Source organism: Colwellia sp. BRX9-1, from assembly GCF_014077195.1.
In the GTDB taxonomy this organism is placed as follows: Bacteria; Pseudomonadota; Gammaproteobacteria; order Enterobacterales; family Alteromonadaceae; genus Colwellia_A.
This window is the reverse complement of sequence record NZ_JACGVM010000015.1, coordinates 1-109433: the sequence shown is the minus strand read 5'-3', so window position 1 is coordinate 109433 and position 109433 is coordinate 1. Positions and strand designations below refer to the sequence as shown.

Sequence of the window (109433 nt, the reverse complement as noted above, 5' to 3'; positions counted from 1 at the left end):
ATTGCGCCTATTTCTATTATATAAAAAATTCTTTTATATAAAAAATTCTATTATATAAAAAAAGCCACAATAGTGGCTTTTATAGAATGAAATAACGTCTCTTGATTAGCTAATATTATCAAGTAGTTGCTGAGCATCAAATTGTTGCTGGGCATCGCCCTTTGCTACTACATCTTGTAATATTACTTCGGCGTTTTCGTTATCTCCTATTTCAATATAAACTTTCGCTAAATCTAATTTAGCTGCAATACCGTTATCATCTTCTTCTTCTGCGGCGTTATCACCAGAAAACTCAGGGAACTCATTAAGCCCGACATTAAAGTCAGTTTTATTGTAGGGCTCTTCGTCTTCTGTGTCGCTTAAACTATCTGATAATAAAGAGTCAACAGAGACAAAATCATCTTCATCATCATTGTCAAAATCAACATTTAAATTATTATCACTATCGAGGTCATCACCAATATCTAACACATCATCTAAGTCAACATCGAAATCATCTTCGCTGTCGCCTTCAATGTTAATCTCATCATCGGTATCAGTAGCGTCTAAGTCAATGTCATCAGCATTGAAGTCAGTTGAAAAGTCGAGATCATCTGAAAGTGTTGTCTGATTTTCTTCTGCTATGTTTGCCAACAAGTCATCAAAGTCAACATTATCGAGTGCTTCAATCTCATCAATCTCACTATTGTCATCATCGTCAGAGGTGTTTTCATCGGCTAATAAATCAGCTAATACATCACTATCGGTATAATCAGTTGCTTCTTCTGCCGCTAGTTCATTAACTTGTCCATCAATAAGTATATCGTCACCAATATCTAAATCATCAGCGTTTGAGTTGTCACCCTCAGCCACCTCAGCTAAAAGTGCATCTATGTCTAAATCATCTGACAAGTCATTATTTTTATTGCTATTTTTTTCGTTTATACTTTCGTCATGACTTGCATGAGTATCATCAACTAATTCTTCGGTGTCATCTTTAAGTAGCTCACTAAAATCTACCGATAAAAATGGCGCTACGTATTCATTGGTAAAATTATCGATAAGCGCTTTATTTTCATCTTCTGTAGTCTCAGTGTCATCTGCAGTTTCATCACCCTGAATATCACCTAATAAACTATCAATATCATCAGGGTCAGTTAACGCTATATTTTCATCTAAGTTATCAGCAGCCATTTCATCAAGAGGATCAATGATATCATCGGCAGTGATAGGTTTTGTCATCTGCTCTGGGGCTGACATTGAATCTAGCAAGGCGTCGATGTCATCAGGATCTGATATTTCAAAATTTTCAGCTTGTTCATTTAATTCAGCAACGGCACTTTCTTTAACCATTGAATCCATAAGTGCGTCGATGTCGTCTGGGTCAGTTAACTCTGCAGTGCTATTATCAGTTGCATCCTCTACTGGCTCTGGTTCTAGCTCAGGCTCTGGTTTTGGCGCTGCGGCGGCCATTGAATCCATCAGTGCATCGATATCATCGGGGTCGGTTAGCTCAGCCGAAGCATCTTCTACTGGCTCAGGCTCAGGTTTTGGCGCTGCGGTGGCCATTGAATCCATCAGTGCATCGATATCATCGGGGTCGGTTAACTCAGCCGAAGCATCTTCTACTGGCTCAGGTTCAGATTTTGGCGCTGCGGCGGCCATTGAATCCATCAGTGCATCGATATCATCAGGGTCGGTTAACTCAGCCGAAGCATCTTCTACTGGCTCAGGCTCAGATTTTGGCGCTGCGGCGGCCATTGAATCCATCAGTGCATCGATATCATCGGGGTCGGTTAACTCAGCCGAAGCATCTTCTACTGGCTCAGGCTCAGATTTTGGCGCTGCGGCGGCCATTGAATCCATCAGTGCGTCGATATCATCAGGGTCGGTTAACTCAGCCGAAGCATCTTCTACTGGCTCTAGTTCAGATTTTGGCGCTGCGGCGGCCATTGAATCCATCAGTGCATCGATATCATCAGGGTCGGTTAACTCAGCAGAAGCATCTTCTACTGGTTCTGGCTCAGGTTTTGGCGCTGCGGCGGCCATTGAATCCATCAGTGCATCGATATCATCGGGGTCGGTTAACTCAGCCGAAGCATCTTCTACTGGCTCAGGTTCAGACTCAGGTTTTGGTGCTGCGGCGGCCATTGAATCCATCAGTGCATCGATGTCATCGGGGTCGGTTAGCTCAGCAGTACTATCATCAACTGCATCGTCTACGGGTTCTGGCTCAGGTTTTGGCGCTGCGGTGGCCATTGAATCCATTAGTGCATCGATGTCGTCTGGGTCGGTTAGTTCTGTTGCAGCTTCTTCATGTACAGATTCAATTGCCTCTAAAGCACTATCGTCGTCTTCGTCGCCAATGTCGTTTAATAAGTCATTCAATAAATCTTGATCTAATTCACCACCTTCTAATGCTTCGCCTGGCAGCTCTTCTTTACTTTCATTGTTATTAATTTGGTCTTTATCCGCTGGAACGTCGTCATCATCGTCATCAAGACCTGAAAGTAAGGAATCTAAGTCGCTTTGGTCTAACTCACCACCTTCTAACTCGTCGCTATCAAGTGATATGTCTTCTAAATCATCTAAATCATCGAGTCCGTCCAAGTCATCTAGATCATCATCTAAATGAATAACATCATCGTCATCATCTAATGAACCTAATCCATCATCTGCGTCGTCAGCAAACAATGAATCATCTAAATTAAGTTCATCCTCACCTAGGTCCATTGAAAGTTCATCATCAAGTGATAATTCATCATCAAGCGATAATTCATCATCAAGTGAAAGTTCGTTATCTAAAGCAGCAAGAGGTGCTTCAGCTGTGTCTGCTGGTTTGGCTTTTTCTTGAGCAACAGCTTTTGATTTTTTAGGCTTAGCTACAGCTTCAGTTTCTCCACCTTTTTGACGGCGCAAGAACCAAAATACAAGACTCAAGACAAAAAATGCTGGTAGCGTTGACATTAAGATCTGAAACCAAAGCTGCGAGGTTATGCCTTCATTTTCAAGTTCAGCTTTTTGCTTCTCTAATAATAACGCTTGCTCACTCGCTTCTGCCATTTTCAATAGTTCTTGCTGAAGTGACATGATCAGTGCTAATTGAGCGTTTTGTTTTTCATCTTCTATAGTTGAAGCTTCTTTAAAAACATTCAGCTGCTGATTCACCGTTGATATTTTTTCATCAACAACTGCATTTTCTTTAAGAATAGCCTGCAAGCCATCAATTGAATCTAAAACATCATTTTGGATAGTTTCTAAACGAACGGTTTGCTTAGAGTTTATTTCTTCAAGCTGTGCATTGATTTCTTTTTTAGTCGCGTCTAAATCTTCCTTTTTAATGGCAAGTTCAGCAGGAGGAACAATTTTTTTCTTAACAGTTTTAGCAACTTTCTTTTGCCATGTTTTATCATCAGAGGTTGACTTACTTTTTGCCGCAAGAGGATTTATGGCACGCATCTCACTAACAGACGGCAATTTTAAGTACTGGCCATTGTTAAGATGGTTTAAGTTATTTTCTTTAAATGCTTGCGGATTTTTTTGATATAACGCCTGCATTACTTGATAAACAGACAAAGTAGGGTCTGGACGAACTTTTAAAGCAATGTTCCACAGGGTATCTTTTGAGGTAATAGGCCCGTATTGATCGTACGGAAACATATCCGTCGCCTTGGGGCCCCGAATACGAATACCGCCTTCTTCAAAGGCGAACAAAGAAACACTATACGTGGTAATGCTTATAAATATTACCTGCCACAGGCACAGGCGTAATAATCGATGCATCAAGTTTTCCTAATTATTTTTATTTACTGCCAATTGTTTGGCACTTCAAGCCTAGAGAAAGTAAAGCAAATTTTATTCCAACCCTACACCTGCTGTTTATATCATAGCAAGTTAATACACATTTTTTTAGTAATAATGAAACAAAAAACTCGTCGTTAACTATAACGACGAGTTTTGATTTTTCTTTAATAAATCTTAAGGTTAACTCAACTTTAACGCTAACTCATTTATTAAAGGGATGTTATGAAAGGTAGTCTTTAACCAATAATTCAGCAATTTGTACACTGTTTGTTGCCGCACCTTTACGTACATTGTCAGCAACAACCCACATATTGATCCCACAACTATGACTAATATCTTCACGAATACGACCAACATAAGTGGCATCTTTTCCGCTTGCATCGCCTATCTGTGTTGGAAAGTCTTCGTCATTACGACAAACAACAATACCTTCAGCTTGCTCAAGCAAATCTTTAACTTCTTCTGCTGAAATCGGTGATCCCGTTTCAATATGTAAGGCTTCACCGTGACCAAAGAATACCGGCACACGAACCGCGGTTGGATTAACAAGAACGTTTTCATCGCCTAGAATTTTTTTCGTTTCCCAGACCATTTTCATTTCTTCTTTGGTATAACCATTATCCATAAAGACATCAATTTGCGGGATAACATTAAAAGCGATTTGACGAGGAAAATGTTTAGTCTCAACAGGTTTTCCGCTTAACAAGTCTGCAGTCTGCTTAGCTAATTCGTCCATTGCTGCTTTACCACCACCAGAAACTGATTGATAAGTAGAAACATTAATACGATTAATACCAACAGCATCATAGATAGGTTTTAGCGCGACCATCATTTGAATAGTTGAACAATTAGGGTTAGCAATAATATTACGGTTTCTATAATCAGCTAATGCACTTGGGTTAACTTCAGGAACGATTAGCGGAATATCTGCGTCGTATCTAAACTCAGAAGTATTGTCTATAACAATACACCCTGCTTCACCAGCAATAGGAGCAAACTTAGCTGAAATTGAGCCACCCGCAGAGAAAAAGCCAATTTGCGCTTGACTAAAATCAAAATGGTCAGCATCGAGTACTTCAATACTTTGACCATTAAAGTCAATAAATTCACCTGCTGAACGAGCACTCGCCAACGGGTATAATTTATTGATTGGAAAATCACGTTCTTCTAATATTTCAATGATGGTTTTACCCACCAAACCTGTAGCGCCTAATACGCAGACATCAAATTTCTGTGCCATGTCACTCTCTCTTTGCTTTGAAGATTAGTACTTTATATACGTTAAATAAGTTACTTTTTAAGAAAACCAAGATGATGTGGCACATCACTCTTGGCTTGATTTGTCATGCTTACTTTAACCGCAGAAAACTCCCTGCGAGCCGGATAAGTTTTCCGAATGTGGTCAAAGCCATGACTTAAAATTGTTTCTCTGAAAATTCCATCATCACGACGTACATCGTAAACCATTTTTACGAGCTGGTTTAGTAGTATTTGCTCGAACGGTTGATTAATTTCAACTTCGGTTATTGAGGCGCGTGGTAAAAAATCACTTAGGTGCTTTTCTATCGGTATATTCAGTTGTTGACATAATGCCTGATAGAGCATTTCTGTACCACGTGCTTTTCCTTCTAAGCTATAACCTGCAATGTGCGCAGAAGATATTTCAGTGTAGGCAATAAGTTCATGTAATATATTAGGTTCATTTTCCCAAACATCTAAAACAACTTTCAAACCATGCCCTTGTTTTTTAAGCGCCAGTAACGATTTATTATCGATAACTTCACCGCGACAGGCGTTAATAAGAATTTGCTTTTCGTGCAGTTGCTTTAAACGTTTTTCATTGAGTAAGTGAAAAGTTGGCTGTTCGCCATTTTCAATGATGGGAACATGCAGTGAAATGACATCACAAGCTAAAACATCATCAAGTGATGAGTAATGGCGTTGGTCTTTAGTATTATTTGTCTGTTTTGCGGCGAGTAGTGGATCGCAAATTAAATACTTAATACCCAGTGCCGATAATTTTTCACTTAAACGAGTACCGGTATTACCCCCACCAACAATACCTACGGTTAACGAGAACAAATCAATTAAGTAACGTTCGGCTAAGACAACCAAGGCACTGATCACATATTCTGCAACAGAAATAGCGTTACAGCCTGGCGCTGCGGTAAAAGTAATGCCCCGTTCAGTTAAATAACTCTGATCAATATGGTCAACACCGATTGTTGCCGTACCAACAAACTGACAAGTTGAATTGCTTGCTAATAGCGCTTGGTTAACCTTAGTAATCGAGCGCACTAATAAAACATCCGCACTTTTGACCTGTTGAGCGGTTAACTCACGACCAACAAATGGGTGTAATTCACCTAGGTCGCCAAAGAACTCTTCAGCAAAAGGCATGTTTTCATCGTAAAAAATCTTCATGGTTTATAAACCTAAAGTCATTATTGATCTGATGAGGGTTATTGTATCTTAAATGCAAAAAAGCCACTATAAAGTGGCTTTTTAAATAACAAAATAATACTGAGTCTTTTAGATGTAACCAAACAGAAAAACGCGGTTAATTATATTCAAAGCGTATTTCTGATTTAGTTAAACACTAAATGACAAGGTATCGTTGTTTGTCATTATTTATATTTTTTCATCACTAAAGTAGCGTTAGTGCCACCAAAGCCAAAGCTGTTAGACATAATCAAATTAAGTTCAACATCACGTTTTTCAGTAACAATATCTAGGCCTTGCGCTTTTTCATCTAAGTTATCAACATTGATAGACGGAGCAACAAAACTGTTTTCCATCATCAGTAATGAATAAATAGCTTCATGAACACCCGCCGCGCCGAGTGCATGACCCGTCATTGCTTTGGTTGCACTAATTGCCGGTGAATCTTTACCAAACAATTCTTGAATTGCGCCAAGCTCTTTAACATCACCAACAGGTGTAGAAGTACCGTGAGTATTTAAATAATCAACTTTGCCTTCAACACCTTGCATGGCTTGTTGCATACAACGTACTGCGCCTTCACCACTTGGAGCGACCATATCGTAACCGTCAGAAGTTGCGCCATAGCCAACAATTTCAGCATAGATATGTGCACCACGAGCCAAAGCGTGTTCAAGTTCTTCAACAACAACCATACCGCCGCCGCCTGAAATAACGAAACCGTCACGGTCAGCGTCATAAGTACGTGAAGCAAGTTCTGGCGTATCATTACGACCCGCAGATAAAGCGCCCATACCGTCAAACATCATCGCTAGAGACCAATGAACTTCTTCACCACCGCCAGCAAAAACAATGTCTTGCTTGCCCAGTTGAATAAGTTCCATGGCGTTACCAATACAGTGTGCACTCGTTGCACACGCAGAGCTGATTGAATAGTTAACACCTTTAATTTTAAAAGGTGTTGCTAAACAAGCTGAAACGGTACTGCCCATAGTTTTAGGCACAGCATAAGGGCCAACACGGCGAATACCGCGATTACGGAGTGTATCCGTGGTAATAACAATATTTTCTGAAGACGCGCCGCCTGAGCCAGCAACAATACCGGTACGAACATTTGATACTTGGTCTTCAGTTAGTTTGGCATCATTAATGGCTTGTTCCATAGCGATGTAAGCATAACCTGCTGCATCACCCATAAAACGAAATGCTTTGCGATCAATATGATCTTTAGGCTCAATCGTGGGCTTACCCCAAACATGACTTTTTAAACCAGCTTCTGCAAAGCTTTCAGATTTACTAATACCTGAACGGCCTGCTTTAAGAGATGATAAAACTTCTTCCGCATTGTTACCGATACTCGATACAATGCCTAATCCGGTGATCACTACACGTTTCATTTGAATAACCATTTAAAAATTGAAAAATCAGGCATATCATACAGAAATTTGCCCACAAACTGGTCTGCTCAGTGTACACGTGTACACTGGTTTTTACAATTTTATGACAGACACATTTAATTCACGTTAAAATACTATCTTTAGCGCTTGAAAACCAATGGATTTAATAAATACTTGTGATTAAACAACAAAAAAATTTAAATACGCCGCTTGAAAGAAAAGGCTATCAAATTAGACCCATTATTAAGCAACCCGAAAGTGTTGCCATTATTGGTGGTGGCATTGCTGCTGCCTGTGTTGCTTATGCATTGACTCAAAAAAATATAAAAGTAACACTTTATTGTAAAGATAAAGAAATTGCCCAAGGCGCTTCGAGTAATCATGTCGGTGCGTTATTTCCACTCATTCATCAACAAGTTGATGACATTAGCTTGTTTTACCAACAGGCATTTTGGCATGCACTAAAATGCTATAAAGACTTACACAGCAAAGGGTTTGTTTTTAGTCATGATTGGTGTGGCTTACTTGAAATTTCCTACAAAACAGCTTTAGAAAAAAGACAAAAAATTTTCGAGCAAACCAACCCTTGGTCAAAAGAATTAATTACCAGTATAAATGCAGAGCAAGCATCACTATTAGCCGGTATTACACTTGAACACGGGGGGTTGTTTATGCCCAGCGCTGGCTGGATAGCGCCCGGTGAATTAGTTCAACAGCTATTTAATGCAGCACAGCAAACTCAGCAGTTGTCGATAAAAAATCAAGTAAATATTACCGCACTTAACCAGCAAGACGACAAGAGTTGGCAGCTAACAACAAGCAAAGGCACAATAAATGAAAAAGTTGTTATTTTTTGCGGCGGTGCTGAATCTATTAAACTCAATATTATTGATGAATTACCACTGAGTTCTGTGCGTGGTCAAATAACGAATATGGCAACGAACGAGCAGATCAAAAACTTATCTACCGTTATTTGCCACAAAGGTTATCTAACACCTGCACACCAGCAACAACATTGCATCGGCGCGACATTTGAAAAGGACAGTTTCGATATTGTGGCAACAGATGCTGGCGATCAATATAATTTAACCATGTTAGAAAAGTGCCTGCCTAAATTAGTATCATGGCGCGAACAAGACGTTACCTCGAGTAAAGCTCGTTTACGCTGTATGACACCAGATCACTTACCTGTTGTGGGCGCTATGCCTGATATAGCCCAGCATAAAAGCAACTATGCCCATTTAGCAAAAGATAAAAACTGGCGTTATCAAGAACCTGCACCTGTTATTAAAAATCTATACGTACTTACCGGCTTGGGTGCTAGGGGCTTATGTACAGCGCCGCTATTAGCCGATATTTTGACTGCTGATTTAACGGGTGGCGAATATCCTGTTGGCAGACAAGAACTTTTTAACTTATCACCCAACAGGTTTGTTATTCGCGATATTATTCGTCGTAAATATTTATAGTCTTTAATAAAGGCTGTTATGACTAAACCGATACAAATGATTGTTTAAGGTCTAGCCAATAGTCTTGTACTATTTTTCTATCTTGCGGGCTCAATTCGGTACGGGCTGCTTGCAATTTTTCATCGATACTTAGCGCAAGTTCTTGAGAGAGTGCTTGCGACTCATCACCAAATTCAATAACAGATAAACTGATAAAGCCGCGTAAATAGCTGCTGGCAAATAATTGGTCATCACTGTTATCTTGATCAAATAAATTATCTAAATATAGATAAAGGGCAGCAATATTTTCAAACGATTTTTTTTCTTCAATTGACATAATTCTACTTACTGTTAAGTTTTAAAAAATTTATGATTAGTTGTAAACATAGATTGAAAGCCCATTATTGTGGACTTGCTACCGGGTATAATACTTGATCATTGTATCCTGTTATTACCGGTAAATACCCTGAAAGCTCGATATCTAAATCACTATCACCGGTATCAGCAATTAAGGGTCTTGATGCTAATGCTGTTAATTTCGCTTTTGTCGCTATAATTAAAATATTATCTTTGCCGATGGCGCGGACCACTCGTGGACTGAGCTGTTGATTACCTCGACCAAATATATGACCTTGTCCACCAATTAACGTGATCACCAACTTAATTGTTTTATTATCGGCTTTCGCTAAGGTTATCGCTTGCCATAATTGCGGCTCGGTTACATCACTGGCAATTAAGTGTTGCTGTTCAACCAGATCAACGCCCAGTAAAGTATTATCTAGCGCCAACTCTTCCATTAAAAAAGCGGTGGTTGAGCCTGAGCCAATCACAAAAAGCTCATCATCCATTTCATTAATAACATGAGCAGCAATGTCTTGCAGCACTAGCTCATCAAGTTCTTTGCCACCAGATTTAACCGCTTGAACATAGCGTAACTCAGCCGGAATTTGCATTTCGCCATAGCGTTTTGCTTTAACAATACCTTCTCGAAATAACGATTCGTCGATATCCATAACATCAGCTTCGGTAAGGGTAACTAACTGATTAGTCAGCATCATCTCTACTACCCGCCCCGCAGCTTTTGGCGTAACGGCATAGACACCTGAGTGAATTTTACAGCCCGCAGGAATACCTAGCACAGGAAATTTGTCGCCAACAATTTTACAAACATTGCGGGCAGTGCCATCACCACCAGCAAATAATAATATATCTACGTGCTCTGCTAACAAGGCTTTTACAGTATTTTCAGTGTCTTCTGCCGTGGTATGTTCAGGCTTATCGGTTTGAAAAACAACTTGGGGTTTAAAACCAAGTGCCTGAGCGGCCATCTCTCCCATAAGATCATTAGCACAATAAACGATAATGTCATCTCGATAAGGTAGAAGTATTGACAGTGCTAAGCTTGCTCGCTGATTTGCTTTTGCGGTAGCTCCAAGCGCTAGGGCTTGTTCTGCAATGCCATCTCCATCGCTTCCTTTCAAAGCAACACTGCCGCCAATGCCAGCAATAGGATTGATAATAAAACCAAGTTTAAACATGAGTAACAGTCTCTGAGTGATTAAATGTTGCGTTGGCAGAAAATTGGGTGATATTCAAAGGCAACGATACGTTATAAAAATTAGCCAGTGCGTCAATAAATGCTTGAGCGCGAACAGGAAACCCTTGATGCAAATATTGTTGCACTTGCTGAAAAACATTTTCTTTAAAAGTAATAGTATCGGCAGCCGCACCATTGAGGTTGTCAGCTGAAACATTAAATTTTTTCCCTGCTGCCACACTAAAAGCCCACTCAATTGCTTGTGGTTTAATTTCAACCCGTTCAAATGTTTTCTGTTGCTCCGCATCTCTACCATCAGGCATATACCAATAACCAAAATCTTCTAATAACCGACGTGCTTTTCCAGCCACACACCAATGTGATACTTCATGTAAAGCACTGGCATAAAAACCATGAGCAAAAATAATTTGATGATAGTCACAGGCATTACTTGCCGGACTATACAAAGGTTCGTCGTCGCCTTTGATCAAACGAGTATTGGTGCTGGAACTAAATGTGTCATTAAAGATTTGAATTAAATCTTGGTAGGGTTCTGGCATTTTTATATTCTGGCATATAGGTAAAAAATAGACGAGGTATTCTAACCAAAAGTCATTCGGCTTGCACTGGCTATTTTAGCTAAATAAAGCATTTAGATAATGAAATTAAATGACGGTAATTGGATACTTTTCAAGGGTAATTTTTTAATTATAAATGTTTATTCTTTTATAACGACATTGCGCTTTTTATTTGTTATGTTGATGTAACAAATGCAAAATTATTGTTAAGTAGACACAAGGTATCTGTGTAATTTCTTATCGGTTAAATAAGCATAAAAAGGATTGAATATTACATGGATAGGGAATTAGTTAACTATGGATCCAATAAATGGACTTAAGCTCAAAGCCTTCTTTTTAACAAATAGTGTCGTAAGTAATATTGCAAAAAATGAAGTTCACCACTCTACCCTACAGTTTACCGACCTAGTTAAAACCTGTGGTATTGATATCACGTTAGCAGAAACCTTACCTAATAATGAGCTAATAACAGTTTTTGATTTGATTTTTATTGATTTACAATTCTATATTTTGACAGATAATATTCCAATGGAAATACAGCAACTTACCTCTAGAGTACGGGTTGTTTTTTTTAATGCTACCGATAATTTATGTGATGAAAAGCAACTGTTGATATCGAGCATTGCTGGGATATTTTATCAAGGTGAACGCATTGACATTATTTTGCGTGGTATTACAAGATTACAAAAAAATGAGCGATGGTTTAAACGAAAAACCATGAATAGTGCGCTCAGTGAGTTACTTGTTAAAGTGAGTAAATTAAATCAACTCCCTGCAAATCAACAGCAACAATCAATAAGCTTACCCAGCCTGACACGACGTGAGAATACCATCATTGGTTTAGTTTCTCGTGGTGCAAAAAATCAAGAAATTGCTGATCAGCTTCACATTAGTCCCAATACAGTAAAAACGCATCTTTATAGTATTTTTAGAAAAACCCAATCAAGAAATCGTATTGAACTGATCAGTCGGACACAGGATTATCTCTTTACTGCGAATTAATATCATCAGCCCTAAATATGATACAAACTAAAAGGCCAGTGATTAATCACTGGCCTTTTAGTTGTTGCGAACAACGATTAAACGTCAGCACGCCATACATTTCGTGCGATGCCTTTAATGACTAATTCAGTGATCGCTTTTTCAATCGCTTGTTGCACACAAACATGCATAGGTTCGTTATCACTATAACCGCCTTCCATTTCAGCTAAACGTTTAAAACTGATATAACGGAAAAATCCAGCGCGTACTTCTTGGCTCAGCACTTTTTTACTGGTAGATACCGACACAAGCACTTGCCCAGTGCGCACATCAACCGCACGCATATAAACGGTGATCTGATCTTCACGATATAGCTCTGAAGCACCAATGCCAAAATATTCAGCACCAAAGCCTCCAGTTTTAGTATTGGAGTCATAACTGATAATACCGCCTTCAAGCAGTATTTTAGCGGTGGTCAATGGGGGTAATTCTATATTTTCTGTCGCTTTGTTTGCTTGATTAGCTGCGCGGGTAATTTTTCGTTCAGTTAATACATTTTGTAAACCTTCACGCTCTACCGGTAAAAACCAATCAGAGTCACTTAACGCCTGCATCAAAATAGAGGTAGCGCCTTGAGTTACCGCAGTAGAGAATGAACTGACATTAGCTTGCGGTTTGTATTGTCCTGTTTGGTCTCGATAAGCATACACTGAAACGGCTATTGGTCCTTTAGGTTTAGGTAAAGCCTTTAGTTCTTTAAAACTTTCTAACGGCATCATTTTTGTTGCTAATGACTGCTTAGGAGGAAATAAATTACTCGCTGAATCCAATACACTACAGGCCGATAACAGGCCAACTAGGGTCACGATTATAATTTTTTTCATGGTTTATCCAAACTTCGGTATTTCAATTATAGTTATTTTACCTGTTAATAAATCAGTGATTTCGATAGTAATGCTGTCACTGTTAGCAGATAAAATATCAATTTGATAATCGCCACTAAAAAAAGTGGTATCGCCTTCATTATTAAATACCGCACTTTCACCTAAAACAGTGTCTTTATATTGACTGACAATATCGCTAATTGTTGCCCGTTCAATAGCATCTGATACTTTTTCTTCAAAGCTTTTTTTACTCTGTTCGGCTTTATGTTTATTTTGTGCTTGTGCTTTACTTAACAAAAAGCTGCCGTTTAATGCACTACCACCAAAGCTTGGATTAATGGGTGTATAAACTAATTCTGAGCTCATTGCGTAAGCGCTTAAGCTAAGGTGAATCGCTAAAGCTAATATTAATTTTTTCATCGCTACTTTCCTTATGACTAAAAACCATTCCCAGCCATATCAATATTATTTCGACTATATTGAGGCTGCGACATTGCATCGATTAATATAAATATCGCTTGCTCTACTTTTTCTTTGACCGGTGATTGGCGTCGCCCAAAGTAAGTGACATAAATAATACGACGGTTAAGCACTAAACTAAGCTTAGTGCCTGCTCTGGGTACAATTTGTTCTATTATTTGAACATTTATACCTTGCGTGTTTGGTACGTCATGCCATAACTGACTAAATTTAAAGTAAAAATCATGTCCTAAACGACTCTTGGTATTATCAAGGAGTAACCCCCCTATTTCGACTTCACTAGACGCATGGCTAGAAGGCGAAAATAACGATAAAAGGATGATCAAGATTAAAGATATATATTTAAGCATATTAAGAGACATAAAAAGGGGCCTGTGGCCCCTTATCCAAATTTAGATTAACAAGTCATTACTGCTGTACAATGACCGCAGAATTCCAATCACCCATTTGCGTGATAGAAACTACGCCAGAATCACTAATAAAAGATCCCTCAACAACGTTGCCATTACCCACTTGGCTTATGTTAAATGCAATATTGTCGCCGCCAATAAGCATAGCGCCGCCATCAGTTCCATAGATTAAGTTTTCATCACCTATTTGTTCGATACCAATTTCGTGGTTACTGCCTTCAACTAGAATATCTAATGAGTTTAATTCGCCATTTTGAGCAATATCTATGGTATTCGCATTACTACTAAGAATAGTACTTAACACCACTACCGCGTCATTAGCAAAACCCGTTTGAGCGATTGAAATTTCATTTTCGCTTGTGGTCAAGACATTGTCATCAGCTGAAGCTTCTAAAACAGCAACATTTTCGTCGCCAGATTGCATCACGTCAATGTTATTGTTATTACCATTAAAGTTAACAACGTGGCTTTCATTTAAGTTACCCACTTGAACAGAAGTGTATTCATTATTAGTACCAATAGCGCCAATATAGCTGCTGTTACTATCGCCTACTTGTATATAGTTAAAGTCATTTTCATCACCAATAACATCAAAGCTAGCCGTATTTCCATCACCGTTTTGCATGATGTCAGTGGTGTTAGCATTACCGATATAAAGTCCTGACTCAGCGATATTGTTATCACCTTCTTGATCGATAGCAATTTCGTTTTCATCACCAGCAACTGATGCGATAGTAACCTGATTTCGAGCGCCATCTTGCTCTATTTCAAGTTCGTTTGCATCACCTTCAATCGCTGATACCCTTGTCACATTCCAATAACCATCTTGAGTGCTTTCAACAGTATTGCTGTCACCGGTAATAGTGGTGAGGTAAGTTTCATTCCATTCGCCATCTTGGACAATATCGATAGTGTTATCGGCTCCGGTTAGTTCACTATTGATAGCCCAATGACCGCCGTCACCTTGATCTACAGTGATTTCGTTGCCGTCACCCACAACCTCATTAACAACACGATTACCAATACCCAAATAACCAGCGCCCAGCTGACTTACTTCAACAAGGTTATTATCACCGGTAACGTTATTTTCTGTTTCGTTGATATCACCATCTTGATCAACGTACAGTTCATTATTGTTACCAATAAAGGTACCAACAGCTAAGTTTTCAGCGCCTATTTGCATGATCTCTGCGATATTGCCTTCACCGATCACAGTAAAGTCAGTACCATTGACATCACCCTCTTGAAAAATAGTCGTTTCATTACCTAAATCAGTACCTACCGTAGAGCTTTGTGACAACATAATCACATTCCCTAGAGCATTGACCATCAGATCGGATTGAATAACAACCGTACTTGTAACTTCCTTGGTATCTTCACCGGCAAAAGCCGTTTGATTTAAACCTAGTGCCATAACAATGGCGCAAGTGATTAATGATTTATTAAGTTTCAAAATATATCCCTATTTTTATTTTTTATTTGAGTACACAATTTACTCACAATGTTTTTAATGGATAAGAAGCTTGTTGTCTTACCTGTATTGGCGTTTTGTATTCCCATAACTGTTTAACAATAATAACGAACAGTACCAAAATAATAATTTTAAACTTAATTTCAATAAGTTAGCCATAAAAAAAGTTATATACCTTACAGTATTTAACCAGCCTGGCTTATTGACTTAATCGCTAATTTGATAAATATCACCTTAGCGTTCAAAACGATAAAAAATGGTAAATAAGCACTTTGAATACGTTTCTAATTAAAACCATAAGAAACCCAAACAAAAACTCTATTCGTTTTACTTCGTTGCATTAAAAACTGTACGTTGTTTAGTAACAAATATATATCACCCTATTTTACCATTCCAATAAAAACATTAAAAAACAATAAGATAAACAGCAACCCCAAGTTAAATATACGTTAAAACCATGTTAAAACATAAGTACTAACAAAAAAGGACTAGTTAATAACTTCTCAGATTAAATACAGAAAAAGTAGTAAAAAAGTCGTAAAAAATCTCAAAAAAATCTAGCTAAAGTAATGAAAAAGTCGTGTTTGTTACATTTTAATAGTCACACCTCTATTTTTATGATTAAAGTAATAAGGTTGCGTAAACCCATAGCTAGAAATATTTAGAAAGAAAGGAATTCAGCCTAATAATTATCTGTAGGCTACACATAATTTAATTAACGATTAAAAATAAACATGGAGCAAAACATGAAAGCAAAATTATCAGCTTTAACATTGGCGTTACTGCCTTTGTTCGCTAATGCATCACTAGACCTTAGCTCGAAAGAAGGTCTTACTTATAAATCAGACTCAGTGATTGTTGTCTATAAAGATAGCGCATCTAAATTTGACCGTCGTGCTGCCCGCAGCATAGTGCGAGCTAAAATTTCTGATTTAAACAATGACGAAATTGATGATAAATATCGCAACTTGAAAAAAGGCCGTATCGCGAAATTTACCCTTGATAATATTTCAGTCAAAAGTGCACTTGAAAAACTCCGTAAAAACCCAGCTGTCTTATATGCTGAACCTGATTATATTGTTCATGCAAGCGTAACACCTGACGATAGTAGCTTCGCTGACCTTTGGGGCATGAATAATACCGGTCAAGGTGGTGGTGTTGCCGATGCAGATATCGATGCTCCTGAAGCATGGGATATATCTACGGGTAGTCATGATGTGATCATTGGTGTTATTGATACCGGTGTTGATCATACACACCCTGATTTAATGGCGAATGTCTGGACTAACCCTGCAGAAATATCGGGTGACGGTATTGATAACGATGGCAATGGTTTTATCGATGATATGCATGGTATCAATGCGATTACCGGTGTGGGTGATCCTATGGATGACGCAGGTCATGGTAGTCATGTTTCAGGTACGATTGGAGCAACAGGCAACAATGGGCTAGGTGTAGTTGGTGTTAACCACAATGTATCTATTATAGGTTGCAAATTCCTTAGTGCATCGGGTTCTGGTAGCCTTTCTGACGCATTAACCTGTATTGATTACTTCGTTGATTTAAAAAATAATGGCATAAACGTACGTGCTACTAATAACAGTTGGGGCGGAGGCGGATTTAGCCAAGCACTTTCTGATGCAATTACTTCGTCTGAAGAAGCTAACATCTTGTTTGTTGCCGCCGCAGGTAACGATGCATACGACAACGATGCGCAAAGCAGCTATCCTTCTGGCTACCCGCATGATTCAGTCTTAGCCGTAGCAAGTACAACGCGTACTGATAGTATGTCTAGTTTTTCACAGTGGGGCTTAACCACTGTTGATTTAGGTGCTCCAGGCTCTGATATTTTATCAACAGTACCCGGTGGTGGCTACGCATCATATTCAGGCACTTCGATGGCGACGCCACATGTTACCGGTGCGGCAGCATTAGCCTGGTCAGTAAACCCTGAACTGAGTGCGATTGAAATGAAAGCACTCTTAATGAGCTCTGGTGATGATAACGCTGCACTTGCAGGTAAAACAGTATCAGGAAAACGCTTGAACGTTAATAATGCACTAAACGATGCGGATCCAACACCTGGTTTTACGCTTGCAGCAACACCAGGTTCAAACACTATTGAAGCTGGCGAAACAGCAACTTACAGCTTTAATGTTGGTTCTGTTGCCGATTGGAACGGTGAAGTTAGCTTAACTTTAGATGGCTCACTTGCTGGTGCAACATTATCAACAGATACTGCAACGCCAGGTGCAACATTTGAACTGAGTGTACCAACAACAGCGGAAACACAATGGGGTGAATATACTTTTGTGGTAACGGGAACAAGTGATGATTTAGTTAAAGCATCTACTGTTCGCTTAATGGTTAATCCACAAGGGTTGAACGAGTTTACTTACACGAATGATGAGGTTATTAGTATTCCTGATAACAATTCAGAAGGTATTTCTTCAACCATTAATGTTGCAGATGAACTTACCGTTTTTGCTTCTGATATTTATGTAAATATTACTCATACGTGGATTGGCGACTTAACCGTCATGTTAACATCTCCTTCAGGGACTACGGCACCACTGCACAGTGCATCAGGTGGCGGCGACGATAACATTGATAGTACCTTTAGCTCTTCAGCTTTCAACGGCGAAGTAGCCACGGGTGACTGGATATTAAGTGTTGCTGATAATGCAGCGGCAGATACCGGCACATTAAACAACTGGGCACTGACTATTACTGGTATTGGTGAAACACTTCCTAGCGCACCACAAGCGAGCTTTACTTATCAAGCAGACGGTCTAACCGCTACGTTTACGGATAGCAGTACTGATAGAAATGACGATATGGTTAGCTGGGATTGGAGCTTCGGTGACGGTGCTATATCGAGCGCACAAAACCCTGTACATACTTTCGCTGCAACGGGTAACTATGAAGTTACACTTACCGTTACAGATAGCGAAGGTTTAAACACTACAGAAAATATGCTGGTCACTGTTTCATCAGTAAGTATTGAAGCCGCAGTTAAACGTGCATACAAGTCTCGTTTAGGTCGCTTACGTGTTGATATTACTTGGGAAGGTACTTCAGCAGATAGGGTAGATATTTTCCGTAATGGTGTAAAAATTGATACGGTAGAAAATGCGGGTATTTACCGTGACCGTGAACGTCGCACAACAGGTAGCCAATTCGTGTATCAAATTTGTGACGCGTCAACAGCATGTTCAAATGAAGTAACCGTTAACTTCTAAGCTTAATTTAACAGAAGATGACTAGGCAATAAAACGCCAGATAATAGTTATAACACCGATATATTAAGTAGTAGATACTGATGTTCTAGCTAGCTAAAAATCCCTAACAATTAAAACAGTTAGGGATTTTTTATTTTAATAAGGTGTTGATATTCAGTTAAATAATGTAAAAAAACACTGAGCATCAAGACGGTCAGTGTTTTATATTTAACAGATACTTTATTGAGTTAACGCTAGAAAAGATTAAACATCATCTTCAATGTTATCTATGCCTTTTGTGCGTTCTATACTCTCAAGCTTGTGATGAATCGCCGCTTTAATCATCATATAGGCACTGATGGGTGCAGTAAGTAATAAGAATAGCGAGATCAATATTTCTTTTACGCTAAACCCTGTATGAGTGGTACTAAAAAAGATCATCGCAGCAGTTAGCAAGGATGCCATGCCGAGTGTTGTAGCTTTAGTGGGTCCATGAAGTCGCATAAAAAAATCTGGCATTTTTACTAAGCCAATAGAGCCAACGAGTACAAAAGAGCCGCCAATTAATAATAATATTGAAATAATCCATTCTGCCATAACTTACCCCTTACTCTATAATATCGCCACGCAGCAAATACTTACATACCGCAACAGTACTAACAAATCCTAACATAGCGATTAACAGCGCTGCTTCAAAATATAATGCAGTGCCCATACTCATACCGTATAAAATGATCAATGCGATTGTATTGATATACATCGTATCGAGTGCAAGTATTCTATCGGGTATAGAGGGTCCCATTAATAAGCGCCATACATTTAATAATAACGACAAACCTATCATAGCAAAAACAATTGAAATTACAGTTTCTAACATTGAAACATCTCCTTAAGAGGCGCTTCATAACGTTGTTTAATCATTTTTATTAAGGCCTGTTCATCTTTTAGATCTAAAACGTGTATTAGCAAAAACTGTTGTTCAAGCTTTTCACCTTCACTTAAGCTTTCTCTCCAAGGGTACACTTCCGCACTGACAGTGCCTGGCGTTAATGACACCGTACTTGCCAAAATAGTAATGGGCAAACTGTGTGTTAAGTCTAATGGTACTTTAACAAACCCAGGTGTTAGTTTTTTAGTGGGCCCTAATATTAAAATAGCAACCTGAACATTGGCCGTAATAATGTCATATAAAACCAACGCTAAATGGCGCAACGCTAAACCAGGCTTAATAATGATGGGTTGCTTTGTTCTAAACGGGCTAGTCACCAAAGGAATGACTATCGCTAAAGTAGTGGCTAAGAAAATATGCCCTGCTGACAAGCTGTTATTTAACACCAACCAGACAGTAAACAGTACCAGGCTCATTAAAGGAGCGGGTAGCCATTTAAATCGTGTTTCTAATCGCATTACTGTCCTCCTGAAAGGATAAGTTTAATGTTGTTATTAAAATCATGTAACTGGGTAGCTGCACCAATAGCATACTCACTTAATGGTCCAGCAAAAATAGTCATTAATGGTGCACCAGAGATGAGAATAAGCAAGGCGACTAATTGCGCTGGATGAACACGTTCTTGCTTTGTATCAGTGGTTATTTTAGCATGATGATGCCAAAACAAAGTGCTACCTGCTTTAGACACAGCAAATAATATAGCTAAACTTGCAAAAAGATATATTGGCCAAAACACCAAGGTATATTCAGCATTTAAAGTTGCTTTAAGCAGCCATACTTTTCCAATGAAACCAGACAAAGGTGGCATGCCTATCACCGCAATCGCTGCAATCAAAAAACAAGCGCCAAGCAACTTTGGCTGAGAAACAGCAGAGCCTGCAGAAATACGGTCGGCAACATCACCACGTTGGCGACCAATTAAGTCAGCTAAAATAAAGAGTGCTGCTGTAACCAACGTTGAGTGCACTAAGTAATAGATAGCTGCGGAAGTTGCTTCAATAGTTTGTACCGCAACTAATGCAACCAAGGTACCCACCGACACAATCACCAAATTAGCGATTAACTTTCTTAAATCTTTACTGGCTAAAACACCTACCGCGCCCATAGCAATTGTAGCAAGCCCTAACCACCACAACCAACTTTGCGCCATATGAGTTAATTCACCCGCTTCATCACCAAATATAAGTGTATAAACACGCATCATTGAATAGACACCCACTTTGGTCATAATGGCAAATAATGCCGCGACAACAGGTATTGCTGTTGCATAAGTATTAGGTAACCATAAATGTAGTGGTAGCAAAGCGCCTTTTAAAGCAAATACCACCAATAATAACATCCCACCAATTTTGGCTAAGTAAACATCATCACCTTGTAAAAGTGCTACTTTCTGAGCCATATCAGCCATATTTAGTGTACCTAATACACCATATAAAATCCCTAAAGCAATCAAGAAAATCGCTGAGCCAACTAGATTAAGGATCACGTACTGCAAAGCAACTCGGGTATTTTTTTTATCTCCACCATGCATTAGCAACGAATACGAGGCGATAAGTAATACTTCAAAAAAGACGAATAGATTAAAAGCATCGCCGGTTAAGAATGCGCCGTTGACCCCTAAAATTAAAAAATGTACAAGTGGATGAAAAAAACTCCCTTTATCATCATCTCCTGCACTCGCATATAACACACAGACAACACCGAGCAATGTCGTTAAACACACTAATAATGTCGAGAGGGGATCAGCAACGAGTACAATACCAAAGGGTGCACTCCAATCGCCGATAGCATAAACCTGAGTACCATCAGCTTGGACTTTGAGTAGTAAAGCCAATGAGGCGGCAAATGTAAAAACGCTGAGTACGACAGAAGCCACTCTTCGGGTACTTTTATTGGAGCCAAAAGGAGGCATCAATAAAATAACACCCGCGAGTATCGGCAATAAAATCGGTAAAAAGGTCAAATTCTGGATCATACGTTTACCTTTTTATCTTTTTCTGGCTGGCCATCTACATGGTCACTGCCTAGATCTGCTCGCCCTCTGATAGCTAAAATAACCACAAAGGCAGTCATTGCAAAACCAATAACTATCGCGGTTAACACTAAAGCTTGTGGCAATGGATCCGTATATTCTGAAGAGGTTCCAAGCACCGCAGCATTATTGATGCTAAGCCGCCCAGATGAAAACAGAAATAAATTAACCGCGTAAGAAAACATCGTTAGCCCTAATACGATAGGGAACGTTCTAGAACGTAAGATTAGAAACACGCCACAAGACACTAAAAGCCCAACGCAGGATGCGTAAAGTAATTCCATTAAATTTTCACCTCTTCTTTAGGCCCGCTCGCTAATTGACCAAGACTTGCCAAAATCATTAATGTCGCGCCTACAACTGTAATATAAACACCCAGATCAAAGATCAGTGCACTGGCAAGTTCAATTTTACCAATAATGGGAATATCGAAATAGTCAAACCACGTAGTCATGAACGGCCTACCAAAGAACCAACTACCCACACCAGTAAATGTCGCAATAGCAATTCCTGAGGCAATAATTTTCCGATAATTAATCGTTAAACGAGTAGATATCCAGGCTGAGCCGTGTGCAATATACTGTAAAATAAAGGCAACTGAGGTCACTAAACCTGCAATAAATCCACCACCTGGAAGATTATGACCACGTAAGAAAATATAAAACGAGATCATTAATGCCAAGGGGAGTAATGACTGAGAAATACTGGCTAATAAAATAGGGTAACGCTCTTTCGCCCATAGTCGCCCTTCACTATCCCTAACAGGAAGAAGTAACGGTAGGTTGATTAAAAGCTTATAAATACCCAGCGCAGCAATACCTAATACGCAAATTTCACCTAAGGTGTCAAAGCCGCGAAAATCAACCAAAATAACATTAACAACGTTGGTACCGCCGCCACCTGTTTTAGCATTGGCTAAGAAAAATTCTGATATTGACTCAAGTGGGCGGGTAATTAATGCATAGCAAATACTCGCGACGACAACCCCTAAAGCAGCAGAGATCCCTAAATCGCGTACCACACGTAAAGAGCTAGACTCTTTGGGTGAATGCTGTGGCAAGAAAAACAAGGCCAGCATCAGTAAAACAATAGTGACGACTTCAACCGTTAATTGCGTTAAGGCTAAATCAGGTGCTGAGAAGCGAGTAAACACGACAGACACCATTAAACCAACAACTGATATCATTAATAACGACACCACTCTTGCGCGGTACCAAATCACCGTACTTATTGCGCCAATCATTAATAATGCTGCGCCAATCGCGTTATGAAGATCAATTGGCGTCAATTCTTTTTGCCCGCTTAGTTGGTGCATTTCAAATAATGGCCAACCAGCAAAGATTAAAACAAAAACAAACATTAGCATTAGATAACGTTGTAAAGAACCATTTTCTATGTCGTTTATTTTTCGCTGACTCCACTTTGTGATGAGATATATACTGTCATCAAAAGCCTTCTTGGCGTTCAAGTTAGGCATAGATGCCTGAAATTGAAACAGATAACGTCGCTGGCTATACAGAAATAAACCACCGATTACGGCTATAGCACTCATCAAGAGTGGCAAATTAAAACCGTGCCATAATGCAACTTTAAATTCAGGAACATATCCACCGAGTACGGCAAAAGACGCTGCTTTTAAAATGTCATCAATAATAAAGTTAGGGAATACCCCGACGATTAAACATAAAGCGACCAGTATTTCGATAGGCACTCGCATATAACGCGGTGGCTCACTGGGTTGTTTAGGTAAATCTATAGGGTCACCATTAAAGAAAACATCGTGGATAAAGCGAGCTGAGTAAGCCACAGCTAATGCTCCTGCAACGGTAGCAAGTACAGGTATAAGCCAAGACATAGACCCAAGTAATTGTTGATGCAGTGTTTCAGCAAAAAACATTTCTTTAGACAAGAAACCATTTAACAGCGGTACACCGGCCATCGCGGCCGCAGCAACCATGGCTAACGTCGCGGTATAAGGCATAAATCGCCACATACCGTTGAGTTTCCGCATGTCACGCGTACCCGTTTCATGATCAATAATACCCGTTGCCATAAATAATGAAGCTTTAAATATGGCATGATTGATTATATGAAAAATGGCAGCAACAGCGGCAAGCTTAGTGTCCAAACCAAATAATAAAGTGATTAACCCTAAATGACTGATCGTTGAATAGGCTAACAGCCCTTTTAAATCATGTTTAAATAACGCAATATAAGCGCCGAGTAACATGGTAGTTAATCCGGTTAAACTCACCAGAATAAACCATATATCGGTTCCCGCTAATGCAGGATAAAAACGCGCTAATAAGAAAATCCCAGCCTTTACCATAGTAGCAGAATGTAGATAAGCACTAACCGGCGTTGGCGCAGCCATAGCATGAGGTAGCCAAAAGTGAAAAGGAAACTGTGCCGATTTTGTGAAAGCGCCCAGTAAGACTAAAATTAGAGTGATTTCATACCAAGCATGCGCTTGAATAATTTCTCTGCTCGCTAAGATAGCATCTAAATTGTAACTACCAACGATATTACCCAGTAAAAGCAAACCCGCCAGCAATGCTAAACCACCACCACCGGTTACGATTAAGGCCATGATTGCGCCCTTTCGTGCCTCGGGTTTATGCCACCAATAGCTAATTAACAAAAACGAACTAATACTGGTTAGCTCCCAGAAGAACCAGAGCTGAATGATATTATTCGACATGACAATACCAAGCATCGCTGTCATAAATAACATCAAATAAGCATAAAGCTTGGGCATAGAGTCTTTACTACTGAGGTAATAACGGGCATAAAAGATAACTAATATGCCTATTCCTAAGATCATAAATACAAACAACAGCGCTAAGCCATCTAAACGAAAGGCGATATCTATACCCAGTAAAGGGATCCAAGAGATTGTTTCCCTAATAACCTTGCCAGCAAAAATAGCTGGCGCTAAGCTAATCGTCATCAATAATGCAATGATAGGCATTAACAACGTCAACGCAGTTGATTGATTACGTGTTAATTTTCCCGTTCTTGAGGAAATAATACTGCCGAGTAACGATAGCAAGGGTATCCAAAGCAAAGTCATAGAGTAAGCCTTTTTATTTTTATAATTATAAGTAATGACATCGGAACATAGACATAATATGTCGCTAAACTAAATTTAACAACATTATCTCCTTATAAAAGTGTAATTGAAATTAATTTAAAAGCACTTAAGTATAAACTGAATAAAAGTTAAGCGACGAATATTCGGAAAAGCATTGTTTTTTTTCGACGATTGTTTGATTATCAACCACAGTGCATTGGTTAATAAGAGAATAGTCGGTATAGTGTTAATTTACTATATAAATAGAAGACTTACCATAATGAAAAAATTAGATGATATAGATTTACGCATTTTAACTATTTTATATCGCGATGCTGATATCACTAATAAAGAGTTAGCTTCCCAAATAGGGGTGGCACCTTCTACGTGTTTAGAGCGTGTAAAGCGTATGAAACATAAAAATATAATTACCGGCGCTTGTATCGAGATTGATTTCAAAAGTTTAGGTGGAAATATAGAAGCCATTGCCGCTATTCGCTTGCAGCCCTATTCTGAAGATATTGTTAACAACCTTCGCGACGATTTACTTAAACTTCCTGAAATTGTTAGCTTATATCACATGGGCGGCAGCTATGATTACTTCATTCATATGTCAGTTAAAGACAGTGAACATTTACGACAGTTTGTCTTCAATGCAATTACCTCAAGAGATGAAGTAACCACCGTAGAAACCTCTCTTATTTTTGAACACAGTCGCAGCGGGGTATTGCCCAACTTTGATGATGAGGACTAATCAGTCTGAGTAATTATGAGATAGTACTTTAACGCTAGAAGCCTCGTTTTAAAGAAGGCTTCTATTGATAATAATTATTTTTCAAAGTCTTTGCTTTCAAAATAAAGTGGACTTATTGTGCCGCAATTGAGGAACTTATACAGCAGCTCAGTTTCTTTTGGCACGGCTGCTGAAGTACGAAAACGTGGCAAGCACCCTGCTTCTACGTCAATATTTAGTAAATGTGAAAAGCTAGGTGCTTTTTGAATTTTATGAATATAAATTTTATAATTCTTTTTCAAATCAACAACGTCATACTCTTGCTGATTACTTGAATCCTTTATATCGTCAAGTTCACGAACGTATAATTTTTTAGCAAAGGTTAAGGGTATATTTTCATAAACCAACATTCCCCCTCGAGAAAAATGCCCTGCGTATACATCAGCCATAATGACCATTTCCTCGCCTCGCATCAAACGTTGCAAATTAAAAGGTTTGGCTTTTATCGTCGTTAATTGCCCATCACGTACGGTTTGCAAAAGTGCTAAATCTTTATTCTCAATTTTATATAATAACTGCACATTACTTGGCCTATCATAGGTTGTCATCACCGAAGCATATATAGCAGAGCGCTGAACAAAGAGCACCATATTATGTTCACCCATAAATGAAGGGTCTATTGGTGGTAACTCTTTAACTTCTTCATTAGCAAAGCTGGTTGAATTTAATATAATTAAGAGTAAAACAAGTAAAAGTCTTTTCATTAAAGTTCGCTCGATAAAATGTGTTTGACGTTAGGCCAACACGAGTGATTGGTCTAATTATAAAAGGTGATTATAAACCATCTATAAAAAAAGGCTAAATGAATTAACATTCAACCAATTTGTTATAAAAATACAGCGCTATAAATATAAAGTGACTAATATCGTTACTTGTCAGTCTTTGAACGCTTTGTTTTAACTACCCTATTTCTTTTATCATGCTTTTCGTTTGAACGCTTTGTTTTAACAATCCTACTTTGGTTATCATGCTTTTTGTTTGAACCTTGTCTTTTAGAACTAATTGAAGTATTTGCAGAACGATAAGTCTGCTGCTTGGCACTTTTCTTATCAATTTTAGTGGCAAGCTGTTTGGGCCTTTCTTTATTTACAGTTCGACTCGCTCGGTAAACCTTTTCGGCTTTAGTTTTTTTAGACTGATCATAAGATCTGTGCTGTCTTGTTGTCGGCTTTGATACATGTTTTGCTACAGGTTTTGAAAAAGTATTTGTCGCCTTGTCAGTGATACGGTTTACTCGTCGAGCGCTTTCATTGGGCTTGTGCCTTATGGTAGATAGAGCTCGCTTGGTATTACCTTGTAGCTTATTGTGCACGACAGCATGATTTCTATTGCTAGATTCGCTGCTCCTTACTCGCTTGTCCTTATACTTAACGCGAGTATGCTTGTTTCGATAAGCCACACCTTTACGGTGAACGGGCTGGTGTCTCCAACGTTTAGCATAGCCACCATTAGCAATTAAGTGACGAGGACGCTGTTCATAGTAGCGATATGAAGAACGTCGAGTATTAGCTACAACCACCTGGCGATTATGCCAATGAAAAGCACTAAAAAAATAATCAAACGAAATATGAACGCCAGCATGCCAATAAAAAGGATTGGAGCGACTTACATAAACACTTCGCTGAGGTTGCCAGTAAACAGGAGGATAAGATGACCAATGCCAAGCACCATAAACCATGCGTGTATCATAATACGGCACATAAACAATCTCCTTCTCTCTTGCTTCAATAACAATATTACTGTCTTGATAGCTAACCTCCATATTGTCCATTTCACCCAGGTTTCCGGCAAGTTGAGCTTGCTTTCTTAACCGTTGAATACTTTCTAATAATATCGACTCATCTTGTAAAAAAGCATCACCGAGCTGTTGAGTCCAGGTTAAATCTTCACTCAGTCGGCTAAGAATACGCTCAAAAGGCACTAATGCTTTAACACTGGCATCCCAATTAAAATCTTTTACCGCTTGAGCCACTTGCTCAGTATTTAGTCTTGTGTTTTTCTTTAGCCAGCGATGGGCTTCGATTATTTCAATAGGATAGGTAGCAGCAATTAAAATATGAGTTAATAAGCTGTCGGGATAAAGTGCAATGGGTGCTAGCATTTGTGCTAATTCAGCTTTACTAAATAGCTGCTGCTCTTGTTTCTCTTGTTGCTGAAGCGCTGACTGTGAAGGCTGGTACTCAGCGTACAAGTTAAAGCTAACTAAGGCAGCAAAGCTGAATAAAAACGTGACTTTTTTCATCGTTATAATCCTTATGACTAATTCTAGAACACAAAGATAACAACACTAAACTGAACGTAACCTGAACAGCTTTCTCGGCTATTTGTTAACAAAGCCTACAAGGGTTTAAAAGATAAGTGTAAAAACAGCACCATTAAGTGTTGTTGAGTTACTGATGGTTAATTGGCCTTGATAACTACTGACTAAATCATTAACAATAGCTAAACCAATACCATGACCCGCTTGATAGGTGTCTGCTCTGCCACCACGCGATAAAATAATATCGCGTTGAGACGCTTCAATACCCGCGCCATCATCGGCAATTTCAATCGTTAATATTTTTGCAGAACTAATCACGCTAATGGCAATTTTATGCTTAGCCGCTTTACAGGCGTTATCGAGAAGGTTTCCTAAAATTTCCATTAAATCGGCTTCATCACCCTTAAATATAGCACTTGCATCAACATTGACGGCAAATGATAAATTCTTATCATGATATATTTTCGCTAACGTGCTGATTAGCTTGTCAACAACGGGCTTAATTTTTACACCTAAGTGCCATGAAGACTGCCCGGCACTTTGAGCTCTTTTAAGTTGATGTTCAATAATGTTATTAATTAATGTTAATTGTTCACTGGCGCTTGCTGAAATATTCTGTTGGCTTTGAATAACGGCCAGTGGATTTTTAAGGCTATGCGCTAAATCTGACAAGGCATTACGATAGCGTTTTCGTTGGTTCTCTTCCAGTGCCAATAAGGCGTTTAATTGCTGAGTCACCGGTTGTAATTCAAGAGGATAGTTGGCGTCTAGGGCTTTCTTTTGGCCTTTTTCTATCTGTTCAAGCTCTTGAGATAATACAGTTAATGGTTTCAAGGTCCATAATAACCAGGCAATTTGTACAAAAACAAAGACAACCATTAATGCCAGCAGCCATGCCCATAATGTTTTTTCAAAGTCATTTAGAGCGCTTAATAAGGCTTGTTGGTCTTTTATCAGATGCAGTGTTATTTCAAAGTCTTGGCCGTTATCAGAAAAACTCGCACTAAAGCTATAAAGTAGATGAGGACTGTCCGCTAGGCTTATTTTTGAAATCAGTGTTTGCCCAACATCAGGCGATGGCAATACCGCCGTTAGAGACAAGGTCAGCAGAGATTGTGATTGCCAAAGTATTTTGTTTTTTATCGCGCCTATTTGCGTTTCTTTTGACCGTTTGGTAATTAAGGCATACAAGCCTGATTGGTTAATATTGAATTGGTTTTCTAGCAAGAGCTCCGGCATTAACAAGAGATTATTTTCAACTTCTGCCACAGTAAAAATAGAATAACTATAGGCTTTTAACTCGTTTTTCAACGCTACATTTAATTGCCGTTCAAAGGCATTCGATAAGGTTAAGCCAATAATAGGCAGCATCACTACCGTCATCGCTAACGTACTTAATAATAATCGAACTTTTAAGGCGTTCATTTACTTGGTATATCCACGTGACCTCATTAATCTAACCGCTTTAATTTATAGCCATGGCCGCGCAAGGTTTCGATAAAACCATAGCTATTATCTGGGTCGAGTTTTTTTCTTAAGCGCCTGATAAATACTTCAATAACATTTGAATCGAGATCGAAGTCTTGGTCATAAATATGTTCAGTCAGTGTTGCCTTTGAAGTCACTTCGTCAAGGTGAAGCATCATATACTCAAGCAACTTATATTCTGAACTACTTAACTTTATTGCCTTATTATCAACTTCAACCTGCAAGCTTTTGGTATTAAGACTTAACGGGCCATTCTTTATTAACGGACTTGCTTGCCCTGCAGAACGTCTGATCAATGCATTTAAGCGGGCGAGTAATTCTTCAGCTTGAAAAGGTTTGGTTAAATAATCATCGGCTCCAGCATCTAAGCCAGCCACTTTATCCTGCCAACTATCTCTTGCAGTTAACACCAAAATGGGAAAGTCGATATTTTTTTCACGCAGAGATCTAATCACACTGATACCGTCTATTATAGGTAAACCAACATCTATAATAGCAGCGTCGTATGGATATTCTTGCCCTTGAAATAAGCCTGTTTCGCCATCACTCGCCACATCGACTAGATAATGAGCGGCAGTTAAATGGGCATATAGGTTTTGCTGTAAAGCAATATCGTCTTCAATAAATAACAACCGCATAGTGATCACCCTCCATTAATTTTCCCTGTCTTAGCATCAACATAAATAGAAATGATATGACCATCAGTTTTAATTAATTTTACCCGATAACCCGACTTTTTATTCTCAACTTTTAACACTTTTCCACCAAAACGACTTTTAGCTAATTTTGCGGCATCTTTACTACTTTTCACTTTCAACTGTTGCTGATTATTTTTTTGCATATTACTTGCTGATACACCCGTTCCTTGAGCCATTGCATCAATAGAAAGTGTAGCGATAAAAAGAAAAACTAACGGTAAAGCAAATTTCATGGTTATTCCAAAGACAAAGTTAAAAGTGAGTCTAACTATACATAGCCATAGCTTATTTAAAATTATAAACCTTAGCAACTGAATATCAGCTGAACATTCCTTTAAAGCCGCTATATCGATTTTATAACGAGGGGTAACTAGAGTTCCCACTGATAAATCAACAGATATATCATAGCTTACCAGTGAACTACTCGGCACTAAAGTACCGAGTTTTCTCGACGGTACTGATAAAGTGTTCAGCTTACATTCATCTTTACTGCGCTTTAATAGCACCACTAAACAAAGCAGGTAGGATATATTATGTTAATAAATAATAAAGCAGCGAAGTCAGTTCGTGCGAATTCACTTAAAAAAATAATGTTATTGATAACCTTTAGCATATTACCTTTAACTTATGTCACTGCCAGCGAATTAAAGGTTTTACCCGCTAGTGTTTCTCAAGGAGCACTTAAACACAGTATCACTGAGTCACAGCGAAAAAAAATAATTGCAACGAATAAGCTAGCCGAGCTATCCGATCAAGTCAGCGGCAAAGCGAATACTCACATAAGAGGCTCTACACTTAATAATCAAGCAAAGAGCACTGCACAAGCAAAAAGTGGTGAAGCCACACAAAAAGTGAGTAACCACTATGATCAGAAGTTCACTATTTATAGTGCGGCGAGTTTTCTGCAAGAAGATTATGACAGAGATGGCTATTATCAAACTTTCAGTGTGACTTTTGATGCAGACGTATATAGCTATAGCGAAAATCACCTCGCCGAAGTGTATGCTTTACTCTATCTCAGTAAAAATGGTGGCCCTTGGCAGCACTATTTCACCACAGATAATTTTCTTATAGAAGGTGATACTGATGCCGATGAATACGAAGTAATTTCTACATTTATGTCGGGCTATGAAAGTGATCACTACGATGTGTTAATCGACTTATATCAAGTTGGTTATCAGGGGATCGCTGCGAGTTACAGTGCGGATGACAGTAACGCGTTATACGCACTGCCGTTAGAGAGTGCTGAGTATGACCAGGTTTATACTGAAGTCATAGAAGTAATAGAAGTAATAGAAGTCGTCGAGATCAGACAAACTCATGGCGGCAGTCTGTTTGGCTTATTATTGGTATTACTCAGTGGTCTACTTATGCGAGTAAAGCGCCATTAATCATTAGCCAGAAAAACAAAAAAGCCACAAACAAGTTTGTGGCTTTTTTAATGTCTATATTTCAACAAACTTTTAGCTCATCGAATGGCAGTACTTTAGCTTTTCAGGTCATCAAAAAACTTTTTAACGCCATCAAAGAAACCGGTCTCTTTAGGGCTATGCTTTATGGTGCTTTTACCCATCTTTTCGTCTAACTGACGCAGTAAATCTGCTTGATCGCCAGACAAGTTAACCGGTGTTTCTAGAACAACTTTACACATCAAGTCGCCTATTGAGTGGCTGCGTACTGATTTAACACCTTTACCACGTAAACGGAACATTTTACCCGTTTGCGTTTCTTTAGGTATTTTCAGCTTCACTTTACCTTCAAGTGTTGGTACTTCTATTTCGCCACCCAATGCTGCTGTGGTAAAGCTAATAGGCACTTCACAATAAAGGTTGTTTTCATCACGGACAAATATTTTATGATCACGTACATTTGCTTGTACATATAAATCACCTGCAGGTGCACCATGTTCACCAGCTTCACCTTCGCCTGACAAGCGAATTCTGTCACCTGTATCTACACCTGGCGGTATTTTCACTGAAAGTGTTTTGGTTTTTTCAACTCGGCCTTGACCGCGACATGAGGTACAAGGGCTAGCAATAACTTTACCTTTACCACTACATGTTGGACAAGTCTGTTGAACAGCAAACAAACCTTGACGCATTTGTACCTGGCCATGACCATGACAAGTTGTACAAGATTTTGCACTGGTACCTTTTTTAGCGCCAGAACCATCACAAGGCTCACAACTAACAAAAGTTGGTACTTTAATTTCTAAGGTTTTACCCCGAACAGCATCTTCAAGACTTAACTCTAGGTTGTAGCGAAGATCTGAACCTCGTTGTTGACGTTGCTGACGTCCGCCACCGCGGCCACCACCAAAAATATCACCAAAAATATCACCAAAATCTTGACCGAAGCCTCCGCCACCATGACCACCGCCACCGCCATGACCACCTTGTTCAAATGCAGCATGACCATATTGGTCAAACGCAGCACGCTTTTGGTCGTCATTTAGAATTTCATAAGCTTCTTTAACTTCTTTAAATAGCTCTTCTTTGTCTTTATCACCGGCATTACGGTCAGGATGAAGCTTCATCGCTAAACGTTTGTAGGCTTTTTTGATATCACGCTCAGACGCATCTTTTGATACTTCTAGCACTTCATAATAATCGCGTTTTGACATAGTGACTTCTTTTAACTGGTGTTGAAATTTTAGATATTAATTAAGTAAAATGACATTATAAATAGTTAGCTATTTTCAATGGCATTTTATAACGATTTTTAACGTAAGAAGCGCTGGTGTTTAAACCAGCGCTTATATATTTTCCGTTATTGAAGACTATTTGTCTTCTTTAACTTCTTCAAATTCAGCGTCAACAACATCGTCATCAGCTGGCGCAGCGCCGTCTGATTCAGGAGCGCCTTCTTGAGCACCGGCTTTCGCTTGAGCAATTTCCATTAACTTAGCTGATGCTTCGATAACGGCTTGAGATTTAGCTTCAATCGCTTCTTTATCATCGCCTTTGATCTCAGTTTCAAGTTCAGTTAATGCTGTTTCAATTTTTTCTTTGTCTTCGCTTGGTAAGTCATCGCCCGCTTCTACAATTTGCTTGCGAGTGGTATGAACTAGACCGTCAGCTTGGTTACGTGCTTTAACTAATTCTTCAAACTTAGCATCTTCATCAGCGTTAGCTTCTGCGTCACGTACCATTTGTTCTACTTCTTCATCAGATAAACCAGAAGAAGCTTTAATGGTAATCTTCTGTTCTTTACCTGTGTTCTTATCTTTAGCTGTTACGTGTAAAATACCATCAGCATCAATATCGAAAGTTACTTCAATCTGTGGTGTTCCACGTGGTGCTGCATCGATACCTTCAAGGTTAAATTGACCTAAAGATTTGTTTGCAGACGCTTGCTTACGCTCACCTTGAACAACATGAACCGTTACCGCAGCTTGATTATCGTCAGCTGTAGAAAAGGTTTGTGACTGTTTAGTTGGGATAGTGGTGTTTTTATCGATAACTTTCGTCATCACGCCGCCCATTGTTTCGATACCTAATGATAATGGCGTAACGTCTAATAAAAGTACGTCAGTTACATCACCAGAAAGAACACCTGCTTGTATTGCTGCACCAGCGGCAACGGCTTCATCAGGGTTAACATCTTTACGAGGTTCTTTACCGAAAAATTCTGTTACTGCTTTTTGTACCATTGGCATGCGTGACTGACCACCAACTAAGATAACATCATTGATATCACTTACTGATAAGTCTGCGTCTTTAAGCGCTTGTGCTAATGGTATTAACGTTGCTTTAACCATGTCTTCAACTAAAGACTCTAATTTAGCACGCGTTACTTTAATGTTCATGTGCTTAGGGCCGCTGCCGTCAGCTGTGATGTAAGGTAAGTTAACATCTGTTTGTTGTGCTGAAGAAAGTTCACATTTAGCTTTTTCTGCTGCTTCTTTCAAACGCTGCATTGCAAGAGGATCAGTCGTTAAATCCATACCTTGGTCTTTCTTAAATTCAGCAACAAGATAGTTGATTAAACGGTTATCAAAATCTTCACCACCTAAGTGAGTATCACCGTTAGTCGCTAATACTTCAAACGTGTGCTCGCCTTCAACTTCATCAATTTCAATAATTGAAATATCGAAAGTACCACCACCTAAGTCGTAAACAGCAATAACTTTATCGCCTTCTTGCTTGTCCATGCCGTAAGCAAGAGCAGCAGCAGTTGGCTCATTGATAATACGTTTAACTTCAAGACCAGCAATACGACCCGCATCTTTAGTTGCTTGGCGTTGTGAATCATTGAAGTAAGCAGGAACTGTGATTACTGCTTCTGTTACTGCTTCGCCTAAAAAGTCTTCAGCAGTTTTTTTCATTTTCTTTAAAACTTCAGCTGAAACTTGTGGTGGTGCAACGTTCTTATCACGTGTTGTAACCCAAGCATCGCCGTTGTCAGCTTTAACAATACCAAAAGGCATAATTTTAATATCACGCTGAACTTCTTCGTCTTCAAAGCGACGACCAATTAAACGCTTAATCGCGTATAATGTATTTTTTGGGTTTGTAACAGATTGGCGTTTAGCAGGTTGACCTACTAACGTTTCGCCATCTTCTGTGTATGCAATAATTGAAGGAGTTGTACGATCGCCTTCTGCATTTTCAATTACACGTGCTTTGCCGCCATCTAGTACAGCAACACAAGAGTTTGTTGTCCCTAGGTCAATACCGATTATTTTGCCCATCTTGAGGATCTCCGAATACTAATTAAAATAAAGCTTATTAAAATAAGATTTTTTAATAAACCTGTTGATGAAACAAATAGTGGGGGCAGTAAAATCCTTTTCAACTAATTTCCAAGAAAAAAAGTAAATTTATTTCATTATTTAGCTATTTGTGAAGATTTTTTTGTTGTTTCTCACCGATAGCGATAAAACACCCTAATAAAACTTATTTGCATGCTAAAAACAAAAAAGCGGTAAGAAGTTTTATAGAAACTTCTTACCGCTTTTTTTAATGATATTTTTTATGCTGTGGTATCAACTACCGGAGCAGATTTAGAAACCATTACCATCGCTGGACGAATTAAACGGCCATTGAGTTCATAACCTTTTTGCATCACAGCAATAACGGTATTTGGCGCAACGCCCGGAACTTCTTGCATAGACATCGCTTGATGCAATTCAGGATTAAAAGGTTGGTCTTGTGGATCAACACCTTTAACGCCAAATTTTTCTAACGAAGCAATTAAACCTTGTAGGGTTAATTCAAGACCTTCAATAATGCCGGTATTGTTTTCATCTTCTTTATCTATATTCTGCAAAGCACGTTCTAAATTGTCTACTGACACTAACATTTCAGCAGCAAATTTTTCTAAAGCAAATTTACGTGCTTTATCGACGTCTTGTGCGCTACGGCGGCGAATATTATCAACTTCTGCTTTAGCACGAACCACAGAATCTTTTTGATCTGCAATAGTGGTTTGCGCTGAAGAAAGGCTTAACTCAAGTTCGTTAATCTTTTCTTGCTCGGCACTAATCACTTCATGGGCATGAATATGTTGAACTTCGACTTGCTCTTCAGCTTGGTCGATAATTTCTTGCGCCATAATTTCTTCGGGCGTTAAAGCTTCTGTTGATGCTTCAGCTGTATTTTTGTTTTCTGTTGACTCATTAGTCATGAAAGCTCCAAAATAAACTAATAATATATTTAACAATATAAAGGTTATATAAATCTGATAACGGTAATTATGGGGACTTCTTGCTACGATTCAAGCTTAAATACAATTTAATTAAGTTTGTTGTTACTGAGCGCTTGTCAGCGTTTTGAGAACAAATATCATTTTTTTATATATAGTCATTCTATTTAAAAGCAATTACCTGCAGTTATTCCATCGCTTAAAAACGCTTAAAGTTCTATTTTAAAAGGCTTGCAGCCTACGTTATTAGTTTCGAATGAATAAGCATTCTCTTCAATTAATGCCTTAGCCCTAAATCTTTTAAATCTCGATGAAAGCGAAAAATTTAATCAAAATGGTAGTCAGTAAATGATTTATAAAAAAGTCAACTTTACAAGCCATGAAAATACAGCGAAACTATTATTAATCCTAAGATACAAACAACTTACTGCGTAGACATGAGCAAAATTTATAACACCATAGGTTTAATAGGCAAACCAAATCACGAAGGAGCCGGCGCAACAATAACAGCGCTCTATCAATTTCTTACCGGACAAGGTTATCAGGTATTAATTGAAAGCTCAGTTGCCCCATCAATCGATATCGATAATCTAACGATTAGTACCCTAGTAGAAATTGGTGAACAAGCTGACCTGGCTATAGTCGTGGGCGGTGATGGTTATATGTTAGGCGCCGCGAGGGTTTTATCATGTTTTGATATCGGTGTTATTGGTGTAAACAGAGGGAACTTAGGCTTTCTTACCGATTTATCGCCCGATGAATTAATTGAACCACTTGAGAAAATTTTACGTGGCGAGTCGCGCGCTGAGCAACGTTTTATTATTGAAGCAGAAGTTTATCGCCACGGAAAATTGAAAAGCTCTAACAGTGCGGTCAATGAAGCAGTGCTACACGCAGGAAAAGTAGCCAGCATGATTGAATTTGAAGTTTACATTGATGGTAGCTTTATGTTCAGCCAACGCTCTGATGGCTTAATCGTGTCAACACCTACTGGCTCAACCGCCTATTCAATGTCGGCAGGTGGTCCAATTTTAACACCCAATTTAAATGCCTTATCGTTAGTGCCAATGTTTCCACACACCCTAACCAGTAGACCCATAGTCGTCGACGGCAATAGTGAAATAAAACTATTACTCGCCAATGAGAACTATGAAAGCTTACAAGTAAGTTGTGATGGCCATGTTATTTTAGCGGTATTACCAGGTGATGAAGTTATTATCAGAAAAAGTGAATATACGCTGCGATTAGTTCATCCACTAGACCATGACTACTTTAATGTACTGCGAAGTAAATTAAGTTGGGGCAATAAGCTTTATTAATTTTTAACAAATTCAATCTGTTGAATTTTTATTCGATTAACACTTGCACAAAACCACTTTACTGTATAAATTAACAGTTATACATATTTATACAGTGAATTGGTTTCTCATGCTTTTACATCTTAATATTCAAAACTTCGCCATTGTGCGCACCCTAGATATAGATTGGCGCAAAGGTATGACAACCATCACCGGAGAAACAGGTGCGGGTAAATCGATAGCTATTGATGCCTTAGGTTTATGTTTAGGCGATAGAGCGCTCACTAATGTTGTAAGACCCAATACTAAAAAAGCAGAGTTAGCCGCAACCTTTGATATCAACAAAAACATTTCCGCACAAAAATGGCTTAAAAAAAATGGCCTATCCCTAACAGACGAACACGATGCTGAGTTAGATTGTGAATGTATTTTACGCCGAGTAATATCAGCTGAAGGACGCTCAAAGGCTTACATTAACGGTAGCCAAGTTCCGCTTGCCCAACTTAAAGATATCGCACAATTTTTAATAAGTATTCATGGCCAACACGATCACCAACTCATTGTTAAGCCGGCTCAACAGCGTAAAATACTTGATGAGTATGCCGATCATCAGCACTTATTAGACGACGTTCAATATTACTATCAGCAATGGCGAAATCTCAATACAGAACTAAAACAGTTACAAGAAAGTAAAGAGCAACGCGAAGCAAAACTGCAGTTATTACAATACCAAGTGACCGAGCTAGACGAATTTTCACTACAAACGGGTGAGTTTCAAATTCTAGAAAGTGATTACAAACGTCATAGTAACGGTCAGTCATTATTGACCGGCACTTTGAAAGCATTGCAAACTTTATCTGAAAACGAAAATCACAATATTTCAGACAGCCTAAGAAACAACTGCGAACAGTTGAATGATTTAGTTCATATGGATCCTAAGTTAGCAAATATTGCTAATACCTTGAGCGAAGCACTTATTCTTGTAGAAGATGCTAATGATGAACTAAAGCACTACTACGATAAGCTTGAACTCGATCCAGAAGCTTATCAAATGATTGAAGACCGCTACTCGCTCGCTATTCAACTTGCTAAAAAACATCAAGTAGCACCCGAGCATTTGCCAACGTTACACTTAGAGATAAAACAAGCCTTACATATCATAAATTCAGACGGTTCAAGACTAGATACAGCATACGTAGACATTGAAAAAGCTAAAGTACATTACCTACAATCTGCTCAGGCATTATCAACATCAAGAATAAAGTCGGCAAAAAAACTCAGTAAAAAAATCACGCTGAGCATGAAAGAGCTCAATATGAACAACGGCATATTTGACGTATCTGTACAGCAAGTTAATGTTGAAGCTTTATCGCCGTTTGGCCTTGATGAAATAAACTTTCTTATTAGCCTTAACCCAGGGCAAAAATTAGAAGCGATGAACAAAGTTGCTTCTGGTGGCGAATTATCACGTATTAGTTTAGCCATGCAGGTTATTTTAGCTGACAAGGTGATCACACCGACTTTAATATTTGATGAAGTTGATGTCGGTATTAGTGGCCCAACAGCGGCAATGGTCGGTAGCAAACTACAAGAATTAGCACAAAACACCCAAGTTATCTGTGTAACACATTTACCACAAGTCGCTTGCAAAGGGCATCAACAGTTATTTGTCAGTAAATTAACCGATGGCGAGTTTACAGAAACAAAAGTAACGGAACTAAGTGCTAATGGCAGAGTCCAAGAAATTGCTCGCTTATTAGCGGGAAATAAAATAACAGATAACAGCTTGGCTAATGCTCAAGAGTTACTTGCCGGTTAATAAATTAATTTTAGCGTTAAGTAAATAACCTGAGTTGAGGCACAAAGGTGCAAAATAAATTGAAAATAGTTTTGTATCTCTTCGCGGGCTTAGTTATCATCCCCATTCGAACTTATTAGGATAAATGAAAAAACATGTTATTTCGCATTTTAGCCATTACTATTGCCCTATCTCTTTCTGCCTGCTCAAGCTGGGTCTATCGTTTTGACATTCCTCAGGGAAACTTTTTAGAACAAAAAGATATCGACAAGCTTCAAATTGGCATGACTAAAGAACAAGTAAAATTTGTACTTGGTAGCCCTGTTGTTAACGATGCATTTGGCAATGATACATTGCACTATGTTTACTTATTAAAATCAGGTCGAAGTGAAGAGTTTAACGTTAAGAAGAAATTTATCCTCTATTTTGATAATGAATTATTAGCCAGCGCAGAAGGTGACTTTGTCTTAGGTGACAACTTTTACGTTCCTATGGTTAACTAATAAATATTTTAGTCCCATAAAAAAACGGCCTTAATAGCCGTTTTTTTTACTTTAAATTTTGCGATTTTTTTAGCTTGCTTTATTTCGACGCGGGTCAACACGACCACCGGTAACTTTATCGGCACGCCCTTCATCTTTTGCTTTTTCAGCTCGGCGCTTTCTAACCTCTTTTGGGTCAGCAATTAAAGGTCGATATATTTCAATACGATCTAAATCTCGTAAAGTATCTGTTAACTTAGCGGCTCGATTCCAAATACCAACATTATTTACGGTTAAGTCTATTTCTTCAAAAACAGATAAAATACCTGAAGCGATAATACCTTGCTCTAACAAGGTGCCTTCATCGACTAAAAGCGTTAATAGCTCTTGTCTATCAGGTAGTCCATAAACAACTTCAATTTGTATTTTACGTTGAGCAAGTTCTTGCTCTATCTCTATGCTATCAACCATTAGAATGATAAACCTCTTTAGCTCTTTGTGTAAAAGCTTGTACCATATTATTGGTCAAACTTGTAAAAACACGGCCAAATGCCAAATCGAATACTTTACTCGAAAACTCATACTCTAAATGCAAACTAATCTTACAAGCTTCTTCAGATAATTCAGTCAGTTGCCAGTAACCCGTTAGCTTTTTAAAAGGACCGTCAACTAAATCGAGTTGCACTTTATTATTACCAATCAAGGTATTCTTGGTGGTAAACCATTTTTTTAGAACCCCCTTCGAAACCATCAAAGCAGCTGTAACTTCATTACCTTGCTGAGAAATTATCTTACTGTCACCACAATTGGGAATAAATTGAGGATAAGCAACAATATCATTAATTAATTGATACATTTGGTCAACGCTATACATCACTAAAGCGCTGCGACTAATTACGGGCATTTATTTTCCTCAACTTTAAAGGGTAATGATAACAAAGCCGTGAGCAAAAGGCATTAAACAGAAAAATTGAAATTAATCATTCAAATATCAATAATTCTCCGTATAATGTTTGCGATTGCTATTTTTGATGGCAAACAAAATGGAAATATAATGGCACAGAAAAAAAAATCAAACAGCAATACTATTGCGTTAAACAAAAAAGCTCGTCATAACTATTCTTTAACTGATAAGTTTGAAGGTGGGATGAGCCTGCAGGGTTGGGAAATTAAAAGTATCCGTAGCGGAAAAGTTAATATTTCTGATTGTTATGTACACGTAAAAAACGGTGAAGCTTATTTATTGGGTGCTGAAATAATGCCGCTCAATGCTGCTTCTAGTCACGTAGTATGCGAACCTAATCGTGACCGCAAGTTACTGTTGAATCGACGTGAATTAGAGAAAATAACCGCAGCTGTAGAGCGTGATGGTTATTCATTAATTGCCACGGCGATGTATTGGAAAGCAAATTGGGTCAAACTCGAATTTTATTTGGGTAAAGGTAAGAAAGACCATGATAAGCGTTCTGATATCAAAGACAGAGAATGGGCTGTTGATAAAGGCCGATTAATGAAAAATAAGAATTTAGATCGATAACAAGTTAACAATTAACACGTTGTTTATTTAAAAGAAGCGCTGTACAATGCGCTTTATAGACTGAATAAGTTTATAATTAAGATGAAAAAACTTTGGGGCGGATCTAGGATTCGACAAGATTCATGAAACCCGAGGTGCATGCCCAGGGGCGGTTTGCCTGGTAAAAAGCCGCAAAACTATAATTGCAAACGACGATACGTTCGCACTAGCCGCTTAGGCTAGCCATCGCCTCAAAAATTCTCCTATTGTTTAGAGGATCGATGGTCACCCCAAATAGGATAGCGAGGGAAGCACGCTTAAGGCTGAACCGCGAAATAGTATTAAGCTCACCATGACGAAGCCTGTCGATTGGCGTCTAATTGGTTAAACAAATAATCGACTAAGCATGTAGTACCAAGGATGTAGGCTTTTTGGACGGGGGTTCGATTCCCCCCCGCTCCACCAAATAAAGACCTTTTTAATCCATTAGTTATACCTAGTAACTTTTAGATTTGGCGATAAACAAACCACCGTTTATGATAAGAAACCGCTTAATTGCGGTTTTTTTATGTCTAAAATCTCCTCCCCCTAGATTTTAGCTTTCATAACTTCCCATTATAAAAACTCAAGAAGAATCATTTGATACAGCTTTCATAACTTGGACATCCATTATAAAAATTTAAGAAAATTATTGGATACAAACATATAAATGCTGCCAGAAGTTATACGCAAACCTATCGAGTAGTTGAATAAAACTTATAATATTATTGAAAAAGTCTACATATGATGGGAATTACTGTTTATGGGGATTTAAAACACACTTAACGATAGACGGTTGAGCCCATAGTTTATTACATATTATTTCACAAAATAACTATGCTAATAGTTTTTCGCAGCATGTCAGATTTTGTCGTCGTTTAAATTCATGGTGTTCATAATAAGCCGTTAACGAATCCCTATTGCCTATAGCGCCATGAAACAAGCGTCTAAAATCTTTTGTGAGTGTTAACCAGTTGTCGGTGTTGATATGTAAACGTCGTAATAATTTTGGCTTGCTTTGAACAATATAATCTTTTTTACTTTCTTTTATACAACGCCCTGTTAGTTTGACTAATTGCAGGTAATCCGTTAATTCAAAAGGTAGGCCTTTAGGCATATTAGCTTTGGGATCACCTACAAAAGGCATCAGGTTTTTGGGTTGCTTACCCTTTATAGCTTCGATGGCACGCTTTTTTACACTTGTGTATAGTGAACTCTCTGGCGCATCTGCCATACCGGCTCTAACAGGGTTTAAATCAACATAGGCCATGCAGGCTAAAATCGCTGATTCATCGAGTAAAGCTTGTGACTTAAAGCGCCCTTCCCAAAACCGGCCGGTGCAATTATCTTCTTGATTGGCTTGTCTCGCAATACGCTCATTAAGAACACGCATAAACCAACTTATATCCATTAATCGACTGCGATAGCAGGCTACCGTATTTTTTAATGTTGGAAGTAAGTATTCGGCAATCAATTCACCACGGCAATATTGTTGCGTTAAAAAAGTGCCTTTAAATATTTTATGCCAACGCTGTAATACTTCTTCTGTCGACCATGATTCAGCCCTTAGCTCATCAATAAACAGCACTAAGTGACTATGATTACTCATAACCGCATAAGCACATACATCAATAGCGAAAACTTGACTTAAACTAAGTAACTTATCTTCAATCCAGCCTCTGCGGTGCTCAAAACTCTTACCTGTGAGTTTATCTTCACCGCAAAGAAAAGCTCGGCGAACACAGCGAGAAATGCAGTGGTAATATGGGGTATCAACTAAACTAATCAGTTTTTTTCTGGCAGTAGTCATAAAGAAAATCCTTTTACTTTGACTCTTTTAGTAAGCCTAGTAGAGGGAATGCTATCTTTCAAATTAACTATGGGTGTCCTGGTTAATCCTGCTTAATCGTGCTGGATTGTCTCTTCCGAAATGGGTGCATCCTACTGGCTCACTTAGAAAATTTGAGCCTCTTCCTTTTGGTAATTGACAAACTGCTTGTATGCCGCAACAAAAAACCCAGTGAATGTTATCTGTTCAGCTATGTCTGATGAGCCGTCATGCTTTAGCAGTTCATCCACTACAATAACCCAGCATTGAAATAGGTCCCACACATCAGTCATGTCGGTGGGTTGCCAAGAAGGGGTCTTTAGTGTGTCGCTCGTAATCCTATCAAACTCAAAGGCGGTATCAATAATTAAATCAATTGCGCGCAAGGCTTCCGTCGAGTTGAAAAAAGCCATTACATCGTCTCTGTGAGATGATGATATAGATTCTATAGGTGTTACGTGTATTTTTTTTGGTAATGAATTCCTGATGTTTTTAGACACCACTTCTATTTTTTGCACTGCTTCTGTGAACCGTGTTATATGCTCTGTATTTGCACTCAAAGAGCCTTTCGATAGGAGGTCAGGGTAGAGAGCGTCATGGGCAGCACGGGTGTTTACGAACAATAATTTCACCTCGGGAGCTGTCATTTCCGCAATAAACCTATCCAAGTGCAGGAAATAATTCGCAAACCTATTCTGCGACGACTGCAAATCCGCCATCATCAAAGTTTGTGCCGACCGATGACTTGCTATCATGACCGCTCCCAGTGGGAATGCGAGTGATGCTATAACTAGCGGAACCTTGAAGTGGGTGTAGGCGATTCCAATATTCACACTATTCCATACAGCCAATGACAAGTCATCTAAGTAAAAAATTATAACCATTAATATCACACAGACAACCAAAGGTGTCATGGTTGCGAACCAAAACATCGGGAGTGAAAGTAGGTGTTTATTTTTATCTCGGGTCATATTGCCACCATAATGACTGAGTGGACTGTCAATCCGAACGCAACCATAATCATTATCAAGGGTAGGAAAAATGTGATTGTGGATGGGTATCTTGTTGCTACCGCTATCTTGAGTCTGAATATGGTTAGCTTGTTCTTTAAGGGGGGCTTCTGGGCTCCTGCGAACGTCACTTGATACTCGCCGTCAATGCCCGCCCTTCGGGCTATACCGCTAAGTCTGTTGGCGGGGATGTCCGGCCACTTCGCAGGAAAAGCCAATGACTTTATTATCAGGCTTTGAATGTCGCTAAACTTCCTTGGTAGGTGTTCCCATTCAGAGTCAACCACTCCCCTAAACCCACCCCAAGCACCAAGTGCGAAATACCTATAAGTCCACCATGCCATCATCATCATCCATAAGACGTATAGTAGTCGCTCTGGGTTGTTGAACTTGACATCACTCAGTGGTAATTTAATTGCATCTCCAGTTACAGGAAGGTAACCACCCGCAAAGAAGAATACTATTATCATGAATGACATTACTGTTATGTTTCTGCGTATTGCTTCTAATGTGCTTGCGCTAAGGTCTTGTGTCATAAGAAATTACCAATTTGCTCGATTATCTCTCGAATTACCTGACCAATGGCTTGGTTGGTAGCCATGTCCATTATCTTGGATTTTACTGATGACTTACTGTCTGGGTTGACCTTGACTTCGCATTTTTCGATAAAGCTCGGTGCTGTCTCGGTGATTTCGACCGATGGTGAGCTGGATAGTGTTATGATTGCATCGTGTGCCGTGTAGTTAATGTTACCCGTTTTTCCGACAACAACTATGTGACCACTTTGCTCATCAAGAGCTTCGATTATCCATTGTTTCGTTAATTCTTTATCTGTTGCCGAGTTTAGTATTGCCCTAATCTCATTTTTGATTTTATCTGTGCTATCCATTTCATCATCATCGTTATCAATACTCGTGACCAAATCGTATCACTTGCATAATCAAAGCTCCAAACTATTCATTTAAACAGTCACTTATTAATATTCCGACAGTTAACTATGACAATCCTGCCAATGTAGCTCTAGCACTATTCCGACAATTAATTGTGATAATCCTGCTAGCCATCCCCAATCACTAAAAATAACAGTATAACGCACAAAAACAGTGACTTACAATAACAATCCGGACACCCATTATAAAGATTCAAGAGGAATTATCGAATAGAAACATTTAAAGCTTTCACAAGTTTCACTCAAACCTATCGAGTAGTTGAATAAAACTTATAATATTATTGAAAAAGTCTACATATGACGGGAATTACTGTTTATGGGGATTTAAAGCACACTTAACGATAGACGTTTTGAGCCCATAGTTTATTACATATTATTTCACAAAATAACTATGCTAAAAAATAACTATGCTAATAGTTTTTCGCAGCATGTCAGATTTTGTCGTCGTTTAAATTCATGGTGTTCATAATAAGCCGTTAACGAATCCCTATTGTCTATAACCTATAGCGCCATGAAACAAGCGCCTAAAATCTTTTAGCGGCTTTTTATATATCAAAGCACTTATAACGTTTCTTTGGCTTTATTCGCTGTCCAGACACCGGGCTCTGTTTTGCCTTGTATTTCGACATCATCAAGTAAAAAAGTAGGCTTACCATTTTCTTTGAGTTTCTCGCGAAAGTCTTTAGTTAAATTCAATACGGTTGGGGTCAGTAAAATAATGGCGTAGATATTCACCAACGTCATTAATCCTAGTGCCATATCTGCTAATCCCCACACTTCTTTCAACGAAGCCGTTGCTCCCCAAAACACCATAAATAAATAAATGCTGGTATAAAAGAGTCGCCCTACTTTATTGTCTAGTTTAAATAAATGTAAATTACTCTCTGCATAAGCATAATTAGCAACCACAGAGGTGAAAGCGAATAAGGTAATCGCGGCGGCAACAAAATAGTTTCCACCACTACCAAAATGGCTCGTCATCGCATCTTGTGTCATTCGAATACCTTCCATTTCGCCACTGATATTAATATCTGACAACAAAATAACTACTGCTGTGCAACTACAAAGCACCATGGTATCTAAGAAAACCCCTAGCATTTGTACATAACCTTGAGCAACAGGATGATTAGGAACAGGTGAAGCGCCTGCGGCTGCATGAGGCACACTACCTGCTCCAGCCTCATTTGAATATAAGCCTCGTTGAATGCCATTCTTAATAGCTGCACCTAAAGCGCCGGCACCCGCTTCATTTAAACCAAAAGCTGAATAAAATATATCGACAAACATTGATGGTAAAAGTTGAATGTTCATCAAGGTAATAACGACCGCTGTCCCGACAAAGGCTAACCCCATAAAAGGTACAATAAGTTCGGCAAATCGAGCAATACTGCGCATACCACCTACAACGATACTGCCGGCGAGTACCGCAATAACTACGCCTGAATATTCACGAGGGATGGTAAAAGTATTGTTTAATGCATCTGCGATGGTGTTGGCTTGCATTGCACTAAAAGTAAGACCGTAGCCTAAAAAGAGACAAAGCGAAAAAAGAATAGCCAGCCAAGGTTTGTTGAGTCCGGCCCGAATATAATAAGCGGGGCCGCCCCTGAATTCTTTATGTTCATCTCGCACTTTATATAACTGGCCAAGAACACTTTCAGCAAAGCCGGTCGCCATACCCAATAATGCAATGACCCACATCCAAAATACCGCGCCACTGCCACCCAGCGAAATAGCCATGGCAACACCCGCTAAATTCCCCGTACCAACTCGCGCTGAAAGCCCCGTACATAAAGCTTGAAAAGAACTAATACCTGACTTGTCAGATTGCGTACTGCCTTTCATCACCGTAAACATATATTTGAATTGCAGTATCTGTATCCAGCGAAGTTTGAACGAAAACCAAAATCCGGCAAAAAGTAACAAGTAAATTAATATTTGGCCTTGGCCCCAAAGGATATTGTTGATAGCGCTTACAATCTCATTAACCATTTACTTGCCTTGTTTACTCTTTAATTTTCAGTATAGTACGATACTTTTTTAAATTATATGCTTAATTTTTTTGACTCAATCGTTAATCAATAAATTATCTTTTTGACAAGTGAACCCCTGCCAACATGCAACGTACTGAGCCACCAGCCATTTCAATGGCAGAGACATTCAGAGGAACCAATTTCACTGTTTCTTCTAGCAAGGTTATTTGCTGTGGTGTTAATGCGTTATAGGCAGTTAACGAAAGCGCAAGTATGCGCCCTGAAGTCCCTTGCAATTCGAGTGCATTACCGCAAAATTGATTGATTTGCTGCTCGGTTAAATAAATAATTTTTTTACCTGCATTTTCAAAGCGCTTAATAATTTCATCTCGGCGTTTAGGGTTGGTCATCATTTCAAAGCCGGCCATGACAAAATCACTGCCAATACACATTAATACATTGGTATGGTAAACACGAGTGCCCTTCTTGTCTTGAGCATCGAAAACCATAGGTTCAAAATTAAAGTGAGCGCAAAAGCGTTCAAGGACATGTGAATCGGTTCTTTTTGAACTAACCGCATAAGCAATGCGTTCAATATGGTCTAGCACCATAGCACCAGTACCCTCTAAGTAAATATCATCATATTCTAATCCAGAATAATCAAAAACGACTTGCACACGATATTGTTGTTTAAGCATGGCGATAATGTCTGTGCGGCGTTCCTTGCGGCGATTTCTTGCATACATAGGGTAAATTGCGACTTGACCACCACTATGTGTTGAAAACCAATTATTAGGAAATACTGAATCGGGTGTTTCAAGTCCTTCATCTTCAAAGAGGTGAACAACAACCCCTTCTGCTGCAAGTATGGTTGCTGCGCTAGTTACTTGATCAAAAGCGAGGGCTTTAATTTGGTCTTGGTTTACAAGCTCTGTTGACTGAAAGCTATTGTCTTGCTTTGTTTCTTCGTTAGGAAAAAAGTGATGTGGGCGGATCATCACGACCGCATTTGGTGCTTGTGGAAATACTGGCATAATTTCTCTCTGTTACCTTGTATTTTATGCTTTATCATAATTTCTCTCTTGGCAGATAAAGCAGAGCGCTATACAAAGCTGTTATTTAACTGAACCCTATACTATCTGCTGAAGGTGCTAATCAAAATGGCAATATGTTGCAATTATTGAGTAAATATTTATCATATTGTTTAGTTTTATTATCAAAATGATAATTTGGAGCCGAGTATGACCGAGAACAAGAACCTGAAGAAGCGGGTATTTCTTTACGATGCTATTGATAAAGATCTCATTGCTATTTTACGCCTTGATGCTAGGGCCTCTATTTCTAAGTTGGCAAAATCACTCCACGTCTCGCGTGGCACAGTACAAAATAGAATGGATCGACTGATTAATTCTGGCGCTATTTTGGGATTCACGATTCGAGCTCATGATGAGTTAGAGACTGAAGTCGTTAAAGCTATAATGATGATAGAAGTTGTCGGTAGGTCGACCACACAAGTGATTAATAAACTGCGTGGTATTGCCCAACTTGATAAGATTCACACAACTAACGGTACTTGGGATTTAGTGGCTGAGGTTAAAACATCAAATTTACTCGAGTTTGACCACGTACTGCGAGATGTTAGAACGATAGAAGGAGTGCTTAACAGTGAGACCAGTATTCTTTTAAGCTCAGTTTAACCATTTTCAATTCATCTAGGATATTTATGGGTAATTACACTCAAACGCCCTCTTTGTTAAAGCTGATGGCTTTAATTGCTGCTTATAAGATAACTTTCGCTTTTATCTCTGATAAAACACAATACTAGCGTTAATAACGATAGTATTTTTCAAGCAGTTTATGGATAATATCTCACTTTTAAAGAAATGCTCAATGTGGCATTTTAAGCTGAGCTTTTCCTATGCATGAAATTAGTGGTCGATGGCAACTGGGGTTATTTTTATCCCTTACTACGGCAATATTATGGGGCGTTTTACCGATTGCGCTCAAAGAGCTATTGCAATATATGGACGTAAATACCATTACTTGGTTTCGTTTTCTTATTGCGGCCGTATTTTTGGGCGGATACTTAGTTATCACCAAACGCTTACCTTCATTATCATCACTTAAGAACAATAGAGTCATGGTGTTAATGATACTTACCGTCTTTGGTTTATTAGCAAACTACATTCTCTATATGATGGGCTTGGCCTTAACATCACCAGAAAGCACACAGGTCATGATTCAAATAGCACCGATGTTATTACTTATTGGTGGTGTTTGTGTTTTTAAAGAGTCGTTTAATACCAAACAAAAAGTGGGCTTGTTAACCTTTATCTTAGGACTGGTATTATTTTTTAATCAGCGATTTGAACAATTATTTAGTTTTCAAGGTAACTATGCTCTTGGCCTTTTCTTTATTATTCTTGCGGCAATTCTTTGGGCTATTTATGCCTTAGCACAAAAGCAACTGTTGAAAAACTTTGCCTCTGAAGAAATTATGATACTGATTTATTTAGCGGGAACCTTGGTATTTTTACCGTTGTCGGCTCCGTCTTTAGTGTTTGAACTAGATACTATAGGCTGGTTACTGTTGATTTTTTGTGGGGCAAATACGCTTTTGGCTTATGGCGCTTTTGCAGAAGCTCTTGAACATTGGGAAGCGTCTCGTGTTAGCGCAACGTTAGCCATAACGCCATTATTGACCTTAATTTTTATGCAGATCATTAATTATATTTCTCCAGGAGCGATTACAAACGAACCACTCAATACTACCAGTATTGTCGGTGCAGTGATCTTAGTTATTGGTTCTGGTGTTACGGCGTTAAGTAAAAATAAAACCAAAATAGTATTAACCTAATGGCTTAGATGTCGGCAAGCAAACCGACTCTTTGAAGCCATTAATTATAGATATTTACCTGATAGCCCAGTCATTAACTATCAGTTTTTAACCTTTACTAACTAAATAAAACTGCCCGTATCGGGCAGTTTTAAATTCAACAATCTCCAACAACGTCTTAAAACAACCTAGCTATATCGTATCGATTAAGTACTATAACTACAGGTTTTAAAGGCTATTGTCAGTGAACTATTTGACAATAAACGACCGATATTGCAACCGAAACGATTCAACTGTCTATTTTTATTTAATCTACTGACTTGGTTTATTTTCAGCCCAAACAGCCGTACCTTTATAGGCAGTCTGAAAGATAAACAACCTATCTTCAGAATAAGTGACTTTTATTTCAGCTAAGCTAGGCATGTAACCTATTTTTTTATTTCTGATCGTAATATCTGACATTTCAGTTAGGCTTTGATCACTAACCATGTAATAAATAGTTTCTTCAAATGCTCCCCCGGTGATCCAAGAGAAAAGTAACTTATTATCTAAGTTTTGAATATTAAAATAACTTCTATCTCCTCCTTCACCAATGCTAGAGCCTCCAGAAGTAGTTTGCTCTGCGACAGTTATGACGTTAGAAGATACCTTTACATCTGTTAGCAAACCATCACGGCTAATTATTCTGGCTTTAATTGCCTCGTCACTCAAACCTTCACATGTACTACAATATCCCCCTTGTACCCATGAGAAAACAAAGCCATTATCGATGGGGGTTAAATCTTGGAATCGTGCAGTATTTACATTATTTTCATCTATGATTGAAGGTTCAATTTTCCTGACAACGTCAATATCAATATCATTAATAAATTTTCCATAGGTAACTATAGGGAAATCATCATTATTCGACTCTTTAGTTGACCAAGAAACTAAAATTTGATTGTTACTAATAGCCGCTTTAATCGTATTATCAATAAGACCGTCTACATATTCATGAATAGAAAATATCTCTGAAGTGACACCCGAAGTATCAATGTAACGCCCCATGATATGTTCACTGCTATTTCCTGTTTTCCAGCGCCAAGTAACTAAATATTTATCATCATCAAAAAGAATGTTTATTTCTTTGTTGTTATTACTAAGTGAAAACTCTCGTTCTAAATATAAATCTATGTATTTACTATAAAATGATACTGGAATACGAACATCATCTAAAACCACTCCCGTTTTTGAGACTCTTTTAGCAACAAGGTGTCGATCATTATAATCAGCGCCATATACAACGAGATATGAACCTTGACTGTATTTAGCATTGACATTTAAACAACCTAAAGATTTATCATCAATTAAAAATTGTTCACTAAAAGTGAGCTCCTGCGACATAATTTTGCCATAGAGCTGATATTCATTAGAATTCTGTGCTGATGGTTCACAAATCAACAATAAAAAATCATCATCTGCCTTTGTTACACTTATCTCGGTAGTCTCATGCGTTAATATACTCAGGTGCGAAGTCCGGGCAATATAGCGAGAAACTTCGATATACCGATCAAACTCTTGGGCTTCCGAAAAAAAGAAAATAGAATAGTAAACGGAGTTCACTTCCACATAACTTTGCATAAACTTTAACGCAACATCGTCAATATTCGCCGTAAATATAACCTCTGTTCCCTCAAAGCTCGAAAAGTTAATGGGCTTAGAAGAGACTTCACTTATGTTTGATAGTCCTTGCCTACTTTGAATAAAACTGTCAGTTTTTACGATAGTAATAACTTTAGGAGAAGTACCTTCGGAATAAAAAGTACTAAGTACAAGAGGCTCTGGATCAAGGCTTTGTTCTTGATACCAACTAAGAGGAATTTTTAAAGTGATCCCCCCTCTAAAAACAGCGTTATATTTGTTTGATATTTCATTTTTATATTTAATACTTTTATAATCAAGAGGAACAACGGCCACATTGGTGCTCGTACCATTAGTTTTAGTGCTGTCACTACTAGAACCTCCTCCACATCCTTGAACAGATAAAATAAATAAAACAATCGTTATTAACTTTTTCACATATATTCCTTTATAAATATATTTTTTGGTCATTAAAATACCTTAACGAAAACGACTATCTGGTTTAACCGTTTTAAGTGGCGATATATAATGAGCAAAAAGGGGATGAACGAAAAATAAAGTGTAACTTTTCTTTGTTCATTGATTTGTTATGTTGAAATTTTATCACCCTTTACAAAAAAAGTAATATAACGCTAAGCAACAATATTAACAAAAAGTTAACGTTAAATCTTTAAAAGGTCGGTTTTAATATAAATAATGTTTGTCAGGCTAACTAAGATAATAAAATAGCGGGGTTATGGTGATTCTAGTTTACTGTATGGATAATATTTACTGCTTCGTTGTCATTTTCTTTAGGTGTTTTTTGCATCTAACAAGCGATAGTTCGCCCACTGTTTTTAGCTTTATATAAAACCACATCAGCAAGTTTTATCAGATCTTCTAATTCATTCATTTGAGCATTAAAATCAGCCACACCAAAACTTGCAGTCATGTATAGAGAAAGACCATCATGTAAAACACTCAGTAAGTTCTCGCTGCGACTTTGTTGAGTGGTTTTTCAGCAATTTTAGTGTTAATCTTTTTTATCTATAAATCAAGGAAGATTAACCCTATAGTGACCACCTACAATAAAATCAAATACTTAACCTTGTTTCTTTGCTTTTTTACGCTATCAACAAGCTCACAAGAGATTACTTTTCAGCCTCATATTGAAATCGTAACCGAGCACCTGCCCCCTTTTCAAATAGATACACCCAATAAAGTAATGGGATTCGCCACAGAAATAGTCTCTTCGGCGCTGTCGAGTACACCGTACACATTCAATATCAATGTCTATCCGTGGGCGAGATCACTTAATATGGCTTTGAATAAAGAAAACACCTGTATTTATTCTATTGCCCGAACCCCAGCACGTGAAGAGCAATTTATTTGGGTAAATACCATCGCCGAGCGTAATATTTCTTTTATCGGTTTAACTGCACGAAAGCTAAGTATTACTTCATTAGAAGATGCAAAAAAACATATGATTGCCGTGATCCGTGACGATGTTACCCACCAACTTTTAGTGAAAGAAGGCTTTACAGAAGGTCTCAATTTAACTGTCGTTAATAATACTCATTCATTATTAATGCTGTTAGTTAAGCGTAAAAGTATCGATTTGATTTTAGCCGATGGATATACCATTAGGTATCGCGCTCAATTTAATAATTTAAACCCTAATTTATTTGAAAATGTTTACCAACTAAATACAAAGCCCTTAGACTATTATTTTGCCTGTAATAAAAAAACATCACCCTATATAATTGAACAGTTACGCTATGCAATTAATCAACTGAAGATAACGGGAAAGATTGATAAAATAATCAGTGAGTGGCAATATCCCGTTATAAGAGTTAATTAACTACAAAGGCTTCATTGATAATTTTAGTGCTATTAATTTTAAAAATATCAGCAACTAACGGTTAATATATGTTACTTTTCTTATCCATTGTATATTCAAAAGATTTTAAATAATGAGCCTGTGGTTGAAGGATGATTTTGCATCCAGAAAAGTAGTTTTACAGCGTGCGGTACTTTTCTCCACGGTTACCTTATTCGTTTTATTTGTATTCCAGCCTTTTGGCACCAACAACCATACTATTCCCTTCAAATTCTTACGACTTTCCGGGTATGGCTTGGTAACCTTTTGCGCGCTATTACTCTCTGGAGCATTAGAAATAGCTTCAACTCGCCTGAAGATTAACAACATATTACGTTTGATCATCATACCTTGTTTATACATTGCTATAGTTTCGGCCTTTAATCACAGCTACTTTGTCGTGGCTATTCTTGGCTCCTGGCATTGGCAAAACCAATTACTGTTTATTTTATATACTTTTGCTATTGGACTGTTTCCAATCATTTTTATGTATCTTGTCAATCGCCATGCGCAGAAAACGGCTTTACCAAGACAAGTTATCGAAACTGACAATGCAACGAATCAACAAAATGAAAATGTTATTAATAGCGAGCGAATATCAACTCAGCCATTAACCTTAACCGGTGATAATAAAGGCGACAAATTACAAGTAGCTTTATCACAGCTGTTATTTATAAAATCCGCTGACAATTACTGTGAGTTAGTCATTATTAAAGATAACAACGTTAGCTATCAATTATTACGCAGTTCACTGATCAGTATCTTAAAACAACTTCCTGTTGACTCAACGGTGATGCGCTGCCATCGATCTTATGCTGTAAACCTAGCCTTAGTAGAACTTAGCACCGGCAATGCTGGCGGTTTGAAATTAATGATGAAACCCCTTGATGTTACTATCCCCGTATCTCGTTCTTATGTAGAGACAATAAAACAAGCCTTGTCATTAGTCCCAAAAGCTTGTTAATCATCCCAATATATTGTTAGTAATACCTTTTTTATTAGCTTACCCCTAATTTATGGATATTCAATTGAGTGTTAGTCATGCTTAATTTGAAATTTAAACTTTAGTTAAGCAGGTAAATATGAATAACAAAATTAAAACACTAATAATGATCACTACCTTTATATTCTGTCGCTATAGTATGAAATACTTTTGGGGAGATACTTGGAGTGAAGCTTTACTGGCACTAGATAATCAATCACACCTTTTATTAACACCCGCGAGCTACCTCTTTATATATAGCCCCTTAGTGTTAGTGGCAAGCTTACTATTTAAGGACGTTGATTTAACTGAGATTTTAGGTCTAAAAATAGCAGGATTTCAACATTACTTTTTAGCGGCGGTTGCCTGTTGCTTGCCGATGACAATCGGTTACGCCTATTTAAGTAGCGAGTTGAACCTTGCCCTATCAGGGATAATGGTTGGCTCGGTATACGCGGGGGTGTTCGAAGAAATTATTTTTAGAGCGGTATTGTTTGGCGTTTTATTTCGATATTGCCACTTAGGATTTATACCTGCTGCCTTATTTAGTTCGGTTATCTTTGGTTTTGGGCATATATATCAAGGGCATGACCTAATGTCAGCCTTTGCAGCTTTCGCAATAACTTCGGTAGCCGGTACTTGGTTTGCATGGTTATTTTGTGAATCTGGTTATCGAATTTGGTTCCCTTTATGGATGCATATTTTCATGAATGCAGCTTACGGAATATTTGGCATGTCAGGTGGTGCAGCGGGAGACTTAGCGGGCAATATATTTAAAGCAAGCTCAATTATTTTAACTTTGCTTTACATTCATCTGCTTGTTTGCCGTGGTAAAAAGCGTGAAATAACCTTTTTAAACTTGTGGAAAAATCAGTCGACCACAAGTACAAAAGCGACATTAACCACTCAAAGTATTTAAAGGGAATTAGCTATGTTTGAATTATTTTTAGTCATGATAACACTGACATCACCGGTATTAATAATTATCTTGGTTCGCCATTACTTTCGTTACAAATCAGCAGCCAATCAACAATTATTAGCGTTACAAAAAGAAACTAATAGTCATACCGCCAGAGCAACACAAGAGAAATTAGCTATACTGGTTGAAAGAGTGATCGTACTGGAGAAAATCGTCACCGATAGCAACACCACACTTCGCCAAGAGATAAAAAAATTATAATGATGTTATTAATATCTCTGCTATACGACCTTGATTATTAAGTCGCTAACTCGACCTAAACAGTGGTATCGGTGTTGTTCGTTATTTTATCAACAAGAGTAACGCCTTAACGCTGATATTCATGGGCCTTTAAAACATCTAATGAGACAACTGTTAGTGCTTTTTGGTTGGTTGCCTCAAGCACAATAGGTGGAGCAACATTGGCTGCAATAGCGTGATACCAGCGAACAGCGCATAAACACCATTTATCACCCGCTTTTAAGCCAGGAAAATTATATTGAGAATTAGGGCTGATCAGATCATTGCCTTGTAATTTTGAGAACTGTAGAAAATCGTCGGTCATAATTGCGCAGACACTGTGGTTACCAAAGTCAACTTCGGGTACAAAACAAAACCCTTTTCGGGTATAGCCCGTATTACTACAACATAACTCTAAATCTGTACCTAATACATTCAGTTGATTGTCCATAAAGGTGCCTTGTGTTAATTAACAAAAATAAAATGGATATACCTACCATGTTAGACAAAAGTAAGCTTAGTCCAGTGAAAAATAATACCATTAAACACACGCCAGCTGGTAATTTTAGTCCAGCAGAAATCGCTAAATTTAATAAGTTCGCTGAAAGTTGGTGGGATCCAAACGGTCAATACAAAACGGCACTCGAATTCAATCGAGTACGCGTCGCGTATTTTATTGCAGAAATTTGCGCCTTCTATGGTCGCGACCCTAATCATATAGCATCGCTGCAAGGATTAAAAATTTTAGATGTTGGCTGCGGCGCAGGTCTGGTTTGCGAACCTTTAGCAAAAGCCGGAGCCACAGTGGTCGGTATAGACGTGAGTGAGGTAAGTATTGAAGTAGCAAAACGCCATGCGGTCAAATCTCAACTTGATATTGAGTATCGCCACGAACATGCGCAACATACCAGTATAAGCGATGAACATCGCTACGATGTGGTGATTAATGCGGAAGTCATCGAGCATGTTCCCAACCAAAAAGACTTGGTAAAACAGTGTAGCCAATTATGCAAAGTGGGTGGCTGTGTGGTAATGGCAACGCTAAATCGCACGATTAAATCCTACCTAGTAGGCATTCTTGGCGCTGAATATATTATGCGTTATTTACCTATAGGTACACACAGCTGGCGTGCCTTTGTAACACCACTTGAATTAAACACGATGGCGACGCTAGCACATATGCACTTGGTGACAGAAATAGGCATGACCTACAGTCTCCTAACCAAAACTTGGCGTACAACCTCAAGTTTAGAAGTCAATTATGTACAACTATATAAACATCTAGCAACCAGTTAGCCTTTCGATAATATCGGCTATAAAAAATAGACAGTCGCTTATTTATTTAGCCAACAATTACCTGATAATAAATGTAAAAGTGTCAACACATTCACCCTGCTAAGCAATACAAAGCTCAATAGCAGGTCAATAGCAGGTCAATAGCAGGTCAACAGGGTAGTGCCCCCTAATGATACAAAAACACCAAGTTTGGACAGATACCTGCTGCCTTATTTACTAAAAAATCGTAATCTTCCCTTGCAATAACACTCGTTTTATTATTAATACAATACTAATAGGTAAACACTGTGCAATAGAGTAAGTATCAATATCTTAATTTTCCTTCAATCAAAATTGGCTAGAAAGCCGATATGAATAATATAGTTAAGCAAGCGATTGTTGCTCTATTATTGTTTGTATTCTCATGGGCAAGTTATGCTCAGCAACTGAGATTTGTTACAGAAGATTTACCCCCCTTTCATTTTATGGGCGCAGATAACAAACCGGCTGGAGCTTTAGTTGATGTTATTGAAGCTTTAATGATTAAAACTCAGCTTTCTGCTCAAATCGAGTTTATACCTTTTGCACGTAGTTATGATTTAGCCTTAAATAATAAAGATATTTTTATGCTCTCTTTAATGAAGAGTACTGACCGCAAAGATCTTTTCCAGTGGGTTGGTCAAATATTTAAGAGCAAAGCTTTTTTGGTGGGTCTTCGCAACCGCGAAGATATCAATATTAGTAATATTGAAGAGGCAAAGTCGTTTGTCGTGGGTACAATCCGTGGCTATCACTCGGAGCAATATTTAAAAAACATAGGCTTTCTAGAGCAAAAAAATTTACATTTGTCCGTTAGTTATAAACATATGTGGAGCATGCTCTTTGAACAACGAATAGACTTTATTTTAACAAACTTTATTGCAGTAGATAGAGAAATGAAGAGTATTGGGTTTAACAAAGATGACATTAAACCTTTTATTGAACTACATGACTTTCCTGGCGATCTTTTCATCGCGACTGGACTTAAAACAGCAGATAAAACAGTGACTATTTTATCTGCTGCATTACAACAAATAAAAGCCGATGGCACCTATAAAAATATTATGGATAAGTGGGGTTTATAAGTAGCATAAATGCTATTCAACCAATCCATTTCTGCTCTAGTAACCATGAGGTCCTTGAAATCAAGCCTCAAGGAATGGCAGTTTATTACTTAGACATAGTTTATCAAATTTTAGGCCTAGTGATCAGGCCCAGCTTTTTACAAAGATGAACGACAGGATATTGTTCATAATCTCCGTAATCGTTTATTTCACCACAGAGCTTTAATCAGCAAGGTTATAATTTAGCTGTTGGCGTGCTAATTGTTAGATTAGCACGTAGCAAATTAATACGGGTTCATTTTTCAAAGCCAACACTTAATGTTTTTCTGATGACTTAAATAGTCATAAAATTCAAATTTCTATTTTTAATACATTGTTGTTTGAGATGTTGTTAGAAGAAAATAAAGGCCATAAGTCATGATAAAAAAAATACGGAAATTAATTATCTCCTTTATTCAAATAGCTGCTGTGTTAATGGTAAATATGGCAATGGCAGCAAACAGCGAAAAAAACCATTATGAAGCCGCACTTCAAGCTTATAACCAAGGAAAGATTGAAACAGCTTATATTCATTTAAAAAATGCTTTGCAGCAAAGTGAACGTAATTTACCGGCCAAATTATTACTCGCTAAGGTTTTAATAGATAAAAATTCTTACCCTGCTGCTGAGCAAGAACTCAATGATCTACTTGCTCAAGGTGTTGATAATAATTTGATTGTTTTTCCACTTGGTGAGAGCATTTTAAATCAAGGTAAGTTTGATCAAGCTTTAACATTTGCCAGTAAGATGACGCTAAAAAAAGAAGGAGAGTTAGCGTATAACCAAATAAAAGCACGAGCTTATATTAGCTTAGATGACCTAGAAAACGCCAAAATAACCTACCAAAGTATCCTTACTCTGTATGCCAATAATATTGACGCATTATTAGGGTTAGCAACAGTTTATATTTATCAAAAAAATAATATCAAAGCTAAGGTACTGCTTACTAAAGCGAACAAAATTGCGCCTAATAACGAAATACTCTGGCAATTAAAAGGTCATCTTGCTCGTAGTGATGGTCAATTTAATGATGCTATTAACTACCTAACTAAAGCGAATGAACTGAATCCGAAGAATATTGAAACGTTGCGAATTTTAATCGGCTGTTATGTCGATATTCAAAACTTTAACATGGCTAATCAGGTTGCAGATAAAGTACTTGAGACCGCAGAAAATGACCCTCAAACAACATTTATGAAAGCTCTCATTTTAAAAGAGCTTAACCAAGTAGAATTATCAAAAAAAGTGCTTGTTGAACTCAGTAATCAATTATCTAAGCTTGATGAGTCATATCTCCTTTCTCAGCCGCAATTATTATTGCTTGATGCCATGAGCAGTTATGCTCAAGAAAATTGGATACAAGCTGAAAGTAAATTCAAAAGATATCTAAGTCAAAGCTCTACTCAAACTGAAATGAGTGAGATTATGCTGCTTGCTGATGTTTACCAGCAACAGCAAGAACCAAAACATGCCTTATTATTACTCGAAAAGAATGAGAAAGATCTGATCTTCAATAAACAGTACGCCTTGATATTAGCTGGTTTATATCTTAAATTTGACCAAAATTATAAAGCTGATTTTGTTTTATCAAAACTGCGCGTTGATTACCCTACAGATGAAGCGGTGTTGATTCTCTCAGCCAATGTACTAGAAGGCTCTGGCCGTATTGAGCAAGCGCTTGCTTTATTAGAAGATGCAAATATCAAAGGGGGTGAAAGTTATCAATACGCGTTGTCACTGTTGTCATTAAGGGTAGGAGCTTTCCAAAAAAGCTTAAATTATATAACACCATTAATCGATACTTATCCAGAGAATGTCAGCTATCATTTGATAACTGCACAAATATTGATTGAATTACAACAATTTAGCCAAGCCCAAAAAATTATAGAAAGATTGTATTTAAAGCAGCCACAAAATAGTGAAATCAGTACCAGTTATGCATTATTACAACTTAATCTTGGCAAACTAGACTTAGCAAGAAAGATATTGAGCGATGTGCTAAATAAAAATAAAAATAATAATCAAAGTGCATTATTACTTGCCAAAGTTGAATATCGTCTTGGTAATAAAGAGGCCGCTATTGCTGGGCTTGAGCAGCAAGCTAAAATACCATCAGTAAAGACAGTTGCACTGACTGAGTTAACGAATATTTATATTGCTGAACAACAATGGCAAGATGCACTGTTAGTTATTGACCAAATGTTGCGGGATAACAGACTAAACATTCAGGCTTTATTTAAAAAAGCTGAAGTATTATTATCATTAGATCAACCGAAAAAGTCTCAACGTAAATTAGATATATTGGCGGGATTGGTTGATGAAAATGTGCCACTATTAATGAAACTAAGTCGACTACAGCTAAAAGTAGAAGACTTTGCTGGCGCAGAGTATAGCCGGGAAAAAGCCTTTAAATTTGCGCCTAATTCATTACCCATTGTTATTGAACTTATTAAGATTAAAATTCAATTAAATAAAATTAACGAAGCCATTGAGTTACTTGCACAAACTCAACAAAGAATACCTAAAGACAATGTCGAGCTTACTATTTTACAAGGCGATATTTATAATGCTGGCAATAATAAGCCTCAAGCTTTTAATTCATACTTAAAGGCGGTTAAGCAAGATCATACTAATTTAACGGCTTTAAGTAAGTTATATCAAATCAGTAAAACAGCCTCTTTGTCAGAAAAATTTATTGCCGAATTAAATAACCTTATCACTGAATATCCTCAATTGTTATTGCATCGTCATTTGTTGGCGGATCATTTGCTAGAAAATAAACACTTTGAAAAAGCAAAAAAACAATATCAAATACTGCTTAAAAATAATATACCACCAACAAAAAGAGCGTTAGCACTGAATAATTTAGCGACTATTTATATTAGAGATAAGAACTTTACTATGGCAATAGAAACCGCTAAACAAGCTTTGAACCTTGACCCTAGAATGCCTTCCATTATAGATACTATTGGCTGGGCATTGGTTTTATCTGAAGAGTTAGATTTGGGTCTATCTTACTTAAGACAGGCATTCAGCTTATCTTCCACTAGCCCAGATATTCAATACCATATTGCTTATGCCCTAGCAAAGTTGCAACGTATCCATGAGGCAAAAAAAGTATTAATTAAATTAATAGCTTTACCTGATGATTTTGAAGAACATCAATTGGCTCAACAATTATTTGATAAATTAGAAAAAAAATAAACAAAATTTACAGCAACTTAACAACTAAAGGTAATTATATTTACAATTAAACGTGCATTTATTGTACAAATGCCCTGCTCCCACCTATTATATATTGTGTAAAGTATACAACTTATGGATTAAGTTTTTTCGTCTGAAATTTTAAGATATATGACATGGAGTCTATTATGCAGCGCCTTACTCACCTCTTTTTTATCTTAATGATAATCTTAGTTTCTAGTGCAAACGCAAGTTTTCACCCTCTGCTAGATTCAGATCTCAATGATCTATCAGTCTATGCAAACGGTACAATAACAATGGCTGATGGTGTGATTACTCATGGTAATATGCAGGCCCTCACTACAATAACATTAGCGGCCAATGGCCAAGTTGGTGGGAATATTGAGGCTGGTTCTACAGCAACCCTAAGCGATAATGTTATTGTCGCTGGCTATATAGAAGCGAGCACTACCGCAACGCTAGGTGCCGATGTAAACGTTATGGGTAAGGTTCAAACGGGTACCACAGCAACCTTCGGCGCCAATGTGTATGTTGATGGAAATATTGAAGCAGGAAGCACAGTAACGTTAGAGCAAAATGCAGAGGTTATGGGGAATGTTGTAGCAGGAAGTACAGTGACCATAGCTGCGGGGTCACATATTCATCAAAATGTTGATGCCGGAACTACCGCAACCATTGCTGCTAATGTTATTATTGATGGTGGACCAGCTACCAGCGACTCATCAAAAGCCCCACCTCCTGCTCCTGTCGTTACCAGTAAAGAAAATCAAATTACCACGGTGCAAGCCGAGCTAAAAGCATTGGTAACCGATGGAGAACTAGATTGGGATGATTTTGGCGACAACGATGAGTCACTCGTCGCTGGCGTCTATAATTCTGTTAATTATCTCACTATTGCCGCAGGAAAAACACTCACCTTAGATGGCAATGGTATGGATGGCTCTTGGGTTTTCAACATCGCCAAGAATCTAAGCTTTGGCATTGACTCCAAGGTCGTATTATTAAACGTCACCGATAACAGCAGTATTCTTTGGAACGTAGTGGGAGAAGGCACAACAGGCTTCACATCACTTGGGGCAGGTGCAGAAGTTAGAGGTCATATTCTTTCTAAGGGAGCCATTGATGGCGGGGCTATTTCTTTAGTAGCAGGTATAGGTGACAGTTGTGGTGGTGTTTTTTCAGCAACCAGTACCGTCACATTTGCCGCAGATAGTATCATTGGACATCAAGGTTGCGGAGCAGTTGACGTACCTGAGCCTGCCACTATTTGGTTATTAGGTTTAGGTATATTTATGATAGTGAATAGAAAGCACAGATAAATGAGAGTTGTGGTGGTGTTTTTTCAGTAAGCAGTACCGTCGCATTTGCTGCAACAATCAGTATCATTGGACATCAAGGTTGCGGAGCAGTTGACGTACCTGAGCCTGCCACTATTTGGTTATTAGGTTTAGGTTCAGGTTTAAACATAGCTATGATAGTGAATAGAAAGCACAGATAAATGAGAGTTGTGGTGGTGTTTTTTCAGTAAGCAGTACCGTCACATTTGCTGCAACAATCAGTATCATTGGACATCAAGGTTGCGGGGCGGTTGACGTACCTGAGCCTGCCACTATTTGGTTATTAGGTTTAGACATAGCTATGATAGTGAATAGAAAGCACAGATAACCTTTGAATATTTAAAAATAGCCCTTAAGTGGCCTTTATATTTGTGCTAACTATGCATTTTGGCTATGGCTCGTTTTACTACATTATTTAACAAGACAGTTATAATTGTGATCTGCCTGCATCACATCTCGCTAACCTTTTTGTGCATCATGTTAACCTATTGACGTATTATGTTAACTTATGAACATATCACCTGCTTTGTAATAAAAAACAAAAGAACTTAATTACAATAACTTACGATATAAATATTCAAATAACAAACAACACACCGTCTTATCTGCTATTATACAGTTGTACAATTCTTGGAATAAGTTTTTTTGTTCTATAAAAATTAAGTTTTTTTATATGCTGAACGCTCAGCTATATGAAATGGTGTCTAATTTGAAACTTATCAATTCAATCCTCTGTATTGTGGTGTTATTTGCTGTGTCTGACGCACAAGCGAGTTTTCAACCTTTGCTAGGCTCAGAACTAAATAACCAGTCGCTTTATGCCAGTGGTTATATAACCATGGGCGCACGAACAACTATTGGTGGCAATATCCAAAGTGCTACGGCGATAACACTAGCAGCTGATGCAATTGTCGGTGGTAACGTTGAGGCTGGAACCGCAGTAACACTTGGCGCAGCTGCCGGTGTCGATGGCTATATTCAAAGTACAACAACCGTTACCCTAGGCGCTTCTGCTGTTGTCGACGGCTCTATTATTGCAGGTACCACAGCAACTATTGGTGCGAGTGCAAAAGTTGATGGCGAGCTAAGCGCTGGCACAACAGTAACCATAGCGGCAACCGTTGAGGTTGGCGGCGATGTTTTGGCTGGCAGCACAGTAACCGTTGGTGCAGGCTCACTTTTCGGGGGCGATGTTGATGCTGGAACCACCACCACTATTGGTGCAAGTGTTGAAATCGTTGGCGCGCTTACTGCTAATTCTTTGAAAATGGTTGCACTGCCCACCATCGTTGATAGTCAGGAAGTGCTTATTACGTCTGTGCAACAAGATATAAAAGACATGGGTACAGGAACAGAACTTGTATCCACCACTTTTGGCACCAACGACGAAACACTTGAAGCGGGTATTTACAGCACAATAAATTATTTAACCATCGCGATAGGTAAAACCTTAACGCTTGATGGTAAAGGTATCGATGGCTCTTGGATTTTTAATATCGCCAACTATCTGACCTTCTCTGCAAACTCAACAGTGATATTGAAAGATGTTACCGATAACAGCACTATTATCTGGAATGTTCTTGGCGATAAAACCGGCTCAGCAGGTTACACACAACTCGGCGCCGGCGCTGAGGCTAGAGGTTATATTTTTGCTAGAGGTTTTGTTCAAACAGGTGCTGATTCAATGATAGCGGGCATAGGCGATGATTGTGGCGGCGCTTATTCAGCAAGTAATTTTATTGAATTTGGTGCTGATACTGTTATTGGTAAAAAAGATTGTACCAATGGCGAGTCCAGAGCTTCTGCAGATAGCATTGCCGTCACTCAAGTTCCCGAGCCTGCAACACTGTGGTTATTCGCTCTAGCACTTTTCGGTTTGGCAATTAAAGCGCAACGTAAAAAAACGTAAATTCAGTATCACCAATAAAAAAGGCTCCTTTGGGAGCCTTTTTTATTTGGGTCTTTGATTAATTTATGATCTTAACGTTAGTGTAACCAAGGCAATACCGTGATCGGTACTTTCGCCATCTCGTTCAAAGATAGGATTAATTAAATGTCGATCATAGGTGTCGTACGCACTGACCTGATAAAGACTATCGTGATAACTAGCGTCAAAATCACATGATAATAATATATAATCAAGTACTGAGCTGCTCGCACCAAAATAATGTGTCGGAGTGCGCTGTATTTTTTCCTCTTGATGAGTTTCATTTTTCACTGCAACTTGAAATAAATCCCAAGCATCTTGCAAGCAATATTTAGCAAGATAGGCATCACGGTCAATGGCCGAAACAAAGCGTAGGGTGTTAGTCAGTAGATGACTTAGCACACCATCAGTTAAGGTATTATTGAAGTCGCCCATTAATACCATTGGCTGACCGGTAGTCTCACGCCGCGCTATTATTTCAATCATTAATAACGCCGCTTCACTGCCACGTTGTATCGTTGAGCCCCAACCACCTGCCACTTGTGCTTTTAGGCTTTCAATAATGGTTTGCTCTGGCGTGCGACTTATATTTTTATCATCGACTTCAATCATAGAGCGCTTAGATTTAAAGTGCACAACATAACAATCACAGTTACCCATATGAGGCACATCAACTGTTGCCCTTAACACTTTTCGGCTAAAAGAGAATTTATCAGTTAAACCTAATGATAGTGCAAGCTCAGTGTTTGCTTTTACCGCAGCAACTTCAACAATAGGGTAACGAGATGCTATGGCAACAACAGGACGTTTGTAAATAAAATCATCTATCACTTGAGGTTCATCAACCACGGCAAAATAACAATAGCCCTGCTCTGCAACTAATTGCTCTAGAGACTCAGGACTAAAGACTTCTTGGAAGCCAATAATGTCAGGTTGATATTCACGTAAATATTCAGCAATCCAATGTTGCTTTTTACGCCACTGCTCAGCACTATAAATTCGTTCAAATTCATAGAAAGCATTGGGCGGTTCAAGGTAATTAAACAAATTAAAGGTAGCTATTTTAAGCTGTAAATTTGATACAGCTATAGAAGGCAGTATGGGATCTATTTCTTCTGGGGCTTTTTTATCTGGATAGTCGATAATGTTAACTCTAATAAACGTTGAACTGTGAGTATACCTGAGATAAAAAATTAAAAACCAACAAGATAAATTACCATTTAGTTAACAGCTTACTTACGTCACTTTTTGCTGTCTTTGATAACTTCTGTATTAATGCAAAAGGTACAAACTCGTGGTTAATTTTTTCTTCAATATCATCAAGCATCAACAACCACAATTTTGCCGTCATCTCAGCATCAAATAACGCCCGATGAAAAGCCCCATCAGATGGAATATTTTTATAACGAATAAGCGTACCTAATTTATGATTAGGTGCATCTATATTGATTCTGCGAGAGACAAGTAATGAACAAATAAATTGCCCAAAGTATTTTCGATTAATATTATTAAGCTCAGCGTCCAAGAATTTTTGATCAAAGGAAGCATTATGGGCAAGTAAATTATCATCACCCAGAAAATCGGCAAATTCTGCCATCACTTCACCACAAGAGCCGACCTTAGCAAGCATCTGATTAGATATTCCGGTGTATTGCTCAATAAAACCACTGATCCTAAAACCAGGATTCATTAATGATTGAAATTTATCGGTAACCTTACCGTCTACAATTCTAACCGCACCTATCTCTATCGCTCTATCACCTTGATTGGGTGATAGTCCTGTGGTTTCAAAATCAAGTACCACTAACGAATTGGCATTTTCATGCATCTAAGTTAACCCTATAAATTTATGCAGCGCTGATTTTAACGGCTATATTTCAAAATGAAAGTAATCATTACTCGTAAGCAATGTTAAATTATTCTGTTCAATAATCAACTTAGAAACTATACTGTATAAAAACACAGGTGAGATTTAAGTAATGAAAGTTATTCCTATTTACATTGAAGCAGGTATTTCAGGGTTTGAATCACCCGCAGCCGAATATAAAGAACTGGGGTTATCATTAGATAAACTTCTTATTAGGCATCCTAATGCCACATTTATTGGCCAAGCATCTGGTGAGTCCATGCAGGGTGTGGGCATTTTTGATGGTGATTTACTTATCGTTGATCGCTCACTCACCGCCAGAAATGGTGATGTCATCGTGGCAAATTACAATGGCTGCTTTGTCTGTAAGTTGATTGATAAAAAGCAAGCTCGGCTGTTATCAGCGTCTAAAGATTTTGCGCCAGTTAGCATCAAGCCCGAAGACGACTTTCAATTAGAAGGTATTGTTACTCGCTCTATTCGACTCCATCATCAAGCTCCTGAATTAACCGCATGTATGCATTAGTTGATGCAGTATCTTTTTATGCCAGCGCAGAAAAAGTCTTCGACCCGAGCATAAGAAACAAGCCCGTTGTTGTTTTAACGAATAACGACGGCTGCATTTGTGCTGTTTGTCCTATTGCTCGACGGCTGGGTATTCCAAAATTCACCCCCTATTTTCAGATAAAGGACTTACTACATAAGCATGGTGTAGTGGTACGCTCTTCCAACTACGAGCTATATGCTGACTTAAGTGAAAGAATGATGAATGTTATTGCTAGGTATTGTGATGACCAATATATTTACTCAATTGATGAGTCATTTTTACATTTTAAAAAATATAGTGGCGTTATTAAAGATTGGCACCAATACGGCCATGAAATAAGACGTGCTATTTGGAAAGAAACCCGGTTACCGGTGGGAGTTGGCTTTGGCACAACATCAACCTTAGCTAAAGCAGCAAATCATGCAGCTAAAAAACTTGACGGTTACCAGGGTGTTGCCATTATTGATAACGCGCAAAGTGCGAAAGAAATATTAGAAAAAATGGCGGTAAATGAGGTTTGGGGGATTGGTAATAAAATATCTCAGCGACTAAAACAGCAAAATATTAGCACAGCTCATCAATTATCAATGCAGTGCCCTAAAATTATGCGCAAGCAATTTAGTGTTATCACTGAACGTACGGTTAACGAATTAAAGGGGATTAGCTGTTTAAGCTGGGATGATGTAAAAGCACCTAAACGGGAAATATTCTCTACACGTAGTTTTGGTCAACGTATTGTAGATATACATACATTACAAGCAGCCTTAATCACCCATAGTACGATAGTCGCTAAAAAAGTAAGGCGTCAGTCTTCACTTATCAAAAAACTGCTCGTGTTCGCTTCAAGCTCCCCCCATGATGAAAATTATTATAAACAAACAATGGTTTATACTTTTCCTTTAGCAACAGATAATAGTTGTGATATTGCTACAGCGGTCAGCTTAATACTCGCTGAAATATTTATACCCGGTGTGCATTTTTATCGTTGTGGTGTCGGTGCAATCGCCTTGGAAAGCAGACAACATCAACAAGCTGATTTATTTTTATCTGATCATTCAAACCCAATACTAATGAATTGTCTTGATAGTATTAATAGTCGTTACGGTAAGGGGACATTGACCTTGGGCGCAGAGGGAAAATCAGACTCCTGGCAAATGAAACGGCACTTTTTAAGTCCACAGTACACAAGTAACTGGCGAGACATACCCAAAATTAGTTGCTAAACAAATGAAAAAACACTTTTTAAGTCAACAACACAAGAGTAACCACAAGTAACTGGCAAGACATTCCCAAAATTAGCTGCTAGGCAAATGAAAAAACACTTTTAAGCCAACAACACAAAGGTAACCACGAGTAACTGGCAAGACATCCCCAAAATTAGCTGCTAGGCAAATGAAAAACACTTTAAAACCAACAACACAAAGGTAACCACGAGTAACTGGCAAGACATCCCCAAAATTAGTTGCTAGGCAAATGAAAAACACTTTTTAAGCCAACAACACAAAGGTAACCACGAGTAACTGGCAATACATCCCCAAAATTAGCTGCTAGGCAAATGAAAAACACTTTTTAAGCCAACAACACAAAGGTAACCACGAGTAACTGGCAAGACATTCTCAAAATTAGTTGTTAGTGTTATTCGTAAGTTTAGCCACTGTAACCTTGAACTCATAATATTTAAGGATAAAGTTGCTAGTGATATAAAATGTCAAAGGGCTACCACCTTAAAAGATGTTCATCCCCCACTTTAATGCGTCGTAATAACAATTTAACAGTCTAGTTTCAGAAATTTTATTACTGCCAATACAACGAGTAACACGCTTACTCGTTGATACTTCATAATGCTTAGCCAATGTTAATAGTTCTGACAATTCACCTTGTTGCTCAGATAACGCCAGTTTGATATCAGATGAAAAAAGAAAACTCTTTACAATATCTGCCATGGGTAAATTTAATATGGCATCTAAATTACTCAATATTCCGGTTAGAAAAGCTTTTTCATTAAGGTGACTGAATGATTTTTCTTTCGTTATGAGTTCCATCATTTTAGCGCGTACTAAAGACTCGATAAAAAGTTCTGGTGAACTTTCAGATGATAATGCTGACATTGATATAATTGCAACATACGGCTTTATTTTATCTGTTCCTAAGTAGGTAATAGCTTGCTTAATAGAAGTGATTTCAATATTGCCACACTCTGCGGCACTGTTTACCAACTTTAATATACCGCTCACTAACGTTACATCACGGCTAATAATTTCAGTCAGTTGGTTGAAGTCTAAGTGTGGTTTGTAAGCTTCTAAAAAAAGTTGAATTAAATTAATTTTTAGAGGAGATATAGACGTGCCGGACTTTATCTCGGGTTTGTGAAAAAAGTAGCCTTGATAATAGTCTATAGCTAGCGCTTTAAATTGTTGGTACTGCTGATTCGTTTCAATGCGTTCAGCAATTATTTTTATATGACTATTAGTTGATAATAGGCGTTTTTTCAGCCCTTCTATTTGAGTGAAAGTAACCTGTTCAATGTCAACTTTAATAATAGAGATATATGGAAAAAACACTTCCCATTTACTTTCGAAATTATAATTATCCAACGCAATGACATAACCCTTTTTATGAAGTTGAGCAACATTGAAAACGAGTTCATCAGAGATGTTAACTGTTTCAATAATTTCAACCACGATATTTTTTGGGTTAAAGAGCAAAGGCGATTTTTGTAATAAGGTAAACTCATCAAAATTAATAAAGGCCAATTTTCCAAGGCAAACATCGGCTAAATCACCCAATATATGGTTTTGAAGTATAACTTTTGAGGTTGCTTTTTCTGGAGAATCCCCATTAAATACATTCTCTAAACTGTCTCTAAAGAGTAATTCATAACCGATAGTTTTAAGATTTATATCTAAAATCGCTTGCCTTGCGATGAAAGTGTTTAATACTATTTCCATTAATCAAACCTATGAGATTTCGTCCTTTAATAGTAGTTGCTCTTCCTAGAAAATCTATGTAAATACTTATAAAACATAATAAAACCTATCAACGTATGGTTAGTTAGGTGTACAGTGACAGCAGACTAAAAAACACGCATTGAAAGATTAAAACGAGTCGATAAACTTTAATCTTGTCAATTCAGTGAACAGGCTGAATTTATTAGTATTCAAATAATAAACAATATTACAGCAGTAGCCGTAAACACCTTATTTATTAGCAATTAACCTCAATTTAAATGATAAAGTTGATATTAATGCAGACAAATCAATGAAGAATATATGTGTGATATAAAATTAACACTTCAAAACGAAGATAAAGATTTATTAATGACCATCACGCCTGTTAAAGGACAGCCAAAAGCTAACTTAAAAAAACTACAAACAACATTCAAATTATCTACATATTCTACTTTTTTACTGATTGACGGGGCGATGGAGTTACTACTAGCAGAAGTGGCTAAAAGTGATGAGAGTGATGAGAGTGATGAATCAAAAGCGACGACAGGTATAAGTTCAATCATAGCAAATGCTGTTGATGCGAATTTAAAGGTCACGTTGGGGCCTGAAAATATGTTAGCTACATTAGAATTTACCGCAGCTTATGGTGGTAAAACCATTGAAAATACTGATGTTATTAATGTATTAAAAGAAAACAATATAACCAAGGGTATCATTAAAGAAAACATCATCAATATTGTAAAAGAGGGGCAGTTACTTCAAGGAGGTAAAAGTATATCTACCGAAATAGCAAAAGGTAAAATGAGCAGAAATGGAAAGGATGGTTACGTAAAATATTTAGTCGATAACCCCGCAGAGCAAATTATGTGTCCTAAGAAGCTCGAAAATGGCAATGTAGATATGCGTGAATTAGGTAATTTAATTCATGTAAAAGCAGGTAAAAAATTAGCTAAGCTAATACCACCAACCGATGGTATTAAAGGCTTTGATGTAACCGGAGCGGCTATAGATGCAGTATCAGGTGAAACATGTTTTTTAGAGGAGTCTGAAGGTTCGTCTTTTTTAGATGAAAACAACAACATTCTTGTTGCTGCTATTGATGGTATGCCCAAGTATTTAGATAATAGTGTCGCTGTGCATAAGTTACTGGAAATTGAAAATATAGATGTTGGCACCGGAAACATTCGTTTTGATGGCTCTATTTATGTGCAAGGCAATGTTTGTGAAGGTATGCAATTATCCGCAACTGAAGACATCGTCATTGGTGGGTTAGTTGAAACCGCTTCAATTTCTGCAGGCGGCAATATATCGATTGCACTGGGCATTATTGGTCGACAAATATCAGACAAAAATAAGTTAAAAAACAGTACAGTGATCAAAGCAGATGGAGATATTAGCGCGCAGTTTGCACAATATGTCGATTTTTTTTGTAAAAAAGATATTAACATTACACAATATATTTCTCATAGCCACATTACAGTTGAAGGTGATTTATGGGTGGGTAATATCGCTAATGACAAAGCGGATGGAAAGTTGTTTGGTAGCCATGTACTCACAGGAGGTTCCGTTCATATAGGCACTCTTGGTTCAGCTTGTGGCGCAATGACCTATTTAAATTTCAATTATTGGCCCAAAACTGTCGAAGAATTAAGAATAAGTGCAGACGAAGCAAACTATAAAATAATTAGGCGCTTACCTAGAATATATAAATTATTACGAAAGGCTAACGACCTAGATAACGAAAATACTAAACAGATAAATCGTATTACCCATGCATTAAAGCAGCACTTATACTTGTTAGGTAAACTCAATAAAGAATGGCTAGAAAAAGCGAATAATATCAATGAGCATTTAGCGATTTTTGAGCTAACAGCTTATCAGTCAATACTTTCGGGTGTAAATATTGAAGTCGCCAATAAAAACTATGCTTTTAAGCGTGACCATGAAGCCACACAGATAAAGTGGCTTGAAAATAAAATCAGTATAGAGCCAATAGTTAATTAATTGAAATAACTTAAATGAATTAACCTTCGAACACCATACTGATTCACTAGAGAAACCTTAGATTTTTAAATATTTATCCATGTATAATCCTAGAACATTAATGACTCAGCAATAAATCACCGGGTTCACCACAGACATTGCTCAAATTAATGAACAGCACAGCCATCACTTTATAAGTTCTGCATGCGCTTTTTTAATCTCTCTAAATCAATCGCGTTTGAGCGTACTGTAAGTTTAATGTGACTATACTCATAGTCTTCCTTGGTAACACTCATGCTCGATCGAATTTCACCTATGATACCTTTAGCGGTATAAGGAATAATAATCTCATCTTCAATCATATCGTCCTGCGCTGCGTTAACAATATATTTATGCAGCTTAGTGATATCAAGAGGATTTCGAGTAGAGGTGATCATAGCATCAGGAAACTCTTCCATCAGTGCTTGTTGTTGCTCAATACTAAGTTGATCAGATTTGTTGAGTACCAGTAATTTCTTACTGTCTTCAACACCGACTTCTGCCAGTACTTCGTGCACAACATCGAGTTGTGAACGAAAGGAAGCATCCGAAGCATCAACCACATATAAGAGTAACGAAGCATCATGAGCTTCGGCTAAGGTTGAATGGAATGAGGCAACCAAATCGTGCGGCAACTTTTTAATAAATCCAACCGTGTCTGACACTAATATCCGTGGTTGTGTGGCTGGGTATAGTGCACGAACTGTGGTATCAAGTGTTGCAAAAAGTTTGTTTTCGCCAACAACATCACTACCGGTAATCGCTCGCATCATTGATGATTTACCCGCATTGGTATATCCCACCAATGCCACACAAAAAAGCTCAGAACGTTGAGTACGTCGGCCTTTCATTTCATGTTGAACACTGACCAATTCGCGTTTAAGGTCGGCTAATTGGTCGCGTACTGCTCGGCGGTTAAGTTCAAGCGTTGTTTCACCTGCACCTTTACCCATCTGACGTTCTTTATCACCACATGATGTTTCACGAAGTCGTGGTGCTACATAATTAAGACGAGCAATTTCAACTTGTAGTTTTGCTGTTTTAGTACGCGCATGACGACTAAATATTTCAATAATAATACCGGTGCGATCAAACACCTCTACGCCTAACTGATTTTCGACGTTACGCAGTTGAGATGGACTTAAGTCACAATCGAAGACCACGACATCTGCACAACCAAAAGGCAGGTTTTCTGATGGGATATCTGAAGGCACAGCAGAAATGTCAGTTTCATCGAGTAAATCATCAGCGTCATCTAAGCCTTCAACGACACCCTGGTTACCCGTAAGGTGAGCTATTTCAGCTAATTTCCCCAAGCCCAGTACATTAACTTTCTTAGTCGAACTCTGCTTTTGAGATTGAGTGCCAACCACTTTGAAGCCAAGTGTTGTCACTAAGCGCGCAAGCTCTGCAAGTGATTCTGTTGCTTCATCACCTTTAAAGTGCGGTGTGCAAATAGAAATAAGTAAAGCGTTAGTAAGTGATGCTTTTGCTGTTAGTTGCATAATTATTTATGTTAGTGCACCTGAAGTGCAAACCTAAGTTTTTATCTAAAGTAGTGTTATCCTACGCTGTTATAGCTAAGCTTTATAGGGCAATGGCAGACTAAATAGCGAGTTTATTTTAGTTGATAAGAAATCACTGAATGATGTCGGTAGCAGATCCCGCGATTAAGAGAATAAACGCGGCTTAGTATGATGCACGCGATTATGATTCACCGCCAACTAAAAGCCTAAAACTTGCTGTAATCTATTAATAAAAGATTAATAATATCAACAGATTTAAATTACCTTATTTACTATTATTTAACTACACTCTTAATCAATGAACAATTAGTTGTGGTGTTATATTCATGTCAAAAATATTAAGCGGCCTACTTTTTACCTATCTACTTTTATTCTCAACGGTGTCAACGGCGCAGCAAGTCATAAAAGTGGGTGTAGGTAACTTTCCTCCTTATTTTATTGAAAAAGGCACACAAGGCTTATTTGTTGAAATCATTGATGAAATATTCAAAAAGCTGCCACAATATAAAGTGCAATACATCCCCATGAGTAATAACCGGATCTTACATGAAATTAACTATGGTAAGTCAATTGATGTTGCTTCTAATATTTTTCCCAGTTCAAAAGTAAAAGCCTACTTATCAGAGCCAGTGTTTCGCTTTAGAGATGTAGCAGTTTCGAAAAAGTCAGCTCAGTTAATTATTAATAATATAAGTGACTTGCAAGGAAAGTCTATTGCCGCATACCAAGGAGCTACAGAGCTGCTTGGTGAAAAATTTAAGAATATAGCAAAAGAAAATACAAAATATTCAGAGCATGCCCACCCTAAAGAGACCACTCAACTGATGCTTTCTGGAGAAAATGTGATTAGAGTCGGTGATATCAACGTATTTTGGTATGATTTGAATAATAAATATTATAGTGATGAAGCGAGCATAGCCCGTAACAATTTTACCGTACATTATTTATGGCCCTTTACCTACTCGAATATGGCTTTTAAAGACAAGTCACTAAAAGATGCGGTAAATAAAGTGATCAAAGAATTAAAACAAAATGGCTCAATAGAAAAAATTTATGCAAGCCATGAAATGCAAAAGTAAGTTGCAGGGACTTATGATGACTCAATAACAATGCTTTATATTACGCAATAGAGACAAGGTAGAGTATCTTATATTTCAACTCAATTGCTGTAATCAAGTGCCCGTAAGCAATTTTGCTTTAAGCCTGTTAACACTTTTTATCTATTACCTATTATCAGTTAAAGTCCACCCATAATAAATAAGACGGATAGTAACAGGTTACAGAAAACGCAATACCGTTATTTAACATCACCACACTGCCGCTTAGCGTTATATAATCATAATGAGCGTGCTTTGTAGTACTTCTTTTACGATAACTAATTTATTAGAGGTCAATAACTCTTTCATGGGTAAAGGTGCACTTGGGTCTGTTATCGCTTACCAGCCATCATCCCAAGGTACCGTAACGGCTGCTACTATTATCGTGAACATTAATGACACTAAAAAAACAGCCTTAAAATTAAATAGTGATTTTCAATTAATTATTCGTTAACTTAGTTAGTTGATGCGCTAAAATTAAAAAGGTTACAACTTTTTTGAAAAAACAATCTTCCGCTACTTTAAGCCAAGATATCGATAAAGAAGATGAACTAGTTGAGGGGCTGATCAATAATAATGCTTTCGCTTACGAGGCATTAGTACGTCAATACAGCGCAAAAATGTATACCCTTGCATGGCGCTTTTTTTCCACCGATGACGATGCACAAGAGTGTTTACAAAAAGCCTTCATTCAAGTTTTTAACAATATCACCTCTTTTAAAAAAAATTCAAACCTGTCGACTTGGCTGCACCGTATTACGGTAAATGAAGCGCTAATGATGCTTCGACAAAGAAAAAGGCAAAACACTACCTCAATAGAAACATTTTATCAGCAATACAATGACTATGGAGAGCGTACGCAATTTGCCGATAATTTAGGCCATAGCTTAAACGATAACCTAAATAATAATATTGAAATGCTATTTGAAAAAGGTGAAGCAAAATTATCGCTTAATAATATTATTTACCAACTTCCTGAGAAATATTGTAACGTTTTACTGCTTAGAGACATCCAAGAACTAAGTACCAAAGAAACGGCTGAAATTTTAGCAATATCTGAAGCTTCAGTGAAAACTCAATTACACCGAGCTAGGTTACTTTTAAAAACTATTTTAGAACAGGAAGACATAAAGAACGCAGAAAAAAATTGGAAGGTAAACTGATATGTTAATGATTAAGCGATTAATAGCCCAGCACATGCCAGGTATGTTGACCTGCGAAGAGGTTGACAATTTTCTATATGATTTTCATGGCGGTAATTTATCTTACATTGAAAGCTTTAAATTTAAACTACACTTAAGTATGTGCCCAGAATGCAGAGATTACTTAGAGGGCTATAAAAATGCCATTCGTCTTTCTCAAACAGGGTTTATTAAAGCAGAGCAGAGCCCAGAGGTCCCAGAAGATCTTATACAAGCTATCTTAAAGAGTCGAACGTCTAAATAGTTCATTTTATTAATTCTACTATTGGAAATTTAAAAAAGAATGATCATCAGTCAATTGGAAATTATTGAACAAGGTCAGTTGTATCTTAATACTGTCTCTAAAAAAAATTATACACAAATAGTTCAACCTAACTTTATCAGTTCTGCAGGCACCCATATGCGGCATATTATTGATCATTATTTAGCGATAATGTCAGGTATTGAAAATAAGTTGATTAACTATGATCTTAGGATGCGTGGTGGCCAAATAGAGTTATCTCCTGAACTTGCTATCGCTAAATTAAATGAAATAGCTAATTGGATTCAAGGCATGTCCGAAGACAAGCTCAATCAAGTGATAACATTAGCGACAGAAGTATCGGTAACCAATAAAAATATACAAAAACTACAAACCTCTGTTGCTAGAGAATTAGTTTTTGTCGGTAGCCATGCTACTCATCACTATGCGATGATTGCTCAGATAACTTTTGCTCAAAAAAATGCGCTACAAGCAACCGAATTACCCCAAGATTTTGGCTTGGCGCCTGCTACAGCAACTTTTTTAAGACAGTGTAATGAACAATCTACTGATGCTAAAAGTAAAAATAAACTTTTATCTGTGATTAATTAAATGTGCACGTTAACGTATTTACTCAATGATAATGGTTATGAGTTATTTTTCAATCGTGATGAACAACGTTCTCGCTTATTAGCTATTCCCCCTAAATATTATCCAATAAGTGGCGCCATTTATCCCGTAGACCCTGTTGGTGCGGGTACATGGATAGCTGTCAGCAAAAAAGGCTTATCGCTCGCTTTATTAAATAATTATCAAGCACCGGCTAATAATCACAATAACGTGATCAGTCGTGGACAACTTATTCTTTCTTTACTGCAAAACCAAACGAGTGTTATTGAGCAATTAGAAACTATGGACCTAAAGGTTTTCCAACCTTTTCAACTGTGCATTTTCCCTGAAGATTTATCGATTAAAAAACCAAAAATTCACTGCGTAAAGTGGAATGGTAAGCAACTGATTGAGGTAAGCGTTGATGGTAAGGCTGACTTACCGATAACATCATCAAGTCTTGATTTTATTGACGTGCGCCAAAAGAGAAAATATCGCTTTGAACAGTCTGTTAATGGTAAAGAATTATTATCAAAGCAACACAAAGACTTTCATTTTTCGACAGAAAAAGACGGTAAATATGCGGTTAATATGCAAAGAGAAGATGCGAGAACAGTCAGTATCTCTCACTTATCAATAAAAACTTGTCTCGCTAAAGAAAGTGAAATTTGTTTTGAGTACTTTGATAATGTTTTACAAAAATCTCACACAGTTTTGTCTCCAAAAGAAGAGAGCATTGAATTCGCTTAATATTTATTATTCTCAAATGGCACTTAACTCATCACTTTTATCATAATTTATATACGCGGTTTTAGATGAACCTAAATAAAGTTTTAATAGCTTGTCAGGTGCTGCTGGTAAATTAACACTGAGCAACAAGCCTGGCGTGTCATTGAAATTAACATCTATGCCCGTGCAATGAAATTTAGCCCCTAACTTATAATATTGTTTCAATAATACCGGAACATCTTTACCGTCTTCTTCGATGCCCATCACTAATGCCGACAACTGATTTAAAGAGACAGGTGCTGCGCTAATAAAATCTTTTACTTCTGGATGAAGTTGCCCGGCAAAGGATTTTTTAGCGCTAACGCCCTCTTTATCTGTCACCATAATTTCATCAATTAAGGCAACTGAGCGAGGATCATATAGTTTGCTTAATGATACCGTGCCATACAATGTTCGGTAATGTGGGTTTTGACAGACAAAAGCGCCAATGCCTTTCCATAATAACAGTAAGCCATGAAAACTGTTTTGGTGCGCAGCAATGATAAATGAGCGGCCCATTTCTAAACAAGGTTGTTGTTGATTAATAAACTCAGGCGCAAAATCAAACATTTGCGCAAGATAAAGTTTTGATACATCGCCATTTTTTTGTAAAAGGTCGGTCTGTCCTATTCGATAGGCACCAATAATCTCTTCATTTTTATGATCAAAAATAAATAAATGCATGTACGCTGCATCAAATTTATCGGTATCGCACGCTTCACCACTCCCTTCATCTAAAGTTCTAAACGTTATTTCCCGTAATCGAGTAATTTCTTCTACACAATGTGGAATTTGTTGTTGATAACCATAATAGACAGAGAATGATTTAAAATCTAATAAGTGTTGTATTTCAGGCAGTTGAGCAAGCTCTTTTTTCATTACTTTTTTATCCACCATAGGAATAACCGCTTCAAATGATGTTCTTTGCTCATGCTCAAGCCAAGGGCTAAAATAGTTATCATCGTTTAAATAGCATTGTAAGCGGACAAAATCATTCATTCTTTTAGTACCATTAAATTCATTAAGTTGCTTTATGGTGAGCAGATTATTGGTTTTTAAAGCGATGTTATGTGCTTGTAATTTAAACATTTCATGCGCTAACATTAGTAGTCGAAAACGATAATAAACTCTCCCCATATTATGAAAAAGTTTGCTATTAGCACCTGATATAAAAACAGGTAAGATAGGCGAGTCGGTTTTTGTGGCAAGCTTAATTGCGAGTCGATTCCAATCAGCATCGGCAATTCGTTGTTTATCCGCTTGAAAAAAAGAAACACGCCCTGCAGGAAATATGACCAACAAGCCATCTTTTTCGAGATGTCGAAAACATTGTTTTATTGCCAAGCCATTGATCAAAGCTTTAGGCTTTAATGGATTAGCAAAGATAAAGTAATCTTTAATTTCTTTAAATATTGTTAAACCGACGTTTGCCATGACCTTAGTATCAGCACGAACCTCGGTTAATAAATACGCAATAATAACCCCTTCAATCATGCCATAAGGATGGTTACAGACAATAATACAACGGCCACGTTGCGGTATTTTTGCCAAAACACCATTAATACCAGAAACCTGAACACCTAAACCATTGAGTAATTTTTGTGAAAATTCTTGTTTGTTTAATCCAGATAATTCACAAGACTCATAAACCCTGCGCAGTTTACTTATCCCTAATAACTTATCCCAAAAAGGCCCGGTAATTTTAAGCATTGTGCCCAGCAATGTATTAGGCGCCATAGCCGCAAGACGTAAATCTGAATAAGGTTTTTCTAGTGGTTCATTGTTCATAAAGTCTTCAGTTATAAGGAAATGATTATATTAACGCGATCGAAGGGCTTCCCCGTTAACTTTTGATACTATTTTAGATGTTACACGCAAGATAAAGGTTACAAATTTCACTAAAAAATTAAAGTACTTATAATGTTTTATCACACAAAGGCTGAATTTATCAATAAGAGCTATAACACACTTGGATTAGCCTATGATCCCGCCCCCTCGACAAAGGAATATAGTCTTTAGGTGTATTATTGGTATTTATAACTTAAGCATCTGATAAGGTTTAGTTAACTATAGTCATTATCTCGCATATTGTTGTTAAATAAATTTCATAAAAACGAGCTTTTTACTTAATTTTAACTAAGATTATAAAACAACTAATAATGCTGACACGCTATGTTGTTAATGAGGGAATATGAAATATGGGCTATTTGGACAAAGCGTTAATGAAAGACGAAATAACTGCGGGTATTCTAACATTAAATGCTAACTACATATTAGTAGCAGTAAACACTGAATACTTACTGATGACAGGGCTTGATAAGACCGACTTACTCGGTTATTCAATTGATAAAATACACAAGTTTTCTGCAGATAAAGTTCAGCAAAATAACAGTAACCCTGACTTTGGTCACTTCAGCTCAACTTTACAGCAAAAAGATAACAGACAGCTTCCTGTAGACGTTTGTTTTTTTTCTTTAACAAGAAATAACGAAGAACAAACATTACTCTTTTTTAAAGCAACTAATTATAACGATATTACTAAATCTAATATTTCTATTATTGAACAAATTTTTAACCACTCCAATGAAGCGATTGTAGTGACTGATAATCAAGGTTATATACAAATAGTCAATAAAGGTTTTTCTCATATAACCGGTTATACGCAAGAAGAAGTTTGGGGGAAAACCCCAGCTATCCTAAGCTCTGGAAAACAAGATAAATATTTTTATAAACAATTTTGGCAAAAGCTTATTAATGAAGGGGGTTGGCAAGGCGAAATTTGGAATAAAAGAAAAAATGGTGAAATTTACCCTGAGTGGTTAAATATAAGCAGTATCAAAGACAGTAACGGTCACATTTCTAATTATATTTGTCAGTTTACCGATATTACCAGTCGAAAAAAATCTGAAGAAGAAGTTCACTTTCATGCCTATCACGACACATTAACTAGCTTACCTAATCGACATCTATTATTTGAAAAACTTGAACATTTATCTGAACTTCATCGTGAAACCCCCACTTACTTTGCTGTGCTTTTTTGTGATCTAGACAGGTTTAAATCTATTAATGATTCTCTAGGACACGAAGTAGGAGATGAGTTATTAAAGAGTGTCGCAAATAGGCTTAATGCTAAATTACGTGACAATGACATTATAGCAAGAAGTGGTGGTGATGAATTTATAGTTGTTGTTGAGGGAGAAAAGTCACTAAGAAATTTAGATAAAATTTGTGAACAAATATTATCCCTTTTTGAAAAACCTTTTAAGACCAAATTCGGTGAGTTTAAAACAACGATAAGTATTGGTGTAAGTACATTTCCTTTAGATTCACTTGATGTTAAAGAGCTTATTTCATTTGCTGATGTTGCTATGATGAAAGTAAAAAAGTCAGGAGGAAATTATTATTCATTATTTGATACTAAAGAAAAAGAGTTAATTAAACGTAGGATGGAACTTGATAGAGAAATTTATCAAGCAATTGAAAATAAACAGTTTGAAGTCTGGTATCAACCACAAATAAATGCTGATAATGGTGAAGTTTATGGCATCGAATGCTTACTTAGATGGATTCACCCTGAGCAGGGGATTATATCACCCGCCCTTTTTATTCCAATAGCAGAAGCAAACGGAGCTATTAAAGAGCTAGGCCACTTTGTCTTAAAAAGCGCATGCCGGCAATTACGAGTGTGGAGAATTAATAATTTGTTTACTGGGGTTATGGCGATTAATATCTCATTGCGACAGTTTGATCGCAATGATCTTTTTGCTCAGGTACAAAAAGTATTAACAGAGGAGATGATCCCTGGTAATGCTATTGAACTTGAGGTCACTGAATCTCTTTTTTCTGAAGATAATAATCATCACACTGCTATTTTGGTGGCTTTGAGAGAATTAGGAGTCAAAATCGCAATTGATGATTTTGGTACTGGCTATTCTTCGTTACAACGCTTAAAAAGTTTACCTATTGATAATGTAAAAATTGATAAATGCTTTGTTGATAATATTGTAAATTGTCCAGAAGACAGAGCAATAGTAATGGCATTAATTTTGCTATCGAAAACCTTCAACGTTAGCCTCATTGCTGAAGGTATAGAAACGCAAGAACAAGCAGATAAGCTGTGTGAGTTAGGCTGTAGCAACCATCAGGGTTTTCTTTATAGTAAACCTCTAAGTGCGAGTGATTTTGAAAAGTGGTTGTTAGCATTCAAACAAAAAAATCAACATAACGCTCAACACAAAGAAAATGGCTAATGAAATCATTTAACTTACCGAATCATCCTGACACTGAAGATCATATAAGAAAGCACGCTGAGCTAAGAAATAAATTTCATTTACTAGAAGAAAAACTCACACATTATAATATCGATATACATCATAAAATAGCGATATTTCTTTATAGCTGGCTAGCTAAACATATTTTAAAATCTGACATGGAGTATAAGTCTTATGCACTATCGATAGATGAAGGAAGTTTTATAAAGTGATATACGCTAAACAAGGTCGATATGACGTCCCTTTCGCCATAAAACAACTTTATTAATGAACCTTCCTTAACGATGAGGCAGCGTTGGAGGGCGACTAATTAAAGCGTTCATCTTATTTTAGTCGCGCTATATTTAATGGCCCTTTTTATCTAGCGCCTATAAAGTTATTGAACAAGCCAAGATTGTTCAATAATAATTTCTTCATTTTTATATATTTTAGCGGTAAATAACTGACCCGAATTTATAATGCCCACACCTTTAGGCGTGCCAGTCATAATAATATCTCCATCTTCAAGGGTTAAGAAACTTTGTATATCTGTGATTAACATTTCAGGTTTGTTGATCATCAGTGGGTAATTAGCGAATTGTATAAGAAGGTTATCTATAAATAACTCCATTTTATAACTTTTATAATCGCCATCACAGTTGGCAAAGTTGCTAAATACGGCCGATTTATCAAAAGCTTTAGCTCGCTCCCAAGGTAGACCTTTTGATTTAAGCACATTTTGAAGCTTTCTTTTTGTCAGATCTAAGCCAAAGCCTATACCAGAAATTTTATTGTTCTTAATAATAAAACTGATCTCACCTTCATAGTGTATTTCATCAGATTGATGGCTTTCTATCTCATTAGAAATGGCGGAGTTAGGCTTAATAAAAACTACCGGCTCTGCTGGAATTTCATTGTTTAGCTCTTCAATATGCTCGACATAATTTCGGCCAATGCAGACAACCTTTGAAGGGATAAAGTCGAGACCATCATGCTTAACACTGTTCATTTATGTTGTTCCTTTGTCTTAATAGGTTAACTTAATTTTTATTAATATCAGTTAGCGGGGCCATCGGCTAATGAATAGCTAAGTAAAACACCCTAGCATCAAAATCGTAACATAGGATAACTTAATCATTTATCGATATCGTAGATAAATATAATTTAATAAATATTTAGAGAAATTAGCAAAGAATATTGTAGCTAGATTAGCCAAATCTGATAAATCAGGGGGATTGATTGAAATGAAGTAAAAGTAGCGATTTAGTCGAAGCTTAGTGGTTATATCGCTAAGATTCGACTTAAATCATTGCCTCAACTCATGGTGTTGAATTGAGGGTTTATCTTGTTATTAAGCTTGGTATATCCATTCTAAAAAACATTTAGAATCGGTGTTATTGCCAAACTTGATTAACTTAGTACCATTTTGATCGTTAACAACAACATTGTGTTTGTTAACTGAAATGAAATTAATAGGTGATTTAATTGAATAAATCGTTCCTTTATATGTATAAGACATAATAAAACTCTTTAATTTGCGCTGCTGCGCATTAATAATAAAAGCCATATTACTGTGTGAAAACGTTTAGATATTTATAAATATCTGATCAAGAAATAATGGATCTTGATAACCTCAGACAACAATTTAGGCTTAGTAATTTGAGTGATGACTGACTGTGAAAGGGAAAGACATAACATTGATTATCACAAGTACTAATCACAAGTGATAATAGGTTAAATAAACGAGAGGGGGATAATTAACAAAACAACTATAAACAGCTTAAACGTGAAAGTAAACATTTTTTTAAATTATTATCTATTTATTATTGTTTAGCCTCTATTCCTTACTATTTTAAAAAGTAGAGGCTGTTATACGACTAAAATCTATCGCTTATTTGATGGTACTTAACTGCTGGTATAAATCGATAAACTTTACACGTTTGCGATAACCTTCAAAAAAGTATTTATGAAAGATAGTCCCTGCAGGGTCAATAATCACAACACCAGGATAAGGAATGCCATAATTATCATCGCCCATTTGGTAATCTTTATTAAGAATACCATAGGCTTTTACCGTCGCCGCCGCTTGATCTGACAACAAAGGATAGGTTAATTGATGCGCCTTAGAGAAATCGTTTAAGATGTCAGTACTGTCATAAGAAATAGCCGCAACACCGTAACCTAACGCTTTAAATTTATCAGCATATTCATTGAATTCAATTAAGTGGCGTTTACAAAAGGGACACCAGTCAGCTGAACGAAAAAATAAGATGATTAATCCTTTTTCAGCGGTTAAGTCCTCAATGTTAACCACTGATTTTGTTGCATCTATTACCGTTAAAGCCGGTGCTTTGTCACCCACTTTAGGCCCAACGTTTATTGAAGTCTGCTTGGCAAAAGCGCTGTTAATAAAAAGCATAGAGAAAAGCAAAGTGACAATGACCGGTATATATTTTTTGTTATTAACCATAATTTTTATAAACTCTTATATGAAGTAAATGTTTGTACTAAAACTATAGACCGTGCATCTGCATTATTTACTTCATCTAGTTGTTATTAATTTACCAGAGATAATTACTGTAGTTTTGGCGCAACGCGATGTTGAGTCGCTTGTTCATAACCAAAAGCAGCTTCAATCAAGATACCTTCTTGTAACTTGCCGGAAAACATTGATAAGCCAACAGGTAAGCCATGTACATAGCCCATGGGTAGCGTAATATGAGGGTAACCTGATATTGCCGCAGCAGAAGATGCAGCACCTAAATAATGGTCGCCATTAACCCAATCAATTTTCCACGCGGGCCCTGTGGTTGGGGCAATAATCATATCAAGATTGTGCTTTTCAAGTAACGCATCGATGCCTGCTTGTTGTGTTAAACGTTTCGCTTTGGCGAGTGCATCAAGATAAACTTTATCAGTAATGTCCCCTTTAGCTTGTGCCATCAAAAATATTTCTTGTCCAAAATATTTCATTTCAATATCAGCATTTATTTTATTGAATTCAATCATTTCACTGAGTGATTTTGGCATGCCTGGTGCTGTTTTTGAAAGATACTTATTGAGCTCGTCTTTAAATTCATAAAGCAGCACTTCAAATTCAGCATCGCCCCACTGATCTTTTTTTTCAAAATTAACGTCGTCTACGATCACTGCACCTTGGCTTTTAAGATCTTGTACTGCCTGACTAAAAACATTGTCTAGCCCTTGATGATAACCCATTAGATTTCGAGCAATACCGATACGCTTACCTTTAAGACCATCAAGCTTTAAATGTGAGAGGTAATCTATCGTTGAAGACATTCCATCTTGATCACTTGGGTCTGCTTTTACCATTGCCGCTAACAAAATAACCGCATCGGTTACATTTCTCGCCATAGGGCCCGCTGTATCTTGACTATGCGCAATGGGGATAATACCGTCGCGACTAACGGTGCCTAAGGTTGGTTTTATTCCAACAACCCCATTAATTGCCGCAGGACAAGTCACTGAACCATCAGTTTCAGTACCTATTGTTACCGTAGCGAAGTGAGCCGCAGCAGCAATACCAGAACCTGAACTAGAGCCACAAGGACTAGTTGTTATATCGTAAGGGTTTTTACTTTGTCCATATAAACCGCTCCAACCACTTGATGAAGCGGTTGAGCGAAAGTTTGCCCATTCACTTAGATTGGTTTTTCCTAAGATAATCGCGCCAGCTTCTTTGAGTTGTTTAACCAAAAAAGCATCATCATCTGGAAAATTATTGGCTAAAGCAGTTGAGCCTGCTGTGTTTGCCATACCATCAGTAGTATCTATATTGTCTTTAAGTAGAATAGGAATACCATGCAAGCTGCCTTTAAAGCCATTTTTAAGGAAATAAAGGTCAAGTGCTTTAGCTTGCTTGAGGGCATTTTTATTTAATTGCACCACTGAATTTAGCGTCATTCCTTTGTCATCATATGTCGCAATGCGTTTTAAATAGAATTGCACCAATTGCTCGCTGGTTAATTGTTTACTTTGCATTTGCTGATGAATGTCGTTAATGGTGGTATTTTCATTAATATCGGCACGAACATTAAAAGCCATTACCGAGCAAAAAAATAATAAAGCTAACGGTTGAAAAATTTTCATCTTAATTCCTAAAATATAACGTTGCGCATTTTATAATTTAAATTGGGGGTACTTGTCTATAGATGGCTAATAATTAAACGAAAAGAATCTTTAATTGCTGTTATTAAATCGATACAAAAACGATAAGTTGTTTAATACTTATCGTTTTATAAGGTTATTTTGTCTGAATTAAGCTTTTGAATGTTCCTGTACTTTCGTCCAAGCCAACGCTGAAATTGCGAGTGCAATAGCACTAATTTGAAACACTACACTTTTATCGGCAACTTTACTGATGAATAAACCAATCGCTAAGCTAACTAACAACTGCGGTAATACAACAGACAAGTTGAATAGGCCCATATATAGGCCCATACGAGACTGTTCAACCTTTTCAGACATAATGGCAAACGGTAAACTAATAATAGCAGACCAACCAATTCCTAATAGCGCCATAAGTAAGTAAAGCACTTCTTTTACATCTCCAAACATGACGACTAATCCATAGCCAACGGCCATACTGGCGATGCAATAGGTATGGGTTTTTACTCGTCCTATTTTTTTAGCTACCGGTTCAAGCACAAATGCCGGTAATAAAGCAGACACTGCACTTAAAATGAGAAAACTCATCGCTATAACTTTGCCTAAATCATCGTCTGACAAACTTGGCATTTTGTCTTGAAGAAAAGCAATAATAAAAACAAACATCGTTTGTACGCCAACCCAACTGAAGGAATGAGCGGCTAATACTTTTCTAAAACCAATGCTATTATCACTGCGACTCTCTTTAGCAAATAAAGTAATAACAACAAAATACAAGGTAATGATTGCCGCAATAACTTCAGCCCAGTAATGATCGGTTTTTATACCTGATATTTGTAAAGCCATCGCATAAATATCGTAAATAATGAAACCCCACAAGGGTTTTATGTTCATCAGCACCATTTTAAACGAGACTTTATCTTGAATAACATCGCGTTGACTTACTAATAATTCTTTGGGTTCGCTAATAAAAAAAGGAGCTAATATTGATAGAAAAAACACTAATCCTGCGCCTAAATAAATAAGTATAAAGTTCCCCCACGTAGCACCAACCGCATAAGCCAATACACCAAAGGAGCCTGATACCGTTTGCATCCAGGTATAACCTTTAGTGCGAGCATCACCTTCAGGAGTTACATCCGCGATAATGGCACGTGTTGGATTAAAACTAATATTTATCGATAAATCTAAGGTTAACGCAACAGCAATCGCTACGCCGAGCAATCCTGAGATGCCAAGTGATGAAGAAACAATATCAATATTGGGTAAAGCCAATAACATCATAGCGGCTAACACACCACCGATGAGGATAAACGGACGGCGACGGCCATTCCAAAACCAAACATTATCGCTAATAATACCAACAATAACTTGTCCTAAAATCCCCGCAATCGGTCCTGCGGCCCACACTAAGCCAACCTGATGAATATCAAGACCGTATTGAGTAGTTAATATCCAACTAAGCGCTGATATCTGTACTGATAAAGCAAACCCCATCGCTGTTGCGGGTAGGCTCAATAGCATATAGAAAGATTTACTAAGGTTTTTTTGAATGGCCAACATTTTTATTATTCTCTTTTTATTATTTGCAGTCGCATTAAAGGTTATTGACTAAAATAGTCTTGTACAAACTCAAAACTATTTTTACCTATTTTCTCACCAATTAAGCGACCGGTAATATCATCGGCAGGTGGATGAATACCTCCCCAAATACGTGACAGACTACATTGATCAGAAGCATCTTGATAAGTCGCCCATTGCAGGGTCATATTGACACTTGGCCCTTGTTCAAAAACTAAAAACTCATTGGCAACCACGTCAAATTCGCTCATTCCGCCAGGGAAGTATCGTGAACCTGTCATTGCGGTCATTAATTCGGCAGCGGCTCTAGAATAAGTAGAATGCCCAGATACATAACCGGCAAAAGGTGGGGTTACAAAAGAAGGACGCTGATAAGGCCACCAATTCTCAGCTAAAATCCAATCAACACCGGCTTTATCAGTAGCGGGGTTGTTAATGTAATCTGGGCCTTTCCAGCCATAAATTTTAATTTTTCCGACATTTTGTTTATTGTCCCCTGCTAATGCATCGTTCGCTCCAACAAGTTCGATGTAACCATCGACAAGAAGAATTCCGTTAAGGTGATAAGAAGGTAATTGCTCATCGCTACTTTGTCCTAGGTCGGCCATTGCACGAATGGCTGAAACAGGTCGAATATAATCGTAGCGCCCCTTGATCCCCCAAGCTGCGATTGCCGCGTCATGCATAGTGCCCCCCATGGCAAAATAGCTTTTTATATCCCATTCTAAATTACCTAATATTTCGCCAGTACCCGCCCAACGTTTTTCAAGTAAATTATGGTCGCTAACGGTATTTAGGATGACAAACCAGTGACCCGGCGGTGTTTCAGACTCAGGACCGTCTGCCCAGAACTCGGCGAGTACTCGGCCATAGTCACCACGAGGCACAATCTGCTCTTGGTAAGGTTGGTTAGTTACTGGGTTAAGGATATAACCGGCACTGGTATCTCCGCCGTCAAGTTGATTGTAAAACTCATTATATTGAGAAAAGGTTGTTGGAAAGCTATTAATGTTACCGATACTTTTTGGCGATATATCCCATTCGACACCGTCATTCTCATCTAAATGAGCTGACCATATCGCGACTAACGAAAAGCCCCACTTATATAAATCCGCTGTATCTGAACCTATCAACGGCGGCATCCCTGGATCATGGTAAACCTGATAGTCAAATCCATCACGGGTAAAAACAGTTTTGTCATTTGCAGATAAGGAAAATGGAACAACTTGTCCCCATTCTGGGCTTAAAAATTCAGGCATATCGTCAACAGGGTTTCCTGCTTGATCAATATATCCCTGAATAGAAAGGGGTTGCCAGCGATTTAAGTCAACAATAGTCGGGTTACCCGACTGCCCAGTTCCCAAAGCTAACGCAGGGTTAACCGATTGGTAATGGCGATTACTGTAAAACTGTTGTTCGTTAGCGCCATCTTGTAAGCCAAAATTGATATAGCATTGGGCGATAGCATTACCAAGAGCTGCAGCTGAACCATTAGCATAGTCGACAGAAGTATCATCAACATCAAAGCCTAAGCGCGTCATTAAAGCATCCGCTGTGGCAATAATATTATTGGCTCCAGGTGATAAGCGAAAACGATGTTTGATCATTTTATAACTGGCAAAACTTATCGCTTGCTCTTGAAAAGGGATAATATCGATAGGCAAATCAACGGCTTGTGCAAGACAATTAAACCCAGCAACATTATTGCCCCATAAAAAAGGTTTCACTTGCGGGCGATAAACAGACCAAGCGTCAAACATTGCTGATGAAATATGGAATAAATTTCGAGCATGTACCGTAGGGCGCGCATAGTCATTTCGTATCGCATGCAGTAAAACTTCATTCCACTGTCTTGCAACTGACTGTCCACTTCGCTCGGGTGTTATTGTTATTGGCGCAGCAACAATCACTTCATTTTTACTGCTTGAACTTGAACCACCGCAAGCCGTTAATAATAATGGGCTTAACATGAGTGGCAGGATAATGTTTTTTACTATTTTCATTTTGCTCGGCTTAATCATAAGGTCTACTTATTATTTTTATACTTATTTTGATTCTAACAATTATTGGCTAGCAACTAAATAATTAGTCAATAGCGGCTAAATACGCTCGATAGTCACAAATTTATTGACCGCTACTTGAGTGATCACTGACTCTTCGCCATCAGGCCACACCACACGTATACGGGTTATTATTGACGACTTACCTAAACCAAAGTGTGCTTCAACCGGGTTTTGTGAGACATAATTTGTCCCTGATTTTAATTCCCGCATTTGACGAATATCACCACTACTGACATATATCCTTGCCCCTAGGGCCTGAGAGTTACTGGTTGCATCAATCAATTTGATATTGATAAAGTTATTCTGACCCGTCTTACTGCCTCCATTATTACAAAACAACTTAGGTGGCTCATCATGGTTAGCAATATAAATATCTTGATCACCGTCTTTGTCATAATCAAAACATACTAAGCCTCGCCCCATCGACTTGTCATCAATACCGACATCGATGGATGACTCTTTAAAAGTACCATCGCCATTAGCAAGAAAGAGTCGAGAAGGATCGTCTAAAAACATTTTTTCAATATTTTCGCCATACATACCATTAACAACAAATAAATCTTGTAAGCCGTCGTTATTGAAATCACTAAAACAAGTCGCCCATGCCCAAGAGCTATGACGAACACCAAGCTCGTCTGTTTTATCAAGAAAAGTGCCATCGCCCTGATTCTGATAAAAGCGATTGCCTGGAGACAGCCAACCTAACTTTGCCGGTTCGTCTCGATAAGATATTGCGCTAACAAACCAGTCTAAGTCGCCATCATTGTCGTAGTCAGCCACTGCTGAGCCCATGCCAGTATTATCTGTTATCACTTCATGGTCAGTGATATCGGTAAACGTGCCATCTTTATTGTTTTTGTAAAGACGGGTTTGCGCATAATCTGTTACTAAGAGTAGGTCGACCCAACCATCGTTATTAATATCAGAGAATGTTGCGGTTAAGGTTTTATCGGCATTACTGGTATTTTTTATACCGGCTTCAAAGGTGACATCTGAAAAGGTTGAATCGCCATTATTCTGCCAAAAATAGGCAAAGTAACCGCTACGTTCTTCGGTCCAATGAGTAACAAACAAATCAAGGTCACCATCTTTATCGTAGTCAGCCCAAGTGCCTGAAAAATTATTACCCGGCAGTACCAGACCTGAACTCGCAGTAATGTCTAGGTATTGTTCATTTCCTTGATTAACATAAAGCTTTGCCGCATCGCCACCGACACCACCAACAAATAAATCTAATAAGCCGTCACCATTAAAATCACCAAAAGCAGGACCACTGCCTTTATTTTTTTGAGCAACACCTGAAAAGCTAGCTCGGTCGGTAAAGGTACCATTACCTTGATTTTTTAATAAAACATTGGCTTGCCCTTCACCACCTATCGCGTATAAATCTACCCAACCATCATTGTCAAAATCACCTGCCGCCACACCACCAGACATACCTAATACGCCATCACCATCGGGCATTGAATGGCTAAAGGTAATACCCGCTTGCTGAGAGATTTCCGAAAACTGTAATGATTGCGCACTATTCTCAACGGCATGACACTGATGACTAGCGCTGCCAATGGCAGCCCGCTCAGTAACCTTTGCAGCAATACCAACAACTTGTGGCCCAATTAAAACAGGTGTTTCAACACCTGTTTTCTCGACAGGCTTATCGTTACTCGCGCTTCCGCCACCACAACCTGATAGCGCAGTAAGTGCGAAGCTTAATAAGAAAAGAAAGGGGTAAACGTAAAGTGATGATCGCGTGTTTTTCATGTGAATACCTATCAATAACTTTATTTATTAATGAGCTTGTCATTAATAAACTGTTGATGATCAGCAAAATTTACTGAACAGCGTTGAATAAACTGGTCTATATGCGCTAAGTCATATTTATGTGCTGCATCAAGAGCCTGCTCGGCAAGTTGTTTGTCTTGTGATAACTCAGGAAAAATACCGTAACCGGCAAGCATAGCATGCCAAGAAACTGGTGGGTAAAAACTCACCATACCTGGTTGAATTAGGGCTTTGTTTAAATCATCACCCGCGACCCAGCACTGTACTATTTTCTTTAAATTGTTAGATATATTGGGATTTATGCTATTTTTTCGCCAGTACTCGGTGTCGTCACGCGAACTCAAGCGATAATGAGCGACAATATAATCACGAATGCCATCAAAACGATGATTCATTTTTTCATTAAATCTATCTTGATAAATATTGCTGTACTGACCGAGAGAGAAATCATCAATAAAACCTTCAATACTCTCTTGGACAAAATGTAAAGCGGTCGCTTCAAGGGGCTCAATAAAGCCTTGCGACAAGCCAATAGCGACACAGTTTTTGTGCCAATGTTGTTTGACTCGCCCTACTTTCATTTTTAAGTGACGAACGTCAACGGCTTCATCGACCAATGAAAGTTTTTCTCGTAACTCAAGCTCTGCTTGTTCGCCAGTACAGTGCTCTGAACTATAAACATAGCCGTTTCCAGTGCGGTTAGTTAGCGGAATATCCCACGCCCAACCACATTTCATCGCAGTAGCAATAGTTTGTGAGTTAAGACCTTGCTGAGCGTTTTTATCTCTTGCTACAGAGATGGTCACAGCACTGTCATTAAATAAGTTATCTTTAAAACTGATAAAAGGTACTTTTAATGTTTTTTGTAAAAGTAGGCTGTTAAAGCCTGAGCAATCAACAAAAAAATCACCGGCAATGACCTCGCCGTTATCAAGTGTTAACGATTGAATGTCGCCAGCATCATTTACGTTTACCTCATCAACTTGCGCCAAAATATGCTTAACACCTTTTTTCTGCGCAACTTTGCCTAAAAACTTCCCCAATAAAATGGCATCAAAGTGATAGCCATAGCCAATATCGAAAGGAAAATTATATTCGCCAACCGCAGATTTTTTTTGTTTAGCTAATTGTGCAGACAAAAAGAAACGATCAGGATGACAATCGACGTTAAAGCCTTTACGACGATACTGAGTGTTATAGACAAAGGCAGGAGCAGTATGGGCATCGATAAGCGAAGTAAAAGGATGAAAATAACTTTCAAAACCTACTCGTGTTGACCAGCCATTGAATAATATGCCATTTTTATAGGTCGCATTGCATTGCGGCATCCATTCTTGTTCGGTGACACCTATTTTGTCAAAGAAGCTTTTTAATTGTGGTGTAGAACCTTCACCAACACCAATAACACCGAGCGAAGGAGATTCAATTAACGTTATTGAAACAGGGTGGTTTTGCCACTTTTTAGCCATTAAATTAGCGGTCATCCAACCTGCAGTACCACCACCTAAAATCACCATGTTAAGTTTTTTTGGGGAAGTGCTTTGTGCTGTTTTATCTGGGTGGGCTGAATTTATCATTAATTTTACTGCTTAAAAAATTACCATGACTATCGACAAATAAAAAAGGTGTGGTTTCATCCACACCTTTTTAAGTTTTCATTTACATTGAATAATTAATACCAAAGTAAACCGTGCGACCAAAGTACTGAATTGTTCCGGTACGTGAAGTATCACCAAAGTAAGAAATATTCGGTTCGTCTGTTAAGTTATCAACAGAAACGACTCCTTGTAGATTCTCAGTAAAGTTATACGACATTTGTGCAGAAATAATCGTTTCTTCTTGGAAGTACGCTGATTGTGAATCACCAATCGCAATTTGACGACTCAAGTATTCTGCGCGATGACGAGCACTAACACGCGCGGTGAACAAATCTTCGTAATCATAAAAAAGTGTTGCACTAAATACGCGTGGTGATAAACCTTCGATTGGACCTGGCTGACCATCTTCACCCGGTACATTTGACGGACGTTCGATTTCACTTTCTGTGTAAGAAAAATTGATGTTAGCGCCTAAGCCTTTCCACATATCAGGTAAAAAGGTAAAAGTTTGCGTATATCCAATTTCAATACCACGAATATAACCTGCCTCTGCGTTATTAGCGGCGTGTGAATAAGTGCCATTTTCCCAAACGAGTGGTTCGCCAATGGGCTCCCCAGTTTCGCTATCGTACTCAGCATGCGTCTTGTCATCAGGGATTGCTGGTACAGCAATACCATTAGCCTGATAATCAAAATTCTTATCTGTGGTTGTACCTGGCATGTTTTCAATGTCTTTGTTCCAAATAGCAAAAACAAACGCGCCATCGGTTTCAGAGAAATAATGCTCATAAGAAATATCGATTTGATCTGCATAAAACGGACGTATTGACGGGCTAGTTGAACTGTCTAAATCAATATAGTTTCGACCGTCATCCGCTGAATTAAACCTAAAGTTACCGCTGTTAGCCATTGATGGCATATCTGGACGTGACATAACTTTTGAGTAAGCAAAACGTAATTGGTCGTCTTCTGATAATTGAATATTCAAATTTAAAGATGGTAATAAATCATTATAACTTTCGCTGACTGTTTCACGGCGGAATTCGTCGCTTGTACCGCCAACATCATCATAAATTACATCACCATTACCCGCTCCCACATTGACTAAACCTGTGCTGCTTTGTTTAGAGCCAACATAGCGAAGACCTACATTGCCGCTTAACGGTAAACCAAACAGTTCAGCGTTTAGGTTTAATTGCACGTAAGCTGCGGTAACTTCTTCTTCGACAATATTATTTTGAGTCATTGTCCAGCTATGATTCCAGTCACGTACTGGCGTACGATCAACATTTGGGATCCAAGCATTCAAAATATCGTTGTTGTTAACCGCTAAGAAACTCGGCATACCCGGTAAGTCACCGTTAATACTCGTTACTGTCGAGTTATCATTGGATAATGGAAATGGAGCAAAACGTTCTGTTTCTATCGGGTTACCTTCTTCATCGGTACCTGCATAAGTGATGTATTGACCATTACGCATATTTGCGTCGGTAGTACCATATAAGAAACGTCCACGGCCTAGTTCGTATTCACGTTCCGATAAACGGGCACCAAATTCAACTGAACTAAAGATGTCACTTTCAAGTTGGTAAGCGAAATCAACACGTACAGCATTTGATTCATTTGACTCGATACTTGGATATGACTCTGCACTGGTAACCATCATGTGGTCGGTATCGGTAAAGTCTTGGTTAAAGGCTAAATCAGGGTTTTCTAAGCCATTAAGTTTATAGCTAAAGATGATGTCGTTATCAATAATAGGAGTTGCTGCGCTAGAGTCTTTAAAATAAGCCATACGCATAACTTGATCTTTGCTGGTCTCTTTACCTTGAGAATGGGCAAAATCAACGGTCATTAATAAATCATCATTAATTTCCCATTCACCCTTTAAACCAAATGAGCTTAATTCACTGTTCGTCGTATTATCATCGGCTTGTGTTTGAATATTTAAGCTACGATCAGACCCTTTATAAGGTGGCGCAATGGCATCACCATTAGGATTACGAGAGATGGTACCACCGATAAGTGCGCCGTTAGCAATAAGCGGATCGGTTAAGAGTAAAGACTGTCCTGGACTGGCAATGTTGTTTATGCCTGATATACGTAAACCACGATCCCATTTTTCTGAGTCAAACTTTGAATGAAAACCATCAAATTGGAAACGTAAATCATCACGAGGTTCCCAATTTAACGCCAAAACAAAAGCATCACGACTATCTTCACCACCACGTTCATTAACTTCAAAGCCAGATGAAACTAATAGACTTTCTGGACCGCCATCATATGTTTCTGATAAATCTCGGTCGTCAAATTGATAGTTTACGAAACGGCTCGACACAGTAGGCTGAAACATACCGGCGTATCCCAATGAAAGACCAAGCGTGTCATCTAAGAATTTGGCTTGATAAGAAGCGGTTAAGCGGCGACCAAAGTCAGCAGAATCTTCATTGCCAGCAGCGGCATCATTCCAATTTCCGTGAGCTGAAAAACGAAAACTAGTTTCTTTTTCATTATCTAGCGCATTAGCGGTTTCTAGTTCAATAGTACCGGCAATACCGCCTTCTATAAGCGACGCTTTTTGTGATTTATACACTTGCGCTTGCTTAATTAATTCTGAAGGAAATTGATCAAACTGAACTGAGCGTCCACCTGCTGTTGAAACTTGTTCACGACCATTTAATGTTGAAAATACAAAGCCACCTGATAAACCACGGATATTCAGCTCGCTTGATTGGCCATCGATTCGTACAGAGGTAACACCTGGCAAGCGTGTTAAAGAATCGGCTATAGATACATCGGGTAAACCACCAATGTCGTCAGCTGATATCGCATCAACGACAGTGTCTGAAAAACGTTTAGTGTTTAAAGACTTAATAATACTGCCTCTAAAACCTCTAACTTCAATAACTTCTACTGCATTTTCTTTTTCTTCTAATGTTTTTGGTTTGTTAACGTTAACAGTTTGCGCTTTTACTTCTTCTTGAGCATCTTGAGCAAAACTGGGAACACTAGCAAATGATAAACCCGCAGCTATTAAGCTGAGTGTTAATATATTTGGCTTGAATTTGTTCATTGTTTCATATTCCTAATAATATGTATTATCGAGAAGCCCCTACTTACACTTGCACTATGGTTGATAACGCACAGCGAGTTGGAGTCAATTATTTTTATGAGATATTCCCTATCTATTTATGTTTCAAGATTTACGGTGACAACTTCATAGTAATCATTTTTTGCACAGTTACAACCGATTACCCATCAGCGAACTTTAGTAATAAGATGGTTCTAGAAAGCAAGTAAACTCGTTATTTCCTTTTATTACATAACCTTAAAAAATTAAAGTAAGAATAAAAGCAGATTACTGTAGGTCTTTGAATACGTATTCATAACATCAGCATTAGGTTTTATAGTCAACGCGGCATAACATCGTTCCCCAGTGAAAGGATGATGAAATTAGATTCAACATAACCTGAAGCTACTTTTTAATGGATGATTAAGACCGTTTTTTGATTACGTGACAGTAACAATATAAAGCAATAACAATTATTAAAATAAAAACAACGTACTAAGTTTGCTATATAAATAACGGCTTAGCACCTTATCAACATTTAAGTGGAGATGTCATTTATGACTGGTTATATGAAACAATTATCGTTTGCTACGTTAGCCGTATTGGTTAGTGTATTAGCAGGCTGTGGAGGAAGTGATGAAAGTAATGCTGTTACTGAATCCCCTCTTTGGTGTAAGTCACCAGAAACAATTAACGAAACAGGTAATGCATGTGAATTAGTAATTACCCCCTGTAATTACCCTGAAGTTGCCAACCCTGACACTCAACTTTGTGAAATGAGCAAAGAGGCATGGATTGATGGCTCTAACGGTATCACTATGCCCGTACCAGCTTACACACCAGCGGCAAACGAATTAGTTATTTACTTTCAATTTGAAACACCAACTGATGGCAGCGCGATAGATTATAACCTTGCCGGTTTGCACGCTTGGAATAACGCTGACTGTAACTCCTATGCAGATTTTGATCGTCCTGAAGGGACCACACCTTGGGGCTCTTCATTAGCATGGACAGGTATTGATGATAATTTTGGCGCCTATTGGGTAATGAATACTATCGATCCACCTAATTGTATTAACTTTATTGTTTACGATGCTATTGGTTCAGTTAAATTTTCAGGTGAAGATGATATTCTTGTTGATATAAGCACAGTTAATACCGGTGAATTATTCTTACTAGAAAAAGAAACCACTATCTTTCCGTTCCCAAGAACGTTTGCCTCTTTAGTTGTTCCTGGTGGCTCAACACCGGCACCTTTAGAGTGTGAAGCGCCACTTATAGCTAATGAAGCGGGTGACGAGTGTGTAACCGACCCAGATGCAGTGCCAACTATTGTTGATGGCGCAGCTGAACTTTATTTACGCGGCCTCATTGACTGGGAAACCACAGACGACAGCAATAAATTTTTTTACTCTGAAGGTGTCTACACGATGGCACTAGCCGTTACGGGCTCAGCGACAGCTTATAATTTCAAAGTTGCTGATGCAGATTGGAATGTTATCAATGCCTTTGGCGCAAGTGAAGGTGATGAAACAGTCGTTCTTGGCGAAAGTAAAACATTGATTGCCAGTGAAGAGCTAGGTAAAAACATTAGCCTTACCATTCCTAACAACGGTAACTACCAGTTCATTTTAGATATTTCAGATACTGAAGCACCAACGTTAACCGTTATTGAAGTTGCTTATGACAAAGTACTTTATGTTAAAGGCGACATGAACGAATGGGCTAATGCCCTTCCTATGGTATATAAGGGTGAAAATATCTACACCTCTTTACATCCATTAGAAATGCAAGATTATGCCTTTAAAGTGGCTGATGCTAATTGGACTGATGCGACTAATTTCGGTATTGCTACCGAAGGTGCCGTTGTGCCACTTGATACCGCCACCACATTAGTTTTTGGTGAAGATGTTGCTCAAAACATTAATTTCACTGCCGCTGCAGCGGGTACTTATCGATTTATACTTGATGCCACCAATAAAGGTGCCCCAATATTAACGATTGAGAATGCAGTACCTTATTCAGGTCGCACTTTGTATTTAAAAGGTGACATGAACGATTGGTCAACTACACCTAACTTTGACTTTGCACTTACCGACACCACTTACGTGGTAAATGCATTGATTGATAACACTAAAAAGTATGGCTTTAAAATAGCGTCAGATGGCTGGGAAAACGATTCTACTATGGGTGCTTTTGCTGGCGAAGGTGATGTTGTTATCGGTGAAGAAAAATTATTAACCTTGCCGGGTGAAGATAATATTGCCATTGAAGTGACTGAAAATAAAATATTAACCTTCACTTTAGATGCGACTGATTTCACCGCGCCTAAATTAACAGTAACCGAAGCGCCTGCCCCTTACCAAGAACGTACTATGTACCTTAAAGGCGACATGAATGGATGGGCTACCGAAGAGGCTTATATACTAACTTATGCTGCAGGTATTTATACAATAGAAACGTTATTACCCGTTCGTAGCTATAATTTTAAAATTGCCTCTGCTGATTGGGAAGAAGACTCTACGGTTGGCGGTGTTGTTGATGATAATATCTTAACCGCCGGTGAAGCAAAAACCTTAACATTACCCGGTGCTGATATTACTTTTGATGTAACTAAAGAAGCGACTTATGTCTTTACATTGAACGCAATTAACCCATCAAGACCTATGTTAACGATTACTGAGAAAACCAACTAATCAAATAAATTTACTATTGATGTAGTAAATGCATCTCATTGTAAAAACCGTGATTTATCACGGTTTTTTTATGCCTATAATTCCCTTATCAATCGTCAACAAAACGTGGCTAAACAGTAAATAAAAGGTCATTAATCTGTCTTGAATACGTATGTAATGGCTATTCATTAACCAGTCTACTCTTTAGTATGAAGGAATAATTAAAAATAATATTTATCTAGCGTAGCTCAAATGTGCAACAGATAAATATTGCATAAACCTAAGAGTGATAAGATGACAATAATTCAATTTAAAAAGGTTGCCCTTATAGCAACGGTTACCACCGCATTAAGTGCTTGTGGCGGTGGAGGCAGTGATGGTGGTGATAAAGTTAATATACCTGACAAGGTGAACAATGCGCCAACTATGACGAATTTCAGCCATGAAATTATTGAATCATCACCTAAGGAAATCGTTTATTCATGGTCTGTTACCGATAGTGACGGCGATGCATTATCTTGTCAATTATCTCCAGGCAATGGCTTTACAACAGTGACCATCGCTGATTGTGCAAACAATACTTCAACAACCGTGACCTCATCAGGCGCAGGAAACTATCAGGCAAGCTTGACTGTTACCGACCCGAGTAATGCTAGTGCTACTGCTAGCCTGACCTTTGATATTGCTACAGCGGGATTACCAGCGCCAATAGTTACTGCAGGTGATAACGAATTAGTCATTTTCTATAACCGTGCGGACGCAACTTACAGCGATTGGATCATACATTTATGGAACAACGAGACTTGTGACGCTTATGCCAACGCCGATACTGACTGGGCAACGGGGCAAGCACAAACAGGGCTAGATCCAAATTACGGCGCTTACTGGCTTATCGATTTAAAAGCAGGTTATGGCGATTGTGCTAACTTTATTGTTCATAAAGGTGATGATAAAGACTTAGGTGGCATCGACCATCAAGCTGATTTAAGCGGCGATCGCATGACTTGGACACTATCAGGTATCAGTGATGTATATACCCAGGCGACCTTACTTCCAACAGGCATATTAATTAACGATGTTGCTGCGCACTGGGCCAATGAAAATACCGTTTTTTGGAACGCCGGTACCAACGTAGCTAAAGTACGCATTTATAGTTCAGCCACTGACGACTTAGCTTTTGATGGTGAAAACGGTATTTCTGGAGATAACTACCTTGAGTACCTACCCGCAGCTGGTGGCGAACACCCTGCGATTTCACTTAATATGCCTCGCTATAAAGATTTAGCAGCATTTACCGCAACATCAGCATCGGTAAGTAAAGCCAAATCAATGCTTAGCGGTAAATTATTGGCAATTTCATATGCGAGTGACGATTCACTTATCGCCGCAACTTACCTACAAACACCCCGTATCTTAGACGCTTTATATACCTCAGCAAATAACGATGCTAACGAAGCAGATTTAGGTATTATTTACAGTGCTAGCGAGATAAGCGCTAAACTTTGGGCACCGACAGCACAGCAAGTTACCCTTAAGGTGTACAACGCAAGTAAAGCTTTACAGTCAAGCCATGCGATGTCCCTTGACGCAGCAACAGGTATTTGGTCATTTACCGCGCCAAACACAGTAGACCGCTTATTTTATCGCTATGAGTTAACTGTTTATCATCAACAAAATCAGCGTATTGAAACAATTGAAGCCACAGACCCTTACTCGGTTTCTTTATCAACCAATGGCGATTTTTCTCAGTTTGTTAATTTAGCTGATAGTGATTTAAAACCCATCGGATGGGACAGTCACACCGTTCCTGAAGTTGTTAACCCTGAAGACAGTGTTATATATGAAGGCCACATACGTGACTTTAGTATTTTAGACGCCAGCACCCGTGTAGAAAACCGAGGTAACTACCTTGCCTTTACCGAAGAAACCTCTGTACCCGTAACACATTTAAAATCTCTTGCTGACGCAGGCTTAACACACTTTCAACTATTACCCGCCAACGATATTGCCAGCATAAATGAAGATGCCGTTAATCGTATTAACCTTGATAATACCGTCAGCGAATTATGTGCTAAGAAAAGTGACGCGCCTGTTTGTGGTGTTGAAAATGCTAGTGATACATTAGCCGAGGTATTCGCCAGTTACGACCCGACCAGCACAGCTGCACAAGCGCTTGCCGAATCATTGCGAGGCTTAGACAGCTTTAATTGGGGTTATGATCCTGAACACTTCACAACGCCCGATGGTAGTTATTCATCAAATCCTGACGGTGTCGCTCGCATAACTGAAATGCGTGCGATGAACCAAGCTTTGCACGAAATGGGCTTACGTGTTGTTTTAGATGTTGTTTACAACCACACTAACTCTTCGGGTTTATGGGAAAACTCAGTGCTTGATAAAGTAGTACCCGGTTACTATCACCGCCGTGATTTAACCTCAGGTAATGTTGAAACAGCAACTTGTTGCCAAGATACCGCGCCTGAACATGAAATGATGCATAAACTCATGCAAGACTCATTACTTACTTGGTCACAAGCCTATAAGTTTGATGGCTTTCGTTTTGACATCATGAGTAATAATTCAAAAGCATCGATTTTAAGTGCTCGCACCGCTGTACAAGCAATAGACACCGACAACTATTTCTACGGTGAAGGTTGGACGCGTGATGATAAAGGCTATCAACAAGCGGATCAAAATAATATGACGGGTTCGCAAATCGGTACGTTTAACGATCGACCTCGCGACATTATTCGCAGTGCCTCTTTATTTAAAAGTACTGGTAGTTTAAATGACCAAGACATTATTCGCTTAGGACTTGCTGGTACCCAAAAAGATTATCAACTACAAGATAAGAATGACAACATCAAAGCGGGTAGTACATTTAGTAAACCTTCTTACGGAAAAGACCCTGCCGACATCATTAACTATGTCTCAAAACATGATAATGAAACCTTATGGGATCAACTGCAATATGGCATTGAAACCGAAGTTAGTCTTAATGATCGCGTGCGCATACAAAATATTGCTGGGACTTTGCCGTTAATCAGTCAAGGTATTCCGTTTTTCCAACTGGGTGGTGATTTACTGCGCTCAAAATCAATGGACCGAAACACTTATGATGCCGGTGACTGGTTCAATAGAGTTGATTTCACTATGAGTACCAATAACTGGAATGTCGGCTTGCCACTTGCGCAAGACAATGAAAGTAAATGGTCGTTGATGACAGCACTGATCAATAATAGCGAAACAGCGCCACAAGCCAGTGATATTGAATTCTCATCAAATATATTTAAAGAGTTTTTGAGTATTCGCGCCTCAAGCCCTTTGTTTAGGTTAACCACGCAAGCTGATATTAGTGCACGTTTAGGTTTTCATAATACCGGTAGCGAACAGACTCAGGGCTTAATTGTGATGAGTATTGATGATGGTAACGGTCTAACTGACCTTGATGAGAATATTGATGCACTTGTTGTGGTGATAAACGGCACTGCATCCGCGCAATCACAAAGTATTTTAACTGCGACCGGCTTTGAGTTGCACAGCGTACAACAAAGCTCTGCCGATACTAATGTTCAAACAGCATCATTTGTTGAGGCTTCAGGAAAAGGCACCTTCACTGTACCTGCGTTAACTACTGCAGTCTTTGTAAAACCACAAGCAATGGCACAAGGCGTTGGTTTAGCAGCTGATGCGACCTTAAATGCGCCTGACCCCGCACCTTATGGCGAGACAAGTATTTACCTACGTGGGTCAATGAATAATTGGGGTGACGACGGTTTAACAGCAATCGATATGTTTACTTATCAAGGGAACGGCGACTATGTGATTGATTTCACCTTGGCGGTTGGCACGCATATTTTTAAAGTGGGTTCTGATGATTGGGCGGCTGTAAACCTCGCCTTTAGTGATGTCACCTTCACTGATAACTCAATAACAGCATCGGCCGATAACAGTGGTAATATAGAAATAACCACCACGACTGCTGGTAATTATAACTTTAGCTTAAATGCCAGCACATCGACGCCAATCTTAACGATTGTGACCAAAAACACCACAGTAGATTGTGCTGCTTTAGTTGATTCAAGCGACGACATTCCTTTTGATATTAATGGTAGTGGCCAACTCTTTGTTCGTGGCGATCATTCAGCGTGGAATGCCACTGAAGAGTTTCGATTACATTACAAAGGCAATAACCAGTATCAAGCCGTAGCTGAATTTGACGGGGCAATGCAATTTAAACTGGCTTCAGATGACGGCAGTTGGACCACACAATTGTGGGTACAAGAAAACGATAGTAACGATATTGAAGGGGAGAATTTAGCCTTAGGTATCAATTACCCTGTTGCTTATAATAACGCTGGCGACGCCAATAACAATACGACACTGGCGGCAGGCTCATACAGCTTTTTACTAACACTCGACAGCGCAAACCCAAGTAAAGGCTATAATGTTGGCCGTTTAGCGATACAAGAATGTCAGCCATAGTCATCAGGTAAGTTAATCGAACAGCTTAAGTACTTAAGCTGGGCTAACACTATAGAAAGCGCTGAGGATGAATATTCTTGGCGCTTTTTTATGGGGAAATAACTTGTCAGCAGATTGGCTGAATACGTATGTAAAAATTAGAATAAACTGTTTATATTGCTGATAAATGCGTAACTTATTAACATCATTAATTTACTTTGTTATTTATCCTTATGCGTATTTCTTTAGCTCGTTTTCGACAATTAAGCCTAATCATTATCACAACGACATGTCTAAGCTCATGTCAGCATGATCAAAGTATACCAACAAGAACCCAGCTTACAGAAACGAGCGTAAAGTCAGCAGCAGTTTCTCCTTTAGTAAGCCAAGACTTTTCTGCACATTGGCTGACCCCAGAACTGCTTTTATTACCTGAAGATAATTTACATCAACAACATACGTTAACTTTTGATGATGGCGGACATATTGAAAAAGCCACACTTACGCCCTTCACAGGAGAAATAAATCGTCTGCTTATCCCCAAACATTTACGTTCATTTAATGTATTTGAGGTAAAGCTGGCTACTAATAAGATTAAAAAAGCACTGAAAAATAAAATATATGTCAGTTCTGCAAGCAAGGGCACAAATTCAAAACACACAGCACAGGTACAAACAGCTCAATTATTGGATGTTTTGTTTACCTCACAAAGTAACGACGCTAATGAGCTAAATAATTTAGGGGCCACTCTCAGTAAAGATTCTATTGAGTTTGCACTGTGGGCACCGACCGCAAAACAGGTAACCTTATTAGCGTTTAATAAAGACAAGCAAGCGACGCATGTTGTGCCACTTAAAGAAGATAGCAATACCGGTATTTGGTCTGGTGCAGTTATTAATACTCAACAAGAAGTCTACTACCAATATCAGCTGACAATATATCACCCGGCTAGCGATAAAATTGAAACATTAACCACCACAGATCCCTATTCCTTAAGCCTTTCAACAAATAGTGAATATTCACATGTTATCAATTTAGACGACTCAAAAAACAAACCTAATGGCTGGGAATTACAGCAAGATGTTTTAATTAAGAACCCTGAAGATAATATTTTTTATGAAACCCACATTCGTGATTTTAGTGCCCACGATCCGCAACTTTCATCACCTGCTGTTCGTGGAAAGTACGCCGCTTTCAGCGAAAAAAATAGCGCTGGCATTAAACACTTTAAGGATCTACAAAAAGCAGGTATTAACAATATTCATCTACTGCCCACCTTTGATATTGGTACCGCTAACGAAAATGACACACAAGTTATTGATCTAAATAATCCTATTAGCAAACTTTGCCAACTCGTGCCCGAACATAAGCTTTGTCGGCTCGAAGACCAAGAAATGACGATACAAGAATATTTAGAAACACTTCCCTCTGCAACACAGGAGCGCCAAGCGATAGTCAGTTCTCTTAGAGAAATTGATAATTACAATTGGGGCTACGATCCTTTCCATTATACTGTTCCAGAGGGCAGTTACGCTCAAAACCCTGAAGGCTCAGCACGTATTATTGAATTTCGTCAAATGGTACAAAGTATTCATAATCTAGGCTTTCGCGTCATCATGGATGTCGTTTATAACCATACTCATCAAGCAGGGCTAGCGCCAACGGCTGTGCTTGATAAAATTGTCCCTAATTATTATCATCGTCTTGACCCTATCAGCGGAAAAATCGCACAATCAACCTGTTGTGATAACACTGCCACAGAAAATGTCATGATGGAAAAGTTAATGACAGACTCATTAGTTGTTTGGGCAAGAGACTACAAAATTGACGGCTTTCGCTTCGACCTTATGGCACACCAACCCAAATCAGCGATGCTTAAAGCCAAAAAAGCAGTACAAGCGGTTGATAAAGACACCTACTTTTATGGCGAAGGTTGGAATTTTGGTGAGGTAGCGAATAATCAGCGCTTTACGCAAGCTAGCCAATTAGCATTGGCTGGCACAGAAATCGGTACCTTTACCGACCGTTTACGCGATGCAGTTCGCGGTGGAGCCTTTAGCGCCAGTGGCGATGATATTCGTAAAAGCCAAGGTATCGGCAGTGGTTTAAGCACTATGCCTAATGAATTAGTGGATCGAGTCGAATCAAGAAAAGCTTATCTACTCGCCGCAGATCAATTACGTATTGGTTTAGCCGCTAATTTAGCTAACTTCCCTCTTAAAAATGCTCAAGATAAACACGTTACCGGTAAAGAAATTCCTTATGGTGACCAACCAACCGGTTATGCACTAGACCCTGCCGATACCATTAACTATGTATCTAAGCACGATAACCAAACATTATGGGACAATAATCAATACCGCTTACCTTTTAATACCTCAACAAAAGATCGCGTACGTATTCACTTACAATCACTGTCCTTTGCTATATTCGCACAGGGCATTCCATTCTTACATATGGGATCAGAGTTTTTACGTTCGAAGTCATTTTTACGCGACAGTTACGACTATGGTGATTGGTTTAATAAAGTCGATTTTACCAAGCAAAGCAATAATTATAATGTTGGTTTACCGCCAGCAGATAAAGACCAAGCAAACTGGCCACTGATTAAAAAAGTTCTAGCAAAAAATGAAGGGCGAGATATTGTTAGCCCAACTGACATCGAGTTTAGTGCAGAAGTGTTTAAAGAGTTTATTAGTCTGCGCATGAGTACCCCCCTTTTTCGTCTTACCAACAGTGAACAAATAATAGAGCGTGTAAAATTTCACAATACCGGTAAAGCACAACAAATTGGCTTAATTGTGATGAGCATCGATGATGCCGAAAAATATCAGAAAGTAGATGCTGAGATATCAGCGCTCGTTGTTATTTTTAATACTAGCACCACCGCTAAAACAATCCCTTTTAAAGAGGCAGCACAATATCAATTGCACCCTATTCAACAACAGGGCGTTGATAGTGTTGTTAAAGAGAGTAGTAGCGATGAAAACAGCTTTTTTGTTCCAGCACTAACCACCAGTGTTTTTATCAAAGAGCAATAGTGCGCTATCGTTAGCGGCTAGTAATGATTTTATTTACTTAATCATAAAGTAAAGTCTTACTAGCCCTACTTCTCGCCTTAAAAAAATCCCGCCTAGAGCAACCCTCTCAGTGTATATCAACAATAAACTTTAAATGTAGTGAGCCTTGAGTCAAAATTTAAATATGACCTAATAAATGTGGCTGATGTTGTAGCAAGTGTGGCTACTGTGGCTACTCCAATCTTAGCCGATGAACGCGATGAGATGACTTTAGAAGAAGTAAAAATTGAAATTATCAACTTGGATGTTTATCGGTTTATCTATTTTATTTTTTGTGCGGTTTAGCCCTTATAACTTGTCGCACTATCTGCTCGTTATACTCATCGTAAAAAACACGTCGACTTAATAACAATTTATTTACGATATTAATTTACGATAAGTTTTCTTTTGAACAGATGGTGAACACAAGGAAATACTATCTTTTACTGTAACCTAAAACAGTATTTTAGCGGTATTTTGATGAATAAAACTACCACCTCATATATTGATCTATCGCGTCAAATAAACTGTATAATATGCTATTATTAAATATTAACTACTCATTAAATACTATATGACTATGGCCAGAAAAAATCTTCGTATCCGTGAAAAAACAATCTTTGACGGTATTTTTAGTAAATACATTTTAAAATTCGTTTTTAGTTTTTGGTTTAAAATTTCGGGCTGGAAATTATGCACAGCCACTCCCGAAGGTGCTGGTATTACTATTGCAGCACCGCACACATCGAATTGGGATTTTGTTTATGCGCTTGGCGCTGCGATATTGCAAGATGTGAAAATATATTTTTCTATTAAAGACAGCATGTGCCGCATACCTCTTTTAGGTCGTTGGTTGATGTACCTTGGCGCTATGCCTATTGATCGTTCATCTACAGGCTTAGGGCAAGTTGAACAAATCAAGCAATTTATTGAAACACAAAAAGGTAAACGAGTATTTTTCTTATTTACTCCAGAAGGTACAAGAGGTGGAGTAGCAAAATGGAAAACAGGCTTTTACCATGTTGCTCAAGGATGTGGATTACCCATTTTTTTAGCCAAAGTCGATTACCTCAGTAAAGAAACAGGTGTTTTTCACATCTTTAAACTGACCAATAATAAAGACGATGATATTCAAGCGATGCAAGCCTCTTATAAAAGTGTTTATGGAAAATATCCCACCAAACAATTTCCCCCTTATCAAGGAGCCATGCCAAGCATAGGTGATAAAGAAGCGGCAATTATTCGTGCACTTTACGCCATTAACTCTATTAAAGGTGTTGCGACTAAAATGGAAATAAGTGCAAAAGCAAAAATGGGTGAACTGTCGAATACAATGTTCGATTTTTTAATTGATAACGGGCTTGTTGAACAAGGATTTTTAGAAAGAGCTGAAATTACCTACCGGTTAACTCTAGCGGGCAAAGGCTGTTATTTACATTTGTATTCGCAAGATGACTCACTTGTTATACCTAACGGATAAACGATGACTACGAAGAGTGCTTATTACCAACCATCTAAAAATTAATGCCTGTCGTTATTAAGTCTTATTAGTTACGTTAATTTGGTTTAGTAACACGTTGAAGGCTTGATAACGCCTTCAACGCCAATAACTTTGAACATAAAAGACTTTTCGCTAATATTTTACTATCTAGATAAAGGATAATAAATAAACATGACACTAACCGCTATTATTCCTTCATTTCGCCTACCTTTCTTAATATTAGCCCCTATTTGTGTTTTTCTGGGTGCTAGTATTAGTTATATGGAACAAAGTGCGGTTGATTATGCCGTATTAGCCATTGCCTTTTTAGGGGCGATCTCTGCGCACATTGCGGTTAATACCATTAATGAATATCAAGACTACGTCAGCGGATTAGATCTGAAAACAATTAGAACCCCCTTTAGCGGTGGTAGCGGTTTATTATCTCAGCATCCAGAGTTACTTCCTGGGGTAAAAAGAGCCGCGATTGTCACAACCCTTTTAACCTTTCTGATTGGTGTTTATTTCGTCACCCTTTATGGCGTAGCAGTAATTGCCTTAGTGCCGATGGGATTACTTGGATTAGCCATTATTATTAGTTACACAAAGTGGATTAATAAATGGCCCATTATCTGTTTAGTTGCCCCTGGTCTTTGTTTTGGTTTACTGATGGTGGCAGGTACCCAAGTTATTTTATCTGGCCATTTTTCAACAACACCTTGGCTAATAGGTTTGATCCCTTTTTTTCTTATTAACAACTTATTACTTTTAAACCAATATCCTGATATTGATGCTGATAAAAGTATTGGTCGAAATCATTTTCCTATTGCCTTTGGCATAAAAGCAAGCAACACCATTTTTTTCATCTTTTCGGTGTTCTCAACGTTATTACTTGGCTTTTTTATTAGCCAAAAGCTATTACCAACACTAAGTGCAATGGCGTTTATTCCACTGGCATTGGCCTTTGTCGCTTTATATGGTGCAATAAAATTTAAAGAAAACATTGGTCAACACCCTATATACCTTGCTTACAATGTTAGTTGTGCATTACTGACACCATTAACGATAGCAATCACCGTTTTCCTTAACTAATTGTAGAAGTTGAATAACGTTGGAAACTGAAGTTATTACGTTTAAGCACCGAATATACCTTTCAAAAAATTTAATCAAACGCTGAAATAGCTAACTTCTAAAATATAACTCTAAGGGCAGTAGTTGCCAAAAAAAGACCTTTCCTAACACCCTAATCAGTACCAAAACTGTCTTATCTGATACGGCAGCGGACTTTCCCCACAGATAAAAAGACGCATTGTTTGACTATAAATATTACCAATTAATCGAATAACCTGACTGGCAAAATGCCACCATTGCCGGCGTCACTATGTTGCATTGGGATGACTGTATTTGTGCCGTGGCATTAAATAAAGATTAAAACGAGCGTTTGAATTTATGGATCAAGCTTGTTATAAGTAAACAACAAAAAACTAATGATCTTTATAAAATGAAATTGCACCAAATTGAAGGCTATATTCAATCTATTTACCTCGTAGAATATTCTGAAAAATTATTGTTACTCGATGGTTGCTGCCGTGCAGATGTCGAAACCATTCAGACTTTTATAACAGAAGAATTACAACGTCCATTTTCGGACCTTAAACTCATAGTCGTCACACATATGCATCCAGATCATGCTGGAGCAGCTCATGTATTGAGAAAAAAAACTGGTTGTAAAATTGCCATTGCTAATGTTTCTGGGCATTGGTACACAGGTGTAGACGGATTATTAATGCACTTGACCGATATGGCATTAACTCGCTGGGTTGCGAAACGTAAAAATAAACCAGCAAAAAACCTTTGGTACTCCTCCAAATTAAAGCCCGACATAAAAATAAATGATGGTGAAGTTTTACCCGGCTTTGCTGAATGGCAAGTCATTTATACTCAAGGGCATACCGACAGAGATATCTCTTTGCTACACCAACCAAGTCAACTTATTTATGTAGCTGATCTAATGGTGGAAGTAAAAGGACGATTTATTCCGCCTTTTCCCGTTTTTTATCCCAATCGCTATAAAAGCTCACTGACTAAATTACATAATCTTCAACCTAAATCCATTTTGCTTGCGCATGGCGGTGAGGTTCAACTTAGCGATGATGACTACCAACACCTCTTGTCCAAAGCTCCAGATTTACCTTTAACTCATTGGCGCTCTGTTAAAGCTAAACTGCGAAAAATATTTACATAGCTTTATAAGGTATTATTTAGTCACACAGAAATATCCCCAATTAAGCCACCCATAATAAACCGTTCAATTTTCCAACAATAAACTACACTTAGTTTACCCTCTTATAAGTGTGGTGATTGTCATGCCTAAGCCTCGTTCACAACAAATCAGTTTACCTGATACGCCGTATTATCATATTTGCAGTCAAACCGTTCGAAAAGCCTTTTTATGTGGTGTTGATAAAGAAACCGGTGTCAGTTATGCGCACAGGCGTCATTGGATTGAACAACGCATTTTTACATTATCTCAGGTGTTTGCTATTGATATTTGTGCTCACGCTGTCATGAATAATCACTTACATTTAGTCCTTCATGTTGATAGTGAAAAAG

At 38.1% G+C, this 109433-nt stretch carries 86 protein-coding genes, 1 other RNA gene and 2 pseudogenes; 40 read left to right on the top strand and 49 right to left on the bottom strand.

All coding sequences use genetic code 11. The annotated features are described in order from the left end of the window. Positions 1-105: 105 nt before the first annotated feature. The 4 genes from H4J76_RS14160 to fabB form a co-directional block, all read right to left on the bottom strand. Positions 106-3762 carry a FimV/HubP family polar landmark protein gene (locus H4J76_RS14160; RefSeq protein WP_182230843.1) on the bottom strand — a complete coding sequence of 1219 codons (3657 nt, stop codon included), beginning with the start codon at positions 3760-3762 and terminating at the stop codon, positions 106-108. Between the two features lie 241 nt (positions 3763-4003). Further along, on the bottom strand, positions 4004-5023 hold the full coding sequence (locus tag H4J76_RS14155; RefSeq protein ID WP_070374286.1) for an aspartate-semialdehyde dehydrogenase: 1020 nt from the start codon (positions 5021-5023) through the stop codon (positions 4004-4006). 50 nt (positions 5024-5073) lie between these two features. Further along, positions 5074-6207, bottom strand: coding sequence for a 4-phosphoerythronate dehydrogenase (locus H4J76_RS14150; protein ID WP_182213998.1), 1134 nt, complete (start codon positions 6205-6207; stop codon positions 5074-5076). Between the two features lie 203 nt (positions 6208-6410). After that, a complete protein-coding gene (fabB, locus tag H4J76_RS14145; protein ID WP_070374288.1) occupies positions 6411-7622 on the bottom strand; it encodes a beta-ketoacyl-ACP synthase I in 1212 nt (403 codons plus the stop codon). 176 nt (positions 7623-7798) lie between these two features. Between fabB and mnmC the strand changes: the two genes are divergently transcribed. After that, the gene (gene mnmC / locus H4J76_RS14140; RefSeq protein ID WP_310733840.1) at positions 7799-9091 is read left to right on the top strand and encodes an FAD-dependent 5-carboxymethylaminomethyl-2-thiouridine(34) oxidoreductase MnmC; all 1293 of its coding nucleotides are present in this window, start codon (positions 7799-7801) and stop codon (positions 9089-9091) included. A gap of 22 nt (positions 9092-9113) precedes the next feature. On the opposite strand, the gene H4J76_RS14135 is transcribed toward mnmC, so the two are convergent. The 3 genes from H4J76_RS14135 to H4J76_RS14125 all read right to left on the bottom strand — a co-directional run bounded on the left by H4J76_RS14135 (position 9114) and on the right by H4J76_RS14125 (position 11167). Further along, positions 9114-9407, bottom strand: a complete 294-nt coding sequence (locus H4J76_RS14135; RefSeq protein ID WP_070374290.1) for a YfcL family protein — start codon at positions 9405-9407, stop codon at positions 9114-9116. Positions 9408-9471: 64 nt separating this feature from the next. Then, entirely contained in the window at positions 9472-10608 is a 1137-nt protein-coding gene (locus H4J76_RS14130) for an ATP-NAD kinase family protein (RefSeq protein WP_182230842.1), read from the bottom strand. Continuing rightward, a complete protein-coding gene (locus H4J76_RS14125; RefSeq protein WP_182230841.1) occupies positions 10601-11167 on the bottom strand; it encodes an elongation factor P hydroxylase in 567 nt (188 codons plus the stop codon). Before H4J76_RS14125 ends, H4J76_RS14130 begins: the two co-directional genes overlap by 8 nt. Before the next feature lie 315 nt (positions 11168-11482). Here H4J76_RS14125 and H4J76_RS14120 point away from each other — a divergent pair, with 315 nt between their 5' ends. Continuing rightward, positions 11483-12187 carry a LuxR C-terminal-related transcriptional regulator gene (locus tag H4J76_RS14120; protein ID WP_182214007.1) on the top strand — a complete coding sequence of 235 codons (705 nt, stop codon included), beginning with the start codon at positions 11483-11485 and terminating at the stop codon, positions 12185-12187. A gap of 77 nt (positions 12188-12264) precedes the next feature. On the opposite strand, the gene H4J76_RS14115 is transcribed toward H4J76_RS14120, so the two are convergent. From H4J76_RS14115 to H4J76_RS14100, 4 genes are read right to left on the bottom strand one after another with little or no spacing between them, the layout of a single operon-like run. Beyond that, the gene (locus H4J76_RS14115; RefSeq protein WP_182214008.1) at positions 12265-13050 is read right to left on the bottom strand and encodes a CsgG/HfaB family protein; all 786 of its coding nucleotides are present in this window, start codon (positions 13048-13050) and stop codon (positions 12265-12267) included. 3 nt (positions 13051-13053) lie between these two features. Next, positions 13054-13470: a curli assembly protein CsgF gene (locus tag H4J76_RS14110; RefSeq protein ID WP_182222895.1), complete on the bottom strand. Its 417-nt coding sequence runs from the start codon at positions 13468-13470 to the stop codon at positions 13054-13056. 17 nt (positions 13471-13487) lie between these two features. Beyond that, positions 13488-13892, bottom strand: coding sequence for a curli production assembly/transport protein CsgE (locus H4J76_RS14105; RefSeq protein WP_259366432.1), 405 nt, complete (start codon positions 13890-13892; stop codon positions 13488-13490). Between the two features lie 46 nt (positions 13893-13938). Further along, the gene (locus tag H4J76_RS14100; RefSeq protein ID WP_182230840.1) at positions 13939-15393 is read right to left on the bottom strand and encodes a curlin; all 1455 of its coding nucleotides are present in this window, start codon (positions 15391-15393) and stop codon (positions 13939-13941) included. Positions 15394-16157: 764 nt separating this feature from the next. Here H4J76_RS14100 and H4J76_RS14095 point away from each other — a divergent pair. After that, complete coding sequence (locus tag H4J76_RS14095; RefSeq protein WP_182230839.1) at positions 16158-18653, top strand: S8 family serine peptidase; 2496 nt, start codon at positions 16158-16160, stop codon at positions 18651-18653. 243 nt (positions 18654-18896) lie between these two features. Here H4J76_RS14095 and H4J76_RS14090 read toward each other — a convergent pair whose 3' ends face one another. Genes H4J76_RS14090 through H4J76_RS14065 form a run of 6 tightly spaced genes read right to left on the bottom strand, consistent with a single transcriptional unit; the run spans position 18897 to position 24686 of the window. After that, positions 18897-19229, bottom strand: coding sequence for a Na+/H+ antiporter subunit G (locus H4J76_RS14090; protein ID WP_070374293.1), 333 nt, complete (start codon positions 19227-19229; stop codon positions 18897-18899). Positions 19230-19239: 10 nt separating this feature from the next. Next, positions 19240-19509: a K+/H+ antiporter subunit F gene (locus H4J76_RS14085; RefSeq protein ID WP_182176009.1), complete on the bottom strand. Its 270-nt coding sequence runs from the start codon at positions 19507-19509 to the stop codon at positions 19240-19242. Further along, the gene (locus H4J76_RS14080) at positions 19503-20039 is read right to left on the bottom strand and encodes a Na+/H+ antiporter subunit E (protein ID WP_070374295.1); all 537 of its coding nucleotides are present in this window, start codon (positions 20037-20039) and stop codon (positions 19503-19505) included. The genes H4J76_RS14085 and H4J76_RS14080 overlap by 7 nt, the downstream gene beginning before the upstream one ends. Further along, positions 20039-21556 carry a monovalent cation/H+ antiporter subunit D gene (locus tag H4J76_RS14075; RefSeq protein ID WP_182230838.1) on the bottom strand — a complete coding sequence of 506 codons (1518 nt, stop codon included), beginning with the start codon at positions 21554-21556 and terminating at the stop codon, positions 20039-20041. The genes H4J76_RS14080 and H4J76_RS14075 overlap by 1 nt, the downstream gene beginning before the upstream one ends. Next, the gene (locus tag H4J76_RS14070) at positions 21553-21897 is read right to left on the bottom strand and encodes a Na+/H+ antiporter subunit C (RefSeq protein ID WP_070374297.1); all 345 of its coding nucleotides are present in this window, start codon (positions 21895-21897) and stop codon (positions 21553-21555) included. Before H4J76_RS14070 ends, H4J76_RS14075 begins: the two co-directional genes overlap by 4 nt. Then, positions 21897-24686, bottom strand: a complete 2790-nt coding sequence (locus H4J76_RS14065) for a monovalent cation/H+ antiporter subunit A (protein ID WP_182230837.1) — start codon at positions 24684-24686, stop codon at positions 21897-21899. The genes H4J76_RS14070 and H4J76_RS14065 overlap by 1 nt, the downstream gene beginning before the upstream one ends. Positions 24687-24966: 280 nt before the next feature. Here H4J76_RS14065 and H4J76_RS14060 point away from each other — a divergent pair, with 280 nt between their 5' ends. Next, complete coding sequence (locus tag H4J76_RS14060; protein ID WP_070374299.1) at positions 24967-25440, top strand: Lrp/AsnC family transcriptional regulator; 474 nt, start codon at positions 24967-24969, stop codon at positions 25438-25440. A 74-nt stretch (positions 25441-25514) separates the two neighbouring features. Here the strand turns inward: H4J76_RS14060 and H4J76_RS14055 are convergent, their stop codons facing one another. From H4J76_RS14055 to H4J76_RS14035, 5 genes are all read right to left on the bottom strand, one after another. Beyond that, positions 25515-26183, bottom strand: coding sequence for a hypothetical protein (locus H4J76_RS14055; RefSeq protein WP_182230836.1), 669 nt, complete (start codon positions 26181-26183; stop codon positions 25515-25517). 164 nt (positions 26184-26347) lie between these two features. After that, the gene (locus H4J76_RS14050; protein ID WP_182230835.1) at positions 26348-27721 is read right to left on the bottom strand and encodes a DUF3300 domain-containing protein; all 1374 of its coding nucleotides are present in this window, start codon (positions 27719-27721) and stop codon (positions 26348-26350) included. A gap of 105 nt (positions 27722-27826) precedes the next feature. Beyond that, entirely contained in the window at positions 27827-29164 is a 1338-nt protein-coding gene (locus H4J76_RS14045; RefSeq protein ID WP_182230834.1) for an ATP-binding protein, read from the bottom strand. Positions 29165-29190: 26 nt separating this feature from the next. Further along, positions 29191-29865 (bottom strand): response regulator transcription factor, encoded by a 675-nt coding sequence (locus H4J76_RS14040; protein WP_070374303.1) that lies wholly within the window; start codon positions 29863-29865, stop codon positions 29191-29193. A 5-nt stretch (positions 29866-29870) separates the two neighbouring features. Beyond that, positions 29871-30158, bottom strand: a complete 288-nt coding sequence (locus tag H4J76_RS14035) for a PepSY domain-containing protein (RefSeq protein ID WP_182214025.1) — start codon at positions 30156-30158, stop codon at positions 29871-29873. Positions 30159-30458: 300 nt separating this feature from the next. Between H4J76_RS14035 and H4J76_RS14030 the strand changes: the two genes are divergently transcribed. Continuing rightward, on the top strand, positions 30459-31316 hold the full coding sequence (locus H4J76_RS14030) for a choice-of-anchor H family protein (RefSeq protein WP_182230833.1): 858 nt from the start codon (positions 30459-30461) through the stop codon (positions 31314-31316). Positions 31317-31411: 95 nt separating this feature from the next. Here H4J76_RS14030 and dnaJ read toward each other — a convergent pair whose 3' ends face one another. From dnaJ to grpE, 3 genes are all read right to left on the bottom strand, one after another. After that, positions 31412-32548 carry a molecular chaperone DnaJ gene (dnaJ, locus tag H4J76_RS14025; RefSeq protein ID WP_070374306.1) on the bottom strand — a complete coding sequence of 379 codons (1137 nt, stop codon included), beginning with the start codon at positions 32546-32548 and terminating at the stop codon, positions 31412-31414. Positions 32549-32704: 156 nt separating this feature from the next. After that, entirely contained in the window at positions 32705-34618 is a 1914-nt protein-coding gene (gene dnaK / locus H4J76_RS14020) for a molecular chaperone DnaK (protein WP_070374307.1), read from the bottom strand. Positions 34619-34899: 281 nt separating this feature from the next. Continuing rightward, on the bottom strand, positions 34900-35553 hold the full coding sequence (grpE, locus tag H4J76_RS14015) for a nucleotide exchange factor GrpE (RefSeq protein ID WP_182175999.1): 654 nt from the start codon (positions 35551-35553) through the stop codon (positions 34900-34902). 455 nt (positions 35554-36008) lie between these two features. Between grpE and nadK the strand changes: the two genes are divergently transcribed. The 3 genes from nadK (at position 36009) to H4J76_RS14000 (ending at position 39170) form a co-directional block, all read left to right on the top strand. Continuing rightward, a complete protein-coding gene (nadK, locus tag H4J76_RS14010; protein ID WP_070374309.1) occupies positions 36009-36890 on the top strand; it encodes an NAD(+) kinase in 882 nt (293 codons plus the stop codon). Positions 36891-36999: 109 nt separating this feature from the next. Beyond that, a complete protein-coding gene (recN, locus tag H4J76_RS14005) occupies positions 37000-38688 on the top strand; it encodes a DNA repair protein RecN (protein WP_182230832.1) in 1689 nt (562 codons plus the stop codon). 134 nt (positions 38689-38822) lie between these two features. Continuing rightward, entirely contained in the window at positions 38823-39170 is a 348-nt protein-coding gene (locus tag H4J76_RS14000; RefSeq protein ID WP_070374311.1) for an outer membrane protein assembly factor BamE, read from the top strand. A gap of 69 nt (positions 39171-39239) precedes the next feature. On the opposite strand, the gene H4J76_RS13995 is transcribed toward H4J76_RS14000, so the two are convergent. Together H4J76_RS13995 and H4J76_RS13990 are read right to left on the bottom strand one after the other, a co-directional pair. Next, positions 39240-39620, bottom strand: coding sequence for an RnfH family protein (locus H4J76_RS13995; protein ID WP_070374313.1), 381 nt, complete (start codon positions 39618-39620; stop codon positions 39240-39242). Next, positions 39613-40053, bottom strand: a complete 441-nt coding sequence (locus tag H4J76_RS13990) for an SRPBCC family protein (protein WP_070374314.1) — start codon at positions 40051-40053, stop codon at positions 39613-39615. Before H4J76_RS13990 ends, H4J76_RS13995 begins: the two co-directional genes overlap by 8 nt. Positions 40054-40203: 150 nt before the next feature. On the opposite strand from H4J76_RS13990, the gene smpB reads away from it, so the two are divergent. Together smpB and ssrA are read left to right on the top strand one after the other, a co-directional pair. After that, the gene (smpB, locus tag H4J76_RS13985) at positions 40204-40686 is read left to right on the top strand and encodes an SsrA-binding protein SmpB (protein ID WP_070377008.1); all 483 of its coding nucleotides are present in this window, start codon (positions 40204-40206) and stop codon (positions 40684-40686) included. Between the two features lie 94 nt (positions 40687-40780). Next, positions 40781-41130: a transfer-messenger RNA gene (gene ssrA, locus H4J76_RS13980) on the top strand. Positions 41131-41539: 409 nt separating this feature from the next. Here ssrA and H4J76_RS13975 read toward each other — a convergent pair. From H4J76_RS13975 to ctlX, 6 genes are all read right to left on the bottom strand, one after another. Further along, positions 41540-42514 (bottom strand): transposase, encoded by a 975-nt coding sequence (locus H4J76_RS13975; RefSeq protein ID WP_182214058.1) that lies wholly within the window; start codon positions 42512-42514, stop codon positions 41540-41542. A gap of 143 nt (positions 42515-42657) precedes the next feature. Beyond that, a complete protein-coding gene (locus H4J76_RS13970) occupies positions 42658-43503 on the bottom strand; it encodes a hypothetical protein (protein WP_182230831.1) in 846 nt (281 codons plus the stop codon). Then, complete coding sequence (locus tag H4J76_RS13965; protein WP_182230830.1) at positions 43500-44078, bottom strand: hypothetical protein; 579 nt, start codon at positions 44076-44078, stop codon at positions 43500-43502. Before H4J76_RS13965 ends, H4J76_RS13970 begins: the two co-directional genes overlap by 4 nt. Next, positions 44075-44464: a hypothetical protein gene (locus H4J76_RS13960; RefSeq protein WP_182230829.1), complete on the bottom strand. Its 390-nt coding sequence runs from the start codon at positions 44462-44464 to the stop codon at positions 44075-44077. The genes H4J76_RS13965 and H4J76_RS13960 overlap by 4 nt, the downstream gene beginning before the upstream one ends. Before the next feature lie 588 nt (positions 44465-45052). Continuing rightward, positions 45053-46483, bottom strand: a complete 1431-nt coding sequence (locus H4J76_RS13955) for a sodium:alanine symporter family protein (protein ID WP_182214064.1) — start codon at positions 46481-46483, stop codon at positions 45053-45055. A 94-nt stretch (positions 46484-46577) separates the two neighbouring features. Beyond that, a complete protein-coding gene (gene ctlX / locus H4J76_RS13950; protein WP_182214066.1) occupies positions 46578-47498 on the bottom strand; it encodes a citrulline utilization hydrolase CtlX in 921 nt (306 codons plus the stop codon). A gap of 207 nt (positions 47499-47705) precedes the next feature. Here ctlX and H4J76_RS13945 point away from each other — a divergent pair, with 207 nt between their 5' ends. After that, the gene (locus tag H4J76_RS13945; protein ID WP_182230828.1) at positions 47706-48161 is read left to right on the top strand and encodes an Lrp/AsnC family transcriptional regulator; all 456 of its coding nucleotides are present in this window, start codon (positions 47706-47708) and stop codon (positions 48159-48161) included. 221 nt (positions 48162-48382) lie between these two features. After that, on the top strand, positions 48383-49321 hold the full coding sequence (locus H4J76_RS13940) for a DMT family transporter (protein WP_182230827.1): 939 nt from the start codon (positions 48383-48385) through the stop codon (positions 49319-49321). A 291-nt stretch (positions 49322-49612) separates the two neighbouring features. On the opposite strand, the gene H4J76_RS13935 is transcribed toward H4J76_RS13940, so the two are convergent. Then, on the bottom strand, positions 49613-51391 hold the full coding sequence (locus H4J76_RS13935) for a hypothetical protein (RefSeq protein WP_182230826.1): 1779 nt from the start codon (positions 51389-51391) through the stop codon (positions 49613-49615). Between the two features lie 337 nt (positions 51392-51728). Then, positions 51729-51896, bottom strand: a pseudogene (locus H4J76_RS13930) (diguanylate cyclase domain-containing protein); the annotation flags it as partial. A 78-nt stretch (positions 51897-51974) separates the two neighbouring features. Between H4J76_RS13930 and H4J76_RS13925 the strand changes: the two are divergent. The 4 genes from H4J76_RS13925 to H4J76_RS13910 all read left to right on the top strand — a co-directional run bounded on the left by H4J76_RS13925 (position 51975) and on the right by H4J76_RS13910 (position 54940). After that, a complete protein-coding gene (locus H4J76_RS13925) occupies positions 51975-52760 on the top strand; it encodes an ABC transporter substrate-binding protein (RefSeq protein ID WP_182230825.1) in 786 nt (261 codons plus the stop codon). A gap of 112 nt (positions 52761-52872) precedes the next feature. Continuing rightward, on the top strand, positions 52873-53742 hold the full coding sequence (locus H4J76_RS13920) for a LytTR family DNA-binding domain-containing protein (protein WP_182230824.1): 870 nt from the start codon (positions 52873-52875) through the stop codon (positions 53740-53742). Between the two features lie 118 nt (positions 53743-53860). Further along, positions 53861-54679 (top strand): CPBP family intramembrane glutamic endopeptidase, encoded by an 819-nt coding sequence (locus H4J76_RS13915; protein ID WP_182230823.1) that lies wholly within the window; start codon positions 53861-53863, stop codon positions 54677-54679. A 12-nt stretch (positions 54680-54691) separates the two neighbouring features. Beyond that, a complete protein-coding gene (locus H4J76_RS13910) occupies positions 54692-54940 on the top strand; it encodes a hypothetical protein (RefSeq protein ID WP_182222325.1) in 249 nt (82 codons plus the stop codon). A gap of 106 nt (positions 54941-55046) precedes the next feature. Here H4J76_RS13910 and H4J76_RS13905 read toward each other — a convergent pair whose 3' ends face one another. Then, positions 55047-55409: a DUF2237 family protein gene (locus H4J76_RS13905; RefSeq protein ID WP_182169595.1), complete on the bottom strand. Its 363-nt coding sequence runs from the start codon at positions 55407-55409 to the stop codon at positions 55047-55049. A gap of 11 nt (positions 55410-55420) precedes the next feature. On the opposite strand from H4J76_RS13905, the gene ubiG reads away from it, so the two are divergent. The 7 genes from ubiG to H4J76_RS13870 all read left to right on the top strand — a co-directional run bounded on the left by ubiG (position 55421) and on the right by H4J76_RS13870 (position 63825). Next, on the top strand, positions 55421-56254 hold the full coding sequence (gene ubiG / locus H4J76_RS13900; RefSeq protein WP_310734076.1) for a bifunctional 2-polyprenyl-6-hydroxyphenol methylase/3-demethylubiquinol 3-O-methyltransferase UbiG: 834 nt from the start codon (positions 55421-55423) through the stop codon (positions 56252-56254). 350 nt (positions 56255-56604) lie between these two features. Beyond that, positions 56605-57357 (top strand): ABC transporter substrate-binding protein, encoded by a 753-nt coding sequence (locus tag H4J76_RS13895; protein ID WP_182230822.1) that lies wholly within the window; start codon positions 56605-56607, stop codon positions 57355-57357. A gap of 396 nt (positions 57358-57753) precedes the next feature. Next, a complete protein-coding gene (gene prsT, locus H4J76_RS13890) occupies positions 57754-60579 on the top strand; it encodes an XrtA/PEP-CTERM system TPR-repeat protein PrsT (protein ID WP_182230821.1) in 2826 nt (941 codons plus the stop codon). 167 nt (positions 60580-60746) lie between these two features. Further along, complete coding sequence (locus H4J76_RS13885; protein ID WP_182230820.1) at positions 60747-61898, top strand: ice-binding family protein; 1152 nt, start codon at positions 60747-60749, stop codon at positions 61896-61898. Next, complete coding sequence (locus H4J76_RS20305; protein ID WP_182230847.1) at positions 61895-62077, top strand: PEP-CTERM sorting domain-containing protein; 183 nt, start codon at positions 61895-61897, stop codon at positions 62075-62077. Before H4J76_RS13885 ends, H4J76_RS20305 begins: the two co-directional genes overlap by 4 nt. After that, positions 62074-62244 carry a PEP-CTERM sorting domain-containing protein gene (locus tag H4J76_RS20300; RefSeq protein ID WP_182230846.1) on the top strand — a complete coding sequence of 57 codons (171 nt, stop codon included), beginning with the start codon at positions 62074-62076 and terminating at the stop codon, positions 62242-62244. The genes H4J76_RS20305 and H4J76_RS20300 overlap by 4 nt, the downstream gene beginning before the upstream one ends. Positions 62245-62625: 381 nt before the next feature. Continuing rightward, a complete protein-coding gene (locus H4J76_RS13870; protein ID WP_259367748.1) occupies positions 62626-63825 on the top strand; it encodes an ice-binding family protein in 1200 nt (399 codons plus the stop codon). Between the two features lie 63 nt (positions 63826-63888). Here H4J76_RS13870 and H4J76_RS13865 read toward each other — a convergent pair whose 3' ends face one another. Together H4J76_RS13865 and H4J76_RS13860 are read right to left on the bottom strand one after the other, a co-directional pair. Next, positions 63889-64890 carry an endonuclease/exonuclease/phosphatase family protein gene (locus H4J76_RS13865; protein ID WP_259367749.1) on the bottom strand — a complete coding sequence of 334 codons (1002 nt, stop codon included), beginning with the start codon at positions 64888-64890 and terminating at the stop codon, positions 63889-63891. Positions 64891-65056: 166 nt separating this feature from the next. Next, positions 65057-65671: a PolC-type DNA polymerase III gene (locus tag H4J76_RS13860; protein ID WP_182230818.1), complete on the bottom strand. Its 615-nt coding sequence runs from the start codon at positions 65669-65671 to the stop codon at positions 65057-65059. Between the two features lie 151 nt (positions 65672-65822). Between H4J76_RS13860 and H4J76_RS13855 the strand changes: the two genes are divergently transcribed. Together H4J76_RS13855 and H4J76_RS13850 are read left to right on the top strand one after the other, a co-directional pair. Further along, complete coding sequence (locus H4J76_RS13855) at positions 65823-66236, top strand: LexA family transcriptional regulator (protein WP_146801079.1); 414 nt, start codon at positions 65823-65825, stop codon at positions 66234-66236. Further along, positions 66224-67480 carry a Y-family DNA polymerase gene (locus H4J76_RS13850; RefSeq protein WP_182230817.1) on the top strand — a complete coding sequence of 419 codons (1257 nt, stop codon included), beginning with the start codon at positions 66224-66226 and terminating at the stop codon, positions 67478-67480. Before H4J76_RS13855 ends, H4J76_RS13850 begins: the two co-directional genes overlap by 13 nt. 501 nt (positions 67481-67981) lie before the next feature. Here H4J76_RS13850 and H4J76_RS13845 read toward each other — a convergent pair. Next, positions 67982-69205, bottom strand: coding sequence for an EAL and HDOD domain-containing protein (locus tag H4J76_RS13845; protein ID WP_182230816.1), 1224 nt, complete (start codon positions 69203-69205; stop codon positions 67982-67984). A 321-nt stretch (positions 69206-69526) separates the two neighbouring features. On the opposite strand from H4J76_RS13845, the gene H4J76_RS13840 reads away from it, so the two are divergent. Next, complete coding sequence (locus H4J76_RS13840; protein WP_182230815.1) at positions 69527-71209, top strand: DUF342 domain-containing protein; 1683 nt, start codon at positions 69527-69529, stop codon at positions 71207-71209. A gap of 170 nt (positions 71210-71379) precedes the next feature. Here the strand turns inward: H4J76_RS13840 and hflX are convergent, their stop codons facing one another. Further along, a complete protein-coding gene (gene hflX / locus H4J76_RS13835) occupies positions 71380-72732 on the bottom strand; it encodes a GTPase HflX (protein WP_070374388.1) in 1353 nt (450 codons plus the stop codon). Positions 72733-73079: 347 nt separating this feature from the next. Here hflX and H4J76_RS13830 point away from each other — a divergent pair, with 347 nt between their 5' ends. From H4J76_RS13830 to H4J76_RS13805, 6 genes are all read left to right on the top strand, one after another. Then, a complete protein-coding gene (locus H4J76_RS13830; protein WP_182230814.1) occupies positions 73080-73832 on the top strand; it encodes an ABC transporter substrate-binding protein in 753 nt (250 codons plus the stop codon). A 325-nt stretch (positions 73833-74157) separates the two neighbouring features. Beyond that, entirely contained in the window at positions 74158-74304 is a 147-nt protein-coding gene (locus H4J76_RS13825; protein ID WP_157470823.1) for a hypothetical protein, read from the top strand. A 43-nt stretch (positions 74305-74347) separates the two neighbouring features. Next, on the top strand, positions 74348-75013 hold the full coding sequence (locus H4J76_RS13820) for a sigma-70 family RNA polymerase sigma factor (protein ID WP_182230813.1): 666 nt from the start codon (positions 74348-74350) through the stop codon (positions 75011-75013). Position 75014: 1 nt separating this feature from the next. Then, a complete protein-coding gene (locus H4J76_RS13815) occupies positions 75015-75296 on the top strand; it encodes an anti-sigma factor (protein WP_070374390.1) in 282 nt (93 codons plus the stop codon). Between the two features lie 39 nt (positions 75297-75335). Next, positions 75336-75905 carry a hypothetical protein gene (locus H4J76_RS13810; RefSeq protein ID WP_182230812.1) on the top strand — a complete coding sequence of 190 codons (570 nt, stop codon included), beginning with the start codon at positions 75336-75338 and terminating at the stop codon, positions 75903-75905. After that, a complete protein-coding gene (locus H4J76_RS13805; protein WP_182230811.1) occupies positions 75906-76652 on the top strand; it encodes an NRDE family protein in 747 nt (248 codons plus the stop codon). Positions 76653-76664: 12 nt separating this feature from the next. On the opposite strand, the gene H4J76_RS13800 is transcribed toward H4J76_RS13805, so the two are convergent. Next, positions 76665-78458 (bottom strand): lysophospholipid acyltransferase family protein, encoded by a 1794-nt coding sequence (locus H4J76_RS13800; RefSeq protein ID WP_182230810.1) that lies wholly within the window; start codon positions 78456-78458, stop codon positions 76665-76667. 410 nt (positions 78459-78868) lie between these two features. Here H4J76_RS13800 and H4J76_RS13795 point away from each other — a divergent pair, with 410 nt between their 5' ends. Continuing rightward, on the top strand, positions 78869-80920 hold the full coding sequence (locus H4J76_RS13795; protein ID WP_182230809.1) for an EAL domain-containing protein: 2052 nt from the start codon (positions 78869-78871) through the stop codon (positions 80918-80920). Between the two features lie 397 nt (positions 80921-81317). Here H4J76_RS13795 and H4J76_RS13790 read toward each other — a convergent pair whose 3' ends face one another. The 8 genes from H4J76_RS13790 to H4J76_RS13755 form a co-directional block, all read right to left on the bottom strand. Then, positions 81318-81929: a fumarylacetoacetate hydrolase family protein gene (locus tag H4J76_RS13790; protein ID WP_182214104.1), complete on the bottom strand. Its 612-nt coding sequence runs from the start codon at positions 81927-81929 to the stop codon at positions 81318-81320. Positions 81930-82811: 882 nt separating this feature from the next. Further along, entirely contained in the window at positions 82812-83390 is a 579-nt protein-coding gene (locus tag H4J76_RS13785; protein ID WP_259366421.1) for a peroxiredoxin family protein, read from the bottom strand. Between the two features lie 104 nt (positions 83391-83494). After that, the gene (locus H4J76_RS13780) at positions 83495-85030 is read right to left on the bottom strand and encodes an amidase (RefSeq protein ID WP_220465310.1); all 1536 of its coding nucleotides are present in this window, start codon (positions 85028-85030) and stop codon (positions 83495-83497) included. Between the two features lie 168 nt (positions 85031-85198). Then, a complete protein-coding gene (locus H4J76_RS13775; RefSeq protein ID WP_182230808.1) occupies positions 85199-86611 on the bottom strand; it encodes an MFS transporter in 1413 nt (470 codons plus the stop codon). 41 nt (positions 86612-86652) lie between these two features. Further along, positions 86653-88632, bottom strand: a complete 1980-nt coding sequence (locus tag H4J76_RS13770) for a vanadium-dependent haloperoxidase (protein WP_182222335.1) — start codon at positions 88630-88632, stop codon at positions 86653-86655. 96 nt (positions 88633-88728) lie between these two features. Further along, positions 88729-90453, bottom strand: a complete 1725-nt coding sequence (locus tag H4J76_RS13765) for a CRTAC1 family protein (protein ID WP_182230807.1) — start codon at positions 90451-90453, stop codon at positions 88729-88731. Between the two features lie 20 nt (positions 90454-90473). Further along, positions 90474-92051, bottom strand: a complete 1578-nt coding sequence (locus tag H4J76_RS13760; RefSeq protein ID WP_259377148.1) for a tryptophan halogenase family protein — start codon at positions 92049-92051, stop codon at positions 90474-90476. Positions 92052-92133: 82 nt separating this feature from the next. Continuing rightward, positions 92134-95145: a TonB-dependent receptor gene (locus H4J76_RS13755; protein WP_182222337.1), complete on the bottom strand. Its 3012-nt coding sequence runs from the start codon at positions 95143-95145 to the stop codon at positions 92134-92136. Positions 95146-95699: 554 nt separating this feature from the next. On the opposite strand from H4J76_RS13755, the gene H4J76_RS13750 reads away from it, so the two are divergent. The 7 genes and pseudogenes from H4J76_RS13750 to H4J76_RS13720 all read left to right on the top strand — a co-directional run. Then, complete coding sequence (locus H4J76_RS13750; RefSeq protein ID WP_182230806.1) at positions 95700-97838, top strand: pullulanase-associated domain-containing protein; 2139 nt, start codon at positions 95700-95702, stop codon at positions 97836-97838. Positions 97839-98111: 273 nt separating this feature from the next. After that, the gene (locus tag H4J76_RS13745; RefSeq protein WP_182230805.1) at positions 98112-102302 is read left to right on the top strand and encodes an alpha-1,6-glucosidase domain-containing protein; all 4191 of its coding nucleotides are present in this window, start codon (positions 98112-98114) and stop codon (positions 102300-102302) included. A gap of 212 nt (positions 102303-102514) precedes the next feature. After that, positions 102515-105322, top strand: coding sequence for a pullulanase-type alpha-1,6-glucosidase (gene pulA, locus H4J76_RS13740; RefSeq protein WP_182214117.1), 2808 nt, complete (start codon positions 102515-102517; stop codon positions 105320-105322). A 598-nt stretch (positions 105323-105920) separates the two neighbouring features. Beyond that, positions 105921-106820 carry a 1-acyl-sn-glycerol-3-phosphate acyltransferase gene (locus H4J76_RS13735; protein ID WP_182214119.1) on the top strand — a complete coding sequence of 300 codons (900 nt, stop codon included), beginning with the start codon at positions 105921-105923 and terminating at the stop codon, positions 106818-106820. Positions 106821-107012: 192 nt separating this feature from the next. Continuing rightward, a complete protein-coding gene (locus H4J76_RS13730) occupies positions 107013-107912 on the top strand; it encodes a prenyltransferase (protein ID WP_182214121.1) in 900 nt (299 codons plus the stop codon). Positions 107913-108321: 409 nt separating this feature from the next. Then, a complete protein-coding gene (locus H4J76_RS13725; protein WP_182214123.1) occupies positions 108322-109065 on the top strand; it encodes an MBL fold metallo-hydrolase in 744 nt (247 codons plus the stop codon). A gap of 121 nt (positions 109066-109186) precedes the next feature. Further along, positions 109187-109433: pseudogene (locus H4J76_RS13720) on the top strand (transposase); the annotation flags it as partial.

Excerpts from the sequence above, each read along its gene's own strand:
- H4J76_RS14160 (WP_182230843.1), bottom strand. The coding sequence starts at position 3,762 with ATGCATCGATTATTACGCCTGTGCCTGTGGCAGGTAATATTTATAAGC.
- H4J76_RS14155 (WP_070374286.1), bottom strand. The coding sequence starts at position 5,023 with ATGGCACAGAAATTTGATGTCTGCGTATTAGGCGCTACAGGTTTGGTG.
- H4J76_RS14150 (WP_182213998.1), bottom strand. The coding sequence starts at position 6,207 with ATGAAGATTTTTTACGATGAAAACATGCCTTTTGCTGAAGAGTTCTTT.
- fabB (WP_070374288.1), bottom strand. The coding sequence starts at position 7,622 with ATGAAACGTGTAGTGATCACCGGATTAGGCATTGTATCGAGTATCGGT.
- H4J76_RS14135 (WP_070374290.1), bottom strand. The coding sequence starts at position 9,407 with ATGTCAATTGAAGAAAAAAAATCGTTTGAAAATATTGCTGCCCTTTAT.
- H4J76_RS14130 (WP_182230842.1), bottom strand. The coding sequence starts at position 10,608 with ATGTTTAAACTTGGTTTTATTATCAATCCTATTGCTGGCATTGGCGGC.
- H4J76_RS14125 (WP_182230841.1), bottom strand. The coding sequence starts at position 11,167 with ATGCCAGAACCCTACCAAGATTTAATTCAAATCTTTAATGACACATTT.
- H4J76_RS14120 (WP_182214007.1), top strand. The coding sequence starts at position 11,483 with ATGGATCCAATAAATGGACTTAAGCTCAAAGCCTTCTTTTTAACAAAT.
- H4J76_RS14115 (WP_182214008.1), bottom strand. The coding sequence starts at position 13,050 with ATGAAAAAAATTATAATCGTGACCCTAGTTGGCCTGTTATCGGCCTGT.
- H4J76_RS14110 (WP_182222895.1), bottom strand. The coding sequence starts at position 13,470 with ATGAAAAAATTAATATTAGCTTTAGCGATTCACCTTAGCTTAAGCGCT.
- H4J76_RS14105 (WP_259366432.1), bottom strand. The coding sequence starts at position 13,892 with ATGTCTCTTAATATGCTTAAATATATATCTTTAATCTTGATCATCCTT.
- H4J76_RS14095 (WP_182230839.1), top strand. The coding sequence starts at position 16,158 with ATGAAAGCAAAATTATCAGCTTTAACATTGGCGTTACTGCCTTTGTTC.
- H4J76_RS14090 (WP_070374293.1), bottom strand. The coding sequence starts at position 19,229 with ATGGCAGAATGGATTATTTCAATATTATTATTAATTGGCGGCTCTTTT.
- H4J76_RS14085 (WP_182176009.1), bottom strand. The coding sequence starts at position 19,509 with ATGTTAGAAACTGTAATTTCAATTGTTTTTGCTATGATAGGTTTGTCG.
- H4J76_RS14080 (WP_070374295.1), bottom strand. The coding sequence starts at position 20,039 with ATGCGATTAGAAACACGATTTAAATGGCTACCCGCTCCTTTAATGAGC.
- H4J76_RS14075 (WP_182230838.1), bottom strand. The coding sequence starts at position 21,556 with ATGATCCAGAATTTGACCTTTTTACCGATTTTATTGCCGATACTCGCG.
- H4J76_RS14070 (WP_070374297.1), bottom strand. The coding sequence starts at position 21,897 with ATGGAATTACTTTACGCATCCTGCGTTGGGCTTTTAGTGTCTTGTGGC.
- H4J76_RS14065 (WP_182230837.1), bottom strand. The coding sequence starts at position 24,686 with ATGACTTTGCTTTGGATACCCTTGCTATCGTTACTCGGCAGTATTATT.
- H4J76_RS14060 (WP_070374299.1), top strand. The coding sequence starts at position 24,967 with ATGAAAAAATTAGATGATATAGATTTACGCATTTTAACTATTTTATAT.
- H4J76_RS14055 (WP_182230836.1), bottom strand. The coding sequence starts at position 26,183 with ATGAAAAGACTTTTACTTGTTTTACTCTTAATTATATTAAATTCAACC.
- H4J76_RS14050 (WP_182230835.1), bottom strand. The coding sequence starts at position 27,721 with ATGAAAAAAGTCACGTTTTTATTCAGCTTTGCTGCCTTAGTTAGCTTT.
- H4J76_RS14045 (WP_182230834.1), bottom strand. The coding sequence starts at position 29,164 with ATGAACGCCTTAAAAGTTCGATTATTATTAAGTACGTTAGCGATGACG.
- H4J76_RS14040 (WP_070374303.1), bottom strand. The coding sequence starts at position 29,865 with ATGCGGTTGTTATTTATTGAAGACGATATTGCTTTACAGCAAAACCTA.
- H4J76_RS14035 (WP_182214025.1), bottom strand. The coding sequence starts at position 30,158 with ATGAAATTTGCTTTACCGTTAGTTTTTCTTTTTATCGCTACACTTTCT.
- H4J76_RS14030 (WP_182230833.1), top strand. The coding sequence starts at position 30,459 with ATGTTAATAAATAATAAAGCAGCGAAGTCAGTTCGTGCGAATTCACTT.
- dnaJ (WP_070374306.1), bottom strand. The coding sequence starts at position 32,548 with ATGTCAAAACGCGATTATTATGAAGTGCTAGAAGTATCAAAAGATGCG.
- dnaK (WP_070374307.1), bottom strand. The coding sequence starts at position 34,618 with ATGGGCAAAATAATCGGTATTGACCTAGGGACAACAAACTCTTGTGTT.
- grpE (WP_182175999.1), bottom strand. The coding sequence starts at position 35,553 with ATGACTAATGAGTCAACAGAAAACAAAAATACAGCTGAAGCATCAACA.
- nadK (WP_070374309.1), top strand. The coding sequence starts at position 36,009 with ATGAGCAAAATTTATAACACCATAGGTTTAATAGGCAAACCAAATCAC.
- recN (WP_182230832.1), top strand. The coding sequence starts at position 37,000 with ATGCTTTTACATCTTAATATTCAAAACTTCGCCATTGTGCGCACCCTA.
- H4J76_RS14000 (WP_070374311.1), top strand. The coding sequence starts at position 38,823 with ATGTTATTTCGCATTTTAGCCATTACTATTGCCCTATCTCTTTCTGCC.
- H4J76_RS13995 (WP_070374313.1), bottom strand. The coding sequence starts at position 39,620 with ATGGTTGATAGCATAGAGATAGAGCAAGAACTTGCTCAACGTAAAATA.
- H4J76_RS13990 (WP_070374314.1), bottom strand. The coding sequence starts at position 40,053 with ATGCCCGTAATTAGTCGCAGCGCTTTAGTGATGTATAGCGTTGACCAA.
- smpB (WP_070377008.1), top strand. The coding sequence starts at position 40,204 with ATGGCACAGAAAAAAAAATCAAACAGCAATACTATTGCGTTAAACAAA.
- H4J76_RS13975 (WP_182214058.1), bottom strand. The coding sequence starts at position 42,514 with ATGACTACTGCCAGAAAAAAACTGATTAGTTTAGTTGATACCCCATAT.
- H4J76_RS13970 (WP_182230831.1), bottom strand. The coding sequence starts at position 43,503 with ATGACCCGAGATAAAAATAAACACCTACTTTCACTCCCGATGTTTTGG.
- H4J76_RS13965 (WP_182230830.1), bottom strand. The coding sequence starts at position 44,078 with ATGACACAAGACCTTAGCGCAAGCACATTAGAAGCAATACGCAGAAAC.
- H4J76_RS13955 (WP_182214064.1), bottom strand. The coding sequence starts at position 46,483 with ATGGTTAATGAGATTGTAAGCGCTATCAACAATATCCTTTGGGGCCAA.
- ctlX (WP_182214066.1), bottom strand. The coding sequence starts at position 47,498 with ATGCCAGTATTTCCACAAGCACCAAATGCGGTCGTGATGATCCGCCCA.
- H4J76_RS13945 (WP_182230828.1), top strand. The coding sequence starts at position 47,706 with ATGACCGAGAACAAGAACCTGAAGAAGCGGGTATTTCTTTACGATGCT.
- H4J76_RS13940 (WP_182230827.1), top strand. The coding sequence starts at position 48,383 with ATGCATGAAATTAGTGGTCGATGGCAACTGGGGTTATTTTTATCCCTT.
- H4J76_RS13935 (WP_182230826.1), bottom strand. The coding sequence starts at position 51,391 with ATGACCAAAAAATATATTTATAAAGGAATATATGTGAAAAAGTTAATA.
- H4J76_RS13920 (WP_182230824.1), top strand. The coding sequence starts at position 52,873 with ATGAGCCTGTGGTTGAAGGATGATTTTGCATCCAGAAAAGTAGTTTTA.
- H4J76_RS13915 (WP_182230823.1), top strand. The coding sequence starts at position 53,861 with ATGAATAACAAAATTAAAACACTAATAATGATCACTACCTTTATATTC.
- H4J76_RS13910 (WP_182222325.1), top strand. The coding sequence starts at position 54,692 with ATGTTTGAATTATTTTTAGTCATGATAACACTGACATCACCGGTATTA.
- H4J76_RS13905 (WP_182169595.1), bottom strand. The coding sequence starts at position 55,409 with ATGGACAATCAACTGAATGTATTAGGTACAGATTTAGAGTTATGTTGT.
- H4J76_RS13895 (WP_182230822.1), top strand. The coding sequence starts at position 56,605 with ATGAATAATATAGTTAAGCAAGCGATTGTTGCTCTATTATTGTTTGTA.
- prsT (WP_182230821.1), top strand. The coding sequence starts at position 57,754 with ATGATAAAAAAAATACGGAAATTAATTATCTCCTTTATTCAAATAGCT.
- H4J76_RS13885 (WP_182230820.1), top strand. The coding sequence starts at position 60,747 with ATGCAGCGCCTTACTCACCTCTTTTTTATCTTAATGATAATCTTAGTT.
- H4J76_RS13860 (WP_182230818.1), bottom strand. The coding sequence starts at position 65,671 with ATGCATGAAAATGCCAATTCGTTAGTGGTACTTGATTTTGAAACCACA.
- H4J76_RS13855 (WP_146801079.1), top strand. The coding sequence starts at position 65,823 with ATGAAAGTTATTCCTATTTACATTGAAGCAGGTATTTCAGGGTTTGAA.
- H4J76_RS13850 (WP_182230817.1), top strand. The coding sequence starts at position 66,224 with ATGTATGCATTAGTTGATGCAGTATCTTTTTATGCCAGCGCAGAAAAA.
- H4J76_RS13845 (WP_182230816.1), bottom strand. The coding sequence starts at position 69,205 with ATGGAAATAGTATTAAACACTTTCATCGCAAGGCAAGCGATTTTAGAT.
- H4J76_RS13840 (WP_182230815.1), top strand. The coding sequence starts at position 69,527 with ATGTGTGATATAAAATTAACACTTCAAAACGAAGATAAAGATTTATTA.
- hflX (WP_070374388.1), bottom strand. The coding sequence starts at position 72,732 with ATGCAACTAACAGCAAAAGCATCACTTACTAACGCTTTACTTATTTCT.
- H4J76_RS13830 (WP_182230814.1), top strand. The coding sequence starts at position 73,080 with ATGTCAAAAATATTAAGCGGCCTACTTTTTACCTATCTACTTTTATTC.
- H4J76_RS13825 (WP_157470823.1), top strand. The coding sequence starts at position 74,158 with ATGGGTAAAGGTGCACTTGGGTCTGTTATCGCTTACCAGCCATCATCC.
- H4J76_RS13815 (WP_070374390.1), top strand. The coding sequence starts at position 75,015 with ATGTTAATGATTAAGCGATTAATAGCCCAGCACATGCCAGGTATGTTG.
- H4J76_RS13810 (WP_182230812.1), top strand. The coding sequence starts at position 75,336 with ATGATCATCAGTCAATTGGAAATTATTGAACAAGGTCAGTTGTATCTT.
- H4J76_RS13805 (WP_182230811.1), top strand. The coding sequence starts at position 75,906 with ATGTGCACGTTAACGTATTTACTCAATGATAATGGTTATGAGTTATTT.
- H4J76_RS13800 (WP_182230810.1), bottom strand. The coding sequence starts at position 78,458 with ATGAACAATGAACCACTAGAAAAACCTTATTCAGATTTACGTCTTGCG.
- H4J76_RS13795 (WP_182230809.1), top strand. The coding sequence starts at position 78,869 with ATGGGCTATTTGGACAAAGCGTTAATGAAAGACGAAATAACTGCGGGT.
- H4J76_RS13790 (WP_182214104.1), bottom strand. The coding sequence starts at position 81,929 with ATGAACAGTGTTAAGCATGATGGTCTCGACTTTATCCCTTCAAAGGTT.
- H4J76_RS13785 (WP_259366421.1), bottom strand. The coding sequence starts at position 83,390 with ATGGTTAATAACAAAAAATATATACCGGTCATTGTCACTTTGCTTTTC.
- H4J76_RS13780 (WP_220465310.1), bottom strand. The coding sequence starts at position 85,030 with ATGAAAATTTTTCAACCGTTAGCTTTATTATTTTTTTGCTCGGTAATG.
- H4J76_RS13775 (WP_182230808.1), bottom strand. The coding sequence starts at position 86,611 with ATGTTGGCCATTCAAAAAAACCTTAGTAAATCTTTCTATATGCTATTG.
- H4J76_RS13770 (WP_182222335.1), bottom strand. The coding sequence starts at position 88,632 with ATGAAAATAGTAAAAAACATTATCCTGCCACTCATGTTAAGCCCATTA.
- H4J76_RS13765 (WP_182230807.1), bottom strand. The coding sequence starts at position 90,453 with ATGAAAAACACGCGATCATCACTTTACGTTTACCCCTTTCTTTTCTTA.
- H4J76_RS13760 (WP_259377148.1), bottom strand. The coding sequence starts at position 92,051 with ATGATAAATTCAGCCCACCCAGATAAAACAGCACAAAGCACTTCCCCA.
- H4J76_RS13755 (WP_182222337.1), bottom strand. The coding sequence starts at position 95,145 with ATGAACAAATTCAAGCCAAATATATTAACACTCAGCTTAATAGCTGCG.
- H4J76_RS13750 (WP_182230806.1), top strand. The coding sequence starts at position 95,700 with ATGACTGGTTATATGAAACAATTATCGTTTGCTACGTTAGCCGTATTG.
- H4J76_RS13745 (WP_182230805.1), top strand. The coding sequence starts at position 98,112 with ATGACAATAATTCAATTTAAAAAGGTTGCCCTTATAGCAACGGTTACC.
- pulA (WP_182214117.1), top strand. The coding sequence starts at position 102,515 with ATGCGTATTTCTTTAGCTCGTTTTCGACAATTAAGCCTAATCATTATC.
- H4J76_RS13735 (WP_182214119.1), top strand. The coding sequence starts at position 105,921 with ATGGCCAGAAAAAATCTTCGTATCCGTGAAAAAACAATCTTTGACGGT.
- H4J76_RS13730 (WP_182214121.1), top strand. The coding sequence starts at position 107,013 with ATGACACTAACCGCTATTATTCCTTCATTTCGCCTACCTTTCTTAATA.
- H4J76_RS13725 (WP_182214123.1), top strand. The coding sequence starts at position 108,322 with ATGAAATTGCACCAAATTGAAGGCTATATTCAATCTATTTACCTCGTA.